Origin of the sequence: Devosia sp. Root413D1 (assembly GCF_001425235.1) — a bacterium.
In the GTDB taxonomy this organism is placed as follows: domain Bacteria; phylum Pseudomonadota; class Alphaproteobacteria; order Rhizobiales; family Devosiaceae; genus Devosia_A.
In genome coordinates, this window is the sequence record NZ_LMEA01000010.1 from 341,614 (window position 1) to 450,615 (window position 109,002).

Here is a 109,002-nt window from a genome sequence, read left to right on the forward strand (position 1 = left end):
TGAGGAGGCGCCGCGCGCTCAACCCGATGTCATCATCATGCCGCTGCTTGGCTTCGACAAGCATGGCACCCGGCTCGGCTATGGCGGCGGCTACTATGACCGCACGCTGGCGACGCTCAATAAACGTCCCCGCCTGATCGGCTTCGCCTTCGCGCTGCAGGAGATGGACCTGATCCCGCGCGAGGCGCACGATGTGCCGCTCGATGCCATCGTCACCGAACATGGCGTGCGCAACTTCGAGAAAAAGGCGCCGGTCACGTGAGAGTATTGTTCCTGGGCGACGTGGTCGGCAAAGCCGGCCGCGACGCCGTTTCCGACCGCCTGGCCGGGTTGGTCGACAAGCACAAGTTCGATTTCGTGGTGATCAACGGCGAGAACGCCAGCCACGGGCGCGGCCTCACCGAAGGGCACTTCGCCGAGATCAAGGCTGCCGGCGCCGACGTGGTGACGCTGGGCGACCACGCCTTCGACCAGCGCGACACGCTCACCTATATCGCCCGCGAACCGACGCTGCTGCGGCCGATCAACCTGGCGCCGGGCACGCCGGGGCGGGGCGCCAACCTTTACGAGAGCCGCGCCGGGCACCGCGTGCTGGTGATCAATGCGCAGGGCCGGGTGTTCATGGACCCGGTCGATGATCCGTTCCGGGCGGTGGAAGCCGCCGTCGCGGCGTGCCCGCTGGGCGAGCAGGCGGACGCGATCATCCTCGATTTCCACACCGAGGCGACGTCCGAAATCCAGGCGATGGGACATTTTCTCGACGGCAAAGTCAGCCTCGTCGTCGGCACCCACACCCATATCCCGACCGCCGACCACCGGGTCCTCAAAGGCGGTACGGCGCTGATGGCCGATGCCGGCATGTGCGGGGATTACGACTCGGTGATCGGGGTTGAGGTCGACGAGCCGCTCAACCGCTTCCTCACCGGTATCGCCACCGGCCGGTTCACTCCGGCCGAGGGCGAGGCGACGCTGAGCGGCATAGCGATCGAGACCGATCCAAGGACCGGTCTCGTTGCGAAGCTGTCGCCACTCAGGGTTGGCGGTTCGCTGGCTCAAGTCGAGCCGGCGTTCTGAACGATTACGGCACCTTGGCCGGGTCGATACCGGGCACCGGGCCCTGTTCTTCCACAGCGGGGCCGTAGTCGCCGGTCACGACCGTCTCATTGCTGCACGCCTGATGCTCCTTGTCGTGGATGATGTAGAACTCCTGCATCTCGAGCGAGTAGTGCATTGCCACTTCCAGATACTGCCCGGGGTGCCAATCCTTTTCGAGCACATAGGACACGGCTTCGCCGAGCGGCAACATGTAGGTGATCGTGGTGCCAGCGGGGATCATGACGTCGCCATCGTTCTTGAACGAGACGAATGGTCGTCCCGGGGGTGGGTCCCACCGCCAGACCACCGTGCAGTAAAAGGACACTTCGCCCTGCATGTACCAGGGCTTTTCCGGCTCCGGCTGCGGTAACTGCCCGCTGCGATCGGGCTGCACCTTCATGGAACAGGCAGCGATCGAGGTCACGCTCCCAACGTCGATGGCGATGTCCACCACAGTGCCCGGGTGCCAATCGGCTGTCACCTTGTACTGCTTCTGGATGTTCCCGGGCTGAATATAGACGGTGATCACAGTTCCGACCGGGATCATCTTGCCGGTGTCGTTGGTCAGTAGGACCCCACTGATCTGGTCTCCGTCCCAAGCCAGTTTGCACTCCGTCCCGGGCGTACCCTTGGGCAACCGGCCGGGCTGCGCGCGGTCGGCTCGTTCCTCACTGCCGCCCTTCTCCCCCTGTTCGATCGTCGGCCGATCCGGTTCGGTTGGTCGGGTATCCCGTGTCTGGCTGAAAGCCGGTGTCGCGCCGGCCACCACCACCGCGGCCATCAGGGCCAGCGAAAATCTCTTGAATGCGTCCATCTCAGGCTCTTCCTGCTGGCGGCCCCAATGCCGCGCTGATGAGCAGGAATACGGTTTTCCGACTGAATGTGCGATGATATCCGTATTTATCGCGGGTTCATCTTGCTAAATCCGTTCACATGGCGAAAAATACTCGCCATGAGAATTCCTCGATCGGAGGGTGGCACCGTCTCGTCGGCTCCTACGCCTACATCCCGACCTCGGACCACGGTGTCCTCAGGGGCGGGGCCGCCGTGCACCATAGCCGATGCCGGTATGTGCGGCGAACGACCCGGCGACGCTGAGTGGAATAGCGATCGAGACCGATCCAGGGACCGGTCTCGTGGCTAAGCAGTCACCCCTCAGGGTGGGCGGGTCGCTGGCCCAGGTGGGCCGGCGTTCCCGGCCTAGGGCAGGATCACCTCAAACGAGCACTCGTAGTTCTCGAGGCTGCCGGCGGGAAGTTCGATCGTGAATTCGCCACCCGGGGGATAGGGCGATCCAAGGGTGAATTCCTCGATGCTGCCGTCTGGCATGGTGATGATGACCTTCGTGCCCGCGGGCAGTGTGCCGCCGCTGGTGTTGACAAAGAAGAGGATCGAGGGCGTGGGCTCCCACGCATACTGGTGGTCATAGACCTTGCACGAGAACTGGTCCGATTGGATGGACACCCAACCTTCGGGGGGTACCCAGTCTTGCCCAGCAGGCTGATCCTCCGGCTCCGGCTCCGGCTCCGCGGCGGGAACGGGATCGTCCGTCGGCATCTCGGGCTCCGGCGACGACTTGAGTTTGAGCGAACACTCGGCATCGTCGGGCAGTTCCGCCAGCTTGACGGGGATAGCAAGCGACTGGCCGGGCGCCCAATCATCGGTGAGCTTGAACAGTTTCTGGACGTTGCCCGGCTGCATGTAGAACGTCACCACAGTACCGGCTGGAATCACCTTTCCCGTCCCGTTGACGGCAAGGATCTCCGGCCCGCCATGGCCCTCCTTGACCAGGCACCTGACGCCCTCGGTGGACTTGGGCAGGCGCTGTTTCTGCCCGGGCTCGACGCTCCCGCCGCCCTCGTCGCCGTGTTCGATGATCGGCCGGCCCTGCTGAGGCCGGGTGTCGCGCGTGTCCTGCGCAAATGCCGGGGCTGCCCCGGCAACCAGTATCGTCGCCAATGCGGCGATCGAAAATCTCTTGAACGCGTCCATCTCAAATTTTCTCTCTGCTTGCGGTCCCAATGCCGCGTCGATGGACACGATTTGCCAGTTCAGGGCTTAATACCTCATGATATCCGTATTTATCGCGGGTTCATTTTAGAAATGCCGCTCAATTGACGGAAACGGTGATGTGCCAGCACGCGGCCGGCCGACCCATTTCGCCAAGTGTCACACGGTCTTTATTTTCGGCGCTGCCGCCCCTATAACCGCCCACCACCATTGCCACACATGCCAAAACAGGGGTGACCGCATGGCCGGCCATTCACACGCCAAGAACATCATGCACCGCAAGGGCAAGTCCGACGCGGCTCGCTCGAAGGTGTTTTCGAAACTCGCCCGCGAAATCACCGTCGCCGCCAAGCTCGGCATGCCCGATCCGGCGTTCAATTCCCGCCTGCGCCTGGCGGTCATCAACGCCCGGGCCCAGTCGATGCCGCGCGACAATATCGAGCGCGCCATCAAGAAGGCGAGCGGCGCTGACACCGAGAACTACGAAGAGATCCGCTACGAGGGCTATGGTCCGGGCGGCGTCGCTGTCATCGTCGAGGCGCTGACCGACAACCGCAATCGTACCGCTTCGAACGTGCGCTCGACCTTCTCCAAGAACGGCGGCGCGCTGGGTGAAACCAACTCGGTCGGCTTCATGTTCGATCGGGTCGGCGAGATCTTCTATCCGGCCAAGGCCGGTTCGGAAGACAAAGTGATGGAAGCGGCGATCGAGGCTGGGGCCGACGATGTCGAGAGCGACGAAGACGGCCACTGGATCTACACCTCGTTCGAACAGCTGAACGAAGTGGCGGCGGCGCTCGAGAAGGTGCTGGGCGAGGCGGAGTCGGCCAAGTTCATCTTCAAGCCGCAGAACGAAGTGCCGGTGGATGCGGAAAAGGGCGCGACGCTGCTCAAGCTGATCGGCATCCTCGAAGAAGACGACGACGTGCAGAACGTCTACAGCAACTTCGATATTTCCGACGAAGACATGGCAAAGATCGAAGCCGCCTAAGCGGCTTCGACTTGGAGATCGAAGCCGCCTAAGAGCGACTTCGACTTGGAGATCGAGGCCGCCTAAGAGCGGCTTCGACTTGGAGATCGAAGCCGCCTGAGAGCGGCTTGGTTTGACAGATTCGGGCCCGGGCACTAGTTCGGGCTCGTTACGCCGAAAAAACGCAGGCCGGTTAAGGTGAGTCCGGCCCTCCCCGCGAGGGAGATTGTCCCGCCCCGAAAAAGGCGAAGGACCCACGGCAAGCCGACGAGCGTCCGACCCCCGGGCGCCCGCTGCTTGTTGGGATATGGGTCGATGCATCACCGTCAGCTACATGCCCTCATGCCGCGTGCGCCACGGAGCCGGTCGCTCGACCGTTCCACCACCCGCATCAGCAGGACATCACCATGCAGTTCAATCACGCCAACTTCGCCGTCGCCGATGTGCGCGCGGCTGCCGAGTTCTTCACCCGGCATTTCGATTTCGCCATTGTCGGCGAAGCCCACGACAACTTCGTCGTCCTCTTAGGCGAGGGCGGCTTCGTCCTCAACTTCATGGCGACCGGCAAGGCCGAGGCCAGCTACCACAAGAACTTCCACATCGGCTTCTTCGTCGGCAGCGTTGCCGACGTCCGGCTGAAGCATGCCGAACTCGTCGCCGCTGCCTACGGTCCCGGTGAGGTGCAGCAGTTCAGCCGCGGCGGCAGCCGGACGACGACATTCTACTGCGAGGCGCCCGGCGGCTTCCTCGTCGAAGTCGCCACTACCGCAACGGATCAGGCAGCGGCGGCCGGCAGCGTTTCGTAATGCGCGATGGACGTGACTGCGATGCAGTTGCGTCCATTCTGCTTGGCCGCATAGAGCTGCTGATCGGCCAGCCGGAACAGTTCGGCGAAGGGCAGATGGCGATCATACACGGCGCCGCCGACGCTCACCGTCAGCTGGTGCGGTTTGCCTTCGGGCGCGAATGCGGCCGCGTACACCGCCTGCCGCAGGCGCTCGGCCACCGCCTCGGCGATCAGCAGGGTGGTGCCGGGGAGGTACACCGCGAACTCTTCCCCGCCGATCCGGCCGACCAGGTCGGCGGAGCGCAGCACGGCGCGGATCGAGCTGGCGATCAGCCGCAATGCGGCGTCGCCCTGCTCGTGGCCATAGGTGTCGTTGATCGCCTTGAAGTTGTCGGCATCGACCACCAGCAGCGTGCCACGCATGCCGTCTTCGGCGAAGCGCGCGTCGGCCAGGGCTTCCTCGACCTCGCGGGTGAAGGCGCCGCGGTTCAAGAGGTCCGTCAGGGTGTCGGTAGCGGCGTGGCGGCGCAGCAGCTCATGGGCGATGGCGAGTTCGCGCAGCTTGCTCAGGAGGAAAAACAGGATCGGGCCGGCGAGGCCGAGCGGCACCAGGATATCGACCGTGATCGACCAGCGGAGGTCATCGGGGCCGAGGTTATGGAAGTTGAACGAGTCCACGAACAACGCGACAGCGACGCAGCCGAACGCCCCAAGTGCGGTCCAGAGGAAAACGCGGCCCCATCCGGTGGGTGAAAAATCCAATGCTCGCGTCCCTTCAGCACTTCTGCGCAGAGGGCCGGAACGGTAGGCGGCGCGTGTTGAAATCGCCTCAAGCCACCGGATCGGATTTTATCTATTGTCGTCTATCCATCGTTCCTTGTGGCGGTCAGCTGATCGCCGCGCTCATTGCCGCAAGGTCGGCATCGCCGGCATTCCGGCCGAGTTCGACACGGTTGCGGCCGGCGTGCTTGGCCTCATAGAGACGACGGTCGGCGATCTGGAACAGCTCCGAAAAGCCGGAGTCGCCGGCGCATACGGCGCCGCCAATGCTGACCGACAGCCGTTGCGCGATACCGTCCGAAGTGACGAACAGGGCGTTCACCGCGGCGCGAATGCGCTCGGCGGCAGCGTTGGCGATATCGTGTCCGGCATCCTTCAGGAACACGCCGAATTCCTCGCCGCCGATGCGGCCGACGAGATCGCCGTCACGCACGCTGTCGCGGATGGCGCCGGCGATCAGCTGCAGCACCTCGTCGCCCCGCTCGTGACCGAAGCGGTCGTTGACCGTCTTGAAGTGATCGGCATCGATGACCAGCAGCGTGCCGTAGCCGTCGGTCTGGCCGAGGCTCGAGCTGACCCGCGAGGTGAAGGCGCGACGGTTGAGGCAGTCGGTCAGCCAGTCGGTGGAGGCGAGCTTCTCCAGCCTGCGGTTGGCATCGCGCAGCTGGGCCGAGCGCACCTGCAGGAACAACAAGATCGGGCCGCCAAGGGCGGTGGGCATGCCCAGCGCCAGTACGGTGCCGACGGTGTTCATCCCTTCGTTGAGGGACATCATGACGAGATTGGACATCACCCAGGACCCGACCGTCGATGCAGCGAGGATCAGGGCCGTGCGCTGCCAGGCGATACGCCATTCGGAAGCCGGCAGTGCAAGCTTGTTCATTTCCGCGTCCCCCGGAGTGAATGCCTTGGGCTTACGGGAGCAATGCTTGAATGCTGATTAATTCGCCGATCAAATTCGCTGACCCGGATCGTAGCTAAATCGGTGCAGTGTTTCTGTTTCGTTCACAAAGCCCTTGGTAGGCTCCGGCTCCTGACCTAAAGCTTCGAAATGGCTGAAACAGTGCGAATCATCGGCATCGATCCGGGGCTGCGGCGCTGCGGCTGGGGCATCATCGAGAGCAACGGCAACCGGCTGAGCTTTATCGCCTGCGGCACGATCACGCCGCCGGTGGATGGGATATTGGCCGACCGGCTGGTGGCGTTGCATCGCGGCATCGCGGCGGTGCTTGACGAGTATGCACCCGAGGAGGCGGCGGTGGAGGAGACCTTCGTTTCTGCCGGGGCGCGTTCGGCGCTGCAACTGGGCCAGGCGCGCGGCGTGGTGCTGATGACGCCGGCTTTGCGCGGGCTGCCGGTCGGCGAGTATGCCGCCAACCTGGTCAAGAAATCGGTGGTCGGCACCGGCCATGCCGAGAAGGCGCAGATCCAGATGATGATAAAGATCCTGCTCCCCACGGCTACATTCAAGGGCGCCGATGCGGCCGACGCGCTGGCCATCGCGGTCTGTCACGCCCATCATCGCGCCATCCGCAAGCTGAGTGTTCCTGCATGATCGGCAAACTGAAGGGCATGGTCGACGGCTTCGGCGGCGACTACGCGCATCTCGACGTCAACGGCGTGGTTTACGAAGTGTTCTGCTCGGCCAAGACGCTGGCGGCGCTGCCGCAGGTCGGCCATGCGGCGGTGGTCCATACCGAGATGATCGTGCGCGAGGACATGATCCGGCTCTACGGCTTCTTCACCGAAGCCGAGAAGGCCTGGTTCACCACGCTGATGACGGTGCAGGGCGTCGGCAGCCGGGTGGCGCTCGCCATTCTCTCGGTTCTCACCCCATCGGAACTCGCCAGCGCCATCGCGCTGCAGGATAAGGCTATGGTCGGCCGGGCCAACGGCGTCGGCCCCAAGCTGGCGGTCCGCATCGTCACCGAACTCAAGGGCAAGGCTCCGGCAGGCGCGATCGATGCTGGCGTGCTGGGCTTGCAGGCGGCGCTGGGCGAAGGCGTCGCCGCCGGCAATGTACCCGATGCGGTCTCGGCTCTCACCAATCTCGGCTATTCGAGCGCCCAGGCCTCGGCTGCGGTGGCGCGGGTGGTTGGCCGCGAAGGCGACGACGTGCCGACGGACAAACTGATCCGGCTGGGGCTCAGGGAGCTCAGTTCGTGATTGGCGGCGCAGGACCGCGGGACCGCCTGATTGGCATCTTCGTCCTGTTCGCCATGCTGCTGGCGACGGGGCCTACCATTCTGAACTTCATCGATTTGGTGATCCATGGTCCGACGGCTTCGGCGCTGTCGTTTCTCTTCCCAAGCTCGGTGCTTTACGCGTTCTGGTGCCTTGCTGTTGTTCTGCGTTCGGCGGTTCGGGCACCGATTGGCCTATGGGAGCACCTTATCCTGCTGCCGCTGAGCGTCGCAGTGTTGATCGGGACAGCCTCAGTCTCGTGGGGCTGGTTCGATTGGTTGCCATCAGGCCCTTCGTTCAAACGGGACGGGCTTCGCTTCTTCGAACTGGTAACCACCTTTCCCTGGCTGGCCATTCAGTACATAGCGATAATGGTCATCGGCTCGCGGGTCGGGACGCGAGACAGGATATGAACGCCAGCCTGAACCCCCGCCTATGGGTTAGTAACATGCCTTCTGCCATCGAGAATCTTGAGAAGCTAATACTCCCGAAGGTGGACCCTCTGGTGATCCCCGACGCGGTAATGCTTGTCGCAAACGAACTAGGGCTAACCGTCACGCTTACCTGCAGGGATGCGCCGGAACAGTATGAGATCACGAGAGGTGCTGCGCCATGCGGCTACATCCGGGTGCGGTGGGGCGGAATGTCCGTTAGCTACCCTGACGCAGGTGACGAAGACCTGTTTGCCGGCCCCGTCGACGGCTTCGGCGGCTTCACCGACCACGAGCGGGAGGCTAAGCTGCTCCTGGCTCTGGGCCTCATCGCGGCGCGGATGTTGAAGCTTTGACCGACCTCACCTCGGCCCAGGCCGGTCGCGATGACCCGCTCGATGTTTCGCTCCGCCCGTCCGGCTTTTCCGAGTTCATCGGGCAGGCCGAGGCGCGGGCCAATCTCGAGGTGTTTATCCAGGCCGCCAAGCAACGCGGCACGGCGCTCGATCACGTGCTGTTCGTCGGCCCGCCGGGGCTGGGCAAGACCACGCTGGCGCAGATCGTGGCCCGTGAACTGGGCGTCGGGTTCCGCGCCACCTCCGGTCCGGTGATCGCCAAGGCCGGCGATCTCGCGGCGCTGCTCACCAATCTCGAAGAGCGCGACGTGCTGTTCATCGACGAAATCCACCGGCTCAACCCGGCGATCGAGGAAATCCTCTATCCGGCGATGGAGGACTATCAGCTCGACCTGATCATCGGCGAAGGGCCGGCGGCGCGTTCGGTGCGGATCGACCTCGCCAAGTTCACCCTGGTCGGCGCCACCACCCGCGCCGGGCTGTTGACCACGCCGCTGCGCGACCGCTTCGGTATTCCGATCCGGCTGAATTTCTACACCCCCGAAGAACTGGTGAAGATCGTCGAGCGCGGTGCCCGCCTGCTCGGCATCGGCATGGCGCCCGACGGGGCGATGGAAGTTGCCCGCCGCTCGCGTGGCACGCCGCGCATTGCCGGCCGGCTGCTCCGGCGGGTCACCGATTTCGCGCTGGTCGATGGCGCCAAGGAGATCACCCGCTCGGTCGCCGACAAGGCGCTGCTGCGGCTCGACGTGGATGCGCGCGGGCTCGACCAGCTCGACCGGCGCTACCTCAAGGTGATCGCCGATTTCTACGGCGGCGGCCCGGTGGGGATCGAAACCATCGCCGCAGCGCTGTCGGAGCCGCGCGATGCGCTCGAAGAGATCGTCGAGCCCTACCTGATCCAGCAGGGGTTCATCCAGCGCACGCCGCGTGGCCGGATGCTGACGGCTTTGGCCTTCCAGCATATGGGCATCAGCGTCCCCCAGGGGTTTATCGGCATGCAAGGCAGCCTGTTCGAGGAGCCTGGCGAGGAGTGAGCGAACCGGCATTTCGGCCCCGCGTCCACATCATCCTGCTCGGCGTCGCCGATGTCGCTCGGTCGGCAGCGTTCTACGAAGCGCTTGGCTGGCAGCGGGCGCCGACCAGCCACGCTGGTTTCGTGAAATTCGACCTGGGCGGCATGGCGCTGGCGCTGATTTCGAAGGCCGATCTCGCCAAGGATGCTCTGGGCCTGCCGGGTGATCCCGGTGCTTCATCCGGCCTGGCGCTGATCTACTGCGCTGAGCATCCCGATGACGTCGCCCGGTTGCTGGCACAGGCAGAGCGGGCGGGCGGCACGATCGTCAAGCCGGCGACGAAGACCCAGTGGGGCACCGCCGGCTATTTCCGCGACCCTGATGGCCATCTGTTCGAGATCGACCACGAAGAGGTCTGGGCGTTCGACCGGGAGCATCATCTTGTCGCCTGAGTTGTTGTCGAGGAGGGAGCCGTGACGGCGCTGCCCCGCATCGGCCGGCCCGCGACGCAGGCGCTGAAGCTCCAGGGCATTACGACGCTCGAAGTGGTTGCTGAGCGCAGTGAACGGGAGTTGCTGGCGCTGCACGGTGTCGGCCCCAAGGCCATTCTCATCCTCAGGACCGAGCTCGAAGCGCGTGGCCTGCAGTTCGCCGGATCGGACAGATGACCGCTAGCCGCCGGATGATATCGTTCGATCACGAAACGACCCGGTTCCAGTTCCGCGCCGCAGCGATCATCCACCGCGAAGGCCATGTGCTGATCCATCGTGCGACCACCGAGGAGTCCTGGGCGCTGCCCGGCGGGCGCGTCGAGATGGGCGAGATCAGTTCCGAGGCACTGGCGCGCGAGCTCGAGGAGGAGTTGGGCGTCGTGGCGGCAATCGGCCCGCTGGCCATCGTGATGGAGGACCTGTTCCGCTATGACGGCCGGGTGATCCATGAGATGGGCTTCTACTACCCGGCCGAGATTCCAACGAGCTTTCCGTTTTCGACCGATGCGGTCTGTCACCGCGTCGCCGATGGTGGCGCAATGCTCGAATTCAGGTGGGTTCGCAACGATGCCGAGACGCTCGCTGCGATGCCGTTGTTCCCGGTCGAACTGCGCGGCAGCATGGCAGAGCTGGGACCGCATCCGATCCATGTCGTCGTGAACGAGCTATGACCAGCAGCCATTTCACCGCCCGCGTCTATTACGAAGACACCGACTTTTCCGGCAATGTCTACCACGCGGCGTATCTGCATTTTTTCGAGCGGGCCCGGACCGAGTTCCTCAGGGAACGCGGCGTGCATCACTCTGAGCTGGTGAAGGACGGCATCGCCTTTGCCGTGCGCAGCATGAGCATCGACTTCAAGGCGGCGGCGCATATCGACGACCTGCTCGAGGTGACCACCGAAGTTGCCTCGCTCACTGCGGCGCGGCTCAACCTGGTGCAGTCAATCAGCCTGGATGGTATCGAGATCACGCGGGCCGAGGTGCAGGTCGTGGCGATCAAGACCAGCGGCGGGGTGGCGCGGATGCCGCGCGACCTGCTGGATCAGCTCAAGGCATAGAAAAGGGCCGCCGCAGAGCGGCGACCCCAAGGATTCGTGTCAGACTGACGTCCTACATCGCGGCGGGCTTTACCTGCCCGCGGATTTCGCCATCCGGGAACTTTGCCGTGTGCAGATTGAAGTACCACGAGCCGCCCTGCAGCTGGGTGGCCTGTTCGTCGGTCAGCGTGGCGTTGCCGTTGATCGGGCTCGCCAGCGGGTCGGCCAGAGGCACAACCGGATCGGCATTGGCGCCCTCGGCGGCCGGGCCGTGGAAGTGCGCGCCGGTCGCATCGCCGCTGAGGCCCTCGTAGGTGACGGTCCAGGTGAAGACCTTGGAGTCGGTGTCGTACGTGGCTTCCACCTTGCCGGTAGCCGTCGAGTCCGTGGGCGGAACTTCGGCGGCGGCAGTGAGCTCGGCAGTGAACTTCTGCTGCTCGGCGAAAGCCGGCACGGCGGAAAAGGCGAGCACCGCCGTGGCGGCGAGCAGCGTGCGTGTCAGGTCGAGATGCATGGGGATCTCCCTTGGTTGTTGCTATTGTCGTGGGACGACCGCGAACCCCCGAACGGGCAGTCGAGACGACAACGCGCGTCACCCCGGAGGGTTGCACGGCACGCCTGTGGCGTTGCCCGCTGCGCCGATCTGCCGCGATCACACAAACGCGAGGAATCGCTTTGTTAACGTTTGCTTGACCATAAGTAAGGCAGTGCACCAGCAGCACTGCCAAAGGTCCGGAAAACCGGGCTTTTCTCTTAAATTTGACAAATTTGAACCGCATCGACCCGACGATCAGGTTTCGGTCGTCGGGGCCGGACTGAGAAGGACCCTTACATGGAAGCCATGGATGCAGTCGGCACGGTCGCTCCGCATGCCGACCTCTCAATCTGGGCGCTGTTCTGGCAGGCGGACCTCGTCGTCAAGACGGTGATGATCGGGCTGCTCGCCGCCTCGGTGTGGTGCTGGGCGATCATCGTCGACAAATCCATGCTGTATGCGCGCGCCAAGGCCGAGATGAACCGCTTCGAGCGGGTGTTCTGGTCAGGCCAGTCGCTCGAGGAACTTTACCAGCAGATGAGCGAGAAGCCCTCGATGGGGCTGGGTGCGGTGTTCGTGGCGGCGATGAAGGAGTGGAAGCGCAGCCATGAGCAGAACGCCTCGTCGTTCGTCGGCGTGCAGGGGCGTCTCGACAAGGTGCTGGACGTGGCGATCAGCCGCGAGAGCGAGACCCTCGAAAAGCGCCTGGGTTTCCTCGCCACCGTCGGCTCGGCCTCGCCCTTCATTGGCCTCTTTGGCACGGTATGGGGCATTATGAACGCATTTACGGCCATCTCGGCCGCATCGAGCACCAATCTCAGCGTGGTCGCCGGGCCGATCGCCGAAGCGCTGTTCGCCACGGCGCTTGGCCTGCTCGCCGCCATCCCGGCGGTTATCGCCTACAACAAGCTCTCGGGTGACGCCAACAAGCTGATCGGCCGGCTCGAAGGCTTTGCCGACGAGTTCTCCACCATCCTCAGCCGACAGCTCGAAGCGCGGGGTGCCCGCTGATGGCAATGGCAGTATCGAGCGGCGGAGGCGGCGGCCGTCGTCGTGGCCGCCGGCGCGGCGGCGGTTCGAAGCCGATGAGCGAGATCAACGTCACGCCGATGGTCGACGTGATGCTGGTGCTGTTGATCATCTTCATGGTGGCGGCGCCGCTGATGACGGTCGGCGTGCCGATCGAGCTGCCGCAGACCCAGGCCAAGCAACTCAACACCGAGCAGAAGCCGATCACCGTCTCGGTCACCAACGAAGGCGCGATCTTCCTCGGCGACAATGCGGTGACGCTCGAGGATCTGACTGCGCAGGTTGCCGCGGTGGCCGTCAACGGCACCGAGGACCGCATCTATGTGCGCGGCGACCTGGCGGCGAACTATGGCTCGGTGATGCAGGTGATGGGCGCGTTGTCGGGCGCCGGCTACGCCAAGATCGGGCTCATCACGGAACAGGCCGCGCAGCAACAGGACCAGTGAGCTGATGCGCACCGGGTTCACGGTTTCCACCATCGGGCATGTCGGACTGATCGTTCTCGCGGTCGTCGGCATCGGCATGGGGCGACCAATGGACCCGGAGCCCGTGGAGTCGATCGCCGTCGACCTGATTTCGGTTACCGATTTCGCCAATATCCGCATGGGTACGCTCGACAGCACGGTGGTCGAGACCGAGGCGCCGTCGATCGTCGAGGCGGAAAAGCCGGCCGAGCTGGCGCAGCCGACCGGCAACACCGAAGAAGATCAGCCGACCCCGATGGATAATCCGGATCCGACTCCGGCGCCGACCGAGCAGACCGCGCCGGCGCCCGAGGCGGCGGCCGAGCCGGTGGTCGAACCCGAGCCGGAAGTCGCTCCTACCCCGGCGCCGCGTCCGGTGGTCCAGCCGCAGCCCGAGCCGGTCCCCGAGCCTGTCGCAGAGCCGACCCCTGCAGAACCAACGCCGGTCGCGACCCCCGAGGTGCCCGATCCGGCTGAGAGCGCCCCCAAGCCGAGGACGCATACCGCTTCGCTCGACCAGAAGCGCGCCGAGTTCAAGAAGCAGCAGCAGGCGGAAAAGCAGAAGCAGGCGGACGAAAAGGCCAAGGCCGAAGCCGACAAGAAGAAGGCCGAGGAAGAAAAGAAGCGCAAGGCCGCCGAAGAAAAGCAGCGGGTCGAGCAGGCCAAGGCCGACGAGGCCAGCAAGCTCGCCGATGAAGTCGCCAACCTCATCAACAACGAGGAATCGCGCGGCGGCACTACCGGCGCGGGCGGCGAGCCGACCCTCGGTCGTGAGGATGGCCGCTCGGCGACGCTCAGCCAATCCGAGATCGGTGCGCTGGTCGCCCAGATCCGCGCCTGCATCACCCTGCCAGCCGGCGCCGAGGATGCCGATGCGCGGGCTGAGTTCACCTTCTCGATCGGTGCCGACGGCATGGTCAGCGGCCGCCCGCAGATGACCAGCGCGCCGAGCAGCCAGATCGAAGATGCCTATGCCCGAGCGGTGTCACGTGCGCTGCAGCGTTGCGGCCCGTTCACCGTGGCTGCCGGGCAGGACGTACGAGCCCAGTTTGCAGCGCGGGAGTTCTGAGTGACCCCGACGCCCGAGAAAGATGGAGACGTAAGATGACCCTGATCACCCGGCGCAACGCGCTGAAACTCGGCCTCGTGGGCGGCGCCCTGGCGCTCGCCACCCCGTCGCAGGCACTGGTCGAGATCGTCGTCACCGGCGGCAACTTCACGCCTCTGCCGATCGCCATTCCGGATTTCGCCTCTTCCGACCCGGCCTTCGGCGCCGAGATCGCGCAGATCGTGCGCGACAACCTGAAGCGCTCCGGGCTCTTTGTGCCGCTCGATCCCGCTTCGCTGCCGGTCCGGGTCGGCGATGTCACCAACGAGCCGGATTTTGCCGCCTGGCGCGCCGCCACCGTCGATGCGCTGGTGATGGGCTCGGTAGAGCGCGGAGCGGAGGTCGCTTCGCAGGTGCGGGTCTGGGATACGCAGGCTTCCGCCCAGGTGGTCGGCAAATCGTACAAGACCGATGCGCAGAACTATCGCCGTATCGCCCACATCGTGTCGGACGCCATCTATGCCTCGCTGTCGGGCGGCACCGGCTATTTCGACACCCGTATTCTCTACGTCGCCGAGAGTGGGCCCAAGGCCAATCGCGTGAAGCGCCTCGCCATCATGGACCAGGATGGCTTCAACGTGCAGTACCTGAGCTCGGGCAAGGCGCTGACCCTGTCGCCGCGGCTGTCACCGGATGGCGCCTCGGTGACCTTCACCTCATACGAGGATGGCAACCCGCAGGTTTACATCGCCGGCCTCGGCGGGGCGTCCAAGAAGCTGATCGAGGGCGCACCGATGTCGTTCGCGCCGCGCTTCTCGCCCGATGGCGGTACCGTGGTGTTCTCGGTGTCGAATGGCGGTACCACCAATATCTACGCGGCGGGCGTCGGCGGCGGCAACCCGACGCAGCTGACCAGCGGCGCGGCAATCGATACCTCGCCCTGCTATTCCCCGGATGGCTCGCGCATCGCCTTCGAGAGCGATCGCGGCGGCAGCCCGCAGCTCTACATCATGGGCGCCGGTGGCGGCGGGGCGCAGCGCATCTCCTATGGCGAGGGCAGCTATTCCACCCCGGTCTGGTCGCCGGCCGGTGATCTCATCGCCTACACCAGGCAGTCGGGCGGGCAGTTCCACATCGGCATCATGAAGCCCGATGGTTCGGGCGAGCGTATCCTGTCCTCGTCGGGCCAGGTACAGGAAGGCCCGACCTGGGCGCCGAACAGCCGCGTCATCGGCTTCTTCCGCGATCCGGGTGGCGATGCCGGCCCGAGCCTCCACTCGATCGACATCTGGGGCCGGAACGAGCTCAACCTCAAGACCGAGAGTTTTGCGTCCGATCCGGCATGGTCGCCGCTCAGGGGCTGAGGCTTCGATTAGAGAGGCCGGCGCGGGCTGCCCCGCACCCTGCCCCCTCCCCCGCAAGGGGGAGGGAGACGCTCACACCGACGCCAGTGTTTTGGTCTCCTCCCCCCTTGCGGGGGAGGGGGCAGGGTGGGGGTACTCTTCCAGCGCCGGTCTATCGGGCGAAAGCCGCTCCCCATTCCGTGTCTTCACAGCAACATCACGGAAAAGCCCGGATTCCGGCCACATTCGCGCCAGAATGACCAACAATTAACCAACCACGACAACCCCGCCTTAAGATTACCAACGGTAAAAAAGGCGTCTCAAATCCTTCCGATTAGGAGTCAACCCGGATGCGTTCAGTAACGCCCCTTCTCGCCGTGCTGCGTGCTGCCGCGCTGGTGGTTCTCGTGGTCGCCGTGGCAGCCTGTTCGCGCAATGGCGCCGGCGGTACCGGTGTCGGCAATCTCGGGCCCGGCGGCGGCGCCCCCGGCAGCCAGCAGGAATTCCTGGTGAGCGTCGGTGACCGCGTGTTCTTCGAGACCGACTCCTCGAATCTCACCCCGACCGCCATCGCGACGCTGGACAAGCAGGCGGCGTGGCTCAACCAGTACAGGAACTACCGCATCCTGATCGAAGGCCATGCCGACGAGCGCGGCACGCGCGAGTACAATATCGCGCTGGGCGCACGCCGCGGATCGATCGTGGTGAACTACCTGGTGTCGAAGGGCGTCGACCAGCGCCGCATCACCACCAAGTCGTTCGGCAAGGAACGTCCTGTGGCCATTTGCAACGATATCTCGTGCTGGTCACAAAACCGCCGTGCTGTGACGGTGGTACAGTAGGCGTTGAGCGAGCTTCGGGGCGGAGGTCGCGGCCACGCGATGTCTCGCGCGTAATCCCCGGAGCTCTATCGACTGGAGGCATAAGCGCCGGGCGCCGCGTAATTGGGCCCGGCGCTTTCTTTTTGTCGAAATCCTGCGCTAATCCCAGATCTTGCGCTAATTCGGCGTAGTGCGGTCGATGGCCGCGTGATCCCCACTGGACCCCTCCCGGACCCGACGGAGCTTTGATGGTGAAACTGCCCCCAATTCGTGGATCGGCCTCCCGACCCGCGATCTATGCCGCCCTGCTCGCCTCCCTCTTGGCCTCGGTGCTGACCGTGCCGGCGCTCGCCGCCGCCAGCCCGCTGCCGGCCGATGCGCTGCTGCCGCCCAGGGCGATCACCGAGACGCGCATCCATGTGGCGCAGAACCAGCAGTCGAGCGCCCAGTTGCTGGTGCGCATCCAGGAGCTCGAGGACCTGATCCGCACGCTCACCGGGCGCGTCGAGGGGCTGGAGTTCCAGCTCACCCAGATGCAGACGCAGCTCGCCAAGCAGGCCGAGGACAATGAGTTCCGCTTCCAGGAACTGGAAGGCGGTGCTGGGGGAAAACCACAGGCGGCAGCGCCAACTGACGGCGTGACGCCGTCCGATACGCTGCCGCAGACCTCCGCCCAACAGACTCCGGCGCAACAGCCTCCGGCCCAGGAGGCTCCCGCCACTGCCGCAACGCCTGATGCGCCTGCGGCGGCCGCACCGATGGACGATCTGCCGCTGGCAGATCTCAACGGCGAACCGATGGACGCCCTCGGGGACTCCGCCGATCCGCTGCTCAAGGGTGGCATCGACCAGCTCGGCACCATGACGGGAGAGGATCCGCTCGGTGGGCGTCCACTCGACCTGTCGTTGGGGGGCGGCGGGGAAATCTCGAGCGGCGACGCCAAGGCGCAGTACGATGCGGGTTACGACGCCATGACCCGCGGCGACTATGCCTTTGCTTCCGACCAGTTCCAGCAGTTCGTCGCACTTTATCCCGACGATCCGCAGACGCCCGATGCGATCAACTGGCTCGGCGAAGCCCTGATTCAGCAGGGCCAGTTCACCGATGCGGCGCAGGTGCTGGCCGATGGCTACACCAGGCACAAGGATAGCAAGCGCGCCCCGGACATGATGCTGAAGCTCGGTGTGGCGCTGGTCGGCGCCGACCAGGTGGATGTGGGGTGCCGCACCTTCTACACGCTGAAGCAGCGCTACCCGCAACTCAGCCCGGCGTTCACGCAGCGCCTCGATGAGGAAGCGCAGAAGGCGAAATGCCCGGTGAGCTGATCGACAGCGAGGCGATCTTCGCCCCGCTCGCCGAGTTCCGGCGGGTGGGGCTCGCTGTTTCCGGCGGGCCCGACAGCCTGGCGCTGCTGCTGCTGGCGGTCGAGTTCGCCGGCCGGCATGGAGCGCATGACCGCTTTGTCGTCTACTCGGTCGATCATGGGCTGCGGCCCGAAGCGGCAGGGGAGGTGGCTTATGTCACCGCGGCGGCCGGCAAGCTTGGGCTTACTGCCCGCGCCCTCCGCTGGGACGGGCCGAAGCCTGCAACCGGCATCCAGCAGGCGGCGCGCGCGGCGCGCTACGGACTGATTGCCGATGCCATGGCCGCCGACGGCACCGAGGTTCTCGTTACCGCGCATCACCTTGCCGATCAGGCGGAGACGGTGCTGATGCGGCTGGCGCATGGCAGCGGCATCGAAGGGCTGCGCGGCATGGACTATCTCGCCGAGATCGGCGGGCTGATCGTGGTGCGGCCGCTGCTTGGCGTCGATCCGGCGGATCTGGCGAACCTGGTTGCCGCGTCCGACCTGGCGCCGGCGCGGGATCCCGGCAATTTCGATACCGATTACGAGCGGGTCCGCTGGCGCCAGATGCTGCCGCAACTGGCGGCGCTGGGGCTCGACGCGCGCCGGCTGTCGCGCTTCGCCGACCGGATGCGCGATGCGGACCAGGCGCTTGCCGGGATGGCGGCAGCCGTGGTGACACCCCTCGATCCGGTGACCGGCTCCGGCAGCGTGGCGCGCGCCATGCTGGTCAAGCTGCCGCGCGCCGTGGCGATCCGGGTGGTGGCCAACCTGCTGGACCGGGTGGGGGGCGGACAGAAGCCGCATGATCTCGCGCCGGTTGAAGCCTTGACCGATCGCTTGCGGATGGAGCCGGCCCTGAAGCGGACAAGTTTGCATGGTTGTCTTATCAGCAGCGACGGCGTGACTATCACCGTCGCGCGGGAGGCTGGCCGGCAGGCGGCGCGTCAATCCCGCGTGAGGTCCGACAGCTCCGTGACACGGAATTAACCGGAAAAGCGCAAGCTCTCTCGACTTTTCGGCCAAACCGCCGCACCAGTTTCGGCCCGCCGATACCTTGTAAGGCCCAGGAGCGAGGCCTACATTCGCCCCAACTATCCGGCGTCTCCCGTGCCGGACTTCAGGACAGGATTGATGAACGTCAATTTCCGGAATTTCGCCATCTGGCTGGTAATTCTGTTCATGCTGATGGGCCTGTTTCAGGTCTTTCAGTCGTCGACCCGCTCGATAGCGACGACGGACAAGAGCTACAGCCAGTTCGTCTCCGACGTCGATGCAGGCAGCGTCCAGTCGGTGACCATCACCAACGACGTGGTTTCGGGGGTGCTGAACAACGGCACCAAGTTCGAGACGGTGTTGCCGCCGCAGGGCTCCGACATCATCTCGCGGCTCGAACAGCGCGGCGTGCAGATCACTGCGCAGCAGCCGGAGTCGAGCCCGTTCTGGGGCATGTTGCTGACCTCGTGGCTGCCGTTCCTCGTCATTATCGGCGTGTGGTTCTTCTTCATCCGGCAGATGCAGGGTGGAGGCCGTGGCGGTGCCATGGGCTTCGGCAAGAGCCGCGCCAAGCTGTTGACCGAGACGCAGGGCAAGATCACCTTCGAGGATGTCGCCGGTGTCGACGAGGCCAAGCAGGACCTCGAAGAAATCGTCGAGTTCCTGCGTGACCCGGGCAAGTTCCAGCGGCTGGGCGGCAAGATCCCGCGCGGCGTGCTGCTGGTCGGCCCGCCGGGTACCGGTAAGACGCTGATTGCACGCGCCGTCGCCGGCGAGGCCAATGTGCCGTTCTTCACCATCTCGGGTTCGGATTTCGTGGAAATGTTCGTTGGCGTGGGCGCTTCGCGTGTCCGCGACATGTTCGAGCAGGCCAAGAAGAACGCCCCGTGCATCATCTTCATCGACGAAATCGACGCTGTCGGCCGTCACCGTGGCGCAGGCCTCGGCGGTGGTAACGACGAGCGCGAGCAGACGCTGAACCAGTTGCTGGTCGAGATGGACGGCTTCGAGGCGAACGAGGGCATCATCCTCATCGCCGCGACCAACCGTCCCGACGTGCTGGATCCGGCGCTGCTGCGTCCGGGCCGCTTCGACCGCCAGGTCGTGGTGCCGAACCCGGATGTGCAGGGTCGCGAGAAGATCCTCAAGGTGCACGTGCGCAAGGTGCCGCTGGCTCCCGATGTGGATCTCAAGGTGCTGGCCCGCGGCACGCCCGGGTTCTCCGGCGCCGACCTGATGAACCTCGTCAACGAGGGTGCCCTGTTGGCGGCTCGCCGCAACAAGCGTTTCGTCACGATGAGCGAATTCGAGGATGCCAAGGACAAGCTGATGATGGGCGCCGAGCGCCGCACCCTCAGCCTGACCGAGGAAGACAAGAAGCTCACCGCCTATCATGAAGCCGGGCACGCGCTGCTCGCCATCAAGATGGATGCGTCCGATCCGATCCATAAGGCCACCATCATTCCGCGCGGTCGTGCGCTGGGCATGGTGATGCGCCTGCCGGAGCGTGATCAGGTGTCGCTGACCCGCCGCAAGGCCTATGCCGACCTGGCTGTCGCCATGGGTGGCCGCGTCGCCGAAGAGGAAATCTTCGGCTACGAGAAGGTGACCTCGGGTGCTTCGGCCGATATCAAGATGGCAACGGGCCTGGCTCGTGCCATGGCGACCGAATGGGGCATGTCCGATAAGCTCGGGCCGCTGCTCTATGGCGATGCGCAGGACGAGGTGTTCCTCGGCCGTTCGATGATGCAGCGCAACACGCACATGTCGGACGAGACCCAGCAGGTGGTCGATGCCGAGGTGAAGCGCTTCGTCGACGAAGGCTATCAGACGGCGCAGAAGGTGATCCGCGATAACATCGACGATCTCCACACCATCGCCCAGGCGCTGCTCGAGTTCGAGACGCTGACCGGTGACGAGATCCGCGGCCTGATGGAGGGCAAGACGCCGCTCCGTCCGTCCGACATCGATCCGCCGGTGAAGTCGACCGGTGTGCCGACGGCCGGCAAGTCGGGCAAGAAGCGCCCGGACGCTGAGCCGGGCGCCGCGCCCGAGCCGCAGCCGGGCAGCTGACGCTTCCCAAATCCACAGCAGGGCCGCCCTTCGGGGCGGCCCTTTTGTTTTATGGTCGTTTGCCGGCTGTGTTTTTGCGCCCGGCTGCCCCAAACCGCCCCAGATCTTTTGATTTGGTCAGGCGTTCGAACCAAAGAGTCTGCAACACACTTCCTGAATGGGCCCCAGGAGCCACGCCGCTTGAAAACGCCGAACCAGCACGCCGACCTCGATCTGTTCGCCCACATGCTGAAGGTGTTCGCCGATACGCCGTGGCTGCACTATGGGCTGTGGCTGGAGGGCGAGACACCGAGCTTTCCCAGGGTGCGGCAGGCGCAGGAGCGCTATGTCGACAAGCTCCTGGCGCTGCTGCCGCCGGCGCCGGCGAGCGTTCTCGATATCGGCGGCGGCACCGGCGCCATGGCCGGCCGGCTGGCTTCGCTCGGCTACACCGTGGAGATGCTGACGCCCAGCGAGGTGCAGGTCGGCATCGCACGCGAAGCGCTCGACGGCGCCGCGACGGTGCATCTCTCGCGGCTCGAGGATTTCGCGCCGGGCGAGCGCTTCGACGTCTGCCTGTTCGCCGAGAGCTACCAGTACATCCCGCTCGACGCCTCCTTCGCCAGGCTCGGCGAATTGCTGGCGCCGGACGGCCGGGTGGTGATCGCCGACTGCTTCCGTTCGGCGGGTTATCAAGGGGGCAGGGCAATCGGCGGTGGGCACCGCTACAGCACGTTCCTGAAAGCGGTCGAAGGCTCGGGCTTCGCCATCACCGGCAACGAGGACGTGACAGCGCTTGCCGCGCCTTCGATCGAGATCGACCGGATGCTCTATCGCGATTTGCTGTCGCCGATGGTGACGCAGCTTGGCGGTCTGCTCGCGGACAGGCGTCCCCTCACCCATTGGCTGGCGAGGCACGCCTACGGCCTGTTGGTCAGCCACAGAGAGCGTCAGCGCATCAGCGAGCGGTTGGGGGCTGAGTGCCGCACACCGGAGCTGTTCCTCGCCAACAATACCTACCGGTTCATGACGCTGGAGCGCCGTGCCGGCTAAATCTGCGGCGGGGTGGCAACACCTGCCGGCAATCGGCAGCGCAGCCCTACATCCGCCGGGATCGGCCGGTTAACGAAACGGCACCAATCTATTTCGTATGCTGGGGGCTGGGCGCTAGATTGGCGCTCCCCCAATCGAGGGCTTCTCATGGCGCGCAGATATTTCGGCACGGACGGCATTCGCGGGCTGGCGAACGGCGAAAAACTCACTCCCGAGCTGGCGATGAAGGTCGGCATGGCGGCGGGTCTCAAGTTCGTCAACGGCGACCACCGCAACCGCGTCGTCATCGGCAAGGACACGCGCCGCTCCGGCTATATGATCGAGAGCGCACTGACCGCCGGCTTCACCGCCGTCGGGATGGACGTCTATCTGCTCGGCCCGATGCCGACGCCGGCCGTCGCCATGCTGACGCGTTCGCTGCGCGCTGACCTCGGGGTGATGATCTCGGCCTCGCACAACCCGTTCGACGACAACGGCATCAAGCTGTTCCGGCACGACGGCTACAAGCTTTCCGACGCGCTCGAGGACGATATCGAGCAGCTGATGGATTCCAACATGCTGGGCCAGCTGAGCGTCGGCCGCGACATCGGCCGCGCGCATCGCGACGAAGCGGCCCAGACCCGCTATATCGAATATGCCAAGCGCACCATGCCCAAGGGCATCGACCTGAGCGGCCTGCGCGTCGTGCTCGATTGCGCCAATGGCGCGGCCTACAAGGTGGCGCCGACGGCGCTGTGGGAACTGGGCGCCGAAGTGTTCGTCATCGGCAACGAGCCCGATGGCTTCAACATCAACGACAAGGTCGGCTCGACCGCCCCCGAGGCGCTGATCGCCAAGGTGAAGGAGCTGCGCGCCGATATCGGCATCGCGCTCGATGGCGACGCCGACCGGGTGATCATCGTCGATGAAAAGGGCGAGATCGTCGATGGCGACCAGTTCATGGCGGTGATCGCGCAATCCTGGCACGCCCGCGGCGAGCTCAAGGGCGGCGGGCTGGTTGCCACGGTGATGAGCAATCTCGGGCTGGAGCGGTATCTGGGCGGCATCGGGCTCAGCCTCGAGCGCACCCAGGTGGGCGACCGCTACGTGCTCGAAGCGATGCGCGCCAAGGGTTTCAATGTCGGCGGCGAGCAATCGGGCCACATCATCCTCTCCGATTTCACCACGACGGGCGATGGTCTCATTGCCGGCCTGCAGCTGCTTGCGGTGGCCAAGCAGGCGGGACGCGCGGTGTCCGAGATTTGCAAGCGCTTCGACAAGGTGCCGCAGCTCTTGCAGTCGGTGCGCTACAAGGAGGGTAAGCCCCTTGAGCACAAGCTGGTGCAGCAGGCGATCAAGGAAAGCCAGGCCCGCCTTGGCGATACCGGGCGCCTGGTCATCCGTCCCTCCGGCACCGAGCCGGTGATCCGGGTGATGGCCGAGAGCGACGACGAAGGCCTGGTCCTCGCCGTGGTCACCGAGATTGCCGCGACAATCAAGAAGGTCGCCTAACCGCTCAGCCATTCTGGCGGGTTAGCGGTAGAGAGGCGGCTGACCCATCGTGCCTCCCACGCCCCTCTCTTGCAAAATCTAAGGCTTAGCCAAACGGCTGAACCTAAGATTTTGCTTTCTCCCCCGCCAAGGGGGAGATGATCCATGCTTTCCACTTGCGCCGGAGTATCCGTCGGGACTCTCCCCCTCGGCGGGGAGAAAGCGAAAACTTGGGCTTAGCGCAGCTAAGTCCTTAGTTTTCGCCAGAGAGGGGGTTTTGGAAGCCACCGGGTTTTGCAGCATTCCTGATCCGGCGCTTCCATATGCGATTGCCCTGCTGTTGAGGGGAGGGGACAGGGGGGCGCCGGCCTCAAGTAACCGCCTGCCTGAGCAAGACTTCGTTAACGCATCTCCTTCACTCGACATTAGGGTTATCCGTTAGGGTTAAGTGGGTTTTAAGAAAAGGCAGGCAAGATGGGGTCACTCGACTGGTGTCGTCGTGGCAACAAGGACCCTGCAATATGCGTAGATATTTTGCCTCAGCGGCTGCGGTAGGAACCGCCCTGCTGCTCGCCGGCCCCGTGATGGGGGCCGATATGCCCGAATATCCGGAGATCCCCGAAGTCGATTACGACATCGGCGGCTCGTTCTACCTGCGCGGCTCGGCCGCGCTGAACTGGCATTGGGCGCCGGAAGTGGTGCACCCGGCAAATGCCGAGATTAATGAAATCGTCGAGTACGGCTACGGCTACAGCTGGGGCGCGGGCTTCGGTTACGAGACCGGTACGGGTCTGCGTTTTGATGGCACGATCGACTCGGTCGAGACCAAGGGCCTGAAGATCACCAAAGTCGCGCCCGATCCGGATCCGGGTGACTACACCCTGATGCTGCGCTCGACCGTTGCGCTCGCCAACATTTACTACGACTTCGGCCTCGGCGGCGATTTCAGCTACTCTTCGGGGGCCGGCGGCGCCTTCGGCTATGTCGGCGCCGGCGCCGGCGTGGCCTGGAACCATGCCGAGATCAACTCGCCGATCAACGCCGACGTGCCAGTCCCGACCGGCGGCAACGTGAGCGCGGCGGCGGCCGTGATGGTCGGCGTCGGCTACGACATGGGCAACTGGGTGGCGGATGTGGGCTATCGCGGCCTCTACATCAACCAGATCAACAACGCCCCGACCGATCCAACGACCACCAGCTACTACGAGATCGACAACAACTGGATCCACGAGCTGCGCGGCACGGTCCGCTACCGCTTCAACTAAGCAGCCGTTGGACGACACCAGTCCGACCTGGAACGGCGCCCAGAAGGGCGCCGTTCTTGCTTTCTGTCAGCGAACTGTCAGGTTCGGCAGCATAGCTTTTCGCTATGCAAATCAATGGTATCGGCAAACTTCACGCGGATGGCGAAACGCTCGCCGAGGTAGAATTTACTCTCGTCACCACCCCGGGCTTTCCGGCCGGACGAGGGGAGCTCCGCTGCGAAACACCTGCGCTGCACGAGGCATACGGGGCCACAGAGGCGTCATTGTTCCTGAATGACCTGGCGATCCCGGTGCCCATCATGATCGTTGGAGCGCCTGATGGCTCGACCGCGGACTTCGTTACGCTGGGTGTAGCCCCGCGCGACTGGAGCGTGTGAACGCCGAACCCCAGGCGCACAGGTCCCGCACCGGACGGCTTACCAGGAGAAATTGACGCCGGCCCGACCGCCGGTCGTCCCACGACTGAGCCCGACACCGACCGCGCCGGTGATGGTCAGGCCGTCGGTCGCGACGATGGCGCCACCGACCCCAACGGCGCTTTCTCCATTGAAGGTGCCGAAGTTGACGGCGGCGCCGAAGGTCTTGCCCGTATCGACCGTCGCGGTCGGCAAAGCGAGGCTCAGTGCCACGCCTTCATTGGCGTCCCGCACCTGCTCGAGCATCTCGCTCTCGCCGTTGATGGTGCCATCCGGGCTTTGCTTCTTTGTTTCGCCGGTGTTGGCGTTGTAGCAGGTCTCGGTGCCAGGGATGTAGAACCATCCCGCCCCGTACAGGGGGCAAACCCGAACATATTCGATGGCAGCGTAGGTGGGCGTAGAACAGAAAATCGCCGCGGAGGCCGCGACGGCAAGCAGAATGCGCATAGTGATTTGCCCCAAATTAACACGGGCATTATCGCCAGGGCCTCGGCAGGTACAAGCCGAAGTAACGACCCAAGCGGTTACTTTTCGCGTGCATTTTCTGAGGGTTCGTCGCCCGACTCAGTGTCAATCGCTATAACGAGTGACATGAATCCCCCCACCGTCACCGTTGAAGACCGCACCCTCGCTCGTGCCGACGTCGTCGCCCTTCAGGGCGATGATCCCATCCGCCTCCTCGGCTGCAATCTCGATGAAGCCAAGCTCGCCGACCTCGATCTCACCGGTTGGGTGTTCGAGCGTTGCAGCTTCGCGCGCACCGATTTCGGCAAGGCCGAGCTCGAGCTTGCCCGCTTCCTTAACTGCCGCGGCGCCTTCGCGCTGTTCCGTGGCGCCAATCTCGAGGATGCGGCGTTCCGCGCGTCGGACTTCAACAATGCGAGCTTTCGCGGCGCGACGCTGTCGTCCGTATCATTCGAGGATTGCAAGCTCACCGGCTGCGACATGGCCGACGCCAGGTCGATGGATGTGCGGTTCACCAACACCCTGCTGGTCTCGGCCAAGCTCCCCGGCTTCAATTTCCGCAAGGAGACGCTGGTCGGCGTCGACTTCAGCTCCGCCGACCTCGCCAAATGCGATTTCCGCGAGGCGAGTTTTGAGAACTGTTCGATCCGCGAAGCCAATATCGACGGAGCCCGCTTCCAGGATGCGGACCTGCGCGGCGCCGATCTGGGCGGGCTCTCGATCCTGGCGCAGGCCGGCCGCTTCAAGGGTGCGGTGGTGTCGGCAGCGCAGGCGGAACTGATCCTCAGCCAGACCGGGCTGAAGGTGCGGGCGCGGTAGGTAGGGTTCACCAGGACCAGCCCCATCTCCCCCTTGGCGGGGGAGAAAGCGAAAACTTGGGCTTAGCGCAGCTAAGTCCTTAGTTTTCGCAAGAGAGGGGGGCGTGGGTTGGACACGGTGCTTAGCCAAGAAGCTAAGCCCAAGAAATTCCATTTTCCCCCGCCAAGGGGGAGATGGGCATCGAGTTTGTTGCGGGCTCAATCCCCCAGCTGAAACCGTTCGAACCGTCCCAGCTCGTCCTCGAGCATGGCCTTGTGCTCGGCGGCATTGCCCTTGCCCACCCAGTGCCAGGCCTGGATCAGCACCTTGCCGGCTGCCCGGTCGGTCTTCAGGTCCAGCGCCGCGACGATCTCGTCGCCGGCCAGCACCGGCAGGGTGAAGTAGCCGAACTTGCGCTTGGCCTTGGGCACATAGGCCTCGAACACATGGTCGTAGCCGAAGAACAGGCTGGTGCGGCGGCGCTGGATGGCCAGCGGGTCGAACGGCGAGAGGATATGCACCAGCGGCGGGCCCTTGGGCTCCGGCGCTTCCAGCGCTTCGGGTGTTGCATAGTGCAACGTCGGATCGTCGCCGATGGTCACCGGTAGCAGCGCTTTCTTCCGCCGCCTGGTCTCGATCTGCTTGGCCAGTTCGGGCGTGAAGCGGAGCTTGGGGTGCATCACCGATGGGCCGCTGATCAGCCCTTGCGATGTCAGCGCCCGATCGAGCAGGTAGGCATCGATCTGCCTCGATGTCGCCGCCTTGGGCAGCTTGCCGAAATGCCGCGATATCAACTCGTAGGTCTTCACCATGCCGATGCGTTCGGAAATGGTCAGTTCGCCCGAAAAGAAGCCGTATTGCAGCACGCGCTTAGATGGCTTGCGGCTGCCCCATGGGTGGTCCTTTTCCACCAGCTCGTCGGTATCGATGTCTCGGATCGAGATGGCGCCATCTTTCTTGATCTGGCGCAGCAGTTTTTTCAGATCGTTGGGGTCGGCATCGGCATACCAGCGCATCGGCTCGCTGCGATGCTGCTTCATCTCGTCGATGTAGAACGGCAGATCGCGCACCGGCACATAGGCGAGGGCGTGCGTCCAGTACTCGAACACCGACTTGTCGACCGATTGCGCCTGCGTCAGGTCGCTGCGCCGATAGTTCGGGATGCGGGTGAACAGGATGTGGTGGTGGGCGCGCTCGATGACGTTGATGGTGTCGATCTGCACATAGCCCAGCTGCTCCACCGCCTGGCGGGTCGCCTCGGGGCCGGCGCCGAACGGTTCGCGTTCATCGAGCCGCTGGGCATGCAGCCAGATCCGGCGGGCGTGGGGCAGGGTGAGGTTGAGCAGCTTTTTCATGCTGACAAGCCTAGCGCATCATCCTGCCAGCGGGTGTCAGGGTTTCATTTCTTCCACATCGCCAAGAGCCCCGCACCGACATCGATGCGCGCCGCCGCTGGGGCAAGGCCGCTGATCGCGGCCGGCTTCACCGCGGGCCAGAACATGTCGTCGAACAGCGGCAGCATGGCCTTGGTGATGAAGCGGCTGCGCTGGGCGTAGACGTGCTTGTCGCCATAGGGCGTCTGCTGGTGCACATAGAAGCGCTGCGGCACCATCAGGTGCAGCTCGTCCCGAGCCCGGGTCATGGCCACGTAGAGCAGCCGGCGCTCCTCCTCCAGCTCATGGGTCGAGCCGGTGCCGAGGTCTGACGGGATGGCGCCGTCGACGACGTTCAGCACATGTACGTTCTTCCATTCCTGGCCCTTGGCCGAATGGATGGTCGAGAGGATCAGAAAATCCTCGTCGAGCAGCGGCACGCCGGCCTGGTCCGAGGTGGCATCGGGCGGATCGAGCGTCAGCTCGGTGATGAAGCGCTCGCGGCTCGGATAGCCGGCGGCGATCTGCTCGAGCTGGTAGAGATCTTCCTTCCTGACCTCGGCATCCTCGTACACCGCCTCCATCAGCGGCTCGTACCACATGCGGGCCCGCAGCAGTTCGGCCGGCCAGCCGCCACCGCCCTTGCCGAGGTGCTCCACCACTTCGAGCAGCGACGGCCAGGCTTCGGAGCCGCGCGGCGGCGGAGCGGTATTCAACAGTTCGACCAGCGGGTCCGGGCTCTCGGCCATACGGTCGAGCACTTTGCCCGCGGCGCCCGGCCCGATACCCGGCAGCAGCTGCAGCACGCGGAAGCCGGCAACGCGGTCGCGCGGGTTATCGACGAAGCGCAGCAGCGCCAGCATGTCCTTGACGTGGGCGCTGTCGAGGAATTTCAGGCCGCCATACTTCACGAACGGAATGTTGCGGCGGGTCAGCTCGATCTCGAGCTCGGCCGAGTGCGAGGAGGTGCGGAACAGCACCGCCTGCTGCTTCAGCGCCGTGCCGCCCTCGCGGCAGGCGAGGACGCTTTCGACCACGTAGCGGGCCTGGCTCGGCTCGTCCTTCACCGTCACCAGCCGCGGCTTCTCGGTCGCAACCCTCGAGGTCCAGAGGTTCTTGGTGAAGCGCTCCTTGCTCTCCGAGATCACCGCGTTGGCGGCCTCGAGGATCGGCTGGGTGGAGCGATAGTTGCGGTCGAGCGTCACCATCCGCGCCGGCGGGGTAAAGGCGGCGGGGAAATCGAGGATGTTGCGCACCGTGGCGGCGCGGAACGAGTAGATCGACTGCGCGTCGTCGCCGACCACCGTCAGCCCATCGCCATCAGGCTTCAGGGCCAAGAGGATCGAGGCCTGCAGCCGGTTGGTGTCCTGGTACTCATCGACCATCACATGGTCGAAACGCCCGCCGAGGTCCTCGGCAATGGTGGGCTCGCGCATCATGGCGGCCCAGTAGAGCAGCAGGTCGTCGTAATCGAGCACCTGCTGGCGCTGCTTTTGTTCGACATAGGCGGCGAACAGCTCGCGCAGCTGTGGCCCCCACATGGCGACCCAGGGGAAGGCCTGTTTCAGCACCGCGTCGAGGTCGTCCTGCGCGTTGACCACGCGCGAGTAGATGGCGAGACAGGTGCCCTTGGTCGGGAAGCGTTTCTTGGCTTCGGAGAACCCCATCTCGTGCCGGATGATGTTGATCAGGTCGCCGGAGTCTTCGCGATCGTGGATCGAGAAGCCGGGCGTCAGGCCGATCTGTTCAGCGTGCTCGCGCAACAGCCGCGCGCCGATGCCGTGGAAGGTGCCGGCCCAGCTCAGGGCATCGGTGATCACCCCGGATTTGGCGCCCATCACCTGCGCCACCAGTCGTTCGACCCGGCGCTGCATCTCGCTGGCAGCGCGGCGCGAGAAGGTCATCAACAGGATACGGCGTGGATCGGCGCCGTTGACGATCAGGTGCGCCACCCGGTGCGCCAGCGTGTTGGTCTTGCCCGATCCCGCGCCGGCAATCACCAGCAGCGGCCCGCCCAGATGCTCCGCCGCCTGCCGCTGCTCGGGGTTCAGCTTGTCGAGATAGTGGGGGGCTAAGGCAGTCTGCACGCGAATCGATCCGGCTGGAGGTCCGGATCAGGAAGCATCATTCTTGCTTTGTTCGCAATTCACGGGATCGAGGCGCCGGCGGTTTGAGCCGGCGCCTCCTTGGTTTCAATCGTCACTGCGCTGCAGCTTCGATCACCTTGGCAACGTCCTCGGCCTTGGAGATGAGGCCGGAGTGGCTGGCCTTGATCTCGGTGACCGTGGCGCCGATGCGGCCGGCGAAGAAGCGCTGTGCATCGGGGGGCAGCACCAGGTCTTCGGCGGTCACGACGTAGAAGTTCGGCTTGTCGTGCCAGGCGGCGACCTCAGCCACCGCATCGAAGTTGGCCGGGTTCGAGGGCAGCTGCGTCGCTGCATTGGCCTCGGCTTCCGCCACCGGCAGGTCGCCGGCGAACAAAGCAGGGTACTGCGCCGGGTCGAAGATCAGGCCACCTTCGGCGTTCGGGCGGATCGCCTTGACGCCTTCGCTCGGCGCGCCACCCGACAGCAGCTTGGTCAGCGTTTCGCCCTTGTCCGGCGCGAAGGCCGAGACGTAGACCAGCGACTTGACCTTGGCGTCGGCGCCGGCCTCGCCGATCACTACGCCGCCCCAGGAATGGCCAACCAGCACGGTCGGGCCGTCCTGGGCATCGAGAGCCGCCTTGGTGGCCGCGACGTCGTCGGCGAGCGAGGTGAGCGGGTTGGCGACCTGGGTCACCTTGTAGCCCTTGGCCGAGAGGATCGCGGCGACCTTGTCCCAGCTCGAGGCGTCGGCGAAGGCGCCGTGGACGAGGACGACATTCCTGGCGGGCTCCTGAGCGAGAGCTGCGCCACCAGCACCGACTGCGGCGGCGCTGAACACGACGGCGGACAGAATGGACTTCATTTTCATCTCCATATGTTGAGGCGAGGTTGGACGATCGGCAAAGTCGATTTGCCGCTGGCTGGCGCCAAGCTGTTAAAACCGGATCTTGCGTTTCGGCCCAGGATTGTTGAACTTCCTCGCCAAGCGATGCCGTAGAGATAGAGGTGAAGGCCGTGAACAACCATGATCGCGCCTCCGGAGTTCATGCTCTGGAATCCGAAGCCGCTTTCCCGATGATGGCGTCGCGCGTCGACCTGCTCTCGCAGGTGCTGATGCTGATCCGGCTGCGCGGCGAGCTGATCTTCTCAAGCGAGCTCACGGCGCCCTGGGCCCTGCAGTTCGATGCCGGCTCGGCCTATTTCCATGTGGTGTCGGAAGGCACGATGGAGGTGCGGGCCAGCGATGGCAGGCGGGTCACCGCCGAGGCCGGCGACCTGATCGTCCTGCCGCAGGGGAGCGGCCACAGCATCGGCGTCGATGGCGCGACGCCTGTGCCGATCCGTGAGGTGCTGGAGGCACAGATGCGGGAGCAACTCGTCATCCGGCTCGGCGGCAATGGGGCCATGACCCAGCTCATCACCGGGGCGTTTCGCTTCGAGGGCGACAATATGCCGACCATGCTCGCTGTGCTCCCCTCGCTGATCCACATCTCGAAGGCGCTGCGAAGCGAGGAAGAGGCCTGGGTCGAAGGCATCGCGCATTTCCTGCTTGCCGAGGCAAGGGTGCCGCATCCCGGCTCGTCGCTGATGATCTCGCGGCTGATCGACGTGCTGGTGATCCGCGCGATGCGCACCTGGGTGCGCACTGCGCCGCCGGAAAAGCGCGGCTGGCTCGGCGCCCTCGCCGATATCCGGATCAGCCGGGCGCTGAAAGCCATCCACGACGAACCGTTCCGCCGCCGTACCGTGGCCGAGCTTGCCGCTATTGCCGGGATGTCGCGCTCGAGCTTTGCCGAACGTTTTGCGACGTTGATCGGCGCGGCGCCGCTGCACTACCAGACGCGCTGGCGGCTGCTGCTCGCCAACGAAATGCTGAAAGGGCCGGAGACGCGGGTCAGTGAGGTCGGGCGGCGGGTCGGCTATGATTCCGATGCCGCCTTCAGCCGGGCGTTCAAGGCCCAGTTCGGCTATCCCCCGGCGCAGGCGATGCGTGGTGGGCTCGCCGGTTCGCCGTGACAACCACCGGTTGCCAGGCGACCCGTGTGTTCCTATTTTGGGTACACATGGGATCCTCTCGATGAACACGCGCTTCGCCGTCGCCACGCATATCCTGACTTTCCTCGCCTATCAGGGCGGCCAACCCGCGACGTCCGAGCTCATTGCCGCAAGCGTGAACACCAACCCGACCTTCATTCGCCGGCTGTTGACGCAACTGGCGAAGGCGGGGCTCACCACCTCGCAATTGGGGGCCGGCGGTGGCGCGCTGCTGGCGCATCCGGCGAGCCGGATCAGCCTCCTGGATGTCTACCGGGCGATCGACGAGCAGCAGCAGGTGTTTGCCCTGCATGACGCACCCAACCCGCAGTGCCCGGTTGGCCGCAATATCGATGCGGTGCTCAAAGGGCGGATGCTGGAGGCGGAACGGGCACTGCAGGCGCAGCTGGCGAAAACCAGCATCGCCGACCTCGCCGCCGATATCGCCGAGCGCAACAAGGTCGCCTGACGCGGAGGCACGCCCGTCGAGCCAGACCTCTTTACAATCATGTGTATCCAGATTAGATACGATTATGTGTAACCGAAATGGATACAGATAATGACGAGCCTGGACGTCGCAGCGATCGCTTTGGCGACGTTGATCACCTCCGCAGCCGTGCTGCCGACCACACCCTTATTTGCACAGGAGCCAGCCATGAGCACTCAGGAGCAGCAGGTCGTCGACTTGCTCAAGGCCATCGAAACCGGCGCCGCCGGGCCGGTCGCCGTCATCAATCCCGAACACTACACGCAGCACAATCTGGGGGCGGCCGACGGGCTCGCCGGCTTCGGCGCGCTGCTAGCCGCGCTTCCGCCGAACTCGGCCAAGGTCAACACCGTGCGGGTGTTCGAGGATGGCGACTATGTCTTCGCCCATACCGAGTACGAGTTCTTCGGCCCCCGGATCGGCTTCGATATCTTCCGCTTCGAGCACGGCAAGATCGTCGAGCATTGGGACAACCTGCAGGAGACGCCGGCGGCCGCCAACCCGAGCGGCAACACCATGATCGACGGCGCGACCAGCGCAACTGACATCGACAAGACCGAGGCCAACAAGGCGCTGGTGGCGCAGTTCGTCGACGACATCCTCGTCAACGGCCGGTTGGAAAAACTTGCCGGCTTCTTCGACGGCGACAGCTACATCCAGCACAACCCGCAGATCGCCAATGGCCTCTCCGGTCTCGGCGCGGCGCTCGAGGCGATGGCCAGGGCTGGTATCACCATGAGGTATGACACCGTGCACAAGGTGCTGGGCGAGGGGAACTTCGTGCTCGTGGTCAGCGAGGGCAGCTTCGGCGGCAAGCCGACCGCCTTCTACGACCTGTTCCGGGTCGAGAACGGCAAGATCGCCGAACACTGGGATACGCTCGAAACCATCCCGCCGCAGGGCGAGTGGAAGAACCAGAACGGCAAGTTCGGCTTCTGAACGCAGGGCGCCTCGGCGCCCTACGCCTCCCTGGTCGTGGCGGCAAAGCTCGTTCAGCCGGAACGATCCTCGGAGCGGCCGAGCTCGCGCTGCCTGAGGATGAACGCCACGCCCTCGGTATAGCGATCATGAAGTTTGGCGAAGCGAGTGAGCGTATCCTTGGGGATGCCGATCTCGATCAGCTCTGCGTGCATGTCCTTGAGGCGCTCCTCCATCTCCTCCATGCCGACGATCAGGCGTTCAATCTGTTCCTCGGTCAGTCGAACCAGTGTTGCCATCACTGCCTCCTTCAAGGCGCCGCGGGGTTCAGTCTAGCGCTTCCTGGCCTGGCGCGCCGCATTCTCGGCGAGCCGCGCCTTGACCAGACGGGCCACCAGCGCATCCGGCAGCGGCGTGTCGGGCGTGAACCGCACCGTGCCCTTGGACGTATCGAGACCGGCCAGCTCGGCCGCATGGGCCTCCATCACTGCCGGGCTCTGTACATAGAAAGCGCAATGCGACCTGGCGGCGCCGAACGACACGAGCGCGCCATCCTGTCGAAAGGCCGGGATGCCGTAGCCGACATACTCTTCAGCCCCGGGCGCGGCTGCAATGATCACTTCTCGCAGGTGTTCCAGCGCCTGCCGCTGCGCCGCGGGCAGAGCGGCGAGGAAACTGCGAGTGGTTTCGGGCATCGGCGCTGTCATGATCGCTCCTCCTGAACCATAGCCTCGCACGGCCATCATCGCGCTGTCAGCACTCCCCAGTGGTTGCTGCTATGATATTGAAATCGTTAAACTATTCGTGCAACGCTGTTGTCATGCGGGCGATTTCGCCTCATGCTCATCCGGTCGCCCGCCCATCGGAGGTACCTGATGTCGCCGCTGACTTGCCTCGACGCCGATACGGAAGGTTTCGGCCTCACCACCGCGCAGATCATCTATCGCGTGCCCGATCATCTCGAGCTGCTGCAGGATTTCGTCTGGCAGCAATACGACGTGTTCCCGCAGTTCCCCAGCCTCAGAAAGTTCCTGGCCTTCTGGGAGGAAAAGATCGAGGGGCCGCTGCACTCGGTGACGGTGGCGCATGCCCGGCTGATCTACCCGGTGGAACTGCGCACCCTCAAGGGCGCGCGGCTCCACTAGGGGAAAGCGACCGCTGCTGCAATCAGCTGGGGTTGGGGCCGTCGTCCGTATCGTCGCCCCGACAGTCGCTGTCGCCGTCGATCTGGATGGCATCGTCTTCACATTCGACTTTGACTACGGGGCCGCCGCCGCTGCCGGCTGCGCCGAGCGCCCTGGTTTCGGGGCCAACATTGCTGGGCAGGCAGTTGGCTGCGTGGATGTCGGGTGCGGTGATCAGCACACCGGCGCAGTCGATGAAATGCTGCAGCGGATCGACGCTTTGCGGCGTCACCGTCTGCGAGCTGGCTGACGGCGCGAGCAGCAACAGGCCGCCGGCAGCGAGTGTCGCGATGGTTCCGAGGCGGATACGGCGGGCGAGGTGGTGCTTGGTCGAGACTGGAGGCATGCGAAGTCTCCTTCGTACGAGTACGCCCCCCAGTTAAAGTAAATCACTTTGCCGGTGCGGCGGCAACACAGTAAAACACTAATGCCACTTACATCTTCCAGCCGGCTGCGCCCTCGATCAACTGTCGGTAGAGCAGCAGAGCCGAGAGGCAATGCTGAGTCGAATCGACGCGCGAGCGCAGCACGTAAGCGCCGTTCCGAAACGCACCGGTCAGGTTTTTCAGCTTGGGATCCTCGTAATACTGGCCCGGCCCGAACTCCAGCCGCGTGCTGTCGCCAGTCAGTTGCAGGCCGAGGTTATGCGGCAGGTCCGTATCGATGCGGCCTCGCAGCGTCGCGGCAAGGTCGGGAACGCCGTGCCGCTCGAGTGCGGCAGCCGCGGCGATCACCCCCTCGAGCGCGGCGCAGGTGTTGGAGCCGCTGTCGGTAGAGGGCATGAGAGCTTCGACATAGTTGGCGGCGAACCGCTCGAGGAAGTCGCGATAGCGGTCCTCGCCGGTGGTGGCGAGCCGTTGCGCCGCGGCCATCATGCCCCAATGGGCGAACATCCGGTCGGGCACGGCGAGGTATTTGGCCATGACGCCGGCTTCGAGCCGCTCGAGCATCGCTGCCACCTCCGCCGCGTCCGGCGCGAGGTCGATGTAGTGCGCCAGCGCCAGCCAGGTTTCGCCAGTGGCGTAGGAATCGGCGGTGGCTTCCCCCGGTACCTGTGCGATGCCGCCATCGGGCAACTGCTGAGCCGCCAAGCCGCGCAACCAGGCCTGGCGCAAGTCGGGGCGAAAGTCCGACCCGATGGCCCGGCTATGGAACAGCTCGGCCAGCAGGGCAAGCGCGGCGGCCCCGGCCCGCCCACCGGCCAGCGTCTCGTCTTCGGATAGCAGCAGGCCAGCGCCGACAGCGATCGACTGGGCCTCATAGTAGGCGATGCTGCGCGCCGACGGCTCGGCGAAGCCGGGTTTGCCGGAGAGGAAGTAGAACTGGTTGAGGACGAAGCCGGCGCCGGCCTGGCGGACGATGTTGTCATCAGGGGTGAAGTGCGAGCGCAGGAAATCGAATTCGTAGAAGAAGCGCCCTTCGGCGGTTTCGGTCGCCACCAGGTAACGCGCCGCGGCTTCGGCGCGCCGTTCGAGTTCCGCCTGTCCGAGCGTGGGCTCGCTCGTCTGAGCAGCGGTGCAGAGCCCGAGCGTGAGCAGCAAGGCAAAGCCGGCACGGCGGATGGCCATGAGCCCCTCCCGGTTCCGTCTTTGGCCAGCATAGCGCCGCGTGCGGTAGCGGCGCTAGGCTGCCTGTTGTCCGAACTCGGCCAGGTAGCTGCGCCAGGGCTCGGACGCCACGAACACCCAGTCCGGGATCGGGCCACGGCCGGAAGGCAGCGCCCTGAGCTGCTCGACCAGCAGCAGTGCATCGGCGGTCTTGGCGCGCACCCGGGCGGCGCGGTACCGGCCGGCAAACGACGGGTCGAGCCCGGCTTCGGCGACCATCGTTTCGGCGGTGCGGTCGGCGAAATAGATGGCGTTCGCCGCTAACCGCAGAGCGAGCGCCTCGCCCGGGGTCACGGCCATGGCCGCGATGGTCGCTTCGGCGTCGACCAGCGGTTCGCTGAGCGGCAGGAAGTCGAGTTCGGCCGGGGCATGGGCGAGGCAGACATCGGCGTCCTCGCGGCGGGCGCCGTTCGCATAGCTCTGGGCGATCGGTCCCACCGGCACCATGCCATAAGGCGCGCATTCCGCCGCCCGCAGCGCCCCGATCGAGGCGGCGCCGAGCACGGTAATCCCCTGCTGCAGAGCGAACAGGATTTCCTTGTGCCAGACCGAGGGCACGAAGCCGAACACCCCGTCGATGAGCCCGATGGCATCGGCGCCATCGAGCACGGCGCGGTAGAGGTCGCCCTTCCTCGCCGGCGGGCGGATATCGAGCCCGCTGCGATCATAGTCTTGCCCCGAGAGCGACGGGCCGGCGAACAGGACTTTCACAGGAACCCCAGCATGGCGGCAGTGGCGCGAGAACCGGGGCGCCAGTTGGTATTGGTCAGGCGGTCTTCGAGGCCCGGCACATAGATCTTGGCCACCCGGATGCCGAACTGTTCGCCGCCGAGCGGGATGACGACGATGCGATTGAGACCCGCCTTGGCGAGCCCGGCCTGAAGCGCAGCGATCAGCGCGGCCTCGCCGCTGTCGGCTGGCAGGCCCGGGGGCGCCGGCCGCGTGGCTGGCGTTGCTTCGGTCAGCACCGCGATGGAACGGCCGAGCTGCTCGTCGTACTCGCCTTCGACGATGTCATCGCGCGCCCCGGCAATGTTGGTGATGCGCGTCTGTGCCGCCTCGACGATGGCGCGCCGCGCGGCGACCGCCGCGATGGGGTGGCAGCTGGCGCCGGTCGCGACATCGAAGTGCTTGTCGGCGCCATCGGCAGGAAACAGCGCCGCATAGATGACCGGCACGCCGATATTGTTGGTCTGGTCGAACAGTCGCAGCCGGTAGCCGGCGCGGGCGACCTTGTCGGCCAGCGCGTCCACTGCCGGGTCGCCGAATGCCGCGGGGGAGACGGCGGTGGCCTCGGCCGCGGCATCGGGCTTATAGCTCCACAGGCACACCGCATCGCGCTCAATCACTTCGCAGAGGCCATGCAGCAGTGCGCCGGAGAGGCGCGTCCCGGCAGCAATGCCATTGGTCGATTGTGACAAGCCGACGAGGTCGCGGGGCGGCGTGCCCAGCACCACTGCGTCATAGGGCACCAGCACCGGCGCACCGGTCGCAAGGTCAAACCCCTCGACCCAGCGAATCGGCTTTGTTTCGTCGATCGCCGCACCGCGCGGCAGCAGGTGCGTTACCTCGAGCAGTTCGAAGCTCCCGGCCCGCGCTTCAGCCATGCTGAGGGTCTTCTGCGGCGTCTCAGGCGCTTCGGCGATGGCGTACTCGGCCGCCTCCATCACCGCCGAGAGCTGGGCCGAAATGTCGTCGACGCCCTTGCCCTGGTGGGTGGCAAGCGTCGCCGATTGCGGGCGGATGGCGGCGTAGCAGGGGATGCCGATGCGATCTAGCCCGGTCTGGCGGGCCAGCCGGGTGATGCCGAGCGCGGCAAAATGCAACGACAAATCCCGCAGCAGGGCTGCGGGATTGCGCGTGCCGCCTGGAGCCGTATCGGCCGCCGGGCGGAGCTGGGCTCCGAAATGCAAGACTTACTTGGAGGTGTAGAACCAGGCGCCGCTGCCATCGGCGCGATTGCCGGCGGCCACGGCGACGTTGATGCCGTCGACAATGGTGTTGCCCGACTGCAGCGCGGAGCGAACGTTGGCCGGGACTACGGTGTCCTGGTCAACCGGGGTCACAGTCATCAGCTGGGTATCGACGACCAGCAGCTGCTCAGAGTCTTTCTGTCCAATAATGACGTAACGCATTGGTATTTCTCCTTGTCGGCCTACTTGAAACCGGCCTTATGCAATGCGTCTATATACAGATCGACATCAGAGGGATCGCGCTGCGGCACTCGGGATAGCCAACGAGCAGTTGTGAAATCCGGTTGCAATCTAAGCGCTTGCAACCGATAGCGGCGGGCGAGGTCCATTTGCCCCGCCATCGCGGCAGCGGCGGCCATCAGGCGGTAGGCCGGCTCCGGGTTGCGCATCTGGCTCAGGTTGGCCAGCGCCTCATCGAAACGCCCGCGGAAGAAATTGATGCCGCCCAGCGTCCACAGGTACTCATCGGGAGGGATCGGGTTGAGCCGCATGGCGGCTTCGATCTTTTCCTGGGCTTCGCGGTGGTTGGAGTTGTGCGCCAGGGTATCGGCGAAGTCGGCGAGAATATCGGCGTGGTTCGGCGCGAGCTCGGCTGCCGTCGACATGTGGACCAGGGCCTGATCCAGGTCGCGATCGAACAGCGCGACGCGGCCAAGCTCCCGATATGCCGTGCCGTCATTGGGGTCGATCGACACCGCACGCTCGGCATGCAGCTTGGCCTTGTCGAGCAGCGCCTTGTCCGACCCGGACCTGAGCACCCATTCCACCACATAGGAGCGGGCAAGCGCGCTCTCGATCGTCGCCTGTTCCGGCTCGATGTCGCGGGCAATGCGCAGCGACTTGCGACCGCGCCGGACCTTGGGCAGATCGAACGTCCTGAGGTTCTGCCGCCCGGCGAGGTAATGCGAGTAGGCATTGGCGTCGCGCAGCGTACGCTCGCGCTGCAGCTCGGCCGTTTCGATCGATTCCGCCAGGGCCCGGGCGACCCCGTTGGTAAAGTCCCAGTAGCGCTCGGGCGCGGTCAGCGCCGAGAAGGCGAATTTGTCGGCCCAGACGATCTCGCGGCCGGCGGCGCGCACCAGGCGGATGGCGAGCGACAGCCCGTCGCCGGCAAAATGCGGGGCGATGCGGCTTTCCACCGCGTAGTCGATCTGGTGCGCTCGTACCTCGTCCAGCGCGGTGAAGGGGTCGAGCTGCCAGGCGGTGTGCGGCGCGATCACCGACAGCGATTTGAGGCGCGACAGGCCGATGGTCACATCTTCGACCAGCGCCGGCGCCAGGTGCTTGGGCACGCTCGCCTGCTTGAAGTCCTGCAACGGCGGCAGCAGCACCACCCGGGGCACAAAGCTCACCCGCGCCCGGTCCTCGTCGGCCTGCGGCCGGCGTCGCTCGACGGTGCGCGGTTGAGCGGGAATCGTTTCGTCATCGTGGCCGAACAGCTCGGCGGTTTCCGCCGCCGGTTCCATGCCCAGGCCATGCCGGAGCCGGTTGCGGAACGCAGCGAAGGCGGCGCGCGCGCCGCTCTCGTTATTCTCCGAGCGGAACAGTTCGATCGTGGCGCGGCACACCACGTCGGAATAGGGCAGGCGCTCGGCCAGCCGGAACAGCGCCGAATGGGCGCCCCGGCCACCGATTCGCAACGCCGCTTCGGTCGCCTGGGTGGAGAACTGGTTCTCGATGCGGGTGCGTTCGAGCGCCAGCCACTGGTCGAATTCGTTGCCGACGCCAATGACGCCGGCCAGCAGCTCGCCGCGGTAGAGGCCGATCAGCCGCTCGAGCTCGGGCGCATCTTCGGCGCTGCGGACGCGGCCGATCTCGCGCAGGTCGAGCACCACGTCGCGGTTGAGCTCGATTTCCGTGGCGTCGGCATCGAATAGGTCGAACCCGTATCTACCTTCGAGTTCACGCGTATGCAGCAGGGTCTGCCGCAGATTGGTCATCGCCTGTTCTGCAGTGCTGCTTTCCCAGGTCCGTTCCGCCAAAGCCGACCGTCGCGCCCGGTTGGAAAAGTCCAGATACAGCACAGCTGCAAGGGCATAGGCCTTTTGGCGCAGCTTTACTGCCGAACCGTCCGCCAAGCGGAGGACCGGGGTCCCCAAAAGCTGCAGGGTGACCGTTTCACGCATAGAAGTGATCGGCATTGCTCAGTTGATCCGTCGAAATTGGTGGAAGTTTACTTGACGAAGTAAAGGGCAAAGCGTAGCCACGTAACGGCTAGATAACGCATTGAAGTAAGCTACCCAAGCGTGATGCGCTAGCACAATAACTGCGAGGAGGCGCGGAGGGTGGGCCGCAGTGTCCCGCATATAGGACCCGAAACCTAGGCAACAATATCGAGGGACGAATGGAATCAGGAACATCGAACTTGGCTGCAGCAGCAAACGCGGACGCTAGAGGTTCCCAACTGATCGAACTGAGCGCCGACATCGTCAGCGCCTACGTGAGTCATAACGCACTGAGCGCCAGCGACATTCCCAAGTTGATCGCAACGGTGCATGCAACGTTGAGTGGTCTGGGCGGTGCGCCCGAACCGGAAGCAGTCGTGGAGCTGAGGCCCGCAGTTCCAGTGAAGAAATCGATTACGCCGGAGTACTTGATCTGTCTCGAGGACGGGAAGAAGTTCAAGTCGCTGAAGCGTCATCTCAGGACCGAATACGACATGTCGCCGGAAGAATACCGCGCGAAATGGGGCCTGCCGGTGGATTATCCGATGGTGGCGCCGACTTACTCGGAAGCGCGCTCGCGCCTGGCCAAGACCATTGGCCTTGGCCGCAAGCCCAAATCGCCGGCCGCCCGCGGGCGGGCCAAGATCGTTTCCTGACATCACCGGCGACAAGCTAAACCAAACCGGCGCTCACCGCGCCGGTTTTTTGTCCTAATGATGCAGCTTGCCGCAAACCCGGCCGCAATCGGCAGGGTGGGCTGGCGTCTAAAAACTGCCCCCTCCGCTTGGTGGGGGAGGGAGCAGTAGGACACAGGACCCGAATTTCCTATGCAGCTGACATGCTAGGCCGACGCTCGTGACGTTGGCGTTATGCACAATGTCAGCAAAATATCAGCCAGCAGCACTCAGCGTTCGATGCAGATCGCCACGCCCTGGCCGCCGCCGATGCACAGTGTCGCGAGGCCGCGCCGGACGTTGCGCCGCTGCATCTCGTGCAACAGCGTCACCACCACCCGGCAGCCTGAAGCGCCGATCGGATGGCCGAGCGCGACGGCACCGCCATTGACGTTGACCTGTTCGAGCTCCCAGTCCATCGCCTTGACCACGGCCAGCGCCTGGGCGGCGAAGGCTTCGTTGAGCTCGATCAGGTCGAGATCGGCCGACCGCCAGCCGGCCCTATCGAGGGCCCGCTGCGCCGCGGTCGCAGCACCCAATCCCATCTCCATCGGCTCCAGCGCCGCCGAGGCGCAGGCGACGATCCGGCCAAGCGAGGTCAGCCCGAGCTGAGCTGCCTTGGCCTCAGAGGCCAGCAGTACCGCCGCCGCGCCATCATTGAGGCTGGCAGCATTGCCGGCGGTCACTGTGCCTCCGGCGTCGAAGGCCGGCTTCAACCTGGCCAGCGCCGCCAGTGTCGTGTCGGCGCGCGGCTGTTCGTCGGCGGCGACGAGCCGCGTCTCGCGTCGCTCGGTGACACTGACCGGCACGATCTCGCTGTCAAAGCGGCCCGCCGCGGCGGCGGCGACGGCTTTGTGGTGCGAGGCCAGGGCGAAGCTGTCCTGCGCCTCGCGTGAGATGTCGAATTTCTGCGCCAGCCCTTCGGCGGTGACGCCCATGGCGACGTGATTGAAGGCGTCGACCAGCCCGTCGACCATGATGCTGTCGGTGGCGGCGATGTCGCCGAGCTTGGTGGCGCGGCGCCCTGCCACGAGATGCGGCGCCTGCGTCATGCTCTCCTGCCCACCGGCAATGACCAGTTCGGCATCGCCCGCGCCGATCGCCTGTGCGCCGAGGTGGATTGCCTTCAGCCCTGAGCCGCAGACCTTGTTGACGCTGAAGGCCGGCACGCCGATCGGCAACCCGCCACCGATCGCCGCCTGGCGTGCCGGGTTCATGCCGGCGCCTGCCGTCAGCACCTGACCGATGATCGTTTCGTCGACAGTGGCCGGGTCGACGCCGCTGTCGGCGAGCACCTGCCGGATGGCGGCGGCGCCGAGCGCGCTGGAGCTCAGCTCGGCGAAAGCGCCGACGAAGCGGCCGATCGGGGTGCGGCGGGCCGCGACAATGTGAACCGGGTTGGTCATGTGGTGAGCTCCGCGAGGTTCTCGAACAGCTTCAGCGCCTCGGGGTTGGCGAGCCCCTCGACATTGCGGACGGGTCGGCCATGGACCACGTCGCGCACGGCCAGTTCGGTCAGCTTACCCGATCGGGTGCGCGGCAGGTCCGCCACCGCGATCACCTTGGCCGGCACATGGCGCGGACTGGCACCGCTGCGGATAGTGGTCCGGACCTTAAGCCGGAGGGCTTCGTCCAGCACTGCGCCGGGCACCAGCTTGATGAACAGCACCACGCGGGTGTCGTTCTCCCACTCCTGGCCGATGCAGAGCGCGCTGTCGATTTCGGGCAGTTCCTCGACCACGGCATAGATCTCCGCCGTGCCGATACGCACGCCGCCCGGGTTGAGCGTCGCATCCGAGCGGCCATGGATCATGATGCCGTGGTGCGCGGTGCGTTCGGCATAGTCGCCATGGGCCCAGACGCCGTCGAAACGCGAGAAATAGGCAGCGCGGTAGCGCGAACCATCGGGATCGTTCCAGAAGCCGAGCGGCATCGACGGAAACGGCGCGCGGCACACCAGCTCCCCTTTGCCCTCAGGCATCGGTCGGCCGTCCTCGTCGAACACATCGACCGCGAGACCCAGCCCCGGCGCCTGGATCTCGCCGCGCCACACCGGCAGCGTCGGCACACCGAGCACGAAGCTCGAGACGATGTCGGTGCCGCCCGAGATCGAGGCGAGGTGTACGTCGCGCTTCACGCTGCCGTAGACATAATCGAAGCAGTCCGCTGCCAGCGGCGAACCGGTGGAGAGGATGGCGCGCACCGATTCAAGGTCATGCGTCTCGATCGGCTTCAGCGCGAGCTTGCGTACCGAATCGAGGTAGCGCGCCGAGGTGCCGAACAGGGTGAAGCGCTCGGCCTCGGCATAGTCGAACAGCTGCGTCGGCTCGGGATGGAACGGCGAGCCGTCGTAGAGGCAGAGCGTTGCGCCGCAGCCCAGCGCCGAAGCCAGCCAGTTCCACATCATCCAGCCGCAGGTGGTGAAGTAGAACACCCGGTCGCCATCGTGCACGTCGCAATGCAGCCGGTGCTCCTTCAGATGCTGCAGCAGCGTGCCGACCGAGGAGTGGACGATGCATTTGGGTTTGCCGGTGGTGCCGGACGAGAACAGGATGAACAGCGGGTGGCTGAACGGCAGCCGGGTGAAGCGCACCGGCCGGGCGGCGTAGGGGGCGAGGAAGGTTTCCAGCGTCACCGCACCGTCAATGCGCCTGACGCAGTCGGTGGCGCGGCCGAGCAGGTCGATCACCACCGTTTGCGCCGGCGCCAGCGTTGCGGCCACTTCGGCAATAGTCGGGCCGATATCGATCGGCTTGCCGTTGTAGTGATAGCCATCGACCGTCACGAACAGCTTTGGCGCAATCTGGCTGAAGCGGTCGAGCACGCCGCGCGGGCCAAAATCCGGCGAGCATGACGACCACACCGCGCCGATCGAAGCGGTCGCCAGCATCATCGCCACTGTCTCGGGCAGGTTGGGCAGCATGCCGGCAACCCGGTCGCCCTGGCCGATGCCGAGCCCGAGCAGGGCCTGCTGCAGGCGCGACACCGCCTGGCGCAGTTCATCCCAGCTCCAGCGCCGCCGTGCGCCCGCTTCGTCGCGGAAGACGATGGCGTCGGCTGGCCCGTCCAGCCGCAACAGGTTCTCGGCGAAGTTGAGCGTCGCGTCGGGCATGAAGCGGGCGCCGGGCATCAGCTCGGCGTCGATGCTCTGCCGCTCGCCCTTGTCGCCGATCACTCCGCAGAAATCCCAGACGGCGCTCCAGAAGGCGCCGCGCTCGGTGATCGACCAGCGATGCAGCCCCCAGTAATCGTCGGGCGCACAGCCATGGCTGGCGTGGGTCGCCTCGGCGAACTGCCACAGCAAGGTGGCGCGCCGCCGCGCCGGATCCATCTGCCAGAGAATTTCAGCCTCCCGTTTTGAGGGACGCTAGTGCCTGTACTGGCTCGACAAGGAGTCGTATTTCTACTGCATGCATCCCCTCCCTCCCAGTCTTGGCAAGCTCGACCCCGGTGCGGCAGGCTTCGGCTACTCGCTCGCCGACATTCCGGTGCCCATCGTGTTCGCCGCCCATCGCATCATCAAGGACTGCAACGCGCCGTTCGCGACGCTGTTCGGCTATGAGCGCGGCGAGATGATCGGCGCCAGTTTCCGCCAGCTCTACCAGGATGTCGGCGATTTCGTGCGGGTGGGGGAGTTGTGGCGCAGCCATCTCGCCGCAGGCGCCATCTATTTCGACGAGCGGGTGATGCGGCGCAAGGATGGCAGCACGCTGTGGTGCCGCGTGCATGGCCGCTCCAACACCCCGGACGATCCGTTCGCCGAAGCCATCTACTGCTTCGAGCCGATGCAGCGCGGCATCCTGCCGACCGAGCATGTGCTCACCGGTCGGCAGCGCCAGATTCTGATGCTGGTGGCGCAGGGCCGCACCAGCGGCGAGATCGCCGCCGAGCTCAAGCTGTCACGCCGGACGGTCGAGGCGCATCGCGCCCGGCTGATGAAGACCATCGGAGTGCGCAACGGCGCCGAACTGATGGCGTGGTTCAACGAAAGGGAAGGGTGATGGGGGAACAGAAGACGGCGCTGGTGACCGGCGCATTGGGAGGCATCGGCTCGGCCATCGCGGCCCGGCTCGCGGCCGACGGGTTCCGCGTCGCCGAGCACGACATCGTCGAGCGCCGCGCCAACGACTATTTCCGTGCCGACCTCACGCAATCGGGGGCGGGTGAACACCTGGTCGCCGAGGTCATTGCCCGCTACGGCCGGCTCGATGTGCTGGTCAACAATGCCGGTGCGCAGAAGGTCGCCCCGGTCGTCGAGTTCGCCCGCGCCGACTGGGATCTGGTGCGCAGCCTCAGCCTCGATGCTTCGTTCGAATGCATCAAGGCGGCAGTGCCCGGCATGGTGTCGCGCGGCTGGGGCCGCATCATCAACATCGCCTCGGCGCATGGGCTGGTCGCCTCGCCGTTCAAATCGGCCTATGTCGCCGCCAAGCACGGGCTGGTCGGCCTCACCAAGAGCGTGGCGCTGGAAGTGGCGGAAGCCGGCGTCACCGCCAATGCCATCTGCCCCGGCTATGTCCGTACGCCGCTGGTCGAAAAGCAGATCGAAGATCAGATGCAGGTGCATGGCCTCAGCCGCGACGCAGTGGTCCGCGACATCATGCTGGCCTCGCAACCGACGCGGCGCTTCGTCGAGGCCGAAGAGATCGCGGGTTTGGCGTCGTATCTCGCCAGCGAGGCGGCGCGCTCGATTACCGGGACGACGATCGCGATCGATGGCGGGTGGACGGCGCGGTGAGGGAGGGTGTGCGACTGCCGTCAGTCGTTTTGCGCCGCGGTGCCACCCCCGCCCCCTCGCCCCTTTGGGGAGAGGGCGGCGGAGAGGCCGAAGGCCTCACCGCGGGGTGAGGGGCGCCAAGCACACCGGATGAAGTGCTGGTCGGCGCAGCGCTGGCAACTCCGTCCATAAGCGCGCTTGGCGCCCCTCACCCTGGCCCTCTCCCCAGAGGGGCGAGGGGACGCGAGATCACCGTCGATGCGACACACACTCAGCCGGTGGGGATCACCACCCCGGCAAACCCGCCTGCCGAGATGCCGGTGCACAGCCCATGCCACTCGCAGCCGACACACGCGGCGCGGGTGCGGCCGGTGGCAAAGGCTTCGCGCATCTGGCGCAGCAACACCGGATCCAGCACCACCGCCTCGCCGAGCTGCGGCGGCGTCGCCAGCAACTCACCGAGATCGCGCAAAGCCAGTCGATCGCGCTCGATGACGCTGTCGCGGTGGCAATGCGGTTCGGCATCAGCAAGCAGCGGGGCGCAGATGTCGTCCGGCTCCGCGACGATCAGCAGGTCTTCGCCATCGCCGATGCGGGCGGCGATGGCGTCGTAGTTGGCGGTGAACGCCGCGCTGTAGCCCTTGCCCACATAGGTCAGCAGGCAGAGCAGGTGATGCGGGCGCAACCGGATGGTCATCAGGCGGTGCGGGTCTTGCCGCGGGCGAGCAGCGCCAGCAGAGCGGCGCCAAGCACCGATTTCAGCACGCCGCCGACGATGAACGGGGCAACGCCACTGGTCCAGGCGACGTCAGCGCCGAACAGCACGGCAAGCCAGGCGCCACCGATGGCGAGGCACAGCGCGTTGCCGAGCAACATGCTGACGAAGGCCAGCAGCGGACGGCGGCCGTTCCAGCCGCGCTCGGCGAGCCAGCCAACGACGGCGCCGGCCACCGGGAAGGCGAACAGGTAGCCGGCAGTCGGGCCGACGAAGTGATGCGCTCCGGCGGCGCCGCCCGACAGGACCGGCAGGCCGACGGCCGCCTCGGCGAGCCAGGCGACGATGGTGATGGCGCCGAGCCGCCAGCCATAGAGCGCGCCGACCAGCATCACGGCGAAAGTCTGCATGGTCACCGGCACCGGCACCATCGGGACTTCGACATAGGAGGAGAGGGTCAGGAACAGCGTGCCCAGCACAACTGCCCCAATACGCCAGGCGAGCGGGCGGCTTTCGAGGTCGAGCGGGCTGAAAGCTGATGTCAGGGATACGGTATCGGACACGAGGGACGGCTCCTTGCAAGAATTATAGATAATCTGCGCTATCTATCGCTAAAGGAGTCCACAGCCGCGTGGGAATTGCAAGAGGGGGCGCGTTTTTATGGACTGGCTGGGAGAGTGGCAGCACGTAATGACCCACGAACTCGCCTCCTCAACCGGCTGTCATCCCAGCGAAAGCTGGGACCCAACTCTCCTCAGGTACGGGCTGTGAAATGGGTCCCAGCTTTCGCTGGGATGACACCGAGTGTGGGGATGGAAATAGCGCGAACTGACCGCCCAAACGCTCTAGCTCCGAGCGAACGCAGCCGCCTTGCGTGGCGCTGGTTTGCGGGGCTCCTGGCCACTCGAGCGGATGTGGCGCGCCAGCACCGTGGCCGCGGTTTCGATCTGTCCATCACGCAGCGCGGCGAGGATCGCCATGTGGTCGCGGTCGGTCGGCGCCTCCCATTCGGCCCGCCAGCCCGAGAACAGGAAGCGGGCGCTGGCGCTGTGCAGATCGTCGATGGTCTTGAGCAGCCGCGGCATGCCGCACGGTGCAATGATCAAGCGGTGAAAGGCCCGGTTCGCCTCCTCCCAGGCCTGCACGTCGCTGGCCTTGTCGCCGGCCTTGCTGATGGCTTCGGCCTCTGCGAGCATCGCCTTGGTCAGATGCGGGCCGGCCTGGCGCAAGGCCAGCACTTCGAGCGCCGCGCGCATCTCGGCGACCTCGCGGACTTCGTCGAGGCTGAAGCCGGCGACGCGCACGCCGCGGCGCGGCTCGCTCACCACCAGCCCCTGCGCCTCGAGCAGCCGGAACGCTTCGCGCACCGGCACGTGGCTGGCGCCGAACTCCTCGGCGATGTGGTCCTGCCGCAGGCGGGCGCCCGGCTGGATGTCGCCGGCAATGATCCGCTCGGCCAGCGCGCGGCTGATCCGGACGGAAACGGGATCGTCTTTGGCTGTGGTCATGATTTTATAGATAATTGATTGGCCGAGGGATGGCTACCGGCTGGTCAGCCGGAATTTCGTTGGGGCACGGCGGCTCGATAGCCGGCCATATTGACACCATGGGAAGCGGCACTCGCCCGGGGGCCGGTTCGCAGCGCCTCACCCCGGCATCGGTTCAGCTCTTGATGGCGCCTGGTCCGGGGATGGCGCCGGGCGGACATTTGCCGAGGATGATCATGCCCAGCACCTCGTCCTTGGTCACGTCGCCAACGCGAGCGGTGCCGACCACGCGGCCGTTCTTCATCACCGTGACGCGGTCGGCGAGGTCGAACACGTCGTGGATGTCGTGGCTGATCAGGAAGATGCCGATGCCCTGGGCCTTGAGCTGCTTGATCAGCTCGCCGACCTGCGCGGTTTCCTGCGGTCCAAGCGCCGCGGTGGGCTCGTCCATGATGAGGATGCGGGCGTTGAAATGGATCGCCCGGGCGATGGCGACCGACTGCCGCTGGCCGCCGGACAGCGACTTCACCGGCTCCTTGAAACGGCGAAAGTTGGGGTTCAGCCGGCCCATCACCTTGCGGCACTCGGCCTCCATGGCGATGTCGTCGAGGGTGCCCCAGCGCGTTCGCAGCTCGCGCCCCAGATAGAGGTTGGCGGCGGCGTCGACGTTATCGGCCAGCGCCAGGGTCTGGTAGATCGTCTCGATGCCGAATGCCTTGGCGTCGCGCGGATTGGCGATCTCGGCGTCCCTGCCGTCGATGCGGATGGTGCCCGAATCGCGTTTGTAGGCGCCGGACAGCACCTTGATCAGCGTCGACTTGCCGGCGCCGTTGTGACCGAGCAGGCCCACCACTTCGCCCGGATAGAGATCGATGGAAGCGTGGTCGACGGCCCTGATGCCGCCGAAAGCGATCGAGATGTCGTTCATCTCGACCAGCGGCGCAGCTTGCGAGGCGGAGTCGGCAGCAATGGTCTCGGTGGTCATGTTTGCCTCCTCACTTCACGCGTCGGCGATAGATCTGGTCGACGAATACGGCGAACACCAGCACAACCCCGACCACGATATTGGTATAGGCGGAATCGACGTTGAGCAGCGCCATGCCCGATTGCAGCGACTGCATCAGCAGGGCGCCGAGGATGGCGCCGAAGATGGTGCCGATGCCACCAGCCAGCGAGGTGCCGCCGATCACCGCTGCGGCGATCACATAGAGCTCGTTGAGGGTGCCGAGCGCCGTGGTTGCGGCGTCGAGGCGGGCCGAGGCGATGATCGCCGAGATGCCGACCAGCGCCCCCATCAGGGTGAACACCATGACGGTGAGCCGCTTGGTGTTGACACCGGCGAGCTCGGCCGCCTCGGGATTGCCGCCGGTGGCGAAGATGTAGCGGCCGAAGCGGGTGCGGCGGGCGACGAAGGTCATTACCAGCCCGACCGCCAGCATGATCAGCACCGGGATCGGGTAGCCGGTCTGGAAGGTCAGCCCGTCAAGGCAGGAGACGACCTTGTCAGCGGCCTGGCAGATGGCTTGCCCGGCCTTGTTCTCGACGCCCGGTGGAATGGGAATCTTGTTGTCGAGGGCGAAGCGCTCCGCGACACGGGGTGGGTAGAGGTAGGAGTTGACCACGGCGGTAGTGCCGAGCACCGCGGCGCAGCCGACCACGACGCTGAGGATCTCGGCCCAGACCGGCTTGGGCTTGAAGTTGAAGGTCAGCCGGCGCCGCCGGCCGGCGACAACCGCGAGGCCGATGCCGATGCAGGCAACGGCCGCCAGCGCCCAGCTCCAGACCGGGCCGATCGAGGCCGCCGGACCGTTGCCGCCGATCAGCTTGAAGGTCTTGTCCATCGGCGCGACGGTGACGCCGCTGGCAATGAGGAAGGCCGCGCCGCTGAAGGCGATCAGCCCACCCAGCGTCACGATGAAGCTCGGGATCTGCCCATAGGCGATCAAGACGCCGTTGAAGGCGCCGATGGCGGCGCCAAGCGCGATGGCGAACACCACCGCGATGATCCAGATCGCGGGGTGACCGACGCCGAGCATCGGCCCCAGTTCGAACACCTGCAGCACCCCGGTCGCCACCGCCACGATGCTGAGCATCGAGCCGACCGACAGGTCGATCTGGCGCAAGACGATGACCAGTACCATGCCGGTGGTCATCACCGCGATCACCGAGGTCTGCACCAGGAGGATCCAGAGGTTGCGCGAGGTGAGGAAGGAACCGCCGAACAGGCCGCCGCCACCGGGGCGCAGGATCGAACTGATGATGTCGAAGCCGACCCAGATCACCAGCATGGCGGCGAGCATGCCGAGCATGCGGGTATCGATCTCGGCGGCACGCATCAGCCGCGTCAGCAGACCCTCGTTGCTGGCTGCGGGACCACTGGTGTTTGATTGCTCCGTCATGCCCCATCCTCCAGCCGATCGTTGCGGCCGCCGTCAGCGAGGCCGGGCCTCGCCATGTCAATGCCGAGCGCCCTTCGCCCGGCGCCGAACGAGAAGGCCGCGCCACCCGATCAGGCGACGCGGCCGGTAGACATCAGATCAGGTCCGGCCGATCAGTTGCAGGCCGGGACCGAGCCGGCGGTCACGCCGGCGCAGGCCTGTTCCTTGGTGATGTGGCCGGCGTCGATGGCCACCTGGATGTTGTCCTTGGTGATCGGGGTCGGCGCGAGCAGAATGGCATTCATCTCGACGCCGTTCTTGCCGCCGCTGAACTTGGCGACGCCAGGAATTGCCGTCGGGTCGGTGCCGTCGGCCAGTGCGATCGCCGCATTGGCTGCGGTGGTGCCGAGATCGATCGAGTTCTTCCAGATCGAGACCAGCTGGGTGCCGAGCGCCACGCGGTTGATGGCGGCGAGGTCGCCGTCCTGACCGGTGACCGGAACCGAGCCCGCCATGCCCTGCGCATCGAGGGCTGCGACGACGCCCGAGGCCATGCCGTCGTTCTCGGAGAGCACGGCATCGACGCCATTATTGGTGGAGGTCAGGCACTGCTCCATGTTCTTCTGGGCATTGTCCGGCTTCCAGCCATCGGTGAAGGTCTCGCAGACATTGGTCACCTTGCCGCTGGCAAGGGCATCCTTGAGCACTTCCTGCATGCCCTGGAACAGGAAGGTGGCGTTCGGGTCACCCTTGTCGCCCTTGATGAAGGCGTAACGGCCCTCCGGTTTCACCTTCAGCGTTTCCTCGGCCATGATGCGGCCGACGCCGACATTGTCGAAGGTGATGTAAAGCGCGTTCGGATCCTCGAACTGCACGTCGTAAGCGATCGACTTGATGCCGGCGTCGCTGATCTTCTGGATCGAAGGCAGGATCGCGTCGGAGTCGTAGGCGACCACGAGGATCACATCGGGCTTCTGCGAGATCAGGCTCTCGATGTCGGCCGCCTGCTTCTGCGCCGAGCCCTGCGCATCGGTCGACAGGTAGGTGTCGCCGGCTGCCTCGACCACTTTCTTGATCGCTGCTTCGTCAGTTTTCCAGCGCTCTTCCTGGAAGGTTTTCCACGAGACGGCAATCGTCTTGCCCGCGGCCATCACCGCGGTCGAACTGGCGCTGATCAGCACAGCACCGGCAAGCAGCGTTAGGATCTTGAATTTCATTGCAGAGCCCTCCCAGACTCCGTGCGGAACCTCTGGCACGCGCGTCCACTGACCAGACAAACCACGCCGTCGTTCCGCAGCTTATGTGTCGATTTGCCTGTGAGGTACGCACACCGACGCTGCATCAGCCCCATCGGCAAGTCAATCTGCATCCCGTTGGTCGCAGATATTTATGCGAATCTCCGTCAATCCCGACTTTTGGCTGAGCCATTGACCGAGCGGCACTTGCCAGTTGAAATAGAGCCCACAGGAGGACGGTACAGCGGAGCAACACGCCGGCCGTGGAACTTTGGGGGGAATGATGCGAGCTCGCCGGATTGCCGCCCTTGGCGCGGCAGTGCTGTTGTGGTGTGCGACGAGCCTGGGGGCGCTCGCCGATGCGCGACCCGAGCCGGGCGCCATCCTCAGAGACTGGTACACGCTGATGAATGAGCTGGTCCGGCACACGGCGACCTATTCGCCGCCGGTCGCCAGCCGGTCTTTCGCCTATCTCGGGATCACGGCCTTCGAAGCCGCGGTGGGCGGTTCGGACAAGCTGGTATCGCTGGTCGGCCAGTTGCACGGGCTCGATGAGGTGCCGCAGCGTGAAGCCGGCGTCCCTTACGATGAGACGGTGGTGATCAGCGCCGCCATGTCGGACGCCATCGTCTTCTACTTCGGCAATACCGGGCCCACCGGCCAGCGCTCGATCAACCGGGCGCAGAGCAAATGGCGGGCGTTGGCTGTCGATGGCGTGCCCGAGGATGTGGTGACGCGCAGCGAAGCCTTCGGCAAGGCCATGGCGGCCGCGATCTTCGCCTGGTCCCAGAACGATGGCGGCGCCACGGTGCTCAATATGGGCTTTCCCTACGAGTATGAGCTGCCCAAGGGCGACGGCAAGTGGGCCCCGACGAACCTGATCCGCCAGCAGCAGCTGCCGCTGCTGCCGGACTGGGGCAATAACCGGACCTTTGCCACGCCCGATGGCGCCGCCTGCCCGACTGAGGGCAACCCCGCCTACAGCGCCGACCCCGCATCGGACTTCTACAAAGAGGCTGACGAAGTCTACCAGACGGTCAAGAACGCCACCCCGGAACAGGCGGCGATCGCCCGTTTCTGGTCCGATGACCCGATGCTGTCGATGACCCCGCCGGGCCATTGGGTCTCAATCGCGTTGCAGGTCGCCGACCGCGCCGACCTGCCGCTCGACGAAAATGTCGACCTGTTGGCCCGCATGGGCATCGCCATGTCGGACGCGTTTGTCGGCTGCTGGCAGCAGAAATATGCCTACAATCTGGTGCGGCCGATCACCTACATCAAAAAGGTGCTCGATCCCAAATGGGAGCCGATCCTCAACACCCCGCCATTTCCCGAGTATCCCAGCGGGCACAGCACCGTGTCGGGAGCCATGGACGCGGTGATGACGGCGTTTTTCGGCGAGAACTACGCCTTCGAGGATCAAACCGGCTCGCCGGACGGCAGGAACCCGCGCAAATACGCCAGTTTCCATGAGGCGGCCGAGGAGGCCGGCATTTCGCGGCTCTATGGCGGCATCCATTTCCGCTCGGCCATCGAGGATGGGCTGGTGCAGGGCCACTGCATTGCCGCCTACACCATCGCGCTCAAGACGAGGAAGTAGCACCATGCGCACCCCGCACAGTTCCGCTGCCGCCCTGGTGCTTGCCGGCTTCGGCCTTGTTCAACCCGCGGCGGCGCAGACGCCCGCGGTGCCCAAATTTGTCGACGAGACGGCAGCCTCCGGCATCACCACCAGCTATGACGGCGACTGGTTCTACATCGTCGGCGGCGGGGTCGCGGCCTTCGACTGCAACGGCGACAGCTATGCCGACATCGTGTTGCCGGGTGGCGCGTCGAAGGCGCAGCTCTACGTCAACACCAGCAAGCAGGGCGGCAGCCTGACATTTGCGCCCGAGGAGAGCGGGCTCGAGCTCGACAGCCTCGGCGGCTTCTATCCGGCTGATATCGACAGCGACGGGGTCACTGACCTCCTTGTGCTGCGGGTGGGCGAGAACCTGGTGATGCGCGGGCTGGGCGCCTGCAGGTTCGAGCGGGCCAACGAGGCGTGGGGCTTTGACGGCGGCGACGCGTGGACCGCATCGGCGGCGCTGACCTTCGAGCGCGGCTCGAGCTGGCCGACCATCGCGGTGGGCAATTACATCGACCGCAACGAGGATCTCTCGCCCTGGGGATCGTGCACCGACAATTGGCTGCACCGGCCAGGCGAAGCCGGCAAGTTCGCCGCACCATTGCCGCTGAAGCCAAGCTTCTGCGCGCTGTCGATGCTGTTCACCGACTGGGATAAATCCGGGACGCCGAGCCTGCGCGTCTCCAATGACCGCGAGTATTACGAGGGCGGCCAGGAACAGATGTGGCGCATCCTGCCCAGTGAGGCGCCCAAGCTCCTGACCCCCGCCGATGGCTGGAAGGTGCTGCGCATCTGGGGCATGGGCATTGCCAGCTACGACCTCGACGGCGATGGCTACCCCGAATACTTCCTCACCAGCATGGCCGACAACAAGCTGCAGACGCTGACCGCGCCAGGGCCGAAGCCTGATTACAAGGATGTCGCCTATGCCAGGGGCGTGACGGCGCACCGCCCCTATACCGGTGACGACCTCAGGCCCAGCACGGCCTGGCACGCACAGTTCGACGACGTCAACAATGACGGTCTGGTCGATCTGTTCGTCGCCAAGGGCAATGTCGACCAGATGCCGGATTTCGCCATGCACGACCCGGACAACCTGCTGCTGCAGGGCGCCGACGGCAAGTTCGTCGAGGTGGGCGACCAGGCGGGCATTTCCAACAACGGCAATTCCCGCGGCGCGGCCCTCGTCGATTTCAATATGGACGGGCTGCTCGACCTGGTGGTGGTCAACCGCCGTACCGGGGCGCAGGTCTGGCGCAATACCGGCGCGGAGGCTGGTGGCAACTGGATCGAGGTGGCGCTGCGGCAGCCCGCTCCGAACGTCGATGCGATCGGCAGCTGGATCGAAGTGAAGCGCGGCGACACGACGATGCGGCGGGAGCTGACGGTGGGTGGCGGCCATGCCGGCGGCCAGCTCGGCTGGGTGCATTTTGGCCTCGGCGACGCGACCGCATCGAGCGTTGCGGTGGTCTGGCCGGATGGAACGCGCAGCGAATGGCTCGACCTCGCGGCCGGCGGCTTCTACGTGCTGGAGCGCGACAAGCCGGCTGCCCCGCTCAGCCCGCACGACTGAGCCGGGCGACGATGTCGCTCGCCAGACGTCTCGCGCTGCCGGTCCTGCTGCTCGGTCTCCTCGCCGGCGGGGCAACCGCAGGCGAGGCGGAGGGGATGCTCGCCTATCAACGGGGCGAATTTGAAGCCGCGATGCGCGAACTGAAGCCGGCCGCTGCCGCAGGCAGTGTACGGGCGCAGACGACGGTCGGCTTCATGTACGCGACGGGCAAGGGGGTCGCCCAGGATGCGGTCGAAGCCATGCGCTGGCTTGGCCTCGCCGCAGCCAAGGGCGATGCCGAAGCGCAGTACAACCTCGGCTATGTCTACGACGCCGGCCTCGGTATCGCGAGAAACCCGGCCGAAGCGGTCAAGTGGTACCGGCTGGCGGCGGAGCAGGGCCGCGCCGACGCGCGCTACAACCTTGGCGCGCTCCTCAAGGACGGTGGCGAGGGCGTGCCGCAGGACGCTGTCGAAGCGGCCAGATGGTTCCGCCTTGCCGCCGCTGAGGGCGATGCCTATGCCCAGCTGGCACTGGGGCTGCTCTACCTCCGCGGCAGCGGCGTCGCGCAGGATTTTGCCGAAGCGCTCAACTGGGTGCGCCAGGCCTCCGACCAGGGCTACGCGGCGGCGCAGTTCAACCTGGGTAGCATGTATTTCGAGGGGCACGGGGTCGACCGCGACGAGGTGGAGGCGGTGCGGCTGTTCGAGCTGGCGGCCGGGCAGGGCTATGCCCCGGCGCAGTTCAATGTCGGCATTTCGTACCACACCGGACGCGGTGTCGCTCCCGACGACGTCGAGGCGGCCAGGTGGTTCAAGCTCGCCGCCGACCAGGGCCATGCCCCGGCACAGGCCAACCTGGCGATGCTCTACGACCACGGCCAGGGCGTACCGCAGGACGACCAGCAGGCGGTCTTCTGGTACTCGCTGGCCGCCAACCAGGGCGACGTCTACGGGCAATATGGGCTGGGTGCCATGTACCGGAACGGCTATGGCGTAGGCCAGGACGATGTCATGGCCTATATGTGGACCAGTCTCGCCGCCCAGTACGGCCTGCCGATCGCAGTGAAGGATCTCGATACCCTGACCGCGAGAATGAGCCCGGCCGAAATCGACCAGGCCCGTTCGCTCGCCATTGCCTGGGTACAGCGCTGGCGCAGCACGTCGCCCTGACGATCGGCAGGCTCAGGAGCCGGACGACGATCCGCCGGCCGCCAGCCGCATCAGGTCGGTGTCGAAGTTCACGTCAGCGGCCGAGCGCTCGGCCTGCGCGGCGTTGCCGGCGAACTGATGCTGATAGCCATCCCAGGCGGCATTGACGATGGCGCGTCCGACGCCCGACGCGACGAACTGGGCGAGTTCGGTGGCGGCGCGATCGATGCGCTTGCCGAGATCGGGTGCGCCCCAATCCTCCGGCGCCGCAAAGATCGAGGTGGGGACGGGGACGGCGCGGAGGAACGCGAACAGCGGCCGCATCTGCTCGTCGGCGACCATGGCGTGGCGGGCGGTGCCGGCCGTTGCGGCGAGGATCACCGGCTTGGCGATCAACAGGTCGTTGTCGACGAGGTCGATGAAGGATTTGAACAGCCCGCTCATCCCGGCCTTGTAGACCGGGGTGGCGGCGACGATGGCGTCGGCGCCGGCCAGGCTATCGATGGCGGCCTGCAGCTTGTCGCCGGGGAAGCCGGCGACGATGGCCTTGGCGATGTCGATCGCCAGCGGCGCGAGGTCGATGATGGTGAGCGAGGTGGCGAGGCCGGCTCCCGCCAGCCGGTCGAGGCTCTGCTGCGCGATGCGATCAGCCAGCATGCGGGTCGATGACGGATCGCTGACCCCGGCATTGATGACGACGAGGCGGGCGGGGTGCTCGGGACTCTGGAACGGCTTGGTCATCTAGACCTCCGGCGTTGCCGGCGACCCCGCGAGCAAATGCTCGCAGAGATCGCGCAATTGGACGAGTTGCTGATCGCTGAGGCGACAGGTCATCGCCTCGGCGACATGGCGGCCATGCCTGGCGCCGACGCGCTTCTGCAGGTGCGCGCCGGCCTTGGACAGGCTGAGGATGCTGGCGCGGGCATCCTCAGGGTCGGCCTGACGGTCGATCAGGCCGCGGGCTTCGAGCCGCGACACCGACCTCGAGAGCCCCGCCTGGCTGATGAGGATGTCCTTGCCGAGTTCAGACATCCTAAGGCCGGTCTTTGCCGTCGAGAGGGCGTAGAGCACGCCGTAATCGGTGGGCACGAGGTCGCCCCAGGCGTCGCCGGCGTGCAGCTCGGCGGCAATGGTCATCTGCGCGCGGAACAGCGCCTCCCAGGCCTCGTTCGCCAATCTGGTGTCGCTGGCCATGGCTCAGCCCACCAGCGGCAGCTTGGCGGCGAGGGCCGGGTCGGTGTCCTGGTAGGGCCGGGCGCCGGTCAGATTGTCGCCGCGGTTGGGGTTGGGCGTCGGCTGTCGCGCCGGGGCGTCGCCGTACTTGGCGGCGACCAGGCTCGCGTGCGTCGGCGCCTCGGCGGCGCCAGACGAACGCCGCGAAGCCATCTCCTTGCGCAGCACCGGCACCACTTCGATGCCCAGCAGCTCGACCTGCTCCAGCGCCGCCTCGAGCGGCAGGCCCATGGCGTCGACCACCCAGAGCTGGCGCTGGTAATCGCCGAAGGCCTCGCGGAAGCTCAGCGTCTTGTCGATGATCTCCTGCGGGCTACCGACGCTGAGCGGCGTGTTCTTCGCATATTCCTCGAGGCTGTAGCTCGAGCCATAGATCGGGTTGCCCTCGAAGAACGGCCGGAAGCGCTCATGGGCATCCTGCGAGTTTTTCGCGATGAAGGCGTGTCCGCCCAGCCCGACAATGGCCTGCTCCTTGCTGCCGTGGCCATAGTGCTCGAAGCGCTCCCGGTAGAAGTTGACCAGCGGCAGGAAATGGAAGTTGGGCGCGAGGACATTGTTGGCGAAATAGCCATTGCCGTAATAGGCCGCCTGCTCGGCGATCTCTGGGGTGCGGATCGAGCCGTGCCAGACGAAGGGCGGCACGTCGTCGAGCGGCCGGGGGATGGCGGTGAAGCCCTGCAGCGGCGTGCGGGACTTGCCCTGCCAATCGACCACATCCTCACGCCACAGCCGATGCAGCAGGTTGTAGTTCTCGAGCGCCAGCGCCACGCCGTTGCGGATGTCCTGGCCGAACCAGGGATAGACCGGCACGGTGTTGCCGCGGCCCAGCATCAGGTCGACCCGGCCCTTGGCCAGGTGCTGCAGCATGGCGTAATCCTCGGCGATCTTCACCGGGTCGTTGGTGGTGACCAGCGTCACCGAGGTCGACAGGATGATGCGCTGCGTCAGCGCCGCGATATGGGCGAGCAGCGTCGTCGGCGAGGACGAGAAGAAGGGCGGGTTGTGATGCTCGCCAATGGCGAACACGTCGAGACCGACCTCGTCGGCGCGCTGCGCGATGCGGCCGATGGCATCGATCCGCTGGGCTTCGCTGGGGGTGTTGCCGGTGAGCGGGTTGCGGGTGACGTCGCTGACCGAGAAGATTCCGAACTGCATGACATGCCTCCTAAGGCTGCGGTTGCGGAATATATATGTATGCGCATGCATCTATCAAGGTCGGCAATTGACCTGGAGCGGCGTGGTCAACCAAGGCGCCCCAGCCGCAACATGCCTAACCGTCATCCTGGCACGCTCAAACAAACTTCTGACGAGCGGCCCTGCTGTGGCGCCTAGATGCAGCCAAGCCAGTAGATCGAGGATATCGCGAGGCCAACACGTCGTTCGGACCAGTGACAAGTAGTGTGCGCTGCCGCCTGATCTATGTGCTGCAAGATACGCTCCCGAAAGGCGTGGAGACTCTAGTTAATTCTGGCAATCTCTGATCGGAGCTGAGATATTGTCGGCAGAATTGGGGATGAGAGAAATCATGTCAGGCAATAAGATCGGCAAGAGAATTGTCGGCGTTCTCTCAATCCTGATCGCGGCTGCCAGTGCGGCCCTGGCTGACGACCTTCCCGCGCAGACAATCAAGCCTGCCGGCACCACTGTACTCTTCGCCCAGACCATGGACTGGTTCGACCCCACACACTTCGTTGTCGGACGGTGGGATGGAACGCTGTCGTTATTCCGGACGCCCAAGGCAGGAGAGTGGGGACCCATGGTTACCCAGGCGATGGCCCTGCCTTCGGGGCAGGGTGTCGAAATGGTGGCAGCAGTTGATGGCTCGACGATCGTATCGTCCGATGGTCGAGAAAGCCTCGCCGTGTGGCGCCGAGACGGGGCAGCCGATGCAGAGCAAGACTTCGAGCTTGTCGCCAACCTGCCTTACGATCCGACTTACGGACCCGCCAATAGCGGGCTCATCACCGAAGTCGACGGCGCCAAGCTGCTGGTTACTGGTCATGAAAGTGGTGCCGTCATCTACTGGCAGCAGGGTCCTGACGGCGGTTTCTCGATCCTGAGGCACATCAACGTCGCCTCGCCCAATGCACCGTCCAATCCGTGGCAGCTGCATAATGTGAGGGGCCTCGCGCTCTGGAACGACACCACGGTCGTCACCGGGTCAGAAGATGGCGATCTGGTGGGGCTCAGCGTTCGGGATGGCAGCGAGCTGTTCCGAGTTCGCTATAACGAGAAGGCGCAGCGCGGGATCAACAACATCTCGGTTCTGGGCAACTGGCTTCTGGTGGTGAACTGCGCCGTGGGCAGCGCCGACAAGAACCTCTGGCTGTTCGACCTGTCCTCCGGAACGCCCGTCCTTAGCGACGCGGAGAATCTCGCCCTCGACCTATCGCGATCCCAGGTGTTCAACTTCGACGCCGATCTGGTTGCGGGAGCCGACGGTCCGATGTTCTTCAGCAGCACAGAAGAAGGACTCCTATGGGTGGGCGGAATCGAAGGCGGTCAATTGATCGTCACGGGGATCACCAAATCCTCACCCGAGGGCGGGTCCGTCGTCGACGTCGCTCCAGGCGGGGATCTGGTTGCCGTGGCGACCTACGCGCTGCGCCTGTTTGAAGTGCGATAGGCGCTCCCAGTCACGTCGACGTGGCGTTGTGCGAGGCAGGTGACCGGCACAGGTATTGTCGTCGCGGAATTCGCTCCGTCTCCGACTTTTGGACGCTTGACGCGCTTACGTCATGAGGAGTATCTGCCCGTCTCAGGACACCTTGCCCTAACGCAAGGCTTTCGACCTGGGAGGGTCGCCATGGCTGATTTGCCCCTGACTGCGCCGGCAGTGAAACCGGCTAACCCCAATTTTTCGTCGGGCCCCTGTGCCAAACGTCCTGGCTGGACGGTGGACGTGCTCGCCAACGCGCTGGTTGGCCGCTCGCATCGCGCCAAGCCGGCCAAGCAGCGCATCGAGAAGGCCATCGCGCTGACGCGTGAGCTGCTCGAAGTCCCGGCGGACTACCTGATCGGCATCGTCCCAGCTTCCGATACCGGCGCCGTGGAGATGGTGCTGTGGTCGATGCTCGGCGCCCGCGGCGTCGACATGCTGGCCTGGGAATCGTTCGGCGAGGGCTGGGTCACCGACGTGCAGAAGCAGCTGAAGCTGCAGAACGTCCGCACCCTGACCGCCCCCTATGGCGAGCTGCCGGACCTCTCGACCGTCAATTTCGACAATGACGTGGTGTTCACCTGGAACGGCACCACCTCAGGCGTCCGGGTGCCGAACGCCGACTGGATCCCGGCCGATCGCAAAGGCCTCACCATCTGCGACGCGACCTCTGCCGCATTTGCGCAGAACCTCGATTTCCAGAAGCTCGATGTGATCACCTTCTCCTGGCAGAAGGCGCTGGGTGGTGAAGCGGCGCATGGCGTGCTGATCCTCAGCCCGCGCGCCGTCGAGCGGCTCGAGACCTACAAGCCGGCCTGGCCGTTGCCCAAGATTTTCCGCATGACCAAGGGCGGCAAGCTCATGGCCGATATCTTCGAGGGCGCCACCATCAACACCGTGTCAATGCTGTGCATCGAAGACGCGGTGGACGCGATGGAATGGGGCAAGACCGTCGGCGGGCTGAAGGGCATGCAGGCGCGCGCCGATGCCAATGCCAAGGTGCTGGCCGATTGGGTGGCCAAGTCCGACTGGGCGGCCTTCCTCGCCAAGAACGAGGCCGAGCGTTCGAACACCTCGATCTGCCTCGTGATCAAGGACCCGGCGATCACCGCGCTCTCCGACGACGCGCAGGCGGCTTTCGCCAAGGCGATCGTCTCGCGGCTCGACAAGGCCGGCGTCGCCTATGATATCGGCGGCTACCGCGATGCTCCGACGGGGCTGCGCATCTGGGCCGGCTCCACGGTCGAGACCGCCAACCTTGCGGCGCTGACCCCGTGGCTCGACTACGCCTTCGCCGCCGAGAAGGCCGCGCTGGCACAGGCTGCCGCCTAAGCACCATTGCTTCCAGCCGCCCCACCGGGGCGGCTCACTTCCCCAAGTTTCACGCGGTCTGAGGTCAAGCCCGGAGCCGCAACAGCATGGAGGGCGACATGCCCAAGGTTCTCGTTTCGGACAAGCTGTCGAAGACCGCGGTCCAGATCTTCAAGGACAACAATATCGACGTCGACTACCTGCCCGATCTCGGCAAGGACAAGGACAAGCTGTTCGAGGTGATCGGCCAGTATGACGGCCTCGCCATCCGCTCGGCGACCAAGGTGACCGACAAGATCCTCAGCGCCGCCAAGAACCTGAAGGTGATCGGCCGCGCCGGCATCGGCGTCGACAACGTCGATATCCCGGCCGCCACCAAGGCCGGCATCATCGTGATGAACACCCCGTTCGGCAACTCGATCACTACCGCCGAGCACGCCATCTCGCTGATGCTGTCGCTGGCCCGGCAGATCCCCGAAGCCGACGCTTCGACCAAGGCATCGAAGTGGGAAAAGAACCGCTTCATGGGCGTCGAGGTCACCAACAAGACGCTTGGCCTGATCGGCGCCGGTAATATCGGCTCGATCGTTGCCGACCGGGCGCAGGGCCTCAAGATGAAGGTCGTGGCGTTCGACCCGTTCCTGACGCCCGAGCGCGCACAGGCCATCGGGGTCGAGAAGGTCGAGCTCGACGAGCTGCTGAAGCGTGCCGATTTCATCACGCTGCACACGCCGCTGATCGACGCGACCCGCAACATCATCAATGCCGAGGCCATCGCCAAGATGAAGGACGGCGTGCGCATCATCAACTGCGCCCGTGGCGGCCTCGTCGATGAAGCGGCGCTCTATGAGGCGCTGAAATCGGGGAAGGTGGCGGGCGCGGCGTTCGACGTGTTCGTCGAGGAGCCGGCGCAGAACAACCCGCTGTTCGAGCTCGCCAACTTCATCGCCACCCCGCACCTCGGCGCTTCGACCACCGAAGCGCAGGAGAACGTGGCGCTGCAGGTGGCCGAGCAGATCTCGGCCTATCTCAATACCGGCGAGATCACCAATGCGCTGAACTTCCCCTCGATCACCGCCGAGGAAGCGCCGCGGCTGACCCCGTGGGTGAAGCTCGCCGAGGCGCTCGGCTCGTTCGCCGGCCAGCTGACCGAGACCTCGATCAAGGGCATCCGCCTCGAGTACGAGGGCAATGTCGCGGCGCTCAACACCAAGCCGATGACCGCCGCGGCGATCAACGGCGTGTTGAAGCCGCAGGTGGCCGAGGTGAACATGGTTTCGGCGCCGCAGATCGCCAAGGATCGTGGCATCAATGTCGAGATCATCACCCGCGACCAGCAGGGTGCCTATGAAGGCTATATCCGCCTCACGGTGATCACCGAGCGGCAGGAACGCGGCATTGCCGGCACCATCTTTGCCAACGGAAAATCGCGCATCATCCAGGTCAAGGGCATCAACATGGATGCCGAACTGACCCCGTCGATGCTCTACGTCACCAACGAGGACAAGCCGGGCCACATCGGCCGGCTCGGGACGCTCCTCGGCAACCTCGGCATCAACATCGCCAACTTCAACCTCGGCCGCGCCGAGGTGGGCGGCGACGCGATTGCGCTGTTGTCGATCGATGGCGAGGTCACGGCGGAGCAGCTCAAGGAAATTGCCGGGCTCCCCGGCGTGCGCCAGGCCAAGGCCGTGGCGTTCAACTAAGCCGCAGGGTTGGGTTCATACGGAAAGGCCGGGCATTGCCCGGCCTCTTTTTGTTTGCCCAGGAGCCGGTGCGGGCTGACCCCCACCCCTGTCCCCTCCCCGCAAGGGGACGACGAGAGGTCGCCCCGGGGGGAGGGAGACCCTCACACCAGCACTTCAGTCTGCGTCTCCCTCCCCCTTGCGGGGAGGGATTAAGGGTGGGGGTCGGCAACCACCGGCTGTTTGGGATAATCCTAGCCGCGCAGCGGACGGAAGAACGTCTTGAGATCCCCGGCCAACAGTGCCGGTTCTTCCATCGCCGGGAAGTGTCCGCCCTCGGTGAACTCGCTCCAGTGGCCGATCTGCTGTTGTGGGTCGAACAGCGGGCGGACCAGGTCGCTGGCGTTGAACACCGCGACGCCGCGCGGGGTGGCGCTGGGCGGGGCCCAGCCCATGGCCTTGAAGGCTTCCCACAGTGCATTGGCCGAAGCGGAGCCGCCGCCTCCGTACCAATAGAGGCTCACATTGGTGAGGAACTGGTCGATATCGACCGCCGCTTCGATCGTCGCCTTGTTCGGGTTGGTCCAGGCCTCGAACTTCTCGGCGATCCAGGCGAGCTGGCCGATCGGCGAGTCGTTCAGCGCATAGCCCAGCGTCTTGGGCCGGGTCGACTGGATGGCGATGTAGCCGTTGCGATCGGCGACCTTGGCCAACAGGGCGCCGGCGCGCTCTTTCTGCTCGGCGGTGAGCGCCGGGTTCTGCTGGAGGTCGCCGCCCATGAACGAGGCGACGGCGATGACGCTGTCGAGGTCGGTGCCGAGATGCAGCCCAATGGCGCGGCCATTGGTCAGCACGTCGAGCTGCGCCGCGACGTCGGAGCCCATATCGGTGCCGTGCACGGCGAAGCGGTCATAGCCGAACTGGTTGAGCAGCTCGACGATGGCGGCGGCGGTCTTGCCGGCGGTCCAGCCGGGCTGCCGCGGGGCAGGGGAGAGGCCGAAACCGGGAGCGGTGGGGATGATGAGGTGGAAGGCGTCTTTGCCGTCCGCCGGGTTGGTCAGCGGCTCGACCAGCTTCAGGTATTCGATGCCCGAACTCGGCCAGCCATGGCAGAGCACCAGCGGCATGGCGTCGGCGTGCCTGGAACGGATGTGGAAGGCGTGCACATGCTCGCCCTCGAACTCGAGCATCACCTGGTCGTAGCGGTTGAGTTCAGCCTCCTGGGCGCGCCAGTCGAAGGCGGCCCAGCGCTCGGCCAGCTGCCGGAGGTAACCGCCGGGGATGCCGCGCTCCCAGGTGTCCGGGGCAACCTCGACCGGCCAGCGGGCGCTGCGCAGGCGATATTGCAGGTCGGCGATATCGGCGTCGGCGATGGCGAGCTTGAACGGCTTGGCGGTGGTCATGGTGGTCTCTCCTCGGGCTGCGGAATGGGCGATGGCCGTGAACGCCGGCACCAGGGCTGCGGCGATGGCGGACTTGATGAGGGATCGACGGGTCAGGGGCATTTCCGGGTCATCCTCGCTGTTTCGGCGCCGGTCTCTGCCGGCCCCAGAACCATGCGCCGGTGCTGCTGACAGAGCCTGTCAGCAGCACCGGGACGAACCAATTCTGCCGCTCGAAATGCGACGTCCCCGCGGCTTCCCACGGGGACGTTTGCATGCGCAGCTAAGTCGATCAGTCGCGGCTGAGGGGTGGTCCGAGCAGGGTCATGCCGTGACGGGTGAACACGGCCGCGATCGCTGCACGGTCGGGATTTGCCGCCCGCGCCACCGGCCCCAGTTCCTCGTAGAACTTGTGGCCGCCGCCCGGCACATAGACCACCAGCACCTCGGCCGGCTCGTCGGTGAGGTTGAGGAAGGCGTGCGGTATGCCGGCGGGCAGATAGACGAAACCGCCTTCTTCGAGGATTTCGGTCTGCTCGCCGCAGCGCACCTTGAACCGCCCCTTCAGCACCTGCAGCGTTTCCTCCTGCAGGTGATGGACGTGCAGCGGCGGGCCGCCATGCGGCGCCACCTCGACGACGAAATAGTCGAACTTGCCGGCAGTGTCTTCGCCGGTCACCTTGAAGATGAGATCACGCCCGGGACCCGACTGCAGCCGCAGCCCCGCCTCCGGCGTCAGGAATTTCGGCTTGAGCATCACGTCGTTCGATTGTTCGCGCACTACCTGCATTCAGACCTCCCTGGCGTTGAATTTGTTGCCGTCGCCACATTCGCGCCGCGGCCCGCTCACGTGCTACAGCAAAGACTGATAGGCCGTTTTTCATTTCTGGGGTTGCCATGGAATGGGATGATCTCCGGCACTTCCTGGCCGTGGCGCGCACCGGCAGCCTCACCGATGCGGCGCGTGCCCTCAAGAGCAGCGCCGCGACGGTCGGCCGGCATGTGGAGGCGCTCGAGGAAAAGCTCGGAGCGCAACTGTTCGAGCGGCGGTCCACCGGGTACCTGTTGACCGAGACCGGCACTGCCGTCCTCGCCAAGGCGGAAGAGGCCGAAGCAGCGGTGCTGTCGCTCGAACGCGAGACGATGGGCGCCGACCAGCGGCTCTCCGGCCGGGTGCGGGTGGCCACCACCGAAGACCTCGCCACCATGGTGATCGTGCCGGCCCTGCCGAGCTTTTGCAGCTGCCATCCGCTGATCTCGCTCGAGGTGCTGGCGCGGCTTGACCTCTCGAGCCTGACGCGCCGCGATGCCGACCTGGCGCTGAGGACGGTCCGCCCGGACAAGGGCGAGTTGCTGATTCGACGGGTGGGGGCAGTCGATCTCGCCGTCTACGCTTCGCCTGGCTATGTCGTCTCCCGGCACCTGGAAGAGGGGGCGGTGGATTTCGGCAAGGTCGAGATCGTCTCGTGGATCGAGGAGATGGCCAACCTTCGGGGTGGCGCCTGGCTGGCGGAGCATGCCGCCGCCGCGCGCATCGCGCTCCGCGTCAACACAACGCGACTGTTGTTCGATGCCTGCCGAGCCGGTCTCGGCCTCGCCATTCTGCCGTGCTTCGGCGCCGACGGCGATCAGGGCCTCGTTTGCGTGGTGCCGCCCGAGCAGGTGATCTCAATCGATGCCTGGCTGGTGATGCATCGCGACCTGGCACGAACCGCGCGGGTGCGAGCCGTCGCCGATTTCATCGTCTCGCTCGGGCCGAGGCTGTCGCGTCGGCCGTCGCCGGGAGACCGGGACTGGCACTAGCAAAGCGCCCCCGCGGGAGACCCGCGAGGGCGGTTGCCGGTCCTGAGATGTCAGGCGAGGGCGCGAGCCCGGCCGAGGCCGACCCATTGCAGGGCGGCAAGTGCTGCAACCGCGACGGCCTGGGCGATGACGAAGGCCACGCCGAGCAGCGTCAACGGAAACGTGCCGGCCAAGAGCACGATGAGGCTGGCGACCACCCAGGCAGCGTTGACGATGACGATCAGCATCGTGGCGCCGCGCGGTGTCTCACGCTGCATCCCAACCCAGGCGACGAAGGCGGCGAAAGCGACAAGGAACAGGCCGAGCGGCAGGGTGGCGGTGGCCGGCAGGCCGGTGAGGTCGGCGAGGAGGCTCCCGCCGATGGCAAGCAGCGCGCCAGTGGCCACGGTCGCGGCGGCATCGGCAACGAGGGCAAAGCGGATGAGGTTCATTTCGGTTTCTCCGTCGGGTTTCGTAGGTGACGGCGACACATTTCTACCTCCCGCTTCCTCGTCTCAACTAACGCAGAGGTAATTGAACCGCCGACGCGGCGGGGTAGGGTCGGCGCCATGACCCACGCACAAGCCACGGCCTCCGACCGTTCCATCGGCGACTATATCCGCGACTGGCGGCAGCACCGCCGCTTCAGCCAGCTCTCCCTGGCGCTGGAGATCGAGCTCAGCCAGAAGCACTTGAGCTTCATCGAAAGCGGGCGCTCGGTGCCGAGCCGCGAGGTGGTGCTGCGCATCGCCTCGGGGCTCGGGGTGCCGCTGCGGATCCGCAACCTGATGCTGCTGGCGGCCGGCTACGCGCCGGTCTATCCGGAGCGGCGGCTCGACCACCCGGATCTGGCGCCAGCCCGCGCTGCGGTCGATCTGGTGCTCAAGGCCTATGAGCCGTACCTGGCCATCGCCGTCGATCGCGGCTGGAACCTGGTCTCGGCGAATGCCGCGGCGGCGCCGTTCCTGGCGCAGGTCAGGGACCCGGCGCTGCTGCAGGAGCCGATCAACGTGCTGCGCCTCAGCTTGCATCAGGACGGGCTGGGGCGGCTGATCGTCAACTACGACGAATGGGCCCGCGATATCCTGCGCCGGGTGGCGGCGCAGCTCGAGGCGAGCGGCGATCCTGCCATCGCCGAGCTGCTGGAGGAGTTGCGCGAGATCTCCGGCATCGCTCCAGGCTATGAAGGGCGCGACGAGCATGGCGGGGTGTTCGTGCCGATGAAGATGCGCTTCGGCGACGCGGTGGCGAGCTTCATCTCGACCACCACGGTGTTCGGTACGCCAACCGAGATCACGCTCAGCGAATTGGTGATCGAGGCGTTCTTGCCGGCAGATGCGGAGACGGCAGCTTTGCTGGCGGTGATGGTGGGGTGATGCGCCCCCTGCGTTTGCGGCCCCACCCCCTCCCAGCCTCCCCCATCAAGGGGGAGGTGTCGGGCCGGTGAGTTGGCTGGATCCCGCCTTATCCACTGAACGGCACCTCCCCCTTGTGGGGGAGGTTGGGAGGGGGGAGCCACACGCACCAGCGTGTGAGGTCTACCCCTGCTTCCACCCATACCAGACGATCGGATCGCCGAAGACCGGGTGCAGCTCGTCGCGCAGGTGAACCAGCCCGTGCTTCTCGTAGAACTTTCGAGCCGGCATGTTGCCGGGGCGGGTGAACAGGGTGAAACCATCAGGCATCTGCGCCTTGGCGGCATCGAGCAGCAGCCGGCCGAGACCTAGCCCACGCGCTTCGGGATGCATGAACAGCTGGTCGAGGATGGCGGCTTCCGGCTTGATGGCGAGAAAGCCGACGATCTCCGGGCTGGCCTCAGCCACCGTCACCTGCCAGCCAGCCTCCATCTCGACGTCAACCCGCTCCCGCAGCCGCTCGAGCGGCGGCAGTTGCGCCGGCCCGACGCCCGGCAGGCCGGCGCTCAGGTGCCAGATGGTGGCGATGATATCGTAGTCGGCAGAAGTCGCCGGTCGGAGTTCGATCCCGCTCATGTGCCGCGCCGCGCCGAATATTCCGCCAGCACCAGGCCGGCGGCGACGAGGATTGCGGCGACGATGTGGAACAGCTGCAGCGCTTCGCCAAGGACGATCACCGAGCCGACCGTGCCGAACAGCGGGATCAGGTTGACGAACAGGCTGGCGCGGTTGGAGCCGATCAGTTCGACACCGCGGACATAGAGCATCTGCGAGATCACCGAGGGGAAGATCACCGTATAGGCGGCGATCAGCCAGCCCTGCAGATCGATGGAGGCGAGGTTGGACGGGAGGTTCGCGGTGCCGTTGCCGAGCGTCGCCTGGTAGGCGAGCGAGGCGAGGATGGCGCCGCTGCAGGTGGCGGCGAGGAAGCTGGTCCAGTGGGTCGGCGGGCGCCAGCGCAGCGCGATCGAATAGATGGCGTAGGCGAAACAGGCGAGGATGACGAGGAGGTCGCCGAGGTTCACTTCCAGCGTCAGGATGCGGGTCAGGTCGCCATGCGTCGCGATGATGGCGACGCCGAGGATAGTGACCAGTACGCCGAGCAGTTGCAGGCCGCGCACCCGGGTGCGGAACAGCGAGAAGTTGAGGATGATGACGAAGATATTGACCGCCACCTGCTCGAGCGAGGTGTTGACCCCCGAAGTGTAATAGGCGGCGACATAGACCAGCACGTTGAAGGTGGCGAAGCCCACGGCGCCATAGAACAGGTAGAGCCACCATTTAGCCCGGATCACCGGCCAATCGCGCTGCAGCGGCTTGATGGCGAAGGGCAGCACCAGCAGCAGCGCGCCGGTCCAGCGCAAGATCATCAGCGAATGCGCGTCGATATGGCCGACGGCGAGTTTGCCGGCGACGACATTGCCACCCCAGAACAGCGTGGTGAGGATCAGGATCAGATAGGGGCGATCCATCAGGGCGTGGAACGCGCGGTTGCCGGTCGCGGCAGAGGAGTTCGTCATCGGGGCCGTATGGTTCGTGCATCGGCCGCCACCTCGAAAGATGGCGGCCGAAGAAGGCGCGAACATAGAGTGCTTCCAGGAAAAGTTGCAGACTTTTCCGGTTCGGAAGCGCGACAGGCAAGCCGTGAGGCTTGGCGCGTCGCGCCAGCCCGTCAGGCCGCCGGTGGGATGTTCTGGTTGAGCCGGAACAGGTTTTCCGGATCGTACTTGGCCTTGACCTGGCGCAGCCGGTCCCAGGTCGAGCCGGGATAGGCGGCGCGGAGGCCCTCGCCACCCTCGATGCCGAGGAAGTTGACATAGGCGACGGCGTTTTTCTCACTGACGCTGGTGACCGCCTCGGTGGCCCAACGGTCGAAATGGGCGATGACGTCGGCACCGCCTTCATACATGGCGAGGAACGCCACCATGATCTTGCCCTGGCGATGCGCGAAGGCCGTGGCGTCGGTGGCGACGCGCGAATAGGCGCCGCCCAGGACGCGGATCTGCCCCATCTTCATCGGGCTGGGACAGGCTTCGAGTGCCGCCAGCATTTTTGCCGCGGCCTCGACGCTGAACCGGTCGACGAAGCGCGAACGGCACGAGACGGCCGGGCGCATCTCGGGCGGCGGATCCATGGCATACATGGCGGAGTAGGGCGCCGGGCCGACGAGATCGGCGATCGGCGTGGCGATGGCGCGGAACGGGGCGAGCGCCTGGGTCGCGGCGTCGGGCGTGCCGGAGAAGGCCATCATGCCGATCAGTGCGAGCCTGCCGTGGAATTCTGCCGGGACGAACGGCACCGGCGGGATCGGCATCACCATGGCGATGGTCGACAGTGCGTCCGGCGCTGCATCGGCGAGGGCGGCGAACTTTGCGATGTTCTCGGCCGTAGCCGGCAGCACCAGCGGGCCGCCGACGAAGGAGGGCAGCGGGTTGAGCTTGAACTTCAGGCGCGTCACCACGCCGAAATTGCCGCCACCACCGCGCAGCGCCCAGAACAGGTCGGGGTGGTTGTCGGCGTCGGCGACGAGGATGTCGCCGGCCGCCGTCACCAGTTCGGCCGCCAGCAGCGAGTCGATGGTGAGGCCGTGCTGGCGCACCATGTAGCCGATGCCGCCGCCCAGCGTCAGGCCGCCAATGCCGACCGTGCCGGAATCGCCGAAGCCGACGATCAGCCCGTGCTGCTCGACGGCGCGGGTGACTTCGCCGGAGCTGAGGCCGGTGCCGGCCCAAACGGTGCTGGTCTCGCCGTCGATCTCGATGCCGTTGAGATCGCGCAGGTCAATGACCAGGCCACCCTCGGTGCCGCTATGGCCGCCGACGCTGTGGCCGCCGCTGCGGACCGCCAGTTCGAGATCGGTGGCGCGGGCGAAGTTGATCACTGCCGCCACGTCCGAGACATTGGCGACACGGATCACCGCCGCCGGGCGCCGGTCGAAATTGCCGAGGGCGACGGTGCGCACCTCGTCATAAGCCGCATCACGGCGCGTTACGACGCGGCCGCGCAGGCTCGAGGCCAGCATGTCGATCTGGTCTTCGAGCGGAAAGCGTTTGTCCATTCCCTGAATTCTCGCTGAGGTTGCGTTAGGAGAGCGCGGCCTCTAGGGGCGGCAGATTGAACGGCAAATGAATGTGCCGCTCAGCGCCGGATCAGGAATGGGCTGAGGTGCGGGGATACCGGGGCGTCGAGCTGACACCCCGGTACTGTGGCCTCAGGCCGCCGGCGGGATGTTCTGGTTGAGCCGGAACAGGTTCTCCGGGTCGTAGGCCCGCTTCACCTGTCTGAGCCGGTCCCAGGTGTCACCGGGATAGGCGGCGCGGACGCGGGCCGGGCCCTCGTCGGCGACGAAGTTGACGTAGACGCCATCGTCGCCCTGGTTCAACGCCTTGGCGAAGTCGGCGGCCCAGGCCTCCTTCTTCGGCTTGTCGGCCTCGCCATCGTAGAACGCCGCCACGTTGATCATGATCGGGCTCTTGCGGTGGGCGTAGGCGGTAGCCGAGGGGGCAACGCGGCCGAGCGCGCCGCCGAGGACACGGATCTGGCAGACCCTGAGGCTCGCGTCGGATTCCTCGAGGTAGCCGAGGATAGTCTCGGCCTCCGGGGTGCCGATACGGTCGACGAGGAGGTTCAGCGCCGCCGCCGTCGGGTGGTAGTCCGGATCCTCGGGCGGATACATGCTGGCATAGGGGCCGGGCTTGACGAAATCGGCCAGCGGGGTGCCGAGCGCCCGGAATGGCGCCAGCGCCTTGTCGGCTGCGTCCGGCTCGCCGGCGAAGGCGAGCATGGCGAGGATCACCATCTTGCCGTGCTGCTCGGCCGGCAGGAACGGCATGGGCGGGGCGGGCATGACGTTGGCAATGCCCGAGAGTTCTTCGGGCGCCGCCTTGGCGGCGGCAACGAAGCCGACGATCGTCTTGGCGGTGGCCGGCAGTACCAGCATGCCGCCGGTGAAGGCGGGGAGCGGATGCAGCTGGAACTTCAGCCGGGTGACGACGCCGAAATTGCCGCCGCCACCGCGCAGCGCCCAGAACAGTTCCGGGTGATTGGCGGCATCGGCGAGCAGTTGCTGGCCATCGGCAGTGACCAGCTCGACCGCCAGCAACGAGTCGATGGAGAGGCCATGCTTCCTCGCCAGATAACCCACGCCACCGCCCAACGTGATGCCGCTGATGCCGACCGTGCCGGCGTCGCCGAAGCCGACGATCAGCTGGTGCGGGGCCAGGGCTTCGGTGAGGGCGATAGCCGTAACGCCGGCGCCGACCCAAACCGTGCGATTGGCGGCGTCGATGTTGATTTCATTGAGGTCGCGGACATCGATGACGAGGCCGCCATGGGTGGTCGAATGACCGGCGCCGCTGTGGCCGCCGCTGCGGACGGCGAGTTCGAGCTGGTTGTCGCGGGCATAGGCGATGGCGGCGGCAGTGTCGGCGGCATCGGCGACGCGGACGAGCTGCGCAGGGCGCTTATCGTAGCCGCCGTACATGACGGTGCGGAGCTTGTCGTAGTCGGAATCGGTTGCTGTGATCACCCGGCCGGCAGAGCCGGCGGGCAGGCGGAAGGCATTCGCGGCAGTCGAGAGGGGCATAACCTTGTCCTCAGGTTCTCGGGTTGGCGCGCTGGGTTGCAGTAACATGGGTGTGACTATCCGTGATTGCTAGAGCGAGACATCGCATCGTTGAATCCTGTCTGCGCTCCCCGACTGAGAGATCGACCGGAAAAGTCTGCGACTTTTCCGGGCCGCGCCTGCATTGGGTTGGTCGAGAGACCAACCCTGGGCTGCACCACATTTTCCGATCTCCTCCAGCGGGTGCGACGTGACGGGATTTGTCATCTGAGAAGGACTGCTCTAAAGGACATCCGCAACTACCTCGGACTTCCCCAGCGGCAGCCGCACGGGTCAGCTTGCAGCGAAACGAAACTGATCTTTGCGGTCCGCCGGCAGCACGCCCGGCCGGGCTGCCGCTTCCTGAGGGACAATAAGCGCATGGCAAACGTGATCGTCGTCGGCAGCCAATGGGGTGACGAGGGCAAGGGCAAGATCGTCGACTGGCTGTCGGAGCGCGCCGATGTGGTGGTGCGCTACCAGGGCGGTCACAATGCCGGTCATACGCTGGTCATCGACGGCACCAGCTACAAGCTGGCGCTGCTGCCCTCGGGCGTGGTGCGCGGCAAGCTGAGCGTCATCGGCAACGGCGTGGTGGTCGATCCGCACCACTTCGTCGCCGAGGTGGAAAAGATCGGCGCCCAGGGTATCGAAGTCACGCCTGAAGTGCTGAAGATCGCCGACAATGCGCCGCTGATCCTCAGCCTCCATCGTGAGCTCGACGCGGTGCGCGAGAGCGGCAATTCCGGTTTGAAGATCGGCACCACCCGCCGCGGCATCGGCCCGGCCTATGAAGACAAGGTCGGCCGTCGCGCCATCCGGGTCTGCGACCTCAGCGAGCCCGAGACGCTGATGCCCAAGATCGAGCGGCTGCTGGCGCATCACAATGCGCTGCGCCGCGGCATGGGCATGGCAGAGCTCTCGGCACAGTCGCTCTACGACGAGCTGATGGAAGTGGCCGGCAAGATCCTGCCCTATGTCGACCAGGTCTGGCGGCTGCTCGACGAGAAGCGCCGCGCCGGGGCGCGCATCCTGTTCGAGGGGGCGCAGGGGGCGCTGCTCGATAACGACCATGGCACCTATCCGTTCGTCACTTCGTCGAACACGGTAGCGGGCCAGGCCGCAGCCGGTTCGGGCCTCGGGCCGACGGCGATCGGCTATGTTCTGGGGATCACCAAGGCCTATACCACCCGCGTCGGCGAGGGGCCGTTCCCGTGCGAGCTCGACGACGAGATCGGCCGGCACCTCTCGAGCGTCGGCCGCGAAGTCGGCGTCAACACCGGGCGGCCGCGCCGTTGTGGGTGGTTTGACGCGGTGCTGGTGCGTCAGACGGTGAGAACTTCGGGGATAAACGGCATCGCGCTGACGAAACTGGATGTTCTTGACGGCCTCAAAGAGCTCAAAGTGTGCGTGGGCTATGAGCTCAATGGTCAAAAAATTGACTACTTGCCTGCCTCAATGGGAGCACAAGCTGCTGTTAAGCCGATTTACGAGACCCTCGAGGGGTGGTCGGAAACAACGGCAGGGGCGAGAAGCTGGTCTGAACTCCCGGCCCAGGCGGTGAAGTACGTCAGGTACATCGAAGAGCTGATCGGGGCGCCGGTCGCCATGCTCTCCACCAGCCCGGAAAGGCTGGATACCATACTGGTTCAGGACCCGTTCCAAGATTGAGTTTTTTTCGGTAGAACTGGCCCCCTAAATTACGGATGTCGCTTAGCCAATGGCGGACTACAAAGAGCTGTTACGTAGGGCGGTAGAAGCTCTGCCGGAGAATAACGGCGCCGCGCGACGCGCGGTCTACGAGAAGGCGCGTGCCGCGCTGGTCGGGCAGCTGCGCGCCATCAATCCGCCGCTGGCTGCTCGCGACATCACCGCACACCGCCTGCAGCTCGAGGATTGCATCCGCCAGGTCGAACAGGAAGCCAGCGAGGCGGTGATCGCCGGCCTCGGTTCGGGCAAGGAAGACAATCCGCCGCCGCCGCCGGTTTATTTCGAGCCGCCGGCCAAGAAGGCCCCGGCGGCTGTCGCTAAACCTGTCGCCAAGCCCGTGCCGCAGAACGGCAAGGAGCCGCCACGGCCGCTGCCGCCGGGCGGTTCGATCGAAGAGATCATCGCAGCCGCCAATGCCGAGCAGACCGAGGGATCGGACCGGTCGCGCTCGATCGTGCGCCCCGACGCCAAGCCGATGGGCAAGCCCGTACCCAAGCTGGTGCCCTCGACGCAGCGCCAGCAGCCGCAGCTCGCCGCTCCCGTGCCGTCCGACGAAGATGAGGACGACGGCGAGGAGCTGCAGCAGCGCTCGTCGCCGGTCCGCTCGCCGATTCCGGCCAGGTCGCCGACCGGCCGCTCGCCGCTGCCCTCGATCGTGGCGCGGGCCGAAGCCGCCAAGAGCCGTACCGGCAATGCCGCGTTCGGCGCCCCGATCGGTGGCGCCGCCCGTGGCCCGGTGCTGGAGCCGCGCCGCGAACTGCCGGCGCCCCGTATGGAGCCCGCGGGTCGCAACGGCCAGGCCGCTGCCCGCCAGATGTCCGAGCCGGTGGCGCTGTTCAACGATCCGCCGATTGCCGCCGCCATGTCGGCGGTGCGCGAGGTCGAGGTGGAGGCCCCGCCTGCCGATCCGCAGGGCGCGATCGATCGCGCCATCGCGACGCTCGACCGCGAAGCGCGCGGCGATACCGAGTTCGAAGAGCCGGTCATCAACGGTGGCTACAGCGCCTTCGACGACGAGGCCGACGAACCGCCGGCCCGGCAGAACGGCTTTGCGCCGTCGATCCTCAAGGCCGATGCGCGCCCGCAGCGCGAAGGCAAGGCCGCCAAGGCCAGCGCCTTTGCCCGCGATGCCCGTGAGCCGCGCGGTAAGAAGCAGCGCGATACCGAGCCGAATTTCCCGCGCGCCCGGGCCGAGGACGAACGTCGCGGCCTCGGAGCCGTCACCATCTTCCTGATCGTGTTCGCCGTGCTGCTGATCGGCGCCGGTGGCGCCGGCTTCTGGGCCTGGCGTGAAGGTTTCATCGACCTCGACCAGATGTTCGGGCGCGGCGCTCCGGCGACGCAGCAGGCAGCGGTCACCGCTCCGACGCCGGCCGAAACCACGACCGACACCCCGGCTACCGGCCCGGGCAATACGGCGACACCAGCCGAGAGCGATACGCCGACCGCCGAGCTGGGCGCGACGGATGATCGCCTCGGCACCGAGACTGCCGCAGCGCCGGCGGAACTGAGCCGGTTGGTTCCAGCGGCACCCGAGGAGCGCCTCGGTACCGACCAGCAGACGGCGGCAACCGATGCCACGCAGGCAGCCGCCTCGGTCGATCCGGCCAGCCTCGCCGGCAGCCAGTCGCTGCTCCTAGAAGCCTCCGACAGCGGCACCACCGGCGCCGTGCCGTTCTCAGGCACGGTGGAGTGGAGCAAGGGCACCGACGAGATGGGCTTGCCGACGCTGATCGGCAAGGCGAACATCCCGGCGCGCAACCTCGCCGTCGACGTGCTGATCCGCAAGAACTCCGACGCGAGTCTCCCGGCCAGCCACCTGATGGAAGTGAACTTCCGGGTGACCGACAGCTTTATCGGCGGCTCGATCGCGGGCCTCCCGGGCGTGCTGCTGAAAAACGAAGAGCTGGTGCAGGGAACGCCTCTGGTCGGCGCTTCGGCCCGCGTCGTCGGCAACTCGTTCCTGTTCGCGCTCAGCGCCTCGCCCGCCGACATCACCGCCAACAGCAGCTTGCTCACCTCGCGCAAGTGGATGGATCTGGCGCTGATCTATGCCACCGGCAAGCGGGCGATCATCACGCTCGAAAAGGACGCCGCGGCCGAGACGATGTTCACCGAAGTGGTGGGCGAGTGGACCAAGTCGGTCGCTGCCGCGAACTGATCGGCTGAGAGAGAATCATCGAGACGCCCGGGCCCGAGGTCCGGGCGTTTTTGTTTTGAGGATCGGACTTCACCTAGGATGACAGCCAGCGGGCTTCCCCCTCTCCCCTGAGGGGAGAGGGTAGTGCAGCTAGGACCTTCAGGTCCGTAGCGGAACTCGGGTGAGGGGTTCAGCTTCTCAGCGAGTGCGCATTTCGCCGCTTCACCCCTCAACCGGCCTTCGGCCACCTCCGGGCGAGGGCTACGCCCTCGTCCCGCGACCCCTGAGGGGAGAAGGGACGTTCGCTCCGCCCCACCAGCACTACAGCCGCTTCAACACCCGCGCCGGAACGCCCGCGGCAATGGTGTTCGCCGGTACATCGCGGCTCACCACCGCTCCGGCTGCAATCACTGCGTTGTCGCCGATGCTCACCCCCGGCAGGATCGTCGCGGCGGCGCCGATCCAGACATTGTTGCCGATGGTGATGGGCTTTTTGACGATGCCGTTGCGGCGCTGCGCCGGATCGGTCGGATGGCCGGCGGAAACGAGGTTCACCTTCGGTCCGATCATCACGTCATTGCCGATGCTGATGCCGCCCAGGTCCATGAAGTGGCAGCCCTGGTTGATGAAGACGTTGTTGCCGACGGTGATGTTGAGGCCGCAATCGGTGGAGAAGGGCGGGATGATCATGAAGCGCTCGCCCACCGGCTTGCCGATCAGCTCGCTGAAGGCGGTGCAGAGCCTCTCGAGGTCATCAAAGCCGATGTCGCTCAGCCGGGCGCTCAGCCGCACGGCGCGTTTGAGGTTCTCGAACATCTGCCGCCCCTCGGGGGAACGGGCAGGATTGGCTTCGGACATGGCGGGGCATCCGGGGAGAATCGGAGGGTTAGTGTAGCGCGCGTTCAGCGCGGGCTGGACAGCGACTCGCTGCTACTACCGGCGCAACCTGACCCCCACCCTTGATCCCTCCCCGCAAGGGGGAGGGAGACGCAGACTGAGATGCTGGTGTGAGGGTCGCCCCCCCCCCTTGCGGGGAGGGGACAGGGGTGGGGGGCAGCCCGCGCCGGCCAATGGGGTGCCACGCGACCCTCAGCCCTCTACCCCTCGAACAGCATGCCATCGCGCAGCTGGTAGCGCCGCGTTGCCAGCGCCTCGACGTCGTCGACATGGTGGCTGACCAGGAGCGTGATCCACTGCTGCCGTTCGGTCAGCGACTTCACCAGCGTGCGGATAGTGCCGCGGGTGTCGTCGTCGAGGGCGGAGAACGGCTCGTCGAGCAGCAGCACCGGTCGGTCGCGCAGCAAAGTGCGGGCCAGAGCCACGCGCTGCTTCTCGCCGCCCGACAGGGTGTCGGCGCGCTGCTTCAATACGCCCGGCAGCCCGACCTCGTTGAGCGCTGCCTCGATCTTCTGCCGCCCGCCGGTCACGCCGCGGGGCAGGCCGAGTTCGAGGTTCTGGTAGGCGCTGAGGTGCTCGAACAGGGTTTCGGACTGGAACAGGATGGAGATCGGCCGTTGCTCGGGCGGCAATGGCAGCAGATCCTGTCCAGCGAGCGTCAGCCGGCCGGCCGAGGGTACGAGGAAGCCGGCGATCAGGTCGAGCAAGGTCGACTTGCCGGCGCCGGACTGGCCACTGACGGCGGTGACCTCACCGGGCTTTGCCACAAAGCTCAGGTCGAAGTGGCGTGTCGCGCCGCGGTGGGTGAAGCGCAGGTGGTCAGCTTCGAGCATCGGTGAGCTTTCCAAACAGTTTTGGCAGCAGCACGAAGGCGGCGATGGTAATCACGAGCATCAGCGCTGCGATGGCGGCGGCGTCGTTGCTGCGATAGGCGCCCAGTGCCCGGTACATGAGCAGCGGCAGGGTGGCGAAATCCTCGGTGCCGAACAGCGCGATGACGCCGAGATCGCCGAGCGAGAAGCAGAATGCCAGCGCCAGGACGACGCCGGCTTCGCGGCCGAGCAGCGGCCACTCGACGGCGGTGAACTGCCGCCAGTCGCTGAGACCGAGCGAGCGGATCAGCCGGCCGCGCCGTTCGGCAATGGCATCGAGCGGCGGCGCCAGCGTCGCCAGCGCGAAGGGCAGGGAGAGCAGCGCGTTGGCGAGCAGCACCACCAGCGGGGCTGCAACCTCGGGCAGCATCCCGGCATTGCGCACGAGGAGGAACGCGCCGAGCGACAGCACCACGGCCGGCACCGCCAGATAGGCATAGGCCGGGGCGCCGATGCCGACGCGGAGCAGCGGGATGCCGGAGGCGGCGCGGCCCATGCCGATGCCGAGCGCCAAGAGCAGGGTGAGCAGCGCCGAGCCGGAACCGAGCAGGAGGCTGGTGCCGAGCGCCTTCCAGAAGCTGGGGCGGCTCGCCACCTCGATGATGCCGGGCCCGACGCCGTCGATGAGGATGGCGAGCAACGGCAGCGCGAAGCCGACGATGCCGAAGACGAGGACGGTCCATTGCGCGATGCGCGCGGCAGTCCCGTCACGCCAGCGCGGCGGGGTCGAGCCGCCGGTGCTGGCCGATATGGGCGCAAAGGCAGACGCGGCGATGATGATGGCCGAGCAGATGCCGATCTGCACCAGCGCCAAAGTGACGGCGCCGCGGAGGTCGAAATCGAGCCGGACGGCGGCATAGATCGCGACTTCCAGCGTCTGGTTGGCCGGGCCACCGCCGAGCAGCAAGACGATGGGGAAACTGGTGAAGGCGAGGAGGAAGATGATAGCGGCGAGGCCGGGCAGCGTGGTGCGCAGCATCGGCCAATCGATCACCTCAAAGCGCCGCCAGGCGCCGAGCCCGAGGCTCTGGCCGGTCTTCAGGCGCTTTTCCGGGATGGCGTCGAGCCGCGCCAGGAGGATGCGGGCGGCAAACGAAGCATCGAGGATGACATGGGCAGCGAGAATGCCGCCGAGGCCGAACAGCGGCACTTCGAGCGGCTGGCCGGTGAGCGCCAGCGAGGCCTGGTTGACCCAGCCGGCGCGGCCCCAGACCGACAGCAGCCCGAAGGCGACGATCAGGCCGGGGGTGACGATGGCGGAGGCGAATAGCCCGACGATCAGGTCGCGGCCGGGGAAACGCAGCCGGTTCAGCGCCCAGGCCAGCGCCGTGCCGACGAGCAGCGACAGCACGGTGGTAAGCCCGGCCTGGATGGCGGTCATCGACACCAGGTGCCAGACGTCGACGCTCGATTGGCGTGACGGTTCGCCTGCCGCGGCGGCGAGGATGGCCAGCAGCACCAGCGCCACCAGCGCGGCGATGGCCGCCGCGACGCCCGCCCCGGCGATGAGCCGGAGCGGACGGTGCGGCAGCACTAGGTTACTGGAGCGCGGCGAGAGCAGCATCGACCCAGGCCCGGCCATTGGCGGCAAGCGCGGCTTCGTCGATCGTCAGCACCTTTGCGGGCGGCTTGCCGAACTCGGCCGGGAGGTCTGCGCCGAGGTCGATCACCGGATACATCCAGTTGGTGGTGGGGATGATCTTCTGCGCCTCCGGCGTCGTGAGGTAAGCGAGGAAGGCCTTGGCCAGGTCCGGCTGATCGGAGCTCTTCAGCACGCCCGCCACCTCGACCTGCGCGACATAGCCCTCGGAGAACGGCGCATAGGCGTAGTTGTGCTTGTCTTCGGCGATGGCGTGGTAGGCGGGTGAAGTGGTGTAGCTCAGCACCATGTCGGCCTGGCCGTCGAGGAACAGGCCATAGGCTTCCGACCAGCCGCGGGTCATGGTGAGGACGTGCGGCTTCAGCCCCTTCCAGATCTCCGGCGCGCGGTCGCCATAGGCGGCCTCGACCCACAGCACATTGCCGAGGCCGGGTGTCGACGAGCGCGGGTCCTCGATGACGATCTTGAAGCTCGCGGGCAGCGCAATGAGCTCCTCGAATGAGGTCGGCGGGTTGGGTGTCTTCTGCTTGTCATAGACAAAGGCGAAATAGCCGTAGTCGAAGGGCACGAACTCAGCGTCGTTCCACGGCAGCACCAGGCCCTCAGGAGTGAGGCCGTGCGGGGCAAACAGGCCGGTGGCGCGAGCTTCGCCCGAGGTCGCGGTATCGAGGCCGAGCACGACATCGGCCTTGGTTGCGGTGCCCTCGAGCTGCACCTTACGGAGGTTCGAGATAGCGTCCTCGGAGGTCGTCCACTCGATGGTGCAGTTGCAGGTCTGCTCGAAGCCGGCCTTCAGGCCGGGGCCGGGCCCCCATTCGGCGGCGAAGCCATCATAGGTGTAGATGTTGAGGATCGGCTTGTCCTCGGCGAGGACAGGCAGGGCGGTGGCGCAGATGACTGCCGCCAACGCGAGGTGTGCGAACGAGCGCATAAATCGTTCCCTTCGGTTGCGGCCATGTGAATGAAGGGGACGTCAATGGATCGGACGCTGTCGCGCCCTTGCCATCTCGAACTTCCTCCGCCAGCATGACCTGGTTCAGGTTCAATGGGTAACTCTCAGCTCCGGAAGGCCCGGAACACCCCAGCGAGACAGCTGACAGATAGACAGAGTTTTCCCTCCGTGCAAGCGCGTGCCCCCCAGACTTCCGTTGCGGTCTTTGACGACCTGATGGTCATCGTTGGCGGCGGGACGGTCGATTTCGACCTCCTGCGCGAGCTCTACGCTTCGGGCGGCCATCTGGTCGGAGCCGATGGCGGAGCCGACCAGATCGTCGAGGCCGGCCTCAAGCCCGAGCTGATCATCGGCGATTTCGATTCGCTGAAGAACCCGCACTCCTGGCTGGGCAAGACCCGGCTGATGCAGATCAGCGAACAGGAAACCACCGATTTCGAGAAGTCGCTCTATTCGACCCGCGCCCCGGTAACGGTGGCGCTGGGGATGACCGGGCGGCGCTTCGACCACACGCTGGCCGCGCTCGATGCGGTGGCCAAATATGCGGCAAAGCGGAAGATCGTGCTGGTCGACGAAGAGGACGTGGCGCTGCCGCTGACCAAGGCGTTCTCGTTCACCGTCGATCCGCGCGAGCGCGTCTCGATCCACCCGCTGGCGGCGATAACCTTCTGGACTTCGGAAGGGCTGAAATACCCGCTCGACGCGGTGAAGCTCGCGCCAGGGGTGCGGACGGGCACCTCGAACGAGGCGCTGACCGGGCCGTTCCGGATCGTGCCGGAGGAAGGCGTGCATGCGCCGTATTTGCTGATCCTGCCGCGGAAGTACTTGGCGCAGCTGATTGCGAAGCTGCTGCTGGAGAAACGCTGACTGATAGAGACGGCCTCCTCCCATCCTCCCCCATAAAGGGGGAGGTGCCGCATCGAGTTTCAGGCACTATCGGGCCACAAGCCCGACTCTTCACCTCCCCCTTTATGGGGGAGGCCGGAAGGGGGCCGTCTCTATCGGTCGAAAACCCCCGTTCCGGCGAAATTCCGCCCAAATCCCCGCTACATGTCGCGGTCTTTAAGAGCTTGGGGCCATTCGTGAAAGTTCTGATTGCAGCATTATTGCTGAGCCTTGCCGCCGTGTCCGCGAGCCGGGCGGAAGTGGTATGCACGTTGATCGTCGACGCCGAAAGCGGCGCGGTGCGGCTGCAGGAGGGCGGCGGTTGCGCCACGCCGACCTCGCCAGCGTCGACGTTCAAGGTGCCGCTGGCGGTGATGGGGTTCGATGCAGGGATCCTCACGGGGGCGGAGGAGCCGGCCTGGCCGTACAAGGCCGAGTATGACGCCAACCGGGCGGACTGGAAGGTGACCACCACGCCCGCCACCTGGCTGCGCGATTCGGTGCTGTGGTACTCGCGCGTGCTGGTCGCCGAGATGGGCGCCGAGCGCTTCGGCAAGTACGTCAGCGATTTCGACTATGGCAATGCCGATATCTCGGGCGACCCGGGCAAGAACAACAGCCTGCTGCGTTCGTGGATCAACTCGTCGCTGCTGATCACCCCGGAAGAGCAGGTGCGGTTCGTGCGGCGGATGCTGGCGGGCGAGCTGCCGGCAACGGCGGCGGCGCAGGCCGCGGTGGTCGCCATCATGCCGAGCTTTACGGCCGGCAAGTGGACCGTCTCGGGCAAGACCGGCACCTATTACGAGCGCAACGCCGATGGCACCTTCAACTCGCGCCGGCAGACCGGCTGGTTCGTCGGCTGGGCCGAACGCGATGGCGAGCGGCTGGCCTTCGCCTACCTGATCCGCGAGAACAAGAAGACATCTGGCACTGCGGGCATGCGGGCGCGCGACGCGCTCTTGGCGCGCTTCGCCAAATGGGGCAAGGGCGAGTTCGCCTGGGCACAACAACCGCGCCCGGCGGTGGTGCCGGTGATCGGGCCACCGCAGAACGGGTAGGGCGCTTAGGCAGGTACGCAGCCCAAACAGAAAGGGCCGCCCACTGGGCGGCCCTTTCTCATTCATTGATCGCAACTGATCTCAGAGGCTGGCTTCGCGCGATTTGGCGTGTGCCGCCTTCTGCACGGCTTCCTGCACCTTTTCGAAGGCGCGGACTTCGATCTGCCGGATGCGCTCGCGGCTGACATTGTATTCCTGCGCCAGCTCTTCGAGCGTCGCCGGCTCGTCGCGCAGGCGGCGGGCCTGGAAGATCGCCTTCTCGCGCTCGTTGAGGTCGCTCATCGCATTGGTGAGCAAGCCCATGCGCTCGGAGAATTCCTCGGTCTCACCGAGGGTGGTCTCCTGGCTCGGCGTATCGTCGACCAACCAGTCCTGCCACTCCGAGGCGCCTTCGTCGGCGCGCATCGGTGCGTTGAGCGAAGCATCGCCCGAGAGGCGCTGGTTCATCGACACCACGTCGCTTTCGGTGACGTGCAGCGTCGTCGCGATCTGCTTGATCTGGTCGGGGTGGAGGTTGCCGTCATCGAGGGCGGCGATCTGCCCCTTGATCTTGCGCAGGTTGAAGAACAGCCGCTTCTGCGCCGCGGTGGTGCCGATCTTCACCAGCGACCACGAGCGCAGCACGTATTCCTGAATGGCAGCGCGAATCCACCACATCGCATAGGTCGCGAGGCGGAAGCCCTTTTCGGGCTCGAAGCGCTTCACCGCATGCATCAGGCCGACATTGCCTTCCGAGATGACCTCGGAGATAGGCAGGCCATAGCCGCGATATCCCATGGCGATCTTCGCCACGAGGCGCAGATGCGAGGTGATCAGCTTCTGGGCGGAACCGGGATCCTGATGCTCCTTGTAGCGCTTGGCGAGCATGTACTCCTCGTCAGGCTCAAGCATCGGAAACTTACGAATTTCCTGGAGGTAGCGGCTGAGTCCACCCTCAGCCGAAAGAATTGGCAGATTGGTCTGGGCCATAATGCACCCTCGTCTTTCCCCCGTAGTCACGGGCAGATACGCAGCCGTGTCCAGTCCGGCACACGGCTGACTGTCAGAGATATATAGGTCGAAAATCGGTCTTGATAAGACCCACCGACCCTGCATGAAAACGTTGGTAGACCCCGAAGGTTGCGTGAACCTTGCAGGTGGGCATTTGGCCTGCCACTCCCCTCCGGCGCTCACCCTGGGGGGCACCGCTTGCCCCACCGAGTGGGGAGGTGAGGCAGCGGGTCAACTCGTGCATACCGCCGCCGTCAGCCGCAAGCGCCTTACCGCGCAAACGCCCGGTCGAACGGCTGGATCGCTGCCTCGAGCGCCTCGAGATCAGGCGGCAGCGGCGCCTCGAACTGCATTTCCTCGCCGCTTGTCGGGTGTTCGAAGCCGAGTTCGGCGGCGTGTAATGCCTGCCGGCCCAGCGCCGCTACGGCCGCCTTGGCCTGGTCGGGCAGGCGGTTGACCTTGGTGGCAAAGCCCGGCCCGTAGACCATGTCGGCAACCAGCGGGTGGCCGATATGAGCCATGTGGACGCGGATCTGGTGGGTGCGGCCGGTCTCGAGCTCGCAGCGGATGCGGGTAATGTCCCAGCCCTCGTCGCCGAAGCGGGCCTCGACCCAGTAATGGGTGATGGCCTCGCGGCCATCCTGGCGCACCGCCTGCTTCAGCCGGTTGGCCGGGTCGCGGCCGAGCGGCGCCTCGACGGTGCCAGAGGCCTGCTGGGTGCGGCCCCAGCAATAAGCCATGTAGGCTCGGTGGAGGGGCCCCGTGCGGCCGTGATCGGCGAACTGCGCGGCGAGGTGGTTATGCGCCTGCTCGGTCTTGGCGGCGACCATGACGCCGGACGTATCCTTGTCGAGGCGGTGGACGATCCCCGGGCGCTTTACCCCGCCAATGCCCTTGAGGCTGTCGCCGCAATGGTAGAGCAGCGCATTGACCAGGGTGCCGGTGTAGTTGCCGGGGGCAGGGTGGACCACCATGCCGACCGGCTTGTTGATGACGATCAGCTGGTCGTCTTCGTAGAGGATATCGAGCGGGATGTTCTCGGGGGTCGGCTCGGCCTCGATCGGCTCGGGGGCGACGAGCGTGACTTCTTCGCCATCGCGCAGCTTGTATTTGGGCTCTGTGACAGCTCGCCCATTGATCGCGACGCTTCCGGCCAGTATCAGGTCCTTGATCCGGTTGCGCGAGAAGACCGGTACGGCACGGGCGAGTGCGGCATCCAGCCGGCTGCCGGCGTCGGCGGCATCGACCAGCAACTGCCACTCCTGTTCCTCGCCGGAAATTTCCTGCATGAGCGATCCTCAAGACAAACCCGAAACCACCCCGGAACTGACGCCGGAAGCCAAGGCCGTACTGGCCCGGGCGCGCAAGTCCTTCATGGTGTCGATGGGGCTACTGGTCGTGGGCCTTATCGCCATCGGCGGCGCACTTGTCTACCGCGCATCGCAGAGCGACAGCAAAGCCGGCAGCGACTACGTCATCGCCGCGCTGAAGATTCCGGCCGGTGGCGAAGTGGTTTCGGCGGTCGCGGCGGATGGCCGGGTGACCGTTACCTACAAGCTCGGGCCATTGACCAGCGTGCGCATTTTCGATGGTAAGTCGGGCGAGATGATCCGCGAAGTGCCTGTGGTCAGCGAGTAGGTCGCTGCCCGAGGTCAGCGAGTAGGTCGGCGTACAGCGGAACGTGCAGTCGGCGTCCCTCCCCCGCAGGCGGGAGAGGGTGGCCGACTGATGGTGCGGCGTATTGGTCAGTTACCGTCCTGCAACTCGCGCAGCGCCTTCAACCGGTCTGACACCGCCTGGCCTTCCGGCGCGCCGCCTTTCCTCGCCTTGGGGCCCTTGACCGGTGCGGCTTCGGCTTCCTCGGCGTCGACGAATTTCTGCATGCGGGAGGCGAGGCTCTCTTCCTCGTCGATCGGGCCGTTGCCTTCGAGCGCGTAGACCAGGCGACTGACGTCCGAGGCGATGTCGTTGAGCCGTTCGCGCAGGTGCGACTGCTCGATGCGGTCGCTGTCCCAGTCGGCCATCACGGTGTCTTCGACGCTGGCCACCTTGGCGCGCAGCTTTTCCATTTCTTCTTCGAGGCCAAGCTTTTCGGCCAGCAGCATGTCGCGCTTTTCCTCGCCGTCGCCGACCAGTTTGGTAGTCTCGGCGAGGAGGGTGGAGACGCGGCTTTCGGCGTCGGCGATGCGGGCTTCGGCCTCGGCGAGGTCGGACTGGGCGTCGCTCACCACGTCATCGCGTTTAGCGAGTTTTTCGCGGAGCTCCGTCGCCGCGGCCCGCGCTTCAGCGCCGCTCTTGTCGGAATTCTCGAGGCTTTCGATCAGCGTGCGGTTCTGCGTCTCGAGGAATTCCGAGCGCTTCTTTTCGATCTCGACGTATTGCAGCAACTCGTCGATATCGGTGTTGTAGTTGCCGCTCAGCGCCTTGCCATCAACGGCGAAAGCACGCGGGGCGCTGCCGCGCAGGGTTTCGCGGGCGGCGTCGAGTTGGCTGGATTTTTCGCCCAGCTCGCGGTCGCGCATGCGCAGTTTCTGGGCGAGATCGGCGCCGTCCTTTTCCAGTTCGAGGATGCGGCGGCGGGCTTCGGCTTCGCGCTCCTCGAGCTCGCGCACCACCTGCAGGTGGCTGTCGCGCTCGCCCTTGATGCCGCCGAGCTCGTTCTTCTTGCGATTGATGTCGCGGAGCTGGTCGGAGAGGCGACGGCGCAGTGCCTCGACGTTCATCTCGAGGCGCCTGGTGGACAAGGCGAATTCGGCACGCAGCTGGTCCTTGTCGGCGCGGAACTCGGCCATGGTCATCGGCGTCGCGGCTTCAATGCGCTTCTTGGTGAGGCGGACGGCGCGGCGCCAGACGGCGGGCATGATGATCAACGCCAACAGCCCGGCCACGAGCAGGCCGAGCACGAAATACATGATGTTTTCTATGACCATAACTCAACTCCGCCACCGGCAACTGCCCGGTCCCGGGTGTTCGCGCCCGTTACGTTGGCAGCAATGGCCGCCCCCGGCTATCGCTGTCAGGCCGTAACCTTACCGGAAGACGGGCACGCGGTCACGATGCGCCGCTGCGATGAACAGCGGTTGAACGGATTCCGGACGGTTTTCGCGATCGCTGCGTGCCGGGCCGCTCAGAAGGGGTTCCAGGTCGGCTCCTGGGTGAACTTCAGGTAGCCGACATTGACACCGAGGCGCGCCCCGACACCGGAGCGGATCGGCACCATCACCACGTCGCCATACTTGATCACCGTCATGCCGAGCCCGCCGATGACGTAGGCGGAGCCATCGACACCGGGGTAGCGGCCGTAGACGTCGGAGACGGAGTTCAGGTTGTAGACCAGCATCATCACCTTGGAACCGTCGCCGCCGAAGTCGAGGCCGACGGTCGGGCCCTGCCAGAACAGCGAATGCTCGCCCTGGTTGCGGGTGTACATGGTGCCTTCGCCGTAGCGGGCGCCGGCGAAGATGGCGCCGCCGGCTTCCTCGCCGAGGATATAGGCATTGGGCAGCCCGAACTGGCTGACGGCGCGCTCGACCAGCGAGGCGAGGCCCTGGGCGACGGAGCCGAAGAACTGGTGGCCGGTATCGACCAGTTCGTCGCCGGAGAAGGTGTCGGAGAGCGAACCTTGCTCCTGCGCCTGGCTGAAGGTCGGGGTCAGCACCAGCGTGGCCGCGGTCAGCGCGACGAAGGCGGCAAGAATGAGGTAGACCATGCGGTCGAGCATGAGGGCACTCCGGAGGGGCTTAGTTCGAGCGGCAGGCCATTTACGCGGTACTTACCATGACGACGCTAGGTTCGGCGCATCCGGCTTGCCTGAGGGTGTGCTCAAGCTAGGCGTTCATGGCGGCAATGATGCGGCAAAAGCGTAAACAAAACTTAACCATAACCCGGCTTCTTGTAGCTCTGTGGCTGACCCTTGGGCTTCTACTTAGTGCCCCGGTAAGCGCTGCTGCACTGGTCACCGCCATCGTCACCGACCCTCTGACCGGGGTGGCGCTCGAGGGCTATGATCCGGTGAGCTATTTCACCGAACCCGAGCCGATCCAGGGCGTCGCCGACTTCGAGTACCAGTGGGGCGGGGTGCCGTGGTACTTCGCCTCGGCGGCGAACCGCGACGTGTTCATGCGCAACCCGGAGATCTACGCCCCGCAGTTCGGCGGGCACTGCGTCACCAGTCTCGCCCGGGGCTATCTCTCCGATGGCAAGCCGCGGCTCTACGTGATCTCGGGGATGAAGCTCTACCTGTTCTACTCGGTGGCCAACCGCGAGGCATTCTTCAAGAGCGAGGAGACCTCGCTGCTTGAAGCCAATAGCGGCTGGGGCAAGCTTTCGGGCACGCTGACCGGCGAAGAGGGCAGCGTCGCGGATGCGGTGGGCAAGGCGGCGGACGTGGCGCCGGCTGAGACGGCGCTGACCGAGCCGGAAGCGTCGCATTGAACACGCCTCGCGGAGTGGTTTTTGAGGAAACCAACCGGACAGCAATACTGGGTTGGGTCGTGGCTCCGGTAATTCCGATCTTTGCGTTCGCCGTATCGCTCCAGGGCGGTCCAGACGCCGCCGATCCCTCATTCGGATGGGGGGTAGTGGTGCTCTGGGGCCTGGTGCTGTTCATCGAGACTGTCCTGCTTCGTCTGCCGATCACCACGGTCAGAGCATCGAGAGGCAAGCTCAGAGTTATCGACCGCCACCTCTGGGGCGAGCGAACGAAGGAGTGGGCCCTGAGCGATGTCGCGGCACCGAAACTGTCCAGCGTCGTGAACACAGAAGGCTCCCCTGCCTACCAGTGTACGCTGAAGCTGCCAGATGGTCGGCAGGTGCTACTTGCCTTCGGTGACGGCCCGAGGGTCAAGGATGCCTACGAGCAGCTGATTGCGGTGATGGCTGCCAACCAGGCAGAGCGCCGCACCCCCTAGGGTCTGCGGGCCCTTGCGGTTAGGCTACGCCAAAATGATTCGACGGCAAGGACCCATAGAATGGCGGATTTCATCGAGCTCAAGGCGACCGACCTCGCGGCGATGCTGTGTTCTCGGGTCTGCCATGACCTGATCAACCCCGTAGGGGCGATCGGCAATGGGCTCGAAGTGCTGGCCGACCCGACGCAGACCGCGATGGCCGACGGGGCGCAGGAACTGATCGCCAACGCGGCCAAGCAGGCGCGGGCGAAGCTCGAATTCGCGCGACTGGCCTATGGCGCCTCGTCGACGGCGGGCACCGATTTCGACACACGCGAGTGCGAGCGGGTGGCGCGGGTATATTTCGAGATCGAAAAGGCCGACCTCGACTGGCAGGTGCCGCTGATCCTGCTCCCCAAGCACAAGGCCAAGCTGTTCATGAACATGCTGCTGATCGCCGCCATGGCGGTGCCGCGCGGCGGCGTGGTGACGGCGAGGATCGAAGGCGCCGCGGGCGCCGAGGTGTTCACCCTGACCTCGAAATCGGATCCCGAGAAGCGGCAGAAGACGCTGATGCCGTCGGGTGCCGAAGGGCTGCTGTCCGGTTCGCCCGAGGGCGGGGTCGATGCCCGCGGCATCCAGCCATTCTACACCGGCATCCTGGCGCGGATGACCGACATGGAGCTGAAGATCGGCATCGAGAACGATGTGTTCGAGTTCTCGGCCACGCCCAAGGCAGTCGCGGCCGCCGCCTGACGATCATTTCGGGTCCGGCAGTGGTCGGGCTCCTGTCAGCATCAACCCCAGTTCGGCCTGCCGGCGCGTGCCGGTCTTGGCCAACACGGCCTTGAGCTGGCTGCGCACCGTCTCGCGTGACAGGGCAAGCGCAGCGGCGAGGTGCTGGACATCCAGGCCCGAGGCAATGCCGCGGGCCACCTTGGCTTCGGCCGGAGTCAGGTCGAACAGCCCCATCAGCACCTGGGTCAGCGGTGCGGCGGGTGCCGCGACCGGTGTCACCACGATCACCCCTTCGGCCGCAACGAAGATATCGCCGCCGGCGCGCCGCACCGGTAACAGGTGGACGACCAGCGCCGGAGCGTCGGGGGCGGCGCGCACGGGGATCGAGCGGATGGCAGGTTCGGCCTCCGAGGCGATGGAGGCCATCGCCGCCTGGGCCAGCCGATCGACTTCCGGATCGGCGAAGGCGAGACGACCGAAGGCCGCGAACTGCACGCGCGGCGCCAGCGCCTCGAACAGATCGTTGGTGGCGAGCAGCCGACCCGAGCGGCCCCATACGGCACAGGGTAGCCCCACCATCTGCATGGCCGCGGCCTGATTGGCCGCAGCGCGCCGGCCGAGCCGGTGCGACAGCAGCGCGGCGCGGGCGAGGTGCGGGCGGACGCGATCGAGCAGCGCCATGGCCTCGCGACTGAACCGGCCGGCGCCGGCCCGGGTGGCGAGGTCGAAGACCAGCAGGTCGCCGCTCGGCACCGGGATGACCGTGCCGGCAGTCCATTCCAGCCCATGCGGGCGGAGGAAGCGGAGATAGAGCGGATCGGTGGCCAGTTCCGCCTCGGAACAGAGCTCAAGATCGGATGAGAACGCCATCGGATAATCGCGCAGCGAGCGTTCCAGCCGGACGTTCTCTACGGCGTTGCCGTGCTCCCAGTAATCCTGATAGGCGGCCTCGTAGGTATCGGTCGCGATGTAGCCGGCGAGGCCGGACGCATCCATGCAGGTCAATGCCCCGGCATGAGCCCCGGCCATACCGCACAGCTGCAACAGCACGGTGGACCAAAGCTCGGGCACGGCTGCCGCCTCATAGATCAGATCGATCAATTCGGCGGGGGCATTCATGGCGCGTCCGGCGCGCGGCGTCGCCACACCATCGGTTGGGATGCGGGTGCGGCGTCGCATAGAAATACTTGGCGACGGCTCTGTAATCGATTTCACTGTCCCTGTAATCGATTTCAAGGTGGAGCCGCTATCATGCACTCTGAGTCCTTGTCAGCCAAAACGCGTAGTCATTCGTCAGGTCGCTTCAGTATGACCTGCAGAAATTATCGACGTAAATTGGATTTGAATATGAGTCGCTGGAGAGAAATACGGCCACAAGCGCGGCGATAGCGAATGATGTCTTTATAGCACGGCTGTTTTCGGCCGGTAATACCCCAATCGGGTGATGCGCTGTTGCCGTTTATCGGTGATCGTCTGATGGCGGCACTCGCAGGGAATGGACTGATGCGCAACAGGTGGGATCGTTGCCGTGCGCTGCTGCTTGCCGGTCTTGCGGCGCTTGGCGCGGGCAGTGTCGCTGGAGCAGGTGCGGCCGAATACAGCTATCGGACGAACGAGCGCGACGAGGTGGTGATGCGGCTTGCGGGGCGGATCACCGCCATGGATGGTGCGATCTTCCTCGCCGAAGTGCGTGAGCACGAGCCGCGGATCATCGAACTGGAGGGGCCCGGCGGCGACATGCTGAGCGCCGTGCGGATCGGCGTGATCATCCATGAGCGTTACCTCAGGACCCACGCCGTGGGCACCTGTCTTTCGGCCTGCGCCTATATCTGGATCTCAGGCCTGAAGATGATCGCCGACGAAGGCGTCGAGATTTCCAACCACCTGCCGGTGGCGATCCAGGGCGCCAGCGTCGGCCGGCCGGATGACAAGACCATCGCGATTTTCGGCTGGTACCTGGGCAAGCTCAATATCAGCGTCGAGATGATGTCGGCCTTCCTCGATGAGGCGATGGGCCCCGGGGTCGACGGGAACGGCTATTTCGACATGCTGGCCTTTGCCAGATACTGGAATGCGCCGATCGAGATGCGCGTGCCGGCTCCGACCTACGCCGCGATCGAGCCCTGAGCGAAACAGCGAAATGCTTCGTGATTGAGTGATCGGGCTTTCGAGCCGGAAAGGTCCGTGCGCGTTGTATGCGCAAGTTCTGTGCAGGCGCGCTATTGGCTCATTTCAGGCCGCTCAAGCAGGCAAACCTGTCGTTGTTCTCAAAAAATCTCGCCGATGCGGAGAAGGGTTCAAGTTTCGCTAACCATTCATACGCAGATTTGCGGGATAGTGTGGGCGAACGACAAGCGTTGGTCGGTCTGCGCCCGGAGCCATCCGGGCAAGATCGAGCGCGCGTCGTGCGGTGGATGGGCAGGGCCTCGGACGGGCCTCGCACTTCTGCCGACTTGGGAGAAGCGTCATGAAATCCTGCCTCGTGGTCGATGATTCCAGCGTGGTGCGCAAGGTTGCGCGCCGCATCCTGGAGGATCTCGACTACATTGTGGATGAGGCGGAGGACGGGCAGGAAGCTTTCGACAAGTGCCGCCAGGAAATGCCGGACGCGATCCTGCTCGACTGGCAGATGCCGGTGATGAACGGGCTCGAGTTCCTGAAGCTGCTGCGCGGCTATGTCGGCGGACACACGCCGCGCGTGGTCTACATGGTCACCGAGAACGATATCGGGCAAATCGCGCTGGCGCTGAAAGCCGGGGTCGACGACTACATGATGAAGCCGTTCGAACGCGACCATCTCGAGGGCAAGTTCACCGTGAGCGCCGCCGAGCGCGCCAGCGTCGCCTAGCGCCGGCCAAGCCTCAGGCCTCTTCCGCCCATTCCTCGCTGAGGAACTGCTTGGACGAGTTGAGCCGCGGGAACGAGATTGCCGGCACCGGCAGACCCAGGAAAGCGCACAGCGGCTCCCAACCTTCGCTCACGTCGAAAGTCAGCAGCTGCGAGCCGGGAATACTGGCCTGCACTTCGGCTATATGGGCATTGAACAGCGTCGTGGCGTAGGCCCGCTCGAACATCCGCCCATCGAAGACGCCATCAACGATCAGCTTGTGGGCCATGTTGGCGACGCCGTTGGCATGCGGATCGTCGTAGCTGCCGCGGCCGGCCATGAATTTGGCGATGGTCGCTTCGACACTGTCGAACCACTCATCGGCGTCGCGCACCGTTAGGATTACCTTGGCCTCGGGGTAGTGGGCGGCGAGCTCGCGCCAGTAACGGGCCCCGGGCCAATCAACCTGGGCGCGATAGCCGTGGAACAGGGCGTCCCAGTCGGGGCGTGCCCCGTCGGCCAGCGCCTGCCAGCCGGGCAGTTGCTCCGGATGGTCGCGGACCTCGAACATGTGGTGCGCTGGTCCAAAGCCCAGGTGCTCCAGCGCGACCTTCAGCGAGTTGGTGCCGGTGCGTCCGAAGCCCGGACCGATGATATCAAGTGCCATTTTCGTCCCCTCGTGATGCGTTCTGTCAAGCGTGGCGCGTAGCGCCGATGCGCTCGGGCGCGGTGCGGTGGTTGCGGCGGAGCAGGGTAATGAGGGCCGGCAGCCAAGCCGGCACGATGATGTTCAGGGTATGTCTGGCGTAGTAGTCATTCTCGTCGGTCGGTGTCAGCAGGCGGCGTCCGGTGGCGATGGCCGGTCGGGCCAGCGCATCCATGGCGGCGGCAAGAAGCATGTCCATTTTCGACCCTCTTCAGTTGGCGCCAGGCGGCGCTGTGAGGACAAATCTGGCCGATCGGCGTGCTTTGGGTCCTTAGGCAGTTCCAAATGAGTTGCTAAATCGGCCCGTCAGGTGAGACCGGCTTTCCTCAGGCCCTCAATGATGAGCGCGAAGCGGCCGTCGGAGCGCTGCGCCACGGTCTCGACGCCGGCGATTGACGTGTAGGGGGCAAAGCTCTTGAGGCGGGCCAGCGTCGCTTGGGCCTCGTCCAGCCGACCAAGATGCGCATAGGCGGCGGTCTGGATCCAGTACGTCGGGGGCCAATCCATCAGGGTGGCGCGGGAGCGGTCGAGCCAGACGAGCGCGCCTTCGAAATCGTGCATAAAGAAGCGGGCGAAGCCGATGCCGGCGAGGCTTTCGGAGGCCTCGGGAGCGCCCGGGCTCAGGGTGTAGGCGCGCCTGTAGCAGGCTTCGGCCTTGGCCGGGTCGCCGGCCAGCATGTTGCAGATACCACCCAGCACCTGAACGATGACATTGTGCGGGTTGGCGGCGAGCGCCCGGTCGGCCATAGCGAGGCCCTCAGCGCGCATGTTGCCGATGGCAAGCAGCGAGTGGCTGCAGATGGCCAGCACCAACGGGTCGTCGTCGCCATACTGCAATGCCAACCGAGCCAGCTCGAGGCAACGAGCGACGCCGGCTGTGTCGAGCGCGGTGAGTGCTACCGTGCCGTGGCGAGCGAGGCTCCATGAGGCATAGGCAAGGGCGGCGGCGTAGTCCGGCTGCAGCGATACGGCGTGCTCGAGGTGGCCTAGCGCCGTCAGGTAGTCGGCTGGATTGCGGGAGCTGAAGAAGGGCAGGGCGCGGAGGAAGTGGTCATAGGCCTGCGGGTTGTCGGGCCAGCGGCGGCGGGTACGCTCGATCTCGGCCCGGCGGAGCTGCGGTTCGACGAGGCCGACGACGGACTCGGTGATCTTGTCCTGAAACTCGAAGATCTGGCCCATCTCACCATCAAAGCTCGAGGCCCAGAGATGGGTGCCGCTGGCGGCATCGACCAATTGCACGGTGACCCGGACCCGCTCGCCGGAGAGCCGGACACTGCCTTCAAGCAGGTAGCGGACGCCGAGCTCGCGAGCGACCTGGCGAATGTCGGCGGTGCGGTTGCGGTAGGCGAAGGAGGAGTAGCGCGAGACGACGGCGAAGGACTTGAAGCGGCTGAGGGCGGTGATCAGGTCTTCGACCAGGCCGTCGGCGAAGTAGTCGCGCGTCGCGTCGCCGCTGAGGTTGACGAAGGGGAGGACGGCGACACTGGGCTTGCCGCTGGCGTCGGCGGGCGGCGCTTCGGCGGGCGTGGGGGCAGCGCCACGCACCAGCCGGTAGCCGACGCGCGGCACGGTGACGATCCACTCCTCGCCGCCTGGGCGGGAGCCGAGCTCCTTGCGCAGCGCGGCGATCTGCACGGTGATGTTGCCTTCCTCGACCGTCACACCGGGCCAGACCCGCTCCAGTATCTCGGCCTTGGTGACGATCTCGCCCTCAGCCTCGAGCATGGTCTCGAGCATCATCAGGGCCCGCGGCCCAAGCGCCACGGGGTGGCCGTCGCGCCGCAACTCACGGCCCGGGGTCAGAACAAATGGGCCGAACCGATGTTGTGCCTCGTCCATGGCGGAGGTTGTACATCGAACGGGCGGTGTTTCGTAGGGCCGCGGCGCGAGAAACAAGCAACTCGGCAACCCATCGATGGAATTACTTCCGATGATGGTGCCGGACGAGGGCAGGATACATATCGATCAGGCCGCGACGTTGGCGAGCATGCGGCGAATGATCAGCTTGTGGAACGGCAGCACGCCGGCGAGATAAAGCCGGCCACCCAGGTTGTGCGGATGCACCCAGGTGGAGATCGCGGCCAGGGGGTGTGGGCCCGCGGTCTTCAGCACCGAAACGCGGAAATCGAGATGCCGATCGTCTTCTCCGAGGATCGCCTCGTTGGGCGACAACTCCTCGAGCCGGAAGAAGCTGACGTAATCGCCGATGCCGGGATCTCCGTTGGCCGGCGTCGCGTCGGCGCCGGTCTTCAGCCCAAGCGGCGAGACCAGCCCGTTACGCAGCCACAGCAGGCCGTTGACCCAGCCCGGCATGACGGTCAGCCGCGCTGCCAGTTGCATCGGGGTCAGGTCGGGGTCGGCGAGCGGGACGGCATAAGAATCGACGAAATCACCGGGCCCGATGCGCTTGCGCAGGAGGCTGGTGAGCGGCAACTGAAACGGACGGGCGCGCATAAGCATAATGTGCGCACGCCGGTCGCGGCGCGCGATGCGACATCGGCGCGCGGCCTAGCCGGCGCGCTCCAGCGCCATGCGAACCCAGCGCAGGTCTTCGGCGAGCGTACGGCCGGCCGGCTTTTCCTCCGGCCCGGCTCCGCCGCGCAAGGCAAGGAAGGCGACGGCAGAGGCGGCGTTGAAGAGGCGGACCCGGCTGACGTCGATCGGCTGGCCGCCGGCGGCCTCGTAGGCTGTCACCGCGGCGGTGAACAGCGCCTCGTCTTCGGTATCGAGCAGCAGGTAGCGGAAGTCGTAATGCCAGTCGGCGAGCGAGGCTTCGTCATAATCGAACACGCCCACCACGGCGCCGTCCGCTGTCACCACCATGTTGTGAAAGCCGAAATCGGTGTGGGCGAGGACTCGATCGGTGATGGCCGCCTCCGTCGCTTCGTAACGGGCCAGCAGCGCCAGGGCGCGAGCGACGAGGTCGCGGTCGTCGGTGACGCGTGGCAGGTGTGCTGCCACCTGCGGCAGCGGTGGCGGCCAGCCGGGGCGGGGCAGCAGCCAGTCGCCGAGCTCCACTAAAGGGATGCTGTGGTGCTGGTCGGCCAGCAGGCGACCCAGATTGGCGCCAAGTGCCGCAGCGAAGTGTCGATCGTCGCGAACGCGGTGATAGACCGCGAACGGATCGGCCGTGCCCGGCACTTCGGAGCGCAACTGCCAGCCCGTCGCCGACCGGTGGATGAGGCGCGGGGCGCGGAAGCTGCAGCGGCGTTCGATGAGGGCGAGAGCACGAGCCTCGCGGGCGAGGCGCTGCTGGCCGTGCGGATCGGTCGGGAACCAGGCGATACGGTGGCCGGGGAGGCGGACCGCAAAGCGACTGTCGCGCAGCAGCAGCGCGATCTCGGCCGGATCGATGGCGACGCCGATACTCGCCAATGCCGCCGCGACGGCAGCCCGGTCCGGCGCAATCCACGCGATATCGCTCATGGCCGGAGGGTGCCATTGGCCGGCCGGCTCCTCAAGGGCCTGCCGGTTGGGGGCGCTCTGATCCCGCCGCCGGTGGTTGACCGACCCCCACCCTTGATCCCTCCCCCCTAGGGGACGCAATGGCGTCCCCGGAATGGGGAGGGAGACGGTAGCCCCGATATCGGCGTGAGGTTCTCCCTCCCCATGTTTAGGGGGAGGGGACAGCGGGGGGCAGCCCGCACCGGCTGGAGTATCTCACCGTTTGAAGGCGCCAAGAATAGCGAAAACCCCGCACCTTCTGGTACGGGGTTCCCCAGGTCTGCCGCAACGCAGGACTGAATGAGTTAGGCGACGCCAAACGGCGCGCTAGGCGACGCTAAGCAGCGCGCTAGGCGACGCTCGATTCGGCGAAGCTTTCGTTCTCGTCGGGCTCGCGCAGCACGTAGCCGCGGCCCCAGACGGTCTCGATGTAGTTCTTGCCACCGGTGGCGACCGAGAGCTTCTTCCTGAGCTTGCAGATGAAGACGTCGATGATCTTCAGCTCGGGCTCGTCCATGCCGCCATAGAGGTGGTTGAGGAACATTTCCTTGGTGAGGGTAGTGCCCTTGCGGAGCGAGAGCAGCTCCAGCATCTGGTATTCCTTGCCCGTGAGATGGACGCGGGCGGATTGCACTTCGACGGTCTTGGTGTCGAGGTTCACGGTCAGGTCGCCGGTGGAGATGACCGACTGCGCATGACCCTTGGAACGGCGGACGATGGCGTGGATGCGGGCGACCAGCTCATCCTTGTGGAACGGCTTGGTCATATAGTCGTCAGCGCCGAAGCCGAGGCCGCGCACCTTGTCTTCGATGCCGGCGAGACCAGAAAGGATCAGGATCGGGGTCTGCACCTTGGCCACGCGCAGGGTGCGCAGCACTTCGTAGCCCGACATGTCGGGAAGGTTCAGATCGAGCAGGATGATGTCGTAATCGTAGAGTTTGCCTAGGTCGACGCCCTCTTCACCGAGGTCCGTCGTGTATACGTTGAAACTCTCTGATTTGAGCATCAGCTCGATGCTCTGCGCTGTCGCGCTGTCGTCCTCGATCAAGAGTACACGCATGCCGTCAATCCCCTTAAACCGTTCCCTGCTGGAACTATGGATGAGGCGCCCTGCGCGTTCACCCTTAACCGAACCCTACTGGATATGACCCAAACCTAAGCGCAATTAGTTAACAAAGTTTAATTCTGATCCGCAAGATGCAATGGGTCTCCCGTTAGTGATATGTTAAATCGTTGAAAATGCTACAGAAATCGCACCTAACCGACTTAAGAAACTAGGTTAAGAAAGCCCTTCAATCGACTCTGCCGACTCAAGGATTTGGGGCCCTTGAGGGCTCGAAAAGCGGCTCGCGGCGCGCCAGGCGGATGTCGGGGTAGGGGCCCATGGTTAACGCTTTTTGCTTAACGTTCGGTTACCGTGGTCCTCAAGCGATTCGGGCACCGTGAAAGAGGCCGATGCAGTCCCTGAGAGCCGCAATTGACGCCATCGAGGACGTTGAAGTCTTCGGGCGCGTCAAAACCGTGCAGGGCCTGCTCATCGAAGTGGTCGGGCCGGTGCGCGAGCTGCGCGTCGGCGGGCGCGTCGAAATCGAAACCACCAATGGCGGCGTGCTGGGCGCCGAGATCATCGGCTTCCGCGATGGCCATGCGCTGTGCCTGCCGTTCGGGGCGCTGAACGGGGTGCGGCTCGGGTGCCGGGCGCTGTTCAAGAGCCATGATGGGGCGGTGCAGCCCTCCGAGTACTGGCTGGGGCGGGTGATCAACGCCGATGGCGAGCCGATCGACGCCAAGGGTCCACTGATGCCGGGCGCCACGCCCTATCCGCTGCGCCAGGTGCCGTTGCCGGCGCATGAGCGCATGCGGGTGGGCGATCCGCTCGATATGGGGGTGCGCACCCTCAACACCTTCACCACCATGTGCGAAGGCCAGCGCATGGGGATCTTTGCCGGCTCGGGTGTCGGCAAGTCGGTGCTGATGAGTATGCTGGCGCGCAACGCCCAGGTGGACGTGGCGGTGATCGGGCTGATCGGCGAGCGCGGTCGCGAGGTGCAGGAATTCGTCACCGACTATCTGGGCGAGGTCGGCATCCAGCAGGCCGTGGTGGTGGTCGCGACCTCCGACGAGGCGGCGCTGATGCGGCGGCAGGCGGCCTACCTGACGCTGACGCTCAGCGAGTATTTCCGCGACCAGGGCAAGCGGGTGCTGTGCATGATGGACAGCCTCACCCGCTTCGCCCAGGCGCAGCGCGAGATCGGCCTTGCCATCGGCGAGCCGCCGACCGCCAAGGGCTACCCGCCGACGGTTTTCACCGAACTTCCCAGGCTGCTCGAAAGAGCCGGTCCAGGCCTTGCTGAATCGGGCTCCATTACCGGTCTATTTACCGTTTTGGTGGAAGGTGACGATCACAATGAGCCCATTGCGGACGCCGTTCGCGGCATTCTCGATGGGCACATCGTGATGGAGCGCTCGATCGCCGAGCGGGGACGCTATCCGGCGGTCAATGTGCTCCGGTCTATCTCGCGAACCATGCCTGGGTGCGTGCCGGCCAATGTGCGGCCCACCCTGCAGAAGGCGCGAGAGCTCATGTCGACATTTGCCGACATGGAGGAACTGATCCGGCTGGGGGCATACCGGAAGGGATCGGATCCAGGCGTGGACCGTGCCATCGCGATCAACCCGGCGCTGGAGGCGTTTTTGAGCCAGCAGCGGGAAGAACGCACCTCTATTGCCGACGGCTATGTCATGCTGGAAGCAATTCTGGACAAGGTGGGCGAGCAAACCGCGTCAGTGAAGTGAATGACTTGAGGTGTAAGGAGTACAAGTCATGAAGTCGCGCAGCGAGAGCCTGATCCGGCTTAAGAAGTTTCAGGTCGACGAGAAGCGCCGGCAGGTCACGCAGATCGAGATGATGATCGCCGATTTCGAGCGGATGGCCGCCGAACTCGACCAGCAGATCGAAATCGAGCAGCAGAAGACCGGCATCTCGGATATCGCGCATTTCGCCTATTCGACCTTCGCCAAGGCGGCGATCGCCCGCAGGGACAACCTGCTGGCCTCGGCCAACGACATGAAGGGCAATCTCGAGGCGGCGCAGGATGCGTTGGCCGAAGCAGTGGAGGACCTCAAGAAGGTCGAACTGCTGGACCAGCGCGAGCATGGCCGCGAGACTGCGGCGGAAGCCAAGTCCGAGCAGGCCGAATACGACGAGATCGGCCGCCTCCGGCACATCCGCCGCTGAGGCTCTTCGCCGTCAGACAATGAAAAAGGCCCGCCGGAGCGGGCCTTTCGTGCTTGCGACAGCGGATACTTACTGCAGAACGTCGGTCTTCAGCAGCTGGGTGTCGCGCTCGGCTTCCCAGGTGTCCTTGTTGTAGGCCACGGCCTTGTCGAGCTGATCGCGCGTCACGTTGAGGAACAGGAACTTGTCGCCGTTCGCGTTGGTGGCAAAGCGCAGGTTCTCGACCGAAACGGCCACCGGCTTGGTGCCGATGCCGAGGAAACCACCGAAATCGATGATCACCGCATCAACGGCCTTGCCGTCGGCGCCGAGGATCACGTCGCCGATGGCGCCGAGGTGCTCGTCACCCGGGCCATAGGCATTGGTGCCGATCAGCTCTTCAGCGGTGAGCGGCGCATCGGTCAACGTGGCGCGGTCGATCGGCCCGGCCACGGTGGTGGCTGCCGGGGTAGTGCTCTGATCGGCCGGAGCCATGGCGTCGGCGGGCTGATCGGCCGGAGCAGCGTTGTCAGCCGGAGCGGTTGCCGCAGGGGCATTGGCGTCGGCTGCCGGCGCTGTCGTATCTGCCGGAGCAGCGTCGGCGGCGTCATCAGTGGTCTCGAAGTTCGGGGCGGTCTCCAGCGCTTCCTTGGTGGTCGCCAGCACGAAGCGCTCGCTGCCGTCTTCGGCGGTGATCCACTCGAGCTCGGCATAGTTCACGGCAACGTTCTTTTCGCCGATGCCGAGGAAGCCGCCAACGCCGATGACCACAGCGGCGACTTCGCCGCCTTCACCGATCACCAGGTTATTGACGTCGCCGATATGCTCGGCGTCCGCCGCGGACGAGGAATAGACCTGCTTGCCGATAATTTCAGTCGCGAGGTTATCCTTGTCGGTGACGGTGTAGCCGGAAGCGAGGATCGAGGTGTCGAGCGGTTCGGCCGGCGTTGCTTCGGTGGTGGCGGGAGCCTCGGCGGCCGGAGCTTCGGTTGCCGGCGCAGCGGCGTCCTGCGCCATGGCGCCTGCAGTGAGCAGGGCGACGACGGCAGTGGTGGTCATAAGGGTACGGAACATTTAAGGTTCTCTCGTTCGTGGGTTCATGAACAAGGCCGTGCGGCACATCGCTTGGCTGTGGCGTGCCGCACGGCCCGATGCAGACATAACGTCATCACGAGGCGAGCGTTCCGGTCCCCCGGAAATCAAACCGGGCGACCGTTTTCAGTTTGGTCTGCGCGAACTTCAACCAATGTCCGATAGGCCAGGCCGCCGGGTCGGGTAGCTTGGCGCTCTGATTTGATGAGAGGTATTTGCCGTGGCTGAGTTCCGGGTCGATCCATTGGTATGGGGCCACGGGCCGCGACAGTTCGAGGTGTTCCTCGAGCCGACCTGTCCCTACTCCGCCAAGGCCTTCGGCAAGCTCGAGCCGCTGCTGGCGGCAGTGGGCGAGGACAAGCTGACGGTGAAGATCCGGCTGCACTCGCAGCCCTGGCACATGTTCTCGCCGGTGATCGTCAGGGCGATCTATGCCGCGGCGAGCCTGCCGGCGGGCAATGCGGCGGCGAGGCAGGTGATGCAGGCGGTCTACGAGCATCGCGAGGAGTTCGAGTTCGAACGGCATGCCACCGGGCCGAACCGCGACGCGACGCCCAACGACCTGATCCGGCGCATCGAAGGCTATACCGGGCTCAGGCTGATGGCGGCGTTCGACGAGCCGCTGCTCGACAAATCGACCCGCTGGGATGCGCGCTATGCTCGGCAGAACGGCATCCACGTATCACCCAGCTTCATGATCGACGGGATCGTCCAGGCTGACATGAGCAGCGGCGACGAGGTTTCGGTTTGGGTCAAGAAGCTGGCTTAGGCTGTTGTGATTGGGCGGCATTGGCGAGGATGTCATCCCTGCGAAAGCAGGGACCCAGCTCTCAACCTGCGCCGGAGGATAGATGGGTCCCAGCTTTCACTGGGATGTGGGTGGGGTGACCGCGGTGGGTCAGCTCGACCACGACTGCTTCTCGTCGCTGCAAAAATCAAAGGCCGGCCCCGTTTTCCGAGGTCCGGCCTTCCACGCCTCCCAGCGTTCTGTCGGGGCGGCGAGGCGCCCCACGTCCAGCAAGCTAGCGGAGAATTGACGGCGGCGCGCGGTTTGCCGGGTTAACCGGTAAAGATTGAATTAATTCGGTAAGGGCTTGGTAGTCTCTTCGCCGGGGCGCGGCTGCGGGAGCGCGGCCTAGAGCGGCTGATCCTCAGGCCGCTCAGTGAGCCGACCACATTTGGGGCAACGGTAGGGGTAGTCCGGCCAGGAGGTTCCAAACGAGACCAGCACGAACGCCCAATGGAACAACCGTGGCCATTGCTTCCTCACTGCCAGCACCAAGCCGTGGTTGGGGCAGTTCTGGTACTGCTTGTCCCCGGCCATCCGCCTCAGTACGTCCTCATCTTGAGGTGGAGAATGCCTGAGCCATCGTCGAACGGCTCGCCGAAGGCGACGAAACCGAGCTTTTCGTAGACGGCGAGCTTGTCGTGCTGGGCGGTGAGATAGAAGCGGCTCTCGCCCTTGTCGCGCGCCAGGGCCATGGCGTGGCGGAGCAGCCGGGTGGAGATGCCCTGGCCGCGCCAGAGCTGCGCAACGACCACGCGGCCAAGCTTCACGTGCTCCGGCGTCCATATGATACGCAGCGTGCCGACGACATTGCCGGCGGCAATCGCCACCAGATGCGTGGCGGTAAGGTCGTCGGCGTCGAATTCCTCAGCCTCGGGGATCTGCTGCTCGATGACGAAGACCTCGCGGCGCAGCGCGAAGGCGGCGTTGCAAAGGGTGGAGAACACCGGAACGGTGAGAAGCGTGATGTCGTGCATGCCGGATAGAGATCACATCAGCGCCGACCGCTCCAGCCTCAGGTACGGGGCAACTCGGCTGGGCCGCTGGGGACGTTGATCGGGATCGGCCCGGCGGCGCTGGGGACGGTCCATTGCACGGTGCCGGCATCATGCACCAGCCGGGCGACGAAGCCGAGCTTGGCGATCACCTCGGGGGTGAGCACGAATGGGTAGGCGTCGTGCTGCCCGACGGCGCGGTTGAGATTGTTCATCAGCGAGGCGAGCGGAATCCAATTCTCGATCAGCTCGTCGATGTCGGCATCGTCATAGGGGTCGTAGTCGAGCCGGGTGGTCAGTTCGCCTCTCTGGTCGACGGCGGGCCGGAGGTTGAGGCCGAAGGAGGCCGCCATCTCGGTGGTGTCGACGAGGTGCAGGTAGTGCGCGAAGGTCTCGGCGAAATCTTCCCAGGGATGGGAGGTGGCGTAGGCCGAGATGTAGTGCTGCTGCCAGCCGGCGGGAGCGCCGTTGGCGTAGTGTGCGGCGAGCGCGCTCTCGTAGTCGGCGCTCTCGTCGCCGAACAGGGTGCGGAACTCCTGATGCGCCGGGCGGCCGGCGATCAGCAGATCCCAGTAATAGTGGCCGATCTCGTGGCGAAAATGGCCGAGCAGGGTGCGGTAGGGCTCGTTAAACCGGGTACGGCGGTACTCGCGCGCGGCGTCATCGGCCTCTTTCAGCGCCAGGGTGATGATGCCGCTGTCATGCCCGGTGAGCACCGGGGCGCGCGAAACCTCCTCGTTGAGGAACCTGAAGCTCAGGCCGTGCACCGGGTCTTCGTTACGGGTGGCGAGTGGCAAATGCAGCCGCAGCAGCGAGTAGATCAGCCGCTTCTTGGCGCGCTCGATCACCTGCCAGCGGCCTAGATCGACCGGGTTCTTGATATCGGGGATCAGCCCGTTATGGCGGCATGCGAGGCAGTAGGGATCGGCTCCCGGCGCATGCAGCAGCAGCCAGTTGCAGGCGCCATGCGCGGCATTGGCGCAGTAAACGAAGGAGCGGTTGAAGAAGGCCGGCGCCATCCAGATCCCGGGGCCGCCATCGAGCGAGAACAGGTTGTTGGTGAGCGGGCCATAGCCGAGCGCACGGCCGCAGCGCTCGCAGCGGGTGTTCTCGAAGTAGAGCAGGTGACCGCAATGGTCGCAGCGGAAGAGCTTCATCGGGGCTCGTGGGGTGACGCGGGACCATAATGCACGCTGGCGTGGCGTGGTTCCGGGCGCCACCCCGGAAAACTACTGGTGCGGCCCACGCTCCCTGGTTTCCGGCTCGATCAGACGCTCCCGATCGTCTTCAGCCGTACGCGCGGGTGTACTTCGTTCTGGCTCATCACCACGGTCTGCGGGCGGAAGCGTTCGATGATGGCGCGGACATGCGGGCGGATACCGGGGGAAGTGATGAGGACGGGGATTTCGCCCATCTGGGCAGCGTTCTCAAAGCCTTGCTGGATGCCGACGATGAACTGCTGCAGGCGCGACGGAGCCATGGCGAGGTGGCGGTCATTGCCGTCGCCGACCAGCGCCTCGGCGAAATCCCGTTCCCATTGCGGCGACAGGGTGAGCAGCGGCAGGTTGCCGTCCGGCCCCAGATTGGCGGCGCAGAGCTGGCGGGCGAGGCGCGAACGCACGTGCTCGGCGATGGTCTGGGCGGTGCGGCCCGGGCCGGCGATCTCGGCGATGCCTTCGAGGATAGTGGGCAGGTCGCGGATCGAGATGCGCTCAATGAGCAGGGTCTGCAGCACGCGCTGCACGCCCGAGACCGAGATCTGGCTGGGGATGATGTCCTCGACCAGCTTCTGCTGATCCTTCGAGAGGCCGGCAAGCAGCGACTGCACGTTGGCATAGCTGAGCAGGTCCGAGACGTTGGCCTTCAGCACCTCGGTGAGGTGGGTGGAGATGACCGTCGAGGGGTCGATGATCGAGTAGCCGCGGAGCTCGGCTTCGTCGCGCAAAGCCGGCTCGATCCAGGTGGCGGGCAGGCCGAAGGTCGGCTCGGTGGTGTGGACGCCGGGCAGGTTGATCTCCCGGCCCATCGGATCCATCACCATCAGCTGGTGCGCGAAGATCTGGCCGCGGCCGGCATCGACCTCCTTGATCTTGACCTTATAGTCGTTCGGCTCGAGCTGCATGTTGTCGAGGATGCGGACCGGCGGCATGATGAAGCCGAGCTCGGTGGCGAGCTGCCGGCGCAGCGCCTTGATCTGCTCGGTGAGCCGATCGGTGCCGGTGTCGTCTTCCTTGACCAGTGACAGCAGGCCATATCCGAGCTCGAGCTTCAGCTCGTCGATCCTGAGGCTGTCGGAGATCGGCGCTTCGGTGGCGACCGGGTTGGCCTGGGCATGCTCCATGGCAGCCTCGACGATGGCGCGATCGGCGGTGGCGGTTTTCTTCCTGCCCGACTTGAAGGCGAGCCAGCCGCAGCCGGCGGCAAGCGCCAGGAACGGGATGATCGGCATGCCCGGCAGCAGGGCCAGCGCACCGATGACGGCGGCCGACATGCCGAGCGCCTTGGGATAGCCGGTGAACTGGGCGACCAGCGCCTTGTCGGCCGAGCCGGTAACGCCGGCCTTGGAAACCAGCAGGCCCGCGGCGGTCGAGACGATCAGGGCCGGGATCTGGCTGACGAGGCCATCGCCGACGGTGAGCAGGGTGTAGTTGTGGCCGGCTTCGGCGAAGCTCAGGCCCTCCTGCAGCATGCCGATGACGAGACCGGCGATGATGTTGATGAAGGTGATCAACAGGCCGGCAATGGCGTCGCCGCGCACGAACTTGCTGGCGCCATCCATGTTGCCGAAGAAGGCGCTCTCGGCCTCGAGGTTTTCGCGGCGCTTGCGCGCGGTGGTCTCATCGATCAGGCCGGCCGAGAGGTCGGCGTCGATGGCCATCTGCTTGCCGGGCATGGCGTCGAGGTTGAAGCGCGCCGCGACTTCGGCGATGCGGCCCGAACCCTTGGTGATGACGATGAAGTTGACGATGATCAGGATGGCGAAGACGACGACGCCGATGACGAAGTTGCCCCGCATGACGAAGTTGCCGAACGCCTCGATGACGTGACCGGCGGCATCGGTGCCGTTATGGCCCTCGGCGAGGATCAGGCGGGTGGTGGCGAGGTTCAGCGCCAAGCGCAACATGGCGGCGATCAGCAGCACCGTCGGAAAGGCCGAGAACTCGAGCGGCGTCTGGATGAACAGCGCCGTCATCAGGATCAGCACCGAAAAGACGATCGAGATGGCCAGCAACAGGTCGAGCAGCAGCGGCGGCAGCGGCACGATGAGGACGACGATGATCCCCATAATGCCGATGGCGAGCCCGATATCGGACGTGCCGAACGACTTCCACAGCCCCTGGATCGAGAAGGTCGGAAGCTTCAGGCCGGATGGGCCGGGGGCGGAGAGATCAGCCACGGGTACACCTTGACGTCAGAGCGTGGGGCACCCCCCTCCCGACCTCCCCCACAAGGGGGGAGGTGAAGAGTCGAGGCTGTGGCTCGATCGTGCCGAGTCCTCGATGCGGCACCTCCCCCCTTGTGGGGGAGGATGGGAGGGGGGAGGGCGCCAAGCGATGGCCCCTCACGCTGCCGAGTTCCGCTGCTCGCCTGGCGCGGCGATGGCGAGGCCTTCGTCGGCGTATTGGTTGAGCTTGTTGCGCAGCGTGCGGATCGAGATGCCCAGGATGTTGGCGGCGTGGGTGCGGTTGCCCAGCACGTGGTCGAGGGTGTCGAGGATCAGGTCGCGCTCGACGTCGGCGACGGTGCGGCCGACCATGGCGCGCGAGATGGTCTCGGCGGTCTGGGCGGCCTGCGTCGCCACCGAGGCCATGGCGACCACCTCGCTGAGGCCGGTGCCATCAGGCATCGAGATGGCGTCGGGGCCGATGATTTCGCCGCCCGACAGCAGCACGGCGCGGTGGAGGGTATTTTCGAGCTCGCGCACGTTGCCCGGCCAGGGGGCGCGGAGCAGCGCGTCACGGGCTTCGGCCGAGAGGACGCGGCGGCCGAGGCCGTTGGCCTTGGCGTACTTCTCGACGAAGTGCTCGGCCAGCGCCGCGGTATCGCCGGGGCGCTCGCGCAAGGCCGGGAGTTTCAGGTTCACCACGTTGAGGCGGAACAGCAGATCCTCGCGGAAACTGCCGTCCTTCACCGCTTCGCTGAGGTTGCGGTTGGAGGTGGCGATGATGCGGATATCGACCGGCACGGGCTTGGTGCCGCCGACGCGGTCGATCAGCCGCTCCTGGATGGCGCGGAGGAGTTTTGCCTGCAGGCGCACGTCCATTTCGGAGATTTCGTCGAGCAGCAGGGTGCCGCCCGAGGCTTCCTCGAACTTGCCGATGCGGCGCGCGACAGCGCCGGTAAAGGCGCCCTTCTCGTGACCGAACAGTTCGCTCTCGAGCAGCGCCTCGGGGATGGCGGCGCAGTTGATCGAGATGAAGGCGCGGGAAGCGCGCTTCGAACGGGAGTGGAGGTACTTGGCCATCACCTCCTTGCCGGTGCCGCTCTCGCCGGTGATCAGCACCGAGGCCTCAGAGGGGGCGACCTGCTCGGCGAGCTTCACCACGCGGGCCATCACCGGGTCGCGATAGAGGAAATCAGAGGATTCGCGGGCGACGGCGGCGATGACGGCGGCGATCAGCTCGGCGTCGGGCGGCAGCGGGATATATTCCTTGGCGCCGGCGCGGATGGCGTTCACCGCGGCGGCGGCGTTGCTCTCGGTGCCGCAGGCGACCACCGGGATGACGATACGCTCGCCATCGAGCCCGGCGATCAACCCGGCAATATCCATCATCACGTCGACCAGCAGCAGGTCGGCGCCGCGGCCGGCGCGCAGCGACGCAAGCGCGATCTCGATCGAGGGGGCGTGGGCCACCTTGGCGCCGCCATCCATGGCGAGCTTGGTGGCGGTGGTGAGCTGGCCTTCGAGGGCGCCGACGATGAGAAGCCGCATTATTGGTCTCCGAACTCTCGGATTGATGCCTTCTCCCCTTGTGGGAGAAGGTGCCCGAAGGGCGGATGAGGGGTTGGTTCAGCCGACACCGGCCGCTCGTCACTTCGCTCCGAGCGCGCAGGCTTCGCCCGCGGACCCCTCATCCGGGCTTCGCCCACCTTCTCCCACAAGGGGAGAAGGCCCGACTGATGGTGCAGTGTGTCGCGTCCGAGCATCACGCTGCCTTGATGATTTCGGTCATGGTGACGCCGAGACGGTTCTCGACGAGGACGATTTCGCCGCGGGCGACGAGGCGATCATTGACGTAGATTTCGACGGCTTCGCCGACCTGGCGGTCGAGCTCGACGACGCTGCCGACATCCATCTTGAGCAGGCTCGCCACCGGCACCTTGGCGCGGCCGAGCACCACCGAGATGCGGACGGGAACGTCGAATACGGCCTCGAGGTCGGCGGCGGTCTTCTCGCCGGGCGGGGTGTAGCCCTCGCGGCCGGGAGCGGCCATTTCCTCGAAGGTGACCCCGGTATCGCCGGTGCTCATTGCTCGGTCTCCTCGTTAAGTCGGATGCCGCGTGCGGCGAAATACTGGGCGATGCGGGCGTCGATCTCGGCGCTGAGCTTCCTGATATCGCGGACCACGCCGCCATCGGCCCACTCGATGCGGGCATCGCCGATGGCGATGTCGGGGTCGCCGAGGACGACCAGCCGGCCGGTGAAGCCGGAGGTGGTCATCTTGGCTGTAGCGATGTCGCGGACGGCGTCGGCAAGCGCCGGGTCGCAGCGGATGACGAGGTGCGGCACGCCATCGAGCGTTGCCATGCACTCGGCCACCAGTTGCTCGATCTCGACCGTCGGCTCGCGGGCAATGAGGCCGCCAGCGAGTTTCCTCGCAATCGACAGCGACAGCTCGACGCCTTCGGCAATGGTCTGCTTGCGCGCATCGTCCATGCTGGCTGCCATGGCGGCAACGCGCACCGCGAGGGATTCGGCGGCAGCGGCTTCGGCCTTGGCGGCCCTGGCGACGGCGGTGCGCTCGCCCTCGGCGAGGCCGGCCTCGCGGCCTTCGCGGCGGGCCTCCTCGAGCAAGCTCGCCATGGCGGTCTCGGTGACCAGCGAGTTGCGCTCCTGGCGGCGGCCAAGATCGAGATCGAAGGTGAATTTGGCGGGCGCGGCGCTCATCAGCCGATCATCTCCTCATCAGCCTTGCCCTTGGTGATGATGATCTCGCCCTTGGCGGCGAGGTCCTTGGCGGTGGCGACCATGCGGCCCTGCGCCTCGTCGACATCCTTCAGGCGAACCGGGCCCATGGCCTCCATGTCGTCCTTCAGCATCTTGCCGGCGCGGGCCGACATATTGGCGAAGAACACCTCTTTGACCGTGTCGTTGGCGCCCTTCAACGCCAGGCCGAGTTCCTTCTTGTCCATCTTCTGCACCAGCGTCTGGATCGCCGAGGGCTCGAGCCGGGCCAGATCCTCGAAGGTGAACATCAGCGCCTTGATGCGGTCGGCGCCATCGCGGTCGCGTTCCTCCAGCGTGGTGATGAAGCGCGCCTCGGTCTGGCGATCGAACGAATTGAAGATCTCGGCCATCTGCTCATGGCTGTCGCGGCGCTTGGTGTGGCTGAGGGTCGACATGAACTCGGTGCGCAGCGTCGTCTCGATCTTCTCGAGGATTTCCTTCTGCACCGGATCGAGCGCCAGCATGCGCTGCACCACTTCCATCGCCAGCTCCTCGGGCAGGGCGGCGAGCACCTTGCCGGAGTGATCGGTGGCGATCTTACTGAGCACCACGGCGATGGTCTGCGGGTACTCGTTCTTCAGATAGCTGGCGAGAATATCCTCCTGAACGTTGCTCAGTTTCTCCCACATGTTGCGGCCTGCCGGACCGCGGATTTCTTCCATGATCGAGTCGACGCGATCCTGCGGCAAGAAGCTCAGCAGCAGGCGCTCGGTGGTGTCGGAGTTGCCGGCGATAGTGCCGTTGGAGGAGACGCGGGTGACGAATTCGATGAGCAGCGAATCGAGCATATCCGGGGTGATCGGCCCGAGCTTGACCATGGCGCGCGACAGCTGGCGGATTTCCATCTCGTCGAGCTCTTCGAGGATCGGCTTGCCGAAATCCGGGCCGAGCGCCAGGAGCAGCACGGCGGCCTTCTCATCACCGAGGAGAGCGCGCTGGCTGGCGTTGGCGCCGACGACCAGTTGCTTGCTCAGCACCTGGTCGGTGGTCTGGTCGAGTGCGGCTGCGGCGGCCATCTAGTTCATCCTCACGTGGCGCTCGCCAGCCAGTCGCGCACGATCAGTGCGGCCTGCTTGGGGTTTTCGTCGACCAGTTCGCCGACGGTCTTCAAGGTATTGGCCTGGGTCTCGCCCATCGCCTTGGCGCTGTTCATCCAGGCGGGAACGCGGGCTTTGCGCGGCTGCTCGTCTTCCTCGACGTAGTTGCCGCCATTGAGGTTGGGGAGCGAGGAAACCATGGCGTTGGAGCCGAAATCGCCCGGGCCGTGATGGGCCGGGCCGCCGCCGAGCTCGGCGCTGGCGGGGAGGGCCAAAGTCTTCCCCTCGGGGGCCAGCACGCGCT

The 109,002-nt window shown here is 65.6% G+C and carries 112 protein-coding genes, 1 pseudogene and 1 riboswitch (2 of these 114 cut by a window edge); of the genes and pseudogenes, 54 read left to right on the forward strand and 59 right to left on the reverse strand.

Annotation, left to right across the window (positions count from 1 at the left end; all coding sequences use genetic code 11):
• Both ASC89_RS16310 and ASC89_RS16315 read left to right on the forward strand, forming a co-directional pair.
• Positions 1-262 carry the end of a 5-formyltetrahydrofolate cyclo-ligase gene (locus ASC89_RS16310; RefSeq protein ID WP_055999618.1) on the forward strand. The gene continues 335 nt to the left of window position 1, outside the view, so the window shows 262 of its 597 coding nt (coding positions 336-597); its start codon lies off the left edge, out of view; it ends in the stop codon at positions 260-262.
• Entirely contained in the window at positions 259-1,074 is an 816-nt protein-coding gene (locus tag ASC89_RS16315; protein WP_055883127.1) for a TIGR00282 family metallophosphoesterase, read from the forward strand. Before ASC89_RS16310 ends, ASC89_RS16315 begins: the two co-directional genes overlap by 4 nt.
• Positions 1,075-1,078: 4 nt before the next feature.
• Here ASC89_RS16315 and ASC89_RS16320 read toward each other — a convergent pair whose 3' ends face one another.
• Both ASC89_RS16320 and ASC89_RS16325 read right to left on the reverse strand, forming a co-directional pair.
• A complete protein-coding gene (locus tag ASC89_RS16320) occupies positions 1,079-1,909 on the reverse strand; it encodes a hypothetical protein (protein WP_055999625.1) in 831 nt (276 codons plus the stop codon).
• Between the two features lie 386 nt (positions 1,910-2,295).
• A complete protein-coding gene (locus ASC89_RS16325) occupies positions 2,296-3,087 on the reverse strand; it encodes a hypothetical protein (RefSeq protein ID WP_055999628.1) in 792 nt (263 codons plus the stop codon).
• 259 nt (positions 3,088-3,346) lie between these two features.
• On the opposite strand from ASC89_RS16325, the gene ASC89_RS16330 reads away from it, so the two are divergent.
• Both ASC89_RS16330 and ASC89_RS16335 read left to right on the forward strand, forming a co-directional pair.
• Positions 3,347-4,096, forward strand: a complete 750-nt coding sequence (locus ASC89_RS16330; protein WP_055883134.1) for a YebC/PmpR family DNA-binding transcriptional regulator — start codon at positions 3,347-3,349, stop codon at positions 4,094-4,096.
• 386 nt (positions 4,097-4,482) lie between these two features.
• The gene (locus tag ASC89_RS16335; protein ID WP_055883136.1) at positions 4,483-4,881 is read left to right on the forward strand and encodes a VOC family protein; all 399 of its coding nucleotides are present in this window, start codon (positions 4,483-4,485) and stop codon (positions 4,879-4,881) included.
• Here ASC89_RS16335 and ASC89_RS16340 read toward each other — a convergent pair.
• Both ASC89_RS16340 and ASC89_RS16345 read right to left on the reverse strand, forming a co-directional pair.
• Positions 4,851-5,624: a GGDEF domain-containing protein gene (locus ASC89_RS16340; protein WP_055999631.1), complete on the reverse strand. Its 774-nt coding sequence runs from the start codon at positions 5,622-5,624 to the stop codon at positions 4,851-4,853. The genes ASC89_RS16335 and ASC89_RS16340 overlap by 31 nt on opposite strands.
• Before the next feature lie 124 nt (positions 5,625-5,748).
• Positions 5,749-6,525, reverse strand: coding sequence for a GGDEF domain-containing protein (locus ASC89_RS16345; protein ID WP_055999634.1), 777 nt, complete (start codon positions 6,523-6,525; stop codon positions 5,749-5,751).
• A gap of 168 nt (positions 6,526-6,693) precedes the next feature.
• On the opposite strand from ASC89_RS16345, the gene ruvC reads away from it, so the two are divergent.
• The 9 genes from ruvC to ASC89_RS16390 are packed head-to-tail and all read left to right on the forward strand — an operon-like array spanning position 6,694 to position 11,180.
• A complete protein-coding gene (gene ruvC / locus ASC89_RS16350; protein WP_055883141.1) occupies positions 6,694-7,197 on the forward strand; it encodes a crossover junction endodeoxyribonuclease RuvC in 504 nt (167 codons plus the stop codon).
• Positions 7,194-7,808 (forward strand): Holliday junction branch migration protein RuvA, encoded by a 615-nt coding sequence (gene ruvA, locus ASC89_RS16355; RefSeq protein ID WP_055999637.1) that lies wholly within the window; start codon positions 7,194-7,196, stop codon positions 7,806-7,808. Before ruvC ends, ruvA begins: the two co-directional genes overlap by 4 nt.
• Positions 7,805-8,239 carry a hypothetical protein gene (locus tag ASC89_RS16360; protein ID WP_055883144.1) on the forward strand — a complete coding sequence of 145 codons (435 nt, stop codon included), beginning with the start codon at positions 7,805-7,807 and terminating at the stop codon, positions 8,237-8,239. Before ruvA ends, ASC89_RS16360 begins: the two co-directional genes overlap by 4 nt.
• Positions 8,236-8,613 carry a hypothetical protein gene (locus ASC89_RS16365; protein ID WP_055999640.1) on the forward strand — a complete coding sequence of 126 codons (378 nt, stop codon included), beginning with the start codon at positions 8,236-8,238 and terminating at the stop codon, positions 8,611-8,613. The genes ASC89_RS16360 and ASC89_RS16365 overlap by 4 nt, the downstream gene beginning before the upstream one ends.
• Positions 8,610-9,650 (forward strand): Holliday junction branch migration DNA helicase RuvB, encoded by a 1,041-nt coding sequence (gene ruvB / locus ASC89_RS16370; protein WP_055999643.1) that lies wholly within the window; start codon positions 8,610-8,612, stop codon positions 9,648-9,650. The genes ASC89_RS16365 and ruvB overlap by 4 nt, the downstream gene beginning before the upstream one ends.
• On the forward strand, positions 9,647-10,081 hold the full coding sequence (locus tag ASC89_RS16375) for a VOC family protein (RefSeq protein ID WP_055999646.1): 435 nt from the start codon (positions 9,647-9,649) through the stop codon (positions 10,079-10,081). Before ruvB ends, ASC89_RS16375 begins: the two co-directional genes overlap by 4 nt.
• A 21-nt stretch (positions 10,082-10,102) precedes the next feature.
• The gene (locus ASC89_RS16380; protein WP_055999648.1) at positions 10,103-10,297 is read left to right on the forward strand and encodes a hypothetical protein; all 195 of its coding nucleotides are present in this window, start codon (positions 10,103-10,105) and stop codon (positions 10,295-10,297) included.
• Entirely contained in the window at positions 10,294-10,791 is a 498-nt protein-coding gene (locus ASC89_RS16385) for an NUDIX domain-containing protein (protein ID WP_055999651.1), read from the forward strand. Before ASC89_RS16380 ends, ASC89_RS16385 begins: the two co-directional genes overlap by 4 nt.
• Positions 10,788-11,180: a YbgC/FadM family acyl-CoA thioesterase gene (locus tag ASC89_RS16390; RefSeq protein ID WP_055999654.1), complete on the forward strand. Its 393-nt coding sequence runs from the start codon at positions 10,788-10,790 to the stop codon at positions 11,178-11,180. The genes ASC89_RS16385 and ASC89_RS16390 overlap by 4 nt, the downstream gene beginning before the upstream one ends.
• 52 nt (positions 11,181-11,232) lie before the next feature.
• Here ASC89_RS16390 and ASC89_RS16395 read toward each other — a convergent pair whose 3' ends face one another.
• Positions 11,233-11,673: a CHRD domain-containing protein gene (locus ASC89_RS16395; RefSeq protein WP_055883158.1), complete on the reverse strand. Its 441-nt coding sequence runs from the start codon at positions 11,671-11,673 to the stop codon at positions 11,233-11,235.
• Positions 11,674-12,000: 327 nt separating this feature from the next.
• On the opposite strand from ASC89_RS16395, the gene tolQ reads away from it, so the two are divergent.
• From tolQ to ASC89_RS16455, 12 genes are all read left to right on the forward strand, one after another.
• Complete coding sequence (gene tolQ / locus ASC89_RS16400; protein WP_055883337.1) at positions 12,001-12,705, forward strand: protein TolQ; 705 nt, start codon at positions 12,001-12,003, stop codon at positions 12,703-12,705.
• Positions 12,705-13,169 carry a protein TolR gene (gene tolR, locus ASC89_RS16405; protein ID WP_055999657.1) on the forward strand — a complete coding sequence of 155 codons (465 nt, stop codon included), beginning with the start codon at positions 12,705-12,707 and terminating at the stop codon, positions 13,167-13,169. Before tolQ ends, tolR begins: the two co-directional genes overlap by 1 nt.
• Positions 13,170-13,173: 4 nt before the next feature.
• A complete protein-coding gene (locus tag ASC89_RS16410) occupies positions 13,174-14,256 on the forward strand; it encodes a hypothetical protein (protein ID WP_055999660.1) in 1,083 nt (360 codons plus the stop codon).
• Between the two features lie 35 nt (positions 14,257-14,291).
• The gene (gene tolB / locus ASC89_RS16415; protein ID WP_055883164.1) at positions 14,292-15,599 is read left to right on the forward strand and encodes a Tol-Pal system beta propeller repeat protein TolB; all 1,308 of its coding nucleotides are present in this window, start codon (positions 14,292-14,294) and stop codon (positions 15,597-15,599) included.
• 329 nt (positions 15,600-15,928) lie between these two features.
• On the forward strand, positions 15,929-16,420 hold the full coding sequence (pal, locus tag ASC89_RS16420; RefSeq protein WP_055999663.1) for a peptidoglycan-associated lipoprotein Pal: 492 nt from the start codon (positions 15,929-15,931) through the stop codon (positions 16,418-16,420).
• 230 nt (positions 16,421-16,650) lie between these two features.
• Positions 16,651-17,724 (forward strand): tol-pal system protein YbgF, encoded by a 1,074-nt coding sequence (gene ybgF, locus ASC89_RS16425; RefSeq protein WP_162247951.1) that lies wholly within the window; start codon positions 16,651-16,653, stop codon positions 17,722-17,724.
• Positions 17,709-18,734 carry a tRNA lysidine(34) synthetase TilS gene (tilS, locus tag ASC89_RS16430; RefSeq protein WP_055999669.1) on the forward strand — a complete coding sequence of 342 codons (1,026 nt, stop codon included), beginning with the start codon at positions 17,709-17,711 and terminating at the stop codon, positions 18,732-18,734. Before ybgF ends, tilS begins: the two co-directional genes overlap by 16 nt.
• 144 nt (positions 18,735-18,878) lie before the next feature.
• The gene (ftsH, locus tag ASC89_RS16435) at positions 18,879-20,813 is read left to right on the forward strand and encodes an ATP-dependent zinc metalloprotease FtsH (RefSeq protein ID WP_055883172.1); all 1,935 of its coding nucleotides are present in this window, start codon (positions 18,879-18,881) and stop codon (positions 20,811-20,813) included.
• Between the two features lie 180 nt (positions 20,814-20,993).
• A complete protein-coding gene (locus ASC89_RS16440; RefSeq protein WP_055999672.1) occupies positions 20,994-21,845 on the forward strand; it encodes a bifunctional 2-polyprenyl-6-hydroxyphenol methylase/3-demethylubiquinol 3-O-methyltransferase UbiG in 852 nt (283 codons plus the stop codon).
• A 147-nt stretch (positions 21,846-21,992) separates the two neighbouring features.
• Entirely contained in the window at positions 21,993-23,336 is a 1,344-nt protein-coding gene (gene glmM, locus ASC89_RS16445; protein WP_055883176.1) for a phosphoglucosamine mutase, read from the forward strand.
• A 500-nt stretch (positions 23,337-23,836) separates the two neighbouring features.
• Positions 23,837-24,580 (forward strand): outer membrane protein, encoded by a 744-nt coding sequence (locus ASC89_RS16450; RefSeq protein WP_156384650.1) that lies wholly within the window; start codon positions 23,837-23,839, stop codon positions 24,578-24,580.
• Between the two features lie 104 nt (positions 24,581-24,684).
• Complete coding sequence (locus ASC89_RS16455) at positions 24,685-24,957, forward strand: hypothetical protein (RefSeq protein WP_055999677.1); 273 nt, start codon at positions 24,685-24,687, stop codon at positions 24,955-24,957.
• 39 nt (positions 24,958-24,996) lie between these two features.
• On the opposite strand, the gene ASC89_RS16460 is transcribed toward ASC89_RS16455, so the two are convergent.
• Positions 24,997-25,443 carry a porin gene (locus ASC89_RS16460; protein ID WP_055883182.1) on the reverse strand — a complete coding sequence of 149 codons (447 nt, stop codon included), beginning with the start codon at positions 25,441-25,443 and terminating at the stop codon, positions 24,997-24,999.
• Positions 25,444-25,587: 144 nt separating this feature from the next.
• Here ASC89_RS16460 and ASC89_RS16465 point away from each other — a divergent pair, with 144 nt between their 5' ends.
• On the forward strand, positions 25,588-26,280 hold the full coding sequence (locus ASC89_RS16465; protein ID WP_055999680.1) for a pentapeptide repeat-containing protein: 693 nt from the start codon (positions 25,588-25,590) through the stop codon (positions 26,278-26,280).
• Positions 26,281-26,477: 197 nt separating this feature from the next.
• Here the strand turns inward: ASC89_RS16465 and ASC89_RS16470 are convergent, their stop codons facing one another.
• From ASC89_RS16470 to ASC89_RS16480, 3 genes are all read right to left on the reverse strand, one after another.
• Entirely contained in the window at positions 26,478-27,614 is a 1,137-nt protein-coding gene (locus ASC89_RS16470) for a winged helix-turn-helix domain-containing protein (RefSeq protein WP_055999683.1), read from the reverse strand.
• Between the two features lie 44 nt (positions 27,615-27,658).
• Positions 27,659-29,719 (reverse strand): ATP-dependent helicase, encoded by a 2,061-nt coding sequence (locus ASC89_RS16475; protein ID WP_055999686.1) that lies wholly within the window; start codon positions 29,717-29,719, stop codon positions 27,659-27,661.
• A gap of 112 nt (positions 29,720-29,831) precedes the next feature.
• Positions 29,832-30,581 (reverse strand): alpha/beta fold hydrolase, encoded by a 750-nt coding sequence (locus tag ASC89_RS16480; RefSeq protein ID WP_055883192.1) that lies wholly within the window; start codon positions 30,579-30,581, stop codon positions 29,832-29,834.
• Between the two features lie 143 nt (positions 30,582-30,724).
• Here ASC89_RS16480 and ASC89_RS16485 point away from each other — a divergent pair, with 143 nt between their 5' ends.
• The 3 genes from ASC89_RS16485 (at position 30,725) to ASC89_RS16495 (ending at position 33,179) form a co-directional block, all read left to right on the forward strand.
• Complete coding sequence (locus tag ASC89_RS16485; protein WP_320410476.1) at positions 30,725-31,735, forward strand: AraC family transcriptional regulator; 1,011 nt, start codon at positions 30,725-30,727, stop codon at positions 31,733-31,735.
• Positions 31,736-31,796: 61 nt separating this feature from the next.
• Positions 31,797-32,222: an Rrf2 family transcriptional regulator gene (locus ASC89_RS16490; protein WP_055999689.1), complete on the forward strand. Its 426-nt coding sequence runs from the start codon at positions 31,797-31,799 to the stop codon at positions 32,220-32,222.
• A 186-nt stretch (positions 32,223-32,408) separates the two neighbouring features.
• Entirely contained in the window at positions 32,409-33,179 is a 771-nt protein-coding gene (locus ASC89_RS16495; protein ID WP_055999692.1) for a nuclear transport factor 2 family protein, read from the forward strand.
• 53 nt (positions 33,180-33,232) lie between these two features.
• Here the strand turns inward: ASC89_RS16495 and ASC89_RS16500 are convergent, their stop codons facing one another.
• Both ASC89_RS16500 and ASC89_RS16505 read right to left on the reverse strand, forming a co-directional pair.
• Positions 33,233-33,457, reverse strand: coding sequence for a hypothetical protein (locus tag ASC89_RS16500; protein WP_055883201.1), 225 nt, complete (start codon positions 33,455-33,457; stop codon positions 33,233-33,235).
• Positions 33,458-33,490: 33 nt separating this feature from the next.
• The gene (locus ASC89_RS16505; protein ID WP_055999695.1) at positions 33,491-33,865 is read right to left on the reverse strand and encodes an iron chaperone; all 375 of its coding nucleotides are present in this window, start codon (positions 33,863-33,865) and stop codon (positions 33,491-33,493) included.
• A gap of 168 nt (positions 33,866-34,033) precedes the next feature.
• On the opposite strand from ASC89_RS16505, the gene ASC89_RS16510 reads away from it, so the two are divergent.
• On the forward strand, positions 34,034-34,303 hold the full coding sequence (locus tag ASC89_RS16510; RefSeq protein WP_055883204.1) for a protein usg: 270 nt from the start codon (positions 34,034-34,036) through the stop codon (positions 34,301-34,303).
• 22 nt (positions 34,304-34,325) lie between these two features.
• On the opposite strand, the gene ASC89_RS16515 is transcribed toward ASC89_RS16510, so the two are convergent.
• From ASC89_RS16515 to ASC89_RS16540, 6 genes are all read right to left on the reverse strand, one after another.
• On the reverse strand, positions 34,326-34,688 hold the full coding sequence (locus ASC89_RS16515; protein ID WP_055883206.1) for a hypothetical protein: 363 nt from the start codon (positions 34,686-34,688) through the stop codon (positions 34,326-34,328).
• A gap of 88 nt (positions 34,689-34,776) precedes the next feature.
• Positions 34,777-35,910, reverse strand: coding sequence for a hypothetical protein (locus ASC89_RS16520; RefSeq protein WP_055999698.1), 1,134 nt, complete (start codon positions 35,908-35,910; stop codon positions 34,777-34,779).
• A gap of 54 nt (positions 35,911-35,964) precedes the next feature.
• A complete protein-coding gene (locus tag ASC89_RS16525) occupies positions 35,965-36,660 on the reverse strand; it encodes a TfuA-like protein (protein WP_055999700.1) in 696 nt (231 codons plus the stop codon).
• The gene (locus ASC89_RS16530; RefSeq protein WP_162247952.1) at positions 36,657-37,775 is read right to left on the reverse strand and encodes a YcaO-like family protein; all 1,119 of its coding nucleotides are present in this window, start codon (positions 37,773-37,775) and stop codon (positions 36,657-36,659) included. Before ASC89_RS16530 ends, ASC89_RS16525 begins: the two co-directional genes overlap by 4 nt.
• 90 nt (positions 37,776-37,865) lie before the next feature.
• Complete coding sequence (locus ASC89_RS16535) at positions 37,866-38,084, reverse strand: hypothetical protein (protein WP_055883214.1); 219 nt, start codon at positions 38,082-38,084, stop codon at positions 37,866-37,868.
• Between the two features lie 20 nt (positions 38,085-38,104).
• Positions 38,105-39,862, reverse strand: a complete 1,758-nt coding sequence (locus ASC89_RS16540) for a BTAD domain-containing putative transcriptional regulator (RefSeq protein WP_055883217.1) — start codon at positions 39,860-39,862, stop codon at positions 38,105-38,107.
• A gap of 404 nt (positions 39,863-40,266) precedes the next feature.
• Between ASC89_RS16540 and ASC89_RS16545 the strand changes: the two genes are divergently transcribed.
• The gene (locus ASC89_RS16545) at positions 40,267-40,743 is read left to right on the forward strand and encodes a MucR family transcriptional regulator (RefSeq protein ID WP_055883218.1); all 477 of its coding nucleotides are present in this window, start codon (positions 40,267-40,269) and stop codon (positions 40,741-40,743) included.
• Between the two features lie 248 nt (positions 40,744-40,991).
• Here ASC89_RS16545 and ASC89_RS16550 read toward each other — a convergent pair whose 3' ends face one another.
• Positions 40,992-42,167 carry an acetyl-CoA C-acetyltransferase gene (locus tag ASC89_RS16550; protein WP_055883220.1) on the reverse strand — a complete coding sequence of 392 codons (1,176 nt, stop codon included), beginning with the start codon at positions 42,165-42,167 and terminating at the stop codon, positions 40,992-40,994.
• Complete coding sequence (locus tag ASC89_RS16555; protein ID WP_274532713.1) at positions 42,164-44,104, reverse strand: acetoacetate--CoA ligase; 1,941 nt, start codon at positions 44,102-44,104, stop codon at positions 42,164-42,166. Before ASC89_RS16555 ends, ASC89_RS16550 begins: the two co-directional genes overlap by 4 nt.
• A gap of 67 nt (positions 44,105-44,171) precedes the next feature.
• Here ASC89_RS16555 and ASC89_RS16560 point away from each other — a divergent pair, with 67 nt between their 5' ends.
• Positions 44,172-44,762: a LuxR C-terminal-related transcriptional regulator gene (locus tag ASC89_RS16560; protein WP_055883224.1), complete on the forward strand. Its 591-nt coding sequence runs from the start codon at positions 44,172-44,174 to the stop codon at positions 44,760-44,762.
• Positions 44,759-45,499 carry a 3-hydroxybutyrate dehydrogenase gene (locus ASC89_RS16565; protein ID WP_156384651.1) on the forward strand — a complete coding sequence of 247 codons (741 nt, stop codon included), beginning with the start codon at positions 44,759-44,761 and terminating at the stop codon, positions 45,497-45,499. Before ASC89_RS16560 ends, ASC89_RS16565 begins: the two co-directional genes overlap by 4 nt.
• 250 nt (positions 45,500-45,749) lie before the next feature.
• Here the strand turns inward: ASC89_RS16565 and ASC89_RS16570 are convergent, their stop codons facing one another.
• The 6 genes from ASC89_RS16570 to ASC89_RS16595 form a co-directional block, all read right to left on the reverse strand.
• Positions 45,750-46,175 carry a DUF1284 domain-containing protein gene (locus tag ASC89_RS16570; protein WP_055999712.1) on the reverse strand — a complete coding sequence of 142 codons (426 nt, stop codon included), beginning with the start codon at positions 46,173-46,175 and terminating at the stop codon, positions 45,750-45,752.
• Positions 46,175-46,756 carry a biotin transporter BioY gene (locus ASC89_RS16575; RefSeq protein ID WP_055999715.1) on the reverse strand — a complete coding sequence of 194 codons (582 nt, stop codon included), beginning with the start codon at positions 46,754-46,756 and terminating at the stop codon, positions 46,175-46,177. Before ASC89_RS16575 ends, ASC89_RS16570 begins: the two co-directional genes overlap by 1 nt.
• A 282-nt stretch (positions 46,757-47,038) precedes the next feature.
• Complete coding sequence (locus ASC89_RS16580; protein ID WP_055883231.1) at positions 47,039-47,701, reverse strand: GntR family transcriptional regulator; 663 nt, start codon at positions 47,699-47,701, stop codon at positions 47,039-47,041.
• A gap of 154 nt (positions 47,702-47,855) precedes the next feature.
• Entirely contained in the window at positions 47,856-48,665 is an 810-nt protein-coding gene (locus ASC89_RS16585; RefSeq protein ID WP_055999718.1) for an ATP-binding cassette domain-containing protein, read from the reverse strand.
• 10 nt (positions 48,666-48,675) lie between these two features.
• A complete protein-coding gene (locus ASC89_RS16590; RefSeq protein WP_055999721.1) occupies positions 48,676-50,079 on the reverse strand; it encodes a sugar ABC transporter permease in 1,404 nt (467 codons plus the stop codon).
• Between the two features lie 152 nt (positions 50,080-50,231).
• Positions 50,232-51,275 carry a substrate-binding domain-containing protein gene (locus tag ASC89_RS16595; RefSeq protein WP_055883235.1) on the reverse strand — a complete coding sequence of 348 codons (1,044 nt, stop codon included), beginning with the start codon at positions 51,273-51,275 and terminating at the stop codon, positions 50,232-50,234.
• A gap of 301 nt (positions 51,276-51,576) precedes the next feature.
• On the opposite strand from ASC89_RS16595, the gene ASC89_RS16600 reads away from it, so the two are divergent.
• Genes ASC89_RS16600 through ASC89_RS16610 form a run of 3 tightly spaced genes read left to right on the forward strand, consistent with a single transcriptional unit; the run spans position 51,577 to position 55,644 of the window.
• Complete coding sequence (locus ASC89_RS16600; protein WP_056000032.1) at positions 51,577-52,893, forward strand: vanadium-dependent haloperoxidase; 1,317 nt, start codon at positions 51,577-51,579, stop codon at positions 52,891-52,893.
• A gap of 4 nt (positions 52,894-52,897) precedes the next feature.
• On the forward strand, positions 52,898-54,493 hold the full coding sequence (locus ASC89_RS16605; protein WP_055999724.1) for a CRTAC1 family protein: 1,596 nt from the start codon (positions 52,898-52,900) through the stop codon (positions 54,491-54,493).
• Between the two features lie 11 nt (positions 54,494-54,504).
• Positions 54,505-55,644: an SEL1-like repeat protein gene (locus tag ASC89_RS16610; RefSeq protein WP_055999727.1), complete on the forward strand. Its 1,140-nt coding sequence runs from the start codon at positions 54,505-54,507 to the stop codon at positions 55,642-55,644.
• A gap of 12 nt (positions 55,645-55,656) precedes the next feature.
• Here the strand turns inward: ASC89_RS16610 and ASC89_RS16615 are convergent, their stop codons facing one another.
• The 3 genes from ASC89_RS16615 to ASC89_RS16625 are packed head-to-tail and all read right to left on the reverse strand — an operon-like array spanning position 55,657 to position 58,011.
• On the reverse strand, positions 55,657-56,364 hold the full coding sequence (locus ASC89_RS16615) for a CE1759 family FMN reductase (RefSeq protein WP_055999729.1): 708 nt from the start codon (positions 56,362-56,364) through the stop codon (positions 55,657-55,659).
• Positions 56,365-56,817, reverse strand: coding sequence for a MarR family winged helix-turn-helix transcriptional regulator (locus ASC89_RS16620; RefSeq protein WP_055999731.1), 453 nt, complete (start codon positions 56,815-56,817; stop codon positions 56,365-56,367).
• Positions 56,818-56,820: 3 nt separating this feature from the next.
• Complete coding sequence (locus ASC89_RS16625; RefSeq protein ID WP_055999734.1) at positions 56,821-58,011, reverse strand: CE1758 family FMN-dependent luciferase-like monooxygenase; 1,191 nt, start codon at positions 58,009-58,011, stop codon at positions 56,821-56,823.
• Positions 58,012-58,381: 370 nt separating this feature from the next.
• On the opposite strand from ASC89_RS16625, the gene ASC89_RS16630 reads away from it, so the two are divergent.
• The 3 genes from ASC89_RS16630 to serA all read left to right on the forward strand — a co-directional run bounded on the left by ASC89_RS16630 (position 58,382) and on the right by serA (position 62,532).
• The gene (locus ASC89_RS16630) at positions 58,382-59,482 is read left to right on the forward strand and encodes a hypothetical protein (protein WP_156384652.1); all 1,101 of its coding nucleotides are present in this window, start codon (positions 58,382-58,384) and stop codon (positions 59,480-59,482) included.
• A 180-nt stretch (positions 59,483-59,662) separates the two neighbouring features.
• Positions 59,663-60,847 (forward strand): phosphoserine transaminase, encoded by a 1,185-nt coding sequence (locus tag ASC89_RS16635; RefSeq protein ID WP_055999743.1) that lies wholly within the window; start codon positions 59,663-59,665, stop codon positions 60,845-60,847.
• Positions 60,848-60,945: 98 nt separating this feature from the next.
• Positions 60,946-62,532 (forward strand): phosphoglycerate dehydrogenase, encoded by a 1,587-nt coding sequence (gene serA, locus ASC89_RS16640; RefSeq protein WP_055883342.1) that lies wholly within the window; start codon positions 60,946-60,948, stop codon positions 62,530-62,532.
• 233 nt (positions 62,533-62,765) lie between these two features.
• Here serA and ASC89_RS16645 read toward each other — a convergent pair whose 3' ends face one another.
• Both ASC89_RS16645 and ASC89_RS16650 read right to left on the reverse strand, forming a co-directional pair.
• Positions 62,766-64,016 carry an epoxide hydrolase family protein gene (locus ASC89_RS16645; protein ID WP_055999746.1) on the reverse strand — a complete coding sequence of 417 codons (1,251 nt, stop codon included), beginning with the start codon at positions 64,014-64,016 and terminating at the stop codon, positions 62,766-62,768.
• A 169-nt stretch (positions 64,017-64,185) separates the two neighbouring features.
• On the reverse strand, positions 64,186-64,683 hold the full coding sequence (locus ASC89_RS16650) for a cupin domain-containing protein (protein WP_055999749.1): 498 nt from the start codon (positions 64,681-64,683) through the stop codon (positions 64,186-64,188).
• 107 nt (positions 64,684-64,790) lie between these two features.
• On the opposite strand from ASC89_RS16650, the gene ASC89_RS16655 reads away from it, so the two are divergent.
• Positions 64,791-65,696: a LysR family transcriptional regulator gene (locus tag ASC89_RS16655; protein WP_055999752.1), complete on the forward strand. Its 906-nt coding sequence runs from the start codon at positions 64,791-64,793 to the stop codon at positions 65,694-65,696.
• 50 nt (positions 65,697-65,746) lie between these two features.
• Here ASC89_RS16655 and ASC89_RS16660 read toward each other — a convergent pair whose 3' ends face one another.
• Positions 65,747-66,127, reverse strand: a complete 381-nt coding sequence (locus tag ASC89_RS16660) for a hypothetical protein (RefSeq protein WP_055999755.1) — start codon at positions 66,125-66,127, stop codon at positions 65,747-65,749.
• A 117-nt stretch (positions 66,128-66,244) separates the two neighbouring features.
• Here ASC89_RS16660 and ASC89_RS16665 point away from each other — a divergent pair, with 117 nt between their 5' ends.
• On the forward strand, positions 66,245-67,051 hold the full coding sequence (locus ASC89_RS16665) for a helix-turn-helix domain-containing protein (RefSeq protein ID WP_055999758.1): 807 nt from the start codon (positions 66,245-66,247) through the stop codon (positions 67,049-67,051).
• 162 nt (positions 67,052-67,213) lie between these two features.
• Here ASC89_RS16665 and ASC89_RS16670 read toward each other — a convergent pair whose 3' ends face one another.
• The 4 genes from ASC89_RS16670 to ASC89_RS16685 all read right to left on the reverse strand — a co-directional run bounded on the left by ASC89_RS16670 (position 67,214) and on the right by ASC89_RS16685 (position 71,675).
• On the reverse strand, positions 67,214-67,666 hold the full coding sequence (locus ASC89_RS16670; RefSeq protein WP_055999761.1) for a GNAT family N-acetyltransferase: 453 nt from the start codon (positions 67,664-67,666) through the stop codon (positions 67,214-67,216).
• On the reverse strand, positions 67,663-68,610 hold the full coding sequence (locus ASC89_RS16675) for a DMT family transporter (RefSeq protein ID WP_055999764.1): 948 nt from the start codon (positions 68,608-68,610) through the stop codon (positions 67,663-67,665). The genes ASC89_RS16670 and ASC89_RS16675 overlap by 4 nt, the downstream gene beginning before the upstream one ends.
• A gap of 152 nt (positions 68,611-68,762) precedes the next feature.
• Entirely contained in the window at positions 68,763-70,148 is a 1,386-nt protein-coding gene (locus tag ASC89_RS16680; RefSeq protein WP_156384653.1) for an FAD-binding oxidoreductase, read from the reverse strand.
• Between the two features lie 153 nt (positions 70,149-70,301).
• Positions 70,302-71,675: an FAD-binding oxidoreductase gene (locus ASC89_RS16685; RefSeq protein WP_055883258.1), complete on the reverse strand. Its 1,374-nt coding sequence runs from the start codon at positions 71,673-71,675 to the stop codon at positions 70,302-70,304.
• Between the two features lie 399 nt (positions 71,676-72,074).
• Here ASC89_RS16685 and ASC89_RS16690 point away from each other — a divergent pair, with 399 nt between their 5' ends.
• Positions 72,075-73,364, forward strand: coding sequence for an adenylosuccinate synthase (locus ASC89_RS16690; RefSeq protein WP_055999767.1), 1,290 nt, complete (start codon positions 72,075-72,077; stop codon positions 73,362-73,364).
• A 49-nt stretch (positions 73,365-73,413) separates the two neighbouring features.
• Positions 73,414-75,564 (forward strand): hypothetical protein, encoded by a 2,151-nt coding sequence (locus ASC89_RS16695; RefSeq protein WP_055999771.1) that lies wholly within the window; start codon positions 73,414-73,416, stop codon positions 75,562-75,564.
• 300 nt (positions 75,565-75,864) lie between these two features.
• Here the strand turns inward: ASC89_RS16695 and ASC89_RS29125 are convergent, their stop codons facing one another.
• The 4 genes from ASC89_RS29125 to thiB all read right to left on the reverse strand — a co-directional run bounded on the left by ASC89_RS29125 (position 75,865) and on the right by thiB (position 79,843).
• Entirely contained in the window at positions 75,865-76,401 is a 537-nt protein-coding gene (locus ASC89_RS29125; protein ID WP_055999775.1) for a sugar O-acetyltransferase, read from the reverse strand.
• A 239-nt stretch (positions 76,402-76,640) separates the two neighbouring features.
• The gene (locus tag ASC89_RS16705; protein WP_055999778.1) at positions 76,641-77,273 is read right to left on the reverse strand and encodes an ATP-binding cassette domain-containing protein; all 633 of its coding nucleotides are present in this window, start codon (positions 77,271-77,273) and stop codon (positions 76,641-76,643) included.
• Positions 77,260-78,876, reverse strand: coding sequence for a hypothetical protein (locus tag ASC89_RS16710; RefSeq protein WP_055999781.1), 1,617 nt, complete (start codon positions 78,874-78,876; stop codon positions 77,260-77,262). Before ASC89_RS16710 ends, ASC89_RS16705 begins: the two co-directional genes overlap by 14 nt.
• Positions 78,851-79,843 carry a thiamine ABC transporter substrate binding subunit gene (gene thiB, locus ASC89_RS16715; RefSeq protein WP_055999784.1) on the reverse strand — a complete coding sequence of 331 codons (993 nt, stop codon included), beginning with the start codon at positions 79,841-79,843 and terminating at the stop codon, positions 78,851-78,853. The genes ASC89_RS16710 and thiB overlap by 26 nt, the downstream gene beginning before the upstream one ends.
• Positions 79,844-79,908: 65 nt before the next feature.
• Positions 79,909-80,006, reverse strand: a riboswitch (TPP riboswitch).
• Positions 80,007-80,080: 74 nt separating this feature from the next.
• Here thiB and ASC89_RS16720 point away from each other — a divergent pair.
• Together ASC89_RS16720 and blaOXA are read left to right on the forward strand one after the other, a co-directional pair.
• On the forward strand, positions 80,081-80,731 hold the full coding sequence (locus ASC89_RS16720) for a thiamine diphosphokinase (protein WP_055999787.1): 651 nt from the start codon (positions 80,081-80,083) through the stop codon (positions 80,729-80,731).
• A 203-nt stretch (positions 80,732-80,934) separates the two neighbouring features.
• Positions 80,935-81,711: pseudogene (gene blaOXA / locus ASC89_RS16725) on the forward strand (class D beta-lactamase); the annotation flags it as partial.
• A 177-nt stretch (positions 81,712-81,888) separates the two neighbouring features.
• On the opposite strand, the gene rpoH reads toward blaOXA, so the two are convergent.
• Both rpoH and ASC89_RS16735 read right to left on the reverse strand, forming a co-directional pair.
• Entirely contained in the window at positions 81,889-82,776 is an 888-nt protein-coding gene (gene rpoH, locus ASC89_RS16730) for an RNA polymerase sigma factor RpoH (RefSeq protein ID WP_055883274.1), read from the reverse strand.
• Between the two features lie 290 nt (positions 82,777-83,066).
• Positions 83,067-84,086 (reverse strand): RluA family pseudouridine synthase, encoded by a 1,020-nt coding sequence (locus tag ASC89_RS16735; protein ID WP_055999791.1) that lies wholly within the window; start codon positions 84,084-84,086, stop codon positions 83,067-83,069.
• Between ASC89_RS16735 and ASC89_RS16740 the strand changes: the two genes are divergently transcribed.
• Positions 84,085-84,435: a hypothetical protein gene (locus tag ASC89_RS16740; protein ID WP_055883279.1), complete on the forward strand. Its 351-nt coding sequence runs from the start codon at positions 84,085-84,087 to the stop codon at positions 84,433-84,435. The two genes, ASC89_RS16735 and ASC89_RS16740, sit on opposite strands and share 2 nt — an antisense overlap.
• A 107-nt stretch (positions 84,436-84,542) precedes the next feature.
• Here ASC89_RS16740 and ASC89_RS16745 read toward each other — a convergent pair whose 3' ends face one another.
• Together ASC89_RS16745 and ASC89_RS16750 are read right to left on the reverse strand one after the other, a co-directional pair.
• Positions 84,543-85,727, reverse strand: coding sequence for a hypothetical protein (locus tag ASC89_RS16745; protein ID WP_055999795.1), 1,185 nt, complete (start codon positions 85,725-85,727; stop codon positions 84,543-84,545).
• A gap of 197 nt (positions 85,728-85,924) precedes the next feature.
• Positions 85,925-86,518 (reverse strand): DUF1134 domain-containing protein, encoded by a 594-nt coding sequence (locus ASC89_RS16750; RefSeq protein WP_055877551.1) that lies wholly within the window; start codon positions 86,516-86,518, stop codon positions 85,925-85,927.
• Positions 86,519-86,646: 128 nt separating this feature from the next.
• Between ASC89_RS16750 and ASC89_RS16755 the strand changes: the two genes are divergently transcribed.
• The 3 genes from ASC89_RS16755 to ASC89_RS16765 are packed head-to-tail and all read left to right on the forward strand — an operon-like array spanning position 86,647 to position 88,442.
• Entirely contained in the window at positions 86,647-87,231 is a 585-nt protein-coding gene (locus ASC89_RS16755) for a YHS domain-containing (seleno)protein (RefSeq protein WP_274532712.1), read from the forward strand.
• Positions 87,228-87,707 carry a hypothetical protein gene (locus ASC89_RS16760; RefSeq protein ID WP_156384655.1) on the forward strand — a complete coding sequence of 160 codons (480 nt, stop codon included), beginning with the start codon at positions 87,228-87,230 and terminating at the stop codon, positions 87,705-87,707. The genes ASC89_RS16755 and ASC89_RS16760 overlap by 4 nt, the downstream gene beginning before the upstream one ends.
• Positions 87,708-87,767: 60 nt before the next feature.
• Positions 87,768-88,442 carry a histidine phosphotransferase family protein gene (locus ASC89_RS16765; RefSeq protein WP_055877543.1) on the forward strand — a complete coding sequence of 225 codons (675 nt, stop codon included), beginning with the start codon at positions 87,768-87,770 and terminating at the stop codon, positions 88,440-88,442.
• Between the two features lie 3 nt (positions 88,443-88,445).
• Here ASC89_RS16765 and ASC89_RS16770 read toward each other — a convergent pair whose 3' ends face one another.
• A complete protein-coding gene (locus ASC89_RS16770; RefSeq protein ID WP_055999804.1) occupies positions 88,446-89,603 on the reverse strand; it encodes a helix-turn-helix transcriptional regulator in 1,158 nt (385 codons plus the stop codon).
• A gap of 324 nt (positions 89,604-89,927) precedes the next feature.
• On the opposite strand from ASC89_RS16770, the gene ASC89_RS16775 reads away from it, so the two are divergent.
• Together ASC89_RS16775 and ASC89_RS16780 are read left to right on the forward strand one after the other, a co-directional pair.
• On the forward strand, positions 89,928-90,551 hold the full coding sequence (locus ASC89_RS16775; protein ID WP_055999807.1) for a hypothetical protein: 624 nt from the start codon (positions 89,928-89,930) through the stop codon (positions 90,549-90,551).
• A 340-nt stretch (positions 90,552-90,891) separates the two neighbouring features.
• Complete coding sequence (locus tag ASC89_RS16780; protein ID WP_055877535.1) at positions 90,892-91,272, forward strand: response regulator; 381 nt, start codon at positions 90,892-90,894, stop codon at positions 91,270-91,272.
• A 13-nt stretch (positions 91,273-91,285) separates the two neighbouring features.
• Here ASC89_RS16780 and ASC89_RS16785 read toward each other — a convergent pair whose 3' ends face one another.
• The 6 genes from ASC89_RS16785 to ctrA form a co-directional block, all read right to left on the reverse strand.
• Entirely contained in the window at positions 91,286-91,918 is a 633-nt protein-coding gene (locus tag ASC89_RS16785; RefSeq protein WP_055999810.1) for a sulfotransferase family protein, read from the reverse strand.
• 25 nt (positions 91,919-91,943) lie between these two features.
• Positions 91,944-92,156: a hypothetical protein gene (locus tag ASC89_RS16790; RefSeq protein ID WP_055999813.1), complete on the reverse strand. Its 213-nt coding sequence runs from the start codon at positions 92,154-92,156 to the stop codon at positions 91,944-91,946.
• 107 nt (positions 92,157-92,263) lie between these two features.
• Positions 92,264-93,796, reverse strand: a complete 1,533-nt coding sequence (locus ASC89_RS16795) for a winged helix-turn-helix domain-containing protein (protein ID WP_055999816.1) — start codon at positions 93,794-93,796, stop codon at positions 92,264-92,266.
• A gap of 126 nt (positions 93,797-93,922) precedes the next feature.
• Complete coding sequence (locus ASC89_RS16800) at positions 93,923-94,417, reverse strand: DUF2867 domain-containing protein (RefSeq protein WP_200940454.1); 495 nt, start codon at positions 94,415-94,417, stop codon at positions 93,923-93,925.
• Positions 94,418-94,465: 48 nt separating this feature from the next.
• Positions 94,466-95,383: a phosphotransferase family protein gene (locus tag ASC89_RS16805; RefSeq protein WP_055877520.1), complete on the reverse strand. Its 918-nt coding sequence runs from the start codon at positions 95,381-95,383 to the stop codon at positions 94,466-94,468.
• Between the two features lie 367 nt (positions 95,384-95,750).
• Entirely contained in the window at positions 95,751-96,461 is a 711-nt protein-coding gene (ctrA, locus tag ASC89_RS16810; RefSeq protein WP_055877515.1) for a response regulator transcription factor CtrA, read from the reverse strand.
• 395 nt (positions 96,462-96,856) lie between these two features.
• On the opposite strand from ctrA, the gene fliI reads away from it, so the two are divergent.
• Together fliI and fliJ are read left to right on the forward strand one after the other, a co-directional pair.
• On the forward strand, positions 96,857-98,197 hold the full coding sequence (gene fliI, locus ASC89_RS16815; RefSeq protein ID WP_055877513.1) for a flagellar protein export ATPase FliI: 1,341 nt from the start codon (positions 96,857-96,859) through the stop codon (positions 98,195-98,197).
• A gap of 28 nt (positions 98,198-98,225) precedes the next feature.
• Positions 98,226-98,639: a flagellar export protein FliJ gene (gene fliJ, locus ASC89_RS16820; protein WP_055877511.1), complete on the forward strand. Its 414-nt coding sequence runs from the start codon at positions 98,226-98,228 to the stop codon at positions 98,637-98,639.
• Positions 98,640-98,708: 69 nt separating this feature from the next.
• On the opposite strand, the gene ASC89_RS16825 is transcribed toward fliJ, so the two are convergent.
• Positions 98,709-99,692: a PRC-barrel domain-containing protein gene (locus ASC89_RS16825; RefSeq protein WP_082528001.1), complete on the reverse strand. Its 984-nt coding sequence runs from the start codon at positions 99,690-99,692 to the stop codon at positions 98,709-98,711.
• Positions 99,693-99,930: 238 nt separating this feature from the next.
• On the opposite strand from ASC89_RS16825, the gene ASC89_RS16830 reads away from it, so the two are divergent.
• A complete protein-coding gene (locus ASC89_RS16830) occupies positions 99,931-100,479 on the forward strand; it encodes a thioredoxin domain-containing protein (protein WP_055999819.1) in 549 nt (182 codons plus the stop codon).
• A gap of 560 nt (positions 100,480-101,039) precedes the next feature.
• Here the strand turns inward: ASC89_RS16830 and ASC89_RS16835 are convergent.
• The 8 genes from ASC89_RS16835 to fliF form a co-directional block, all read right to left on the reverse strand.
• Positions 101,040-101,474, reverse strand: coding sequence for a GNAT family N-acetyltransferase (locus ASC89_RS16835; RefSeq protein WP_055877501.1), 435 nt, complete (start codon positions 101,472-101,474; stop codon positions 101,040-101,042).
• 38 nt (positions 101,475-101,512) lie between these two features.
• Positions 101,513-102,649, reverse strand: a complete 1,137-nt coding sequence (locus ASC89_RS16840) for a putative zinc-binding metallopeptidase (RefSeq protein WP_055877498.1) — start codon at positions 102,647-102,649, stop codon at positions 101,513-101,515.
• 110 nt (positions 102,650-102,759) lie between these two features.
• Complete coding sequence (gene flhA / locus ASC89_RS16845) at positions 102,760-104,889, reverse strand: flagellar biosynthesis protein FlhA (RefSeq protein WP_055999822.1); 2,130 nt, start codon at positions 104,887-104,889, stop codon at positions 102,760-102,762.
• A gap of 165 nt (positions 104,890-105,054) precedes the next feature.
• Positions 105,055-106,425 carry a sigma-54-dependent Fis family transcriptional regulator gene (locus tag ASC89_RS16850; protein WP_055999825.1) on the reverse strand — a complete coding sequence of 457 codons (1,371 nt, stop codon included), beginning with the start codon at positions 106,423-106,425 and terminating at the stop codon, positions 105,055-105,057.
• A gap of 214 nt (positions 106,426-106,639) precedes the next feature.
• Positions 106,640-106,963 (reverse strand): flagellar motor switch protein FliN, encoded by a 324-nt coding sequence (gene fliN, locus ASC89_RS16855; RefSeq protein ID WP_055999828.1) that lies wholly within the window; start codon positions 106,961-106,963, stop codon positions 106,640-106,642.
• Positions 106,960-107,601 (reverse strand): FliH/SctL family protein, encoded by a 642-nt coding sequence (locus ASC89_RS16860; protein WP_055877492.1) that lies wholly within the window; start codon positions 107,599-107,601, stop codon positions 106,960-106,962. The genes fliN and ASC89_RS16860 overlap by 4 nt, the downstream gene beginning before the upstream one ends.
• Positions 107,601-108,677, reverse strand: coding sequence for a flagellar motor switch protein FliG (gene fliG, locus ASC89_RS16865; RefSeq protein ID WP_055877489.1), 1,077 nt, complete (start codon positions 108,675-108,677; stop codon positions 107,601-107,603). The genes ASC89_RS16860 and fliG overlap by 1 nt, the downstream gene beginning before the upstream one ends.
• Before the next feature lie 11 nt (positions 108,678-108,688).
• A protein-coding gene (fliF, locus tag ASC89_RS16870; RefSeq protein ID WP_056000043.1) for a flagellar basal-body MS-ring/collar protein FliF crosses the window boundary here: on the reverse strand, positions 108,689-109,002 show its end. The gene runs 1,372 nt beyond the window's last position; only the last 314 of its 1,686 coding nucleotides appear in the window; its start codon lies beyond the right edge, outside the window; it ends in the stop codon at positions 108,689-108,691.

What these genes read in the sequence shown, in the direction of transcription:
- ASC89_RS16320 (WP_055999625.1), bottom strand. Translation starts at nt 1,909, where the DNA reads ATGGACGCATTCAAGAGATTTTCGCTGGCCCTGATGGCCGCGGTGGTG.
- ASC89_RS16325 (WP_055999628.1), bottom strand. Translation starts at nt 3,087, where the DNA reads ATGGACGCGTTCAAGAGATTTTCGATCGCCGCATTGGCGACGATACTG.
- ASC89_RS16330 (WP_055883134.1), top strand. Translation starts at nt 3,347, where the DNA reads ATGGCCGGCCATTCACACGCCAAGAACATCATGCACCGCAAGGGCAAG.
- ASC89_RS16335 (WP_055883136.1), top strand. Translation starts at nt 4,483, where the DNA reads ATGCAGTTCAATCACGCCAACTTCGCCGTCGCCGATGTGCGCGCGGCT.
- ASC89_RS16345 (WP_055999634.1), bottom strand. Translation starts at nt 6,525, where the DNA reads ATGAACAAGCTTGCACTGCCGGCTTCCGAATGGCGTATCGCCTGGCAG.
- ruvC (WP_055883141.1), top strand. Translation starts at nt 6,694, where the DNA reads ATGGCTGAAACAGTGCGAATCATCGGCATCGATCCGGGGCTGCGGCGC.
- ruvA (WP_055999637.1), top strand. Translation starts at nt 7,194, where the DNA reads ATGATCGGCAAACTGAAGGGCATGGTCGACGGCTTCGGCGGCGACTAC.
- ASC89_RS16365 (WP_055999640.1), top strand. Translation starts at nt 8,236, where the DNA reads ATGAACGCCAGCCTGAACCCCCGCCTATGGGTTAGTAACATGCCTTCT.
- ASC89_RS16385 (WP_055999651.1), top strand. Translation starts at nt 10,294, where the DNA reads ATGACCGCTAGCCGCCGGATGATATCGTTCGATCACGAAACGACCCGG.
- ASC89_RS16390 (WP_055999654.1), top strand. Translation starts at nt 10,788, where the DNA reads ATGACCAGCAGCCATTTCACCGCCCGCGTCTATTACGAAGACACCGAC.
- ASC89_RS16395 (WP_055883158.1), bottom strand. Translation starts at nt 11,673, where the DNA reads ATGCATCTCGACCTGACACGCACGCTGCTCGCCGCCACGGCGGTGCTC.
- tolQ (WP_055883337.1), top strand. Translation starts at nt 12,001, where the DNA reads ATGGATGCAGTCGGCACGGTCGCTCCGCATGCCGACCTCTCAATCTGG.
- tolR (WP_055999657.1), top strand. Translation starts at nt 12,705, where the DNA reads ATGGCAATGGCAGTATCGAGCGGCGGAGGCGGCGGCCGTCGTCGTGGC.
- ASC89_RS16410 (WP_055999660.1), top strand. Translation starts at nt 13,174, where the DNA reads ATGCGCACCGGGTTCACGGTTTCCACCATCGGGCATGTCGGACTGATC.
- tolB (WP_055883164.1), top strand. Translation starts at nt 14,292, where the DNA reads ATGACCCTGATCACCCGGCGCAACGCGCTGAAACTCGGCCTCGTGGGC.
- pal (WP_055999663.1), top strand. Translation starts at nt 15,929, where the DNA reads ATGCGTTCAGTAACGCCCCTTCTCGCCGTGCTGCGTGCTGCCGCGCTG.
- tilS (WP_055999669.1), top strand. Translation starts at nt 17,709, where the DNA reads ATGCCCGGTGAGCTGATCGACAGCGAGGCGATCTTCGCCCCGCTCGCC.
- ftsH (WP_055883172.1), top strand. Translation starts at nt 18,879, where the DNA reads ATGAACGTCAATTTCCGGAATTTCGCCATCTGGCTGGTAATTCTGTTC.
- glmM (WP_055883176.1), top strand. Translation starts at nt 21,993, where the DNA reads ATGGCGCGCAGATATTTCGGCACGGACGGCATTCGCGGGCTGGCGAAC.
- ASC89_RS16450 (WP_156384650.1), top strand. Translation starts at nt 23,837, where the DNA reads ATGCGTAGATATTTTGCCTCAGCGGCTGCGGTAGGAACCGCCCTGCTG.
- ASC89_RS16455 (WP_055999677.1), top strand. Translation starts at nt 24,685, where the DNA reads ATGCAAATCAATGGTATCGGCAAACTTCACGCGGATGGCGAAACGCTC.
- ASC89_RS16460 (WP_055883182.1), bottom strand. Translation starts at nt 25,443, where the DNA reads ATGCGCATTCTGCTTGCCGTCGCGGCCTCCGCGGCGATTTTCTGTTCT.
- ASC89_RS16465 (WP_055999680.1), top strand. Translation starts at nt 25,588, where the DNA reads ATGAATCCCCCCACCGTCACCGTTGAAGACCGCACCCTCGCTCGTGCC.
- ASC89_RS16470 (WP_055999683.1), bottom strand. Translation starts at nt 27,614, where the DNA reads ATGAAAAAGCTGCTCAACCTCACCCTGCCCCACGCCCGCCGGATCTGG.
- ASC89_RS16480 (WP_055883192.1), bottom strand. Translation starts at nt 30,581, where the DNA reads ATGAAGTCCATTCTGTCCGCCGTCGTGTTCAGCGCCGCCGCAGTCGGT.
- ASC89_RS16490 (WP_055999689.1), top strand. Translation starts at nt 31,797, where the DNA reads ATGAACACGCGCTTCGCCGTCGCCACGCATATCCTGACTTTCCTCGCC.
- ASC89_RS16495 (WP_055999692.1), top strand. Translation starts at nt 32,409, where the DNA reads ATGAGCACTCAGGAGCAGCAGGTCGTCGACTTGCTCAAGGCCATCGAA.
- ASC89_RS16500 (WP_055883201.1), bottom strand. Translation starts at nt 33,457, where the DNA reads ATGGCAACACTGGTTCGACTGACCGAGGAACAGATTGAACGCCTGATC.
- ASC89_RS16505 (WP_055999695.1), bottom strand. Translation starts at nt 33,865, where the DNA reads ATGACAGCGCCGATGCCCGAAACCACTCGCAGTTTCCTCGCCGCTCTG.
- ASC89_RS16510 (WP_055883204.1), top strand. Translation starts at nt 34,034, where the DNA reads ATGTCGCCGCTGACTTGCCTCGACGCCGATACGGAAGGTTTCGGCCTC.
- ASC89_RS16515 (WP_055883206.1), bottom strand. Translation starts at nt 34,688, where the DNA reads ATGCCTCCAGTCTCGACCAAGCACCACCTCGCCCGCCGTATCCGCCTC.
- ASC89_RS16520 (WP_055999698.1), bottom strand. Translation starts at nt 35,910, where the DNA reads ATGGCCATCCGCCGTGCCGGCTTTGCCTTGCTGCTCACGCTCGGGCTC.
- ASC89_RS16535 (WP_055883214.1), bottom strand. Translation starts at nt 38,084, where the DNA reads ATGCGTTACGTCATTATTGGACAGAAAGACTCTGAGCAGCTGCTGGTC.
- ASC89_RS16540 (WP_055883217.1), bottom strand. Translation starts at nt 39,862, where the DNA reads ATGACCAATCTGCGGCAGACCCTGCTGCATACGCGTGAACTCGAAGGT.
- ASC89_RS16545 (WP_055883218.1), top strand. Translation starts at nt 40,267, where the DNA reads ATGGAATCAGGAACATCGAACTTGGCTGCAGCAGCAAACGCGGACGCT.
- ASC89_RS16550 (WP_055883220.1), bottom strand. Translation starts at nt 42,167, where the DNA reads ATGACCAACCCGGTTCACATTGTCGCGGCCCGCCGCACCCCGATCGGC.
- ASC89_RS16560 (WP_055883224.1), top strand. Translation starts at nt 44,172, where the DNA reads ATGCATCCCCTCCCTCCCAGTCTTGGCAAGCTCGACCCCGGTGCGGCA.
- ASC89_RS16570 (WP_055999712.1), bottom strand. Translation starts at nt 46,175, where the DNA reads ATGACCATCCGGTTGCGCCCGCATCACCTGCTCTGCCTGCTGACCTAT.
- ASC89_RS16580 (WP_055883231.1), bottom strand. Translation starts at nt 47,701, where the DNA reads ATGACCACAGCCAAAGACGATCCCGTTTCCGTCCGGATCAGCCGCGCG.
- ASC89_RS16585 (WP_055999718.1), bottom strand. Translation starts at nt 48,665, where the DNA reads ATGACCACCGAGACCATTGCTGCCGACTCCGCCTCGCAAGCTGCGCCG.
- ASC89_RS16590 (WP_055999721.1), bottom strand. Translation starts at nt 50,079, where the DNA reads ATGACGGAGCAATCAAACACCAGTGGTCCCGCAGCCAGCAACGAGGGT.
- ASC89_RS16595 (WP_055883235.1), bottom strand. Translation starts at nt 51,275, where the DNA reads ATGAAATTCAAGATCCTAACGCTGCTTGCCGGTGCTGTGCTGATCAGC.
- ASC89_RS16600 (WP_056000032.1), top strand. Translation starts at nt 51,577, where the DNA reads ATGCGAGCTCGCCGGATTGCCGCCCTTGGCGCGGCAGTGCTGTTGTGG.
- ASC89_RS16605 (WP_055999724.1), top strand. Translation starts at nt 52,898, where the DNA reads ATGCGCACCCCGCACAGTTCCGCTGCCGCCCTGGTGCTTGCCGGCTTC.
- ASC89_RS16610 (WP_055999727.1), top strand. Translation starts at nt 54,505, where the DNA reads ATGTCGCTCGCCAGACGTCTCGCGCTGCCGGTCCTGCTGCTCGGTCTC.
- ASC89_RS16615 (WP_055999729.1), bottom strand. Translation starts at nt 56,364, where the DNA reads ATGACCAAGCCGTTCCAGAGTCCCGAGCACCCCGCCCGCCTCGTCGTC.
- ASC89_RS16620 (WP_055999731.1), bottom strand. Translation starts at nt 56,817, where the DNA reads ATGGCCAGCGACACCAGATTGGCGAACGAGGCCTGGGAGGCGCTGTTC.
- ASC89_RS16625 (WP_055999734.1), bottom strand. Translation starts at nt 58,011, where the DNA reads ATGCAGTTCGGAATCTTCTCGGTCAGCGACGTCACCCGCAACCCGCTC.
- ASC89_RS16630 (WP_156384652.1), top strand. Translation starts at nt 58,382, where the DNA reads ATGTCAGGCAATAAGATCGGCAAGAGAATTGTCGGCGTTCTCTCAATC.
- ASC89_RS16635 (WP_055999743.1), top strand. Translation starts at nt 59,663, where the DNA reads ATGGCTGATTTGCCCCTGACTGCGCCGGCAGTGAAACCGGCTAACCCC.
- serA (WP_055883342.1), top strand. Translation starts at nt 60,946, where the DNA reads ATGCCCAAGGTTCTCGTTTCGGACAAGCTGTCGAAGACCGCGGTCCAG.
- ASC89_RS16645 (WP_055999746.1), bottom strand. Translation starts at nt 64,016, where the DNA reads ATGCCCCTGACCCGTCGATCCCTCATCAAGTCCGCCATCGCCGCAGCC.
- ASC89_RS16650 (WP_055999749.1), bottom strand. Translation starts at nt 64,683, where the DNA reads ATGCAGGTAGTGCGCGAACAATCGAACGACGTGATGCTCAAGCCGAAA.
- ASC89_RS16655 (WP_055999752.1), top strand. Translation starts at nt 64,791, where the DNA reads ATGGAATGGGATGATCTCCGGCACTTCCTGGCCGTGGCGCGCACCGGC.
- ASC89_RS16660 (WP_055999755.1), bottom strand. Translation starts at nt 66,127, where the DNA reads ATGAACCTCATCCGCTTTGCCCTCGTTGCCGATGCCGCCGCGACCGTG.
- ASC89_RS16665 (WP_055999758.1), top strand. Translation starts at nt 66,245, where the DNA reads ATGACCCACGCACAAGCCACGGCCTCCGACCGTTCCATCGGCGACTAT.
- ASC89_RS16670 (WP_055999761.1), bottom strand. Translation starts at nt 67,666, where the DNA reads ATGAGCGGGATCGAACTCCGACCGGCGACTTCTGCCGACTACGATATC.
- ASC89_RS16675 (WP_055999764.1), bottom strand. Translation starts at nt 68,610, where the DNA reads ATGACGAACTCCTCTGCCGCGACCGGCAACCGCGCGTTCCACGCCCTG.
- ASC89_RS16680 (WP_156384653.1), bottom strand. Translation starts at nt 70,148, where the DNA reads ATGGACAAACGCTTTCCGCTCGAAGACCAGATCGACATGCTGGCCTCG.
- ASC89_RS16685 (WP_055883258.1), bottom strand. Translation starts at nt 71,675, where the DNA reads ATGCCCCTCTCGACTGCCGCGAATGCCTTCCGCCTGCCCGCCGGCTCT.
- ASC89_RS16690 (WP_055999767.1), top strand. Translation starts at nt 72,075, where the DNA reads ATGGCAAACGTGATCGTCGTCGGCAGCCAATGGGGTGACGAGGGCAAG.
- ASC89_RS16695 (WP_055999771.1), top strand. Translation starts at nt 73,414, where the DNA reads ATGGCGGACTACAAAGAGCTGTTACGTAGGGCGGTAGAAGCTCTGCCG.
- ASC89_RS29125 (WP_055999775.1), bottom strand. Translation starts at nt 76,401, where the DNA reads ATGTCCGAAGCCAATCCTGCCCGTTCCCCCGAGGGGCGGCAGATGTTC.
- ASC89_RS16705 (WP_055999778.1), bottom strand. Translation starts at nt 77,273, where the DNA reads ATGCTCGAAGCTGACCACCTGCGCTTCACCCACCGCGGCGCGACACGC.
- ASC89_RS16710 (WP_055999781.1), bottom strand. Translation starts at nt 78,876, where the DNA reads ATGCTGCTCTCGCCGCGCTCCAGTAACCTAGTGCTGCCGCACCGTCCG.
- thiB (WP_055999784.1), bottom strand. Translation starts at nt 79,843, where the DNA reads ATGCGCTCGTTCGCACACCTCGCGTTGGCGGCAGTCATCTGCGCCACC.
- ASC89_RS16720 (WP_055999787.1), top strand. Translation starts at nt 80,081, where the DNA reads ATGGTCATCGTTGGCGGCGGGACGGTCGATTTCGACCTCCTGCGCGAG.
- rpoH (WP_055883274.1), bottom strand. Translation starts at nt 82,776, where the DNA reads ATGGCCCAGACCAATCTGCCAATTCTTTCGGCTGAGGGTGGACTCAGC.
- ASC89_RS16740 (WP_055883279.1), top strand. Translation starts at nt 84,085, where the DNA reads ATGAGCGATCCTCAAGACAAACCCGAAACCACCCCGGAACTGACGCCG.
- ASC89_RS16735 (WP_055999791.1), bottom strand. Translation starts at nt 84,086, where the DNA reads ATGCAGGAAATTTCCGGCGAGGAACAGGAGTGGCAGTTGCTGGTCGAT.
- ASC89_RS16745 (WP_055999795.1), bottom strand. Translation starts at nt 85,727, where the DNA reads ATGGTCATAGAAAACATCATGTATTTCGTGCTCGGCCTGCTCGTGGCC.
- ASC89_RS16750 (WP_055877551.1), bottom strand. Translation starts at nt 86,518, where the DNA reads ATGCTCGACCGCATGGTCTACCTCATTCTTGCCGCCTTCGTCGCGCTG.
- ASC89_RS16755 (WP_274532712.1), top strand. Translation starts at nt 86,647, where the DNA reads ATGCGGCAAAAGCGTAAACAAAACTTAACCATAACCCGGCTTCTTGTA.
- ASC89_RS16765 (WP_055877543.1), top strand. Translation starts at nt 87,768, where the DNA reads ATGGCGGATTTCATCGAGCTCAAGGCGACCGACCTCGCGGCGATGCTG.
- ASC89_RS16770 (WP_055999804.1), bottom strand. Translation starts at nt 89,603, where the DNA reads ATGCGACGCCGCACCCGCATCCCAACCGATGGTGTGGCGACGCCGCGC.
- ASC89_RS16775 (WP_055999807.1), top strand. Translation starts at nt 89,928, where the DNA reads ATGCGCAACAGGTGGGATCGTTGCCGTGCGCTGCTGCTTGCCGGTCTT.
- ASC89_RS16780 (WP_055877535.1), top strand. Translation starts at nt 90,892, where the DNA reads ATGAAATCCTGCCTCGTGGTCGATGATTCCAGCGTGGTGCGCAAGGTT.
- ASC89_RS16785 (WP_055999810.1), bottom strand. Translation starts at nt 91,918, where the DNA reads ATGGCACTTGATATCATCGGTCCGGGCTTCGGACGCACCGGCACCAAC.
- ASC89_RS16790 (WP_055999813.1), bottom strand. Translation starts at nt 92,156, where the DNA reads ATGGACATGCTTCTTGCCGCCGCCATGGATGCGCTGGCCCGACCGGCC.
- ASC89_RS16795 (WP_055999816.1), bottom strand. Translation starts at nt 93,796, where the DNA reads ATGGACGAGGCACAACATCGGTTCGGCCCATTTGTTCTGACCCCGGGC.
- ASC89_RS16800 (WP_200940454.1), bottom strand. Translation starts at nt 94,417, where the DNA reads ATGCTTATGCGCGCCCGTCCGTTTCAGTTGCCGCTCACCAGCCTCCTG.
- ASC89_RS16805 (WP_055877520.1), bottom strand. Translation starts at nt 95,383, where the DNA reads ATGAGCGATATCGCGTGGATTGCGCCGGACCGGGCTGCCGTCGCGGCG.
- ctrA (WP_055877515.1), bottom strand. Translation starts at nt 96,461, where the DNA reads ATGCGTGTACTCTTGATCGAGGACGACAGCGCGACAGCGCAGAGCATC.
- fliI (WP_055877513.1), top strand. Translation starts at nt 96,857, where the DNA reads ATGCAGTCCCTGAGAGCCGCAATTGACGCCATCGAGGACGTTGAAGTC.
- fliJ (WP_055877511.1), top strand. Translation starts at nt 98,226, where the DNA reads ATGAAGTCGCGCAGCGAGAGCCTGATCCGGCTTAAGAAGTTTCAGGTC.
- ASC89_RS16825 (WP_082528001.1), bottom strand. Translation starts at nt 99,692, where the DNA reads ATGTTCCGTACCCTTATGACCACCACTGCCGTCGTCGCCCTGCTCACT.
- ASC89_RS16835 (WP_055877501.1), bottom strand. Translation starts at nt 101,474, where the DNA reads ATGCACGACATCACGCTTCTCACCGTTCCGGTGTTCTCCACCCTTTGC.
- ASC89_RS16840 (WP_055877498.1), bottom strand. Translation starts at nt 102,649, where the DNA reads ATGAAGCTCTTCCGCTGCGACCATTGCGGTCACCTGCTCTACTTCGAG.
- ASC89_RS16850 (WP_055999825.1), bottom strand. Translation starts at nt 106,425, where the DNA reads ATGCGGCTTCTCATCGTCGGCGCCCTCGAAGGCCAGCTCACCACCGCC.
- fliN (WP_055999828.1), bottom strand. Translation starts at nt 106,963, where the DNA reads ATGAGCACCGGCGATACCGGGGTCACCTTCGAGGAAATGGCCGCTCCC.
- ASC89_RS16860 (WP_055877492.1), bottom strand. Translation starts at nt 107,601, where the DNA reads ATGAGCGCCGCGCCCGCCAAATTCACCTTCGATCTCGATCTTGGCCGC.
- fliG (WP_055877489.1), bottom strand. Translation starts at nt 108,677, where the DNA reads ATGGCCGCCGCAGCCGCACTCGACCAGACCACCGACCAGGTGCTGAGC.